The sequence below is a fragment of the Streptomyces sp. WZ-12 genome, assembly GCF_028898845.1.
Lineage (GTDB): Bacteria > Actinomycetota > Actinomycetes > Streptomycetales > Streptomycetaceae > Streptomyces.
In genome coordinates this window covers 3,490,986-3,605,118 of the sequence record NZ_CP118574.1, presented here as the reverse complement: position 1 = coordinate 3,605,118, position 114,133 = coordinate 3,490,986, and the positions used below count along the sequence as shown (strand labels likewise).

The window sequence follows — 114,133 nt, the reverse complement described above, 5'->3', positions numbered from 1 at the left end:
ACGCGTCGCAGGTCCGCACGAACCGCGCGGCCTTCTCGCTCGCCTTGATGTCCAGGCAACCGGCGAACTGCATCGGCTGATTGGCCACCACGCCGACCGAGTGGCCCTCCACCCGCCCGAACCCGGTCAGGATGTTCGGCGCGAACAGCGCCTGGGTCTCCAGGAATTCACCGTCGTCCAGCACGTGCTCGATCGCCGCGTGCATGTCGTACGGCTGGTTCGCCGAGTCCGGGATCAGCGCGTCCAGTTCGCGGTCCGCGTCCGAGACCTCAAGATCCACCTCCTCTGCGAACACCGGTGGATCCGAGAGGTTGTTGGACGGCAGGTACGACAGCAGGCCCTTGACGAAGTCGATGGCGTCCTTCTCGTCGCCCGCCATGTGGTGTGCCACGCCCGAGGTGGTGTTGTGCGTCCGGGCCCCGCCCAACTCCTCGAAGCCGACGTCCTCGCCGGTGACCGTCTTGATGACGTCCGGCCCGGTGATGAACATGTGCGAGGTCTGGTCGACCATCACCGTGAAATCCGTTATGGCCGGCGAATACACCGCGCCGCCCGCGCACGGACCCACGATCAGGGAAATCTGCGGCACCACGCCCGACGCGTGTACATTGCGGCGGAAAATCTCCGCGAACAGCCCGAGGGCGGCCACCCCCTCCTGAATTCGGGCGCCCCCGCCGTCATTGATCCCGATGACCGGGCAGCCGTTCTTGAGCGCGAAGTCCATCACCTTGACGATCTTCTCGCCGTAGACCTCGCCCAGTGAGCCGCCGAAGATGGTGAAATCCTGCGAATACACGCACACCGGCCGCCCGTCGACGGTCCCGTACCCCGTGACGACACCATCTCCGTACGGCCGGTTCTGCTCGATCCCGAAATTCGTCGACCGGTGCCGCGCGAACTCGTCCAACTCGACGAACGAGCCCTCGTCCAAGAGGAGATCGATGCGCTCACGCGCCGTCAACTTCCCCTTGGCGTGCTGCTTTTCCACCGCGCGGGCGGAGCCGGCATGCGTGGCTTCCTCGACCCGCCGCTGCAGATCCGCCAATTTGCCCGCGGTGGTGTGGATGTTCGCTTGCGGTTCGGACATCGGGATGCGGCTCCTGCTCGTCCTGGACTGGCACTCGTACGAAAGGGAGGTACGGGTGTGGCTACCGCCTCGTAGCGTATCGGCGGGACTGCTCTGCGGCACTGCGTCGTTGACCACACCTAGGCTGGAGCCATGACGCCTCAACCACCGGAAAACCGGGACAAAGACGCCGGTCGCTGGAGCGATCTCGGCCGCCCGCCGCTGAATGCCAACGCGCTCCGCCGGGCCCTCGTCCGGCCCGGTGCGCTGTGGTCCTCCCTGGACGTCGTCCCCACCACCGGGTCGACCAACACCGACCTCGCGGACCGGGCCGCCGCCGGCGACCTGCGCGAGGGCGCCGTGCTCGTCGCCGAGGAACAGTCCGCCGCCCGCGGCCGCCTGGACCGCCGCTGGTCCGCGCCGCCCCGCTCCGGCCTCTTCGTCTCCGTCTACCTCACCCCCGCCGTCCCGGCCGTCCGTTGGAGCTGGCTCCCGCTCCTCGCCGGCGTGGCCACCGCCACCGCCCTCTCCCGCACCGCCGGCGTCGACACCGCCCTGAAGTGGCCCAACGACGTCCTGGTCACCGTGGACGACGCCGAACGCAAGACCGGCGGCATCCTCGCCGAACGCGCCGCCGACGGCGTCGTCCTCGGCATCGGCCTCAACGTCACCCTCACCGCCGACGAACTCCCCGTCCCCACCGCCGCCTCGCTCGCCCTCGCCGGCGCCCAGAACACCGACCGCGACCCGCTGCTCCGCGCCGTCCTCCGCTCCCTGGAGCACTGGTACGGCGAGTGGCAGGCGGCGGACGGCGACCCGGCGGCGTGCCGCCTCCAGGAGGCGTACGCGGCGGGCTGCGCGACGCTGGGCCGCCACGTGCGGGCGATCCTCCCCGGCGACCGCTCCGTCGAGGGCGAGGCCGTCGCCCTCGACGCCGACGGCCGCCTCGTCCTGGCCACCGCCGACGGCGTCCAACAACCCGTCGACGCCGGCGACATCGTGCACCTGCGCCCGGCGGCGGGCGACGGCTACGCGTAGCCCTTCCCTCCCCCTCGTCGGGGTTGCGCCGGCCCGGCGATTCCGCCGGGCGCTGGCGGTGGGGGGTGGTTGCGCGCCGCGAGGGCGGGCGAGCGGCCCCAGCCACCGCGAAGCCGGGCGGACGGCTCCGTGGGGCGGCCACCCACAACCCCCTCCGCCGGTACGGCGAATGACGGGCCACCGGCGGGGTTCGGCGGGGAGCGAACGCGTCGTCACCGCGACGTGGGCCGCCAGCCAGCGCAGCGACCACGTGAGGCAGAGCACACCTGCCGTATCGTTGAGGCGGTCCGTCAGGGAGCGGATCACGGGCGAGCGGGCAGATCGGAAGGGCAGTGCGCAGGGATCGGACAGGGAGTGGCCGGTGACCGCGGACGACTCGGGGGCCACCCCGCGCGGGGCGGATGCCGAGGGCGACGCGGTGGGTGAGGCCCCCGCGGGCGAGCCCGCGGGTGATCCCGCAAGCAGCGACGGCACGGCCAATGACGCAGAAGGCAACGGCGAAGGCGAGGAAGAGGGCAACGGCGAGAACAACATCGCCGTGAAGCTGGAACAGCTCATCATCGGTGCCGAGCGCCGCTACACGCCGTTCCAGGCGGCCCGCAGCGCCGGCGTCTCGATGGACCTCGCGGCGCGCTTCTGGCGGGCCATGGGATTCGCGGACATCGGCCAGGTCAAGGCCCTCACCGAGGCCGACGTGCTGGCCCTGCGCCGGCTCGCCGGCCTGGTCGAGGCGGGGCTGCTCAGCGAGGCGATGGCCGTGCAGGTCGCCCGTTCCACGGGGCAGACCACCGCCCGGCTGGCCGACTGGCAGATCGACTCCTTCCTGGAGGGGCTGACGGAGCCGCAGGATTCCGGCCTGACCCGTACGGAGATCACGTACCCGCTGGTCGAGCTGCTCCTCCCGGAGTTGGAGGAGTTCCTGGTCTACGTGTGGCGGCGGCAGCTCGCCGCGGCGACCGGGCGGGTCGTCCAGGCCCAGGACGACGCGGAGATGGTGGACCGTCGGCTGGCGGTCGGGTTCGCCGACCTGGTCGGGTTCACCCGGCTGACCCGGCGGCTGGAGGAGGAGGAACTGGGCGAGCTGGTCGAGGCGTTCGAGACCACCGCCGCGGACCTGGTCGCCGCGCACGGCGGGCGGCTCATCAAGACGCTCGGGGACGAGGTGCTGTTCGCGGCGGACGACGCCGGGGTGGCCGCCGAGATCGGGCTGCGGCTCATCGAGACCATGGGCCACGACGAGACCATGCCCGAGCTGCGGGTGGGCATCGCGTTCGGCACGGTCACGACCCGTATGGGCGATGTCTTCGGGACGACCGTCAACTTGGCGAGCCGGCTGACCTCGATAGCGCCGAGGGACGCCGTGCTGGTGGACGAGGCGTTCGCGGAGGAGTTGGGGCGCACCGGCGATGCGCCGGTCTCCGAGGCGGACGCCGCGGCCGCGGAGAAGGCCGCCCAGGAGGGCACCGGCAGCCCGCCGCCCCCGTACCGCTTCGCGTTGCAGCCGATGTGGCAGCGGCCGGTGCGCGGGCTGGGCGTCGTCGAGCCGTGGATGTTGACCCGGCGCGGGTGAGGTGTGCTCGGCCGGGTCAGCCCCTGCCGTAAACCGCCGTGAGCTGACATGATCCTCGGGCGATCAGGTCAACGAGCGTTAACCGGCGATCGGGAGGGCGGTATGAGCGGTATGCAGCGGTTCGGCGCGGAGGAGTGGGTCGGCGTCGAGCGCCACGGTTTCGTGGCGGAGCTGGTCCTGGACCGGCCGAAGGCGATGAACGCAGTGTCGACGGCGATGGCCGACGCGCTGGCGGAGGCGTGCGCCGCGCTGGCCGCCGACCGTTCCGTGCGGGTGGTGGTGCTCACCTCCACCCATGAGCGGGCGTTCTGCGTGGGCGCCGACCTCAAGGAGCGGAACTCCTTCACGGACGCGGACCTGATGCGGCAGCGCCCGCGGACCCGGGCCGCGTACACCGGGGTGCTGGAGCTGCCGGTGCCGACCATCGCCGCGGTCCACGGCTTCGCGCTCGGCGGCGGCTACGAGCTGGCGCTGGCCTGCGATCTGATCGTCGCGGACGGGAGCGCGGTGGTGGGGCTGCCGGAGGTCTCGGTGGGCGTCATCCCCGGTGGCGGCGGGACGCAGTTGCTGCCGCGCCGGGTGGGCGCGGCGCGGGCGGCCGAACTGGTCTTCACCGCGCGCCGGGTGCCGGCCGCGGAGGCGGCCGAGCTGGGGCTGGTGGACCGGCTGGTGGCGGACGGGCAGGACCGGGCGGAGGCGCTGGCGCTGGCCGCCGCGATCGCCCGCAATTCGCCGGTCGGGCTGCGCGCGGCCAAGCGCGCCATGCGACTGGGGCAGGGGCTGGACCTGCGGGCCGGGTTGGACCTTGAGGACGGTGCCTGGCGGAGCGTGGCGTTCTCCGGGGACCGGGCCGAGGGCGTCGCCGCGTTCAACGAGAAGCGGGACCCGGACTGGCCGGGGGAGTGAGCCCCGGAGCCGCTCCTTCCGGTGGTCGTTGACCGGCGGAAGGGGCGAAGGGGGTCAATCATTCCTACGCTGTAGTACAGAGCGTGCTCACGGTGACGGAATGTGAGGATCCGGTGACGGGCGAGGGTGACGCGAGGCTTCGGGCCGTGGTGGAGCTGGCCCAGGCGATGGCGGCCGCGCCCACGCTGCGCGAGGCGGCCCGGGCCGCGGCGCAGGGGGTGCGGCAGGCGCTGGGGGGCTCCTTCGCGGCGATCTCGAAGTGGGAGCGCGAGCGGGGGCAGCTCCGGGTGCTGGCGAACGTCGGCGAACTCGCCCCGGAGGAGCGGGAGTTCCCCGACGACGAGGCGTATCCGGTGCACGAGTTCCCGGAGATCGTCGGGTTCCTGCACGAGCAGTGGGCCGGCGGCGGGGAGCCCAATGCCTGGGTGGAGGTCGCCGGCGACGAGGCGGGCGAGGGGATTCCGGACGCGCGGCGCCGGGGCGGGGGGCACCCGGGCCCGTACAACCACCAGCGGGTGGCGGCGCTGCGGCGGCGCGGCCGGGGGTGCTGTGTGGTGGCCCCGATCGTGCTGCACGGCCGGGCGTGGGGCGAGCTGTATGTGGCGCGGCCGGCCGGCGAGCCGGTGTTCGGGCGGGCGGACGCCGATTTCGCGACCGTGCTGGCCGCCGTCGCGGCCGCCGGGATCGCGCAGACCGAGCGGCTCGCGGAGGCCCGTCGGCTGGCGTTCACCGACGCGTTGACCGGGCTGGCCAACCGTCGGGCGGTGGACATGCGGCTGGACGAGGCGCTGGAGCGGCACCGGACCGGCGGCCTGGTGGTCAGCCTGGTGGTGTGCGATCTGAACGGGCTGAAGCGGGTCAACGACTCCCGCGGGCACGCGGTCGGCGACCGGCTCCTGGAGCGCTTCGGTTCGGTGCTGTCGCTGTGCGGCGCGATGCTGCCGGGGACGCTGGCGGCGCGGCTGGGCGGGGACGAGTTCTGTCTGCTGGCGGTCGGGCCGGAGTCCGACGAAGTGGTCAAGGTGGCGGGCGAGTTGTGCGCGCGGGCCGAGGAGTTGGACCTCGGCGAGGGGGTCGCGGTGGGGGTGGCCTCGACCGGCGACCCGATCGGCCCGGTGCGCAGCGCCCGCCGGCTCTTCCGGCTCGCGGACGCCGCCCAGTACCGGGCCAAGGCGGCGCGGTCCGGCGAGCCGGTGGTGGCCGGGCGGCACGGCGGCGCGCAGGACCCGGTGGTGCGGCTGGCGGACTCGCCGGAGCCGCGGTCCGGGCCGGAGCGGCGGAGGTTCCGGAGGTGAGGCGGGCCGGCCGTCGGGGCGGGCCGGCCCGGGTGGAGATCGGTAAGGGATGATCCCGGAATCCGGTGGTGACATCCGAAGATTCAGTCTCTAGGGTGCCTGAATATGGATATGCACACTGTGGTGTTGGGGACGTCCGGCACCACCGCACAGGACGTCATCGCGGTGGCCCGCGGCGCGGCCCGGATCGAGCTGTCCGAAGAGGCCCGTGCCGCCGTCGCCGCCTCCCGCGCCTTCATCGACGAGCTGGCGGCCAAGCCGGACCCGGTCTACGGCGTCTCCACCGGCTTCGGCGCCCTCGCCGTCCGCCACATCAGCCCCGACCTGCGCGCCCAACTCCAGCGCAACATCGTGCGCTCGCACGCGGCCGGCATGGGCCCCCGGGTCGAGCGCGAGGTGGTCCGCGCCCTGATGTTCCTGCGGCTGAAGACGCTCGCCTCCGGGCACACCGGCGTCCGCCCGGTGGTCGTCGAGACCATGGCCGCCCTGTTGAACGCCGGCATCACCCCGGTCGTCCACGAATACGGCTCGCTCGGCTGCTCCGGCGACCTGGCGCCGCTCTCGCACTGCGCGCTGACGCTGCTGGGCGAGGGCGAGGCGGAGGGCCCCGACGGCGTCGTCCGGCCGTCCGGCGAGCTGCTGGCCGCGCACGGCATCGCGCCCGTCGAGCTCCGCGAGAAGGAGGGGCTGGCCCTCCTCAACGGCACCGACGGCATGCTCGGCATGCTGGTGATGGCCTGCGCCGACCTGGCCCGGCTGTTCACCTCCGCGGACCTCACCGCCGCGCTCTCCATGGAGGCGCTGCTCGGCACCGACAAGGTCCTCGCGCCCGAGCTGCACGCGATACGCCCGCACCCCGGGCAGGCCGCCTCGGCCGCCAACATGCTGGCGTTCCTTGCCGGTTCGGGTTTCACCGGCCACCACCAGGACGACGCCCCGCGCGTCCAGGACGCCTACTCGATCCGCTGCGCGCCCCAGGTCGCCGGCGCCGGCCGGGACACCCTGGCGCACGCCCGCCTGGTCGCCGAGCGGGAGCTGGCCGCCGCCGTCGACAACCCCGTCGTGCTGCCCGACGGCCGGGTGGAGTCCAACGGCAACTTCCACGGCGCGCCGGTCGCCTACGCGTTGGACTTCCTGGCCATCGCCGCGGCCGACCTCGGCTCCATCGCCGAGCGGCGCACCGACCGCCTCCTGGACAAGAACCGCTCGCACGGGCTGCCCGCCTTCCTCGCCGGCGACCCGGGCGTCGACTCGGGCCTGATGATCGCCCAGTACACCCAGGCCGCGCTGGTCAGCGAGTTGAAGCGGCTGGCCGCCCCGGCGTCGGTGGACTCCATCCCGTCCTCCGCGATGCAGGAGGACCACGTCTCGATGGGGTGGTCGGCGGCGCGCAAGCTGCGCACCGCGGTGGACAACCTCACCCGCGTCCTCGCCGTCGAGCTCTACGCGGCGACCCGCGCCGTCGAGCTGCGGGAGGGGCTGACGCCCGCGCCGGCGACCCGGGCGGTGCTGGCCGCGCTGCGCGACGCGGGCGTGCAGGGGCCGGGCGAGGACCGCTTCCTGGCGCCGGACCTGGAGGCGGCGTTCGCGTTCGTCCGGGACGGGAAGCTGGTGGCGGCGGCGGAGTCGGTCACCGGGGAACTCGCCTGACGTTGCCTCACGTCGCTTGATGACGCGCCGGATGGCCTGGGACTTTCGTCAACTCCGGTTCGTGGGCGTCGAGATGCCGCGGTCGGGAGCGGCTGCCGCCGGCTGGTGGTCGGCCTGCGGCGGCCGGTGACGGTCGTTGGCCGTCGGTCGGTGGCACGCGGTCAAGCGTTGTGAGGGCGGTCTGACCGAGTGCTGACCGTTGTCTGTCGCGGGCGGTCGGGGCGGGAGTCGTGCCGGGGCGCCGAGTGGTCGGTTGGCCGGGCGGCGCGGCTGCTGGCTCAGGCCGCGCCGTCGCGGGTGCGGCGCACGGAGTAGCCGACCAGCGCGGCGCCGAGCGCCAGGAAGGCCGCGCCGCCCACCGCGTAGGGCGTGGTGTCCGGGCTGCCGGTGTCGGCGAGGTAGTGGTGCGGGCCGCCGCCGGACCGGGTGGTGGTGGAGCCGCTGTTCGCGCTCCGCGCACCGGAGTTCTTTTCCGCGGACGCCTTGCCGGAATGCCCCTTAGGGCCGGCCGCGTCCGATACATTCACCCGCCCGGCGCCCGCCGCTGCGGATTCCGCAGGGGGGCCGGAATGTGGCGCCCCGTCAACTTCCACGAGCGCGTTGGCGGATGGCACGAACCACAGGGCGAGCAGCACCGATCCCGCGGCGGTGGCGGTCAGCAGTGGTCGTCGTGCGGTCACGAAAGCTATCCCCCTTGTGGGTTCGGCGAATTGGCCGTTGACCGCAGATGTTAGTGACCGCCGCGGGTCGCGCGGTAGTCGGGACCCGGTCGTGCTTACCCTCCGGACATGAGCAATGGTGAGACATCACGCTTTGTACGGCTTCACGTCGAACTCGTCATGGAGGTCACCGACGCCGCCCGGCTGACCGGCGCCGCGGTCGACCGCCTCAACGGCGACCCCGCGCTCCCCGACGACGAACGCAGGCAGTCGTTGGAGACGGTCAGAGACGATCCGGCGGAGGCGCTGGCCCACCTCGTCGACCCCTTCGACCTGGTCACCGGGGTGCCCGGCACCCAACTCGCGCAAGCGTCCTGGAGCAGCGAGGAGATGACCGACTACGACCCGGACGCCGAGTGGGACGCGGCGGAGTGGGACCTCGCGGACGACGCGGAGGGGGAGGGCTGACCGTCCCGCCCCACCGCCTCGTCGAGGCCCGCGCACACCGCGTAACACCAGCCACTCAGGCCCCCGCACGACCCGGCGTCGTGCGGGGGCCGATGTCGTGTGCGGCCGGGTCCGGTGGCGTCGTGCGGGGCCGATGACGTCGGCGGCGCGCGGTCGTTATCCGTATCGGGCCGTCGTGACGCGGAGTGCAGTGGCGTAGTGAAGCGGGGGTAAGGAAAACAGCACTCCGCAGTCATATGCGCGTTCTGGGTCATTATTCGGGCGAAGGTCATTTTGGCGCCATTGCGTGTCGTTCCCCACATTTGCGCCAGGAATGGGGCGGGCGAAACGGAAATGGCGTTCCAATGGGAGACGGCCGGAATGCCTGCGCCCAGTTTTGCCTGCGTTCAGTTGGCGGCTCGCTCGGGGATTTTTCGCAAAGTCAGTAGCAATGGAGAAGCGTGTGATGACGGACCGCAAGCGCCGCAATGGCCTCATAGCCAGCGCCGCGCTGCTCGGGGGCGTTCTCACCGTCGCCGCGTGTGGCGCCAGCAGTGCCACCGGCCACGGCGGCGGTGGCAGCGGTAGCCAGGAGACCCAGCACGAGAACACCCAGCAGGTGGACGAGGCCGCCGCGCAGGACGCCTCGCAGGCGAAGATCACCATCACGCCCAAGGACGGCTCGACCGACGCTGGTCTCAACGCGGTCAAGGTGACCGCCGGTGGCGGCAAGCTCACCGACGTCACCATGACCACGGTGGTCACGCACCAGACCGACAAGACCCAGCAGAAGACCGTCCCGGGCACCCTCTCCACCGACGGCACCTCCTGGAAGCCCAAGCAGGCGCTGTCCCGCGCGACCACCTACAAGATCACCGCGCACGCGGTGGACGGCCAGGGCCGTACCGCGGTGGAGAACTCCACCTTCACCACGGTCTCGCCGGGCAACAGCTTCCTCGGGAACTTCACTCCCGAGGACGGTTCGACGGTCGGCGTCGGGATGCCGGTGTCGATCAACTTCGACAAGCCGGTCAAGAACCGTAAGGCCGTCCAGTCGGCGATCGAGGTCGCGTCCAGCAGCAACCAGCAGGTCGTCGGCCACTGGTTCGGCGACAAGCGGCTGGACTTCCGCCCCCAGAACTACTGGAAGCCGAACTCCGAGATCACCATGAAGCTGGCCCTGGACGGCGTGGAGGCGTCCCCGGGCGTGAAGGGCATCCAGAACAAGACCGTCCACTTCACCATCGGTCACTCGCAGGTCAGCATCGTTGACGCCGCGACTCACCAGATGACCGTGGTCCGCGACGGCAAGACCATCAAGACCATCCCGATCTCCTCGGGCAGCGCCGAACACCCCACCTACAACGGCCAGATGGTGATCTCCGAGAAGTTCAAGCAGACCCGGATGGACGGCTCCACCGTCGGCTTCACCAACAACGACGGCAAGGGCGAGTACGACATCCCCGACGTCCCGCACGCCATGCGGCTGTCGAACTCCGGCACCTTCATCCACGGCAACTACTGGGGCAAGGGCATCTTCGGCAACGCCAACACCAGCCACGGCTGCATCGGCCTGCAGGACGCCAAGGGCGGCAACGACCCGTCCACCAACGGCGCGTGGTTCTTCGCCCACTCGCAGATCGGCGACGTCGTCAAGGTGGTCAACTCCCCGGACAAGACCATCAAGCCGGACAACGGCCTCAACGGGTGGAACATGTCCTGGTCCCAGTGGGTGGCCGGCAGCGCGGTCTGAGACCGACGCAGTGACACCCCCTGCACCACGCATGACTCTCGATGACCGGCGCCCGTCCGTCGCCGGCCCGGCCGTCCGTACAGTGGCCGGGTGAACGAGCACGTGGACAACGGGGGCGGCAAGCGGCGCCGCAACGGCCGGGGCGGGGACCGTGACCGGGCGGCCGGCCCGGGCGGCGCGGACACCGGACCCACCCCGGACGCCGCCCACCAGGCCGCCGAGCTGCTGGGCACCGTCCTCGGCAGCGTCCGCTACGCGGCGGACGCGACCGCGGCCGAGGACGCCATCGAGGTCGGCGCCTCGATGCTGACCGCCGCGGCCCCCGGCTGGGAGGCGATCAGCGCCGCCGTCGTCGAGGCCGCCGCGGACGCCGCCCACCGCTGCTGGAGCGGTGGTTGGCAACCCGCCGACCTGGAACGCATCGTCCGCCGGGAGGCCACCCACCCCGCACCGGCCGCCCTCGTCCTCGACGCCATCGCCGCCGACGCGGCCCGCCGCCCCCGCCCGCCCGGACCTTCCCAAGACCCGCGCTGGCAGGCCCAGTTGGACCGCCTCGACGCCCGCGTCTGGTGGGGCCGCGACCCCGCCTACCTGGACGCGCTGGCCGCCCGCCGCCGCACCTCCCGCTTCGAGACCGCCTACGACGTCCTCGGCACGCTCCGCCTGCTCGCGCGACTCCCCAGGATCACCCCGCTGCCGCCCCCGCCCGCGACGGCCGGCCCGACCGGCCCCGGCGAACGGCCCGCGCCCCGCCTGCTCGCCCGGATCCGCGCCCTGTTGGCCAAGGCGGAGGCGACCACCTTCACCGAGGAAGCCGAGGCGCTCTCCGCCAAGGCCCAGGAACTGATGGCCCGTCACGGCATCGACGAGGCCCTCCTCGCGTCCGCTCACGGCCCCCAGGGCGCCCCGCCCGCCGGCGGTCCCACGGCGCTCCGCATCGGCATCGAGGGCCCTTACGAACAGGGCAAGGCGCTGCTCCTCGACGCCGTCGCGGCCGCCAACCGCTGCCAGGCCGTCTGGGCCGCCGAGTGGGGCTTCTCCACCGTCGTCGGCTTCCCGCCCGACCTGGAGGCGACCGAGCTCCTGCACGCCTCGCTGCTCCTCCAGGCCACCGCCGCGATGCGGCGCGCGGCCGACGACCTCCCCCAAGCCCTTAAGGGGCAGGGCAGCGCCCCCCTCGCCCGGGGCCGCTCCCGCCGCACCCGCGACTTCCGCCAGACCTTCCTCGTGGCGTACGCGGACCGCATCCGCACCCGCCTGGCCGCGGCCACCGCCGCCGCCACGGCCGAGGCCGCCGCGGAACCCGCCGCCGAGGGCCGGCTCCTGCCCGTCCTCGCCGCCCGCGAACTCGCCGTCGAGGAGACCGCCGGCGCCCTCTTCCCCGACACCGCCCCGGTCCGCCTCCGCGGCATCCGCGACGCCGCCGGCTGGCACCAGGGCACTGCCGCCGCCGACCGCGCCCACCTCCACCGCCCGGAACGCCCCCCGCGCGCCTGACCACGACGGCCGCCCACCAAGGAGCGCACTGTGCACCCCCAGCACCCAGGCGACGAGCCCACCTGGGCCGCCCTCTCCCCGCGCGAGAAAGCGCTCGCCGCCGTCGGCATGACCGGCTTGGGCCTCGGCGTACTCGCCCTCGTGGCCGCGGCGGTGCTGCTGGGCGTCCTGACCATCGGCTACCTGTCCCGCGACCTGATCGAAGCCGACGGCGCGGGCCCCCTCATCTGGGCAGCACTGCTGTTCCTGCCCTGCGGCCTGCTCGCCGGAGCGTTCGCCTACCCCGTGCGCCTGGCCCTCCGCCTCGTGCTCGCCTCACCCAAGGCCAAGCGCCGTGCGGAAACGGCCCTTTCGGCAGGCACGACCTTCCTGGCCGCCCTGTTCGTGGAAACCCTCACCCCCGGCCTCCACGTCCAACACCCCTGGCTACCGGCCCTGTTGGCCACCTTGCTGATCGCCCTCGCCCACCTCGCGACCAACCACCTGGAAGCCCGCACCCGCCGCAGCCACAACCACCCCTGAACGGCCCCCGGTTGCCGCACGCCCAAGTCCGTTCCTGGAGCGCGACCATCCCCCGGAGGCCGCCGCCCCACCGGGCAGGGCGCGGGCCGTCAGCCCCCGGCGCCCTTGTCCGCCAACAGTTCCGCAATGCGTGCGTCGACCTGCCGGCGGTCATAGCCCCGCCGCACGACCTCGAACGGAGGCGGGGCGACCGGGGCGTCGGCCTCGGTCAGGGCCGTGAGGTAGAGATCGACCTGCTGGCGGTCGTAACCCCGCCACGCCACCTGGAAGCCGCGGAACTCAGACGGTTTCGACACTGCGCGTACCACTCCCCACCCGAGAGAAAGCCGACCGCGGCCACCGCCCGTCACCGGCGCGTACCCCCTGAAGAGCACACCGCGACCGCACTCCACAGCCTAGCCCCGGCCACTGACAGCCAGCCTTCGAGCCCTCGACGCCGCCCCCAACCCGGGCTCGGGACACCGCAGTTCAGCATCCGTCCCGAGCCGTCAGAACGAGCGGCCGCGACCGGCAACGGTCCGCGCCGCGCGCCGTCAGTCGTCCGCCTCGGCCACCCCGATCGGGCAGGAGACCCCCGTCCCGCCGATCCCGCAGTAACCGGCGGGGTTCTTGTCGAGGTACTGCTGGTGGTACGCCTCCGCCGGGTAGAAGGGGCGGGGGGTGGCGGGGAGGATTTCGGTGGTGGGGTCGGCGTGGCCGGAGGAGCGCAGGACGGTGCGGTAGGCGTCGCGGGAGGCTTCGGCGGCCTGCTGTTGGGCGGGGGAGTGGGTGTAGATGGCGGAGCGGTACTGGGTGCCGATGTCGTTGCCCTGGCGGAAGCCCTGGGTGGGGTCGTGGGACTCCCAGAACAGCTTCAGCAGGGCGGTGTACGGGACGACCTTGGGGTCGAAGACGACGCGGACGGCCTCGGTGTGGCCGGTGTGGCCGCTGCAGACCTCTTCGTAGGTCGGGTTCGGGGTGTGGCCGCCCTGGTAGCCGACGAGCGTGGTCCACACGCCGTCGGTCTGCCAGAACTTCCGCTCGGCGCCCCAGAAGCAGCCCAGCCCGAAGTCGGCGATCTCCAGGCCGTCCGGGTACGGGCCGAGCAGCGGGTTGCCGAGGACGGTGTGCCGGTCGGGGACGGCGAAGTCCCGCTCGGGGCGGCCCTTCAGCGCTTCCTCGGGGGTGGGGAGGTGGGTCTTGAAGCGGGAGAACAGCATCAGGATCGTGCTCCAGGGGAGGAGGGGCGGGGCGCGGGTGGTGATGTGCGGTCCCTCCGGGGAACGTTCCGGGGGCGGGTGGCATTCCGGCGGGGTGACATTCCGACGCGGGCGGGTGTTGCGGTGACGGGATGAGCGCGGTCCGGTGACGGTGGTGTTCCTGGCGGTTCCCGGCGGAGGGGGCTCGGCGCGCCTGCGGCGTCCCCGTCGCCCCGCGGAGATCCGTCAGAACCGCCCTAGTCCTGGGCGCGGAAGTTGGCCGAGGTGCCGCCGAGTTGTTCCCAGCCGGCGATGGCCAGGGCGCGGTAGGCGGCGTACTCGGCGGCCGGGCTGCGGCCGTAGGACCACGGGACGGCGCCCACGTGGCCGTCGACGAGGCGGAGCTGTTCCATCGCCTCGGCGTAGCGTTCCGCGCGGACCAGGAACCAGACGAGCAGGTGGCGGACGTGCGGGGCCATGGGGTGGTCGGCGGGGGCCTGTTGGAGGGCGAAGTGGGCGCCCTCTATGGCGCGTTCGACGACGGCGCTCTGGAAGAGGCTGCGGACCATGTTGGCCTCGGGCAGGTGCGCGTAGACCGCGAACAGCGGGAGGGCCGGCAGCAGGCTCTTCGCCGGGGCCCCGGCGGCCGCGCGCGCGGCGAACTCCTCGGCCTCCTTGCGGGAGCCGTGCCACTTCTCCGACCAGTACGGGAGCGCCGCCAGGTGCGCGCCCATGTGGTGCGGCGCCCGCCGGTGGACCTCGGCCCACAGCTCCTCGTAGTCGGCGGCGCGCGCGCCCAGGCCGCGGGCGACGGCCAGCTCCGTGATGACGGAGATCGGGCTGCCGGGCGCCAGCAGCGCCGCCTCCCGGCAGACCGTACGGGCCTCCTCCAGGATCATCCTGAAGTCCTGCGAACCGGGGTCGCGCAGCGCCTGGACCACCAGGAACTGGGCGTGCGTCTGCGCGCCGCCGGGGTCCTTGGGGGCCTCCGCGCGCCAGGTGCGCAGCCAGATGCCGCCGGTCCGCGCGCCGCCGCCGGCGGGGCCCTGGGAGCTCTCCGCCAGCTCGAACGCGGCGGCGCCGGCCAGCGTCTGCACCCGCTGCCAGCGCAGCTCCCAGTCGTTGCCGGTGGACCGGAGCAGTTCGGCGGCCGGGCGCCAGTCGTGCGTCCGGCGCACCTCGTCGAGCGCCCGGGACAGCTCCTCGTCGGGGCCGGGCAGCCGGACGTCGAGCCGTTCCAGAGGGACGAAGCCGTAGCCGGCCATCGGGTCGGTGGCCACGGCCAGGCCCTGCTGGGTGTGCGCCGCGGCCCGTCGGCGCCGCATCCAGGGCAGGAAGACCAGACCGCCGAGCGCGATCGCGGCGAAGAGAAGCAGCAGAGCGTCCATGTGGTGTGTCCCGGTCGGAGGGGCGGGTGGGTGGAGGGGAGGCCGTCGACGGCGGGTGGTCCGTCGGCCGGGCACCGATCGCCGGGGCGATCTCCGTCCTCTCCTACGTATCCACTATCCAGCGAACCAGAAAGTTCCGGAAAGTTCGGCCGTGGGGCCGGCTACCCTCAGAAGATATGAGCGATCAGCGCGAGACGCGCCACCAGCACTTCGAAACCCGTGCCATCCACGCAGGTCAGGAGCCCGACCTGGCCACCGGCGCGGTGGTCCCGCCCATCTACCAGGTCTCCACGTACAAGCAGGACGGGGTGGGCGGACTGCGCGGCGGCTACGAGTACAGCCGCAGCGCCAACCCGACCCGCACCGCCCTGGAGGAGAACCTCGCCGCCCTCGACGGCGGCCGCCGCGGCCTCGCGTTCGCCTCCGGCCTCGCCGCCGAGGACTGCCTGCTGCGCACCCTGCTCGTCCCCGGCGACCACGTCGTGATCCCCAACGACGCCTACGGCGGCACCTTCCGACTGTTCGCCAAGGTCGTCGAGCGGTGGGGCGTCACGTGGTCGGTGGCCGACACCTCCGACCCGCAGTCCGTACGGGACGCGCTGCAACCCCGTACGAAGGCGATCTGGGTCGAGACGCCCAGCAACCCGCTGCTCGGCATCAGCGACATCGCGGCGCTCGCCGGGATCGCCCGGGACGCCGGTGCCCGCCTGGTGGTCGACAACACCTTCGCCAGCCCCTATCTCCAGCAGCCGCTCGCCCTCGGCGCGGACGTGGTGGTCTACTCCACGACCAAGTACATGGGCGGCCACTCCGACGTGGTCGGCGGCGCGCTGGTGGTGAACGACGACGCCCTCGGCGAGGAACTGGCCTACCACCAGAACGCGATGGGTGCGATCGCCGGGCCGTTCGACGCCTGGCTGGTGATGCGCGGCATCAAGACGCTGGCCGTCCGGATGGACCGGCACAGCGCCAACGCGGCGCGCGTGGCCGAGCTGTTGACCTCGCACGAGAAGGTCACCCGGGTCTACTACCCGGGCCTGTCCGAGCACCCCGGCCACGAGGTCGCCGCCAAGCAGATGCGGTCCTTCGGCGGCATGGTGTCGTTCCAGGTGGCCGGCGGCGAGGCGGCGGCGGTGGAGGTCTGCAACCGCGCCAAGCTGTTCACCCTCGGGGAGTCGCTGGGCGGCGTGGAGTCGCTGATCGAGCACCCGGGGCGGATGACGCACGCCTCGGTGGCCGGCTCTGCGCTGGAGGTCCCCGCGGACCTGGTGCGCCTCTCGGTGGGCATCGAGTCCGTCGAGGACCTGCTGGCCGACCTCACGCAGGCGCTGGGCTGAGCCGGTTCCCGCTCGGCGGAGGGCCGCGGTCCGGCCTCGGCGGCCGGCTGCGACCCGTCCGCGGTGGCCAGTTGAGGCGCGTCCCCGGTGGCCCGCCCCCGGTCCGTTGTGGGTCAGTACCCCACTACGGGAGGGGTGGTGCGGGCCGGTGGCGGGCGCCAGGGTTGCTCAACTCCCGCCCAGATGAGGAGAGTCAGCAGCGCCACCAGGGCGAGCAGCGTCCCGGTGCGGTGCAGCAGGCGGCGCCGGAGCAGCAGCCGGCGGCCCCGGGCGGCGGCCCGCCCGCCGAGGTCCGGCGGGACCGTCGGATACGGTCCGGCCCGCAGCATCCGCCGGACCTCGCTCTCCTTCCGGTCGGGCGCCCGGGACTCCGGCCGCCCGGTCTCCTGGGGCGGGGTGCTCCAGCGGGCTCCGGCGGCTTCGGCCGGCGGCCCGTTACGGCTGTCGGGCGGCGTGCCGGCCTCCGGGGCGGGCCGCTCCTGGTCCTCCCGAGGGTTCACGGCACCGCGGGGTTCGCGTCCGGGCGGCGGCTGCGCAGTGCGGAGACGGCGTGCCGGCACAGGGTGCGCACCCGCTCGGCGGGGAGCCCGAGTTGGGCGGCGATCTGCTCCTCGGCGACGTCCTCGTGGAGGCGCAGCACCAGCACCAGCCGTTCGCGCGGGGTCAGGCGACTCAGCGGACCGCCCCGCGGCCGGCGATGTCGTCGGGCGGTTTGCGCGAACCCCGCGGCCAGCTCCCGGCGGGCCCGCTCGTAGGGGTCCTCGCCGCGCAGCCGCTCCCAGGCCGCGTACGTCCGGGCCAGCGCCGTGATCAGCAACTCCTCGGCGGCGGGGGCCGGTTGGCCCGCCGGTTCGCCGGTCAGCAGCGCGGCGGCGTGCAGCAACCGCCCCGCCGCGCCCGCGGTGAACGCCGCGAACTCCCGGGCCCGGCGTCGCTCCCGTTCCTGTTGCCGCTCTCCCACCGTGCCTCCCGGATGCCGGGCGGCCGACGCCCCGTCCCCTGGGGCGGCGCCCCGGCGCCGAACGGGCCAGCCCCTGGCCCCTATTGGCGCGGTAGCACGGGGACGGGTCAAGAGGGGCGGCACGACCGCGCGATGCCCGCGCGGCGGACGCATGACGACGTCCCGGCGCCCCGAACGGCCCGCCGACGCCCCACGAGCGGCCCGAAAACGGCCGGCGCGTGCCCCCCGATCCGCTCGCGCGAGGACGACGACCCGGTAGGCGTCACCGCACGCAGAGGGCGCCTCCATACGTAGCGGGGCGCCTCAACACGTGGGAGGGCGCCTCAAGAAGAGGCCGGCGGCCCGCTCGGCGACAGTGCCGTGATGTCGGCGAGGGAGGCGTTGAAGCGCGTCAGGAGCGTGGTGAACGCCGTGCGCTCCTCCTCGCTCCACTCCTCCGTCACCATCGCCATCAGCGCCCGTCGCGAGGCCCGTACCTCGTCGAGCCGGGCGTGGCCCCGCTCGGAGAGTTCGAGGACCACGGCGCGGCCGTCCTCGGGGTGGGTGGTGCGGCTGACCAGGCCGGCGTCGACCAGCGGCGCGACCTGCCGGGTGACGGTGGAGGAGTCGATGCCCATCCCGCACGCCAGGGCCTTGACGCCCATCGGGCCTTCCTGGTCCAGGCGGTTGAGGAGCAGATAGGCGGCGCGGTCCATGGAGTTGCGCGCCTGCCCGACGCCGCCGAGCCGGCTCTGTTCGGCGCGGCGGGCGAAGACGGCCACTTGGTGCTGCAGCGCGTCGAGAAGAGCAGTGTCGGTGTGGGTCGTCATGTCCGGAGAGGTGGGCATGGCCGGGGCTCGCTTAATCGGGGCGGGTAATGGGGAAGACAGCGTACGCGGCGCCGGCGTCGGCCGTACCGGCCCTGTCGTGAGCGGGGCCGGCGGCGTACCGGTGTCCGCCATCCGGCCGGAAAAGACCCGTCGGTGGCCGAACTGCGACACTGACCGCATGGCCGACCACACGTCGCACGCGTCGCACCGGCCCACGGGTTCCGCGCCCACCGCACCGGCGGGTCCCGGGGGGATCACGGTCGACGATGTGCGCGAGGCGCAGAAGCTGCTGTCCGGGGTGGCGCGGACCACCGCGCTGGAGAGCAGCCGCTATCTGTCGGAGCTGGTGGGCGCCCCCGTCCACCTCAAGTGCGAAAACCTCCAGCGCACCGGCTCGTTCAAGATCCGCGGCGCGTATGTGCGGATCGCCCGGCTGTCGGCGGAGGAGCGGGCGGCCGGCGTGGTGGCGGCGAGTGCCGGCAACCACGCGCAGGGGGTGGCGCTGGCGGCGTCCCTGCTGGGGGTGGCCTCGACGGTCTTCATGCCGGTCGGCGCCCCGCTGCCGAAGGTCGCCGCGACCCGCGAGTACGGCGCCGAGGTGCGGCTGCACGGCCAGGTCGTGGACGAGACGCTGGCCGCCGCCCAGGAGCACGCGCGGCGGACCGGGGCGGTCTTCATCCACCCCTTCGACCACCGCGACATCATCGCGGGCCAGGGCACGGTCGGCCTGGAGATCCTCGAACAGTGCCCGGAGGTGCGGACCGTCGTCGTGGGCGTGGGCGGCGGTGGGTTGGCGGCGGGCATCGCCGTCGCGGTCAAGGCGCTGCGGCCGGACGTGCGGGTGGTCGGGGTGCAGGCGGCGGCCGCGGCCTGCTATCCGCCGTCGCTGGCGGTGGGGCGGCCGGTGGCGATCGAGCCGCTGGCCACGATGGCCGACGGGATCAAGGTGGGGCGCCCCGGGGACGTGCCGTTCGAGATCGTGCACCGGCTGGTGGACGGCGTCCGCACGGTCACCGAGGACGAGTTGTCCGGCGCCCTGCTGCTGTGCCTGGAGCGGGCGAAGCTGGTGGTGGAGCCGGCGGGGGCGAGCCCGGTGGCGGCGCTGCTGTCCTCGCCCGGCTCGTTCGAGGGGCCGGTGGTCGCGGTGCTCTCCGGCGGCAACGTCGATCCGCTGCTGATGCAGCGGATCCTGCGGCACGGCATGGCCGCCGCCGGCCGCTACCTCTCCCTCCGGCTCCGCCTGACCGACCGTCCGGGCGCGCTGGCCACCCTCCTCGGCGTCCTCACGCTGGTGGACGCCAACGTCCTCGACGTGGGGCACGTCCGCACCGATCCCCGGCTCGGGCTCACCGAGGTCGAGGTCGAGCTGCACCTGGAGACCAAGGGGCCCGAGCACTGCGCCGAGGTGGGCGCGGCGCTGCGCGCGGCGGGGTACGACATGGTCGCGGTCTGAGCCGGCGGTGCGCGGGCGCGCGCGTCGGGGGAGCGGGGCGGTGGCCGAACGCCTGCCGCCCCGTTCTGTCCTGTCGGGTCTCGGCGTCGTAAAATTTATATCGCGATGTATCGCGTTTGGAGTAGCATCGGTGGCCCGCGGGGGCGCTGCGTCACGCCAAGCCGCCGCGGAAGCGCGCCGCACCACCCGCCCTGACATGACGCGAACCGCCAAAAAACAGGGCGAACGGAACTGTTCTCCGTACTATTCGGCTCATCCGCCGCATCGACCTGAAATCGACCCAAGCCATGGGGGTACCCACATGCCAGGCGCCATTTATGCCGAAGGGCTGGTGAAGACCTTCGGCGAGGTGAGGGCGCTGGACGGCGTCGACCTCGACGTCCCCGAAGGAACCGTCCTCGGAATGCTCGGCCCCAACGGTGCCGGCAAGACCACCGCCGTGCGCGTCCTGACGACCCTGCTCCGCCCCGACCGGGGCACCGCGCGGGTCGCCGGCATCGACGTCCTCGCGCACCCCGACGCGGTCCGCCGCGCCATCGGCCTCTCCGGCCAATTCGCCGCCGTCGACGAGTACTTGACCGGCCGGGAGAACCTGGTCATGGTCGGCCGGCTCTACCAAATGGCCGGCCGCCAGGCCAAGCGCCGGGCCGACGAGCTGCTGGAGCGCTTCAACCTCGGCGACGCCGCGGACCGCACCGCCAAGACCTACTCCGGCGGGATGCGCCGCCGGCTCGACCTCGCCGCCGCGCTGGTCGTCAGCCCGCCCGTGATGTTCATGGACGAGCCGACCACCGGCCTGGACCCGCGCAACCGCCAGGCGCTGTGGGACGTCATCCAGGAACTGGTCGCCGGCGGCACCACCCTGCTGCTCACCACCCAGTACCTGGAGGAGGCCGACCGGCTCGCGCACGACATCTGCGTGGTCGACCACGGCCGGGTCATCGCCCGCGGCACCTCCGACCAACTCAAGGCCCGCACCGGCGGCGAGCGCATCGAGGTCGTGGTGCACGCCCCCGAGCACCTCCCGGTGGCCGAAGGCGTCCTGCGCACGGTCGCCAAGGGCGAGGGCACGGTCGAGCAGCACACCCGCAGGCTCACGTTCCCGGTGACCGGCGGCGCCAAGTTGCTCGCCGAGGTCATCCGCGAACTGGACTCCCGCGGCGTGGAGATCGACGACATCGGGCTGCGCCGCCCGACCCTCGACGACGTCTTCATCGCCCTGACCGGACACGCCGCCGAGGCGGCGGAGCACGACAACGGACGCGCGGACCGGGACCGGCCCGACGCGCAGACCACGAAGGAGGGTGTGCGATGAGTGCGGTCGGTCACGCGGCCGGCGAGGCCCCCGCCCGGAACCCGCGGCCGCGCGGCGGCCTCGCCCGTTCCGTGCGCGATTCGCTGGTGGTCGCCCAGCGCAACCTGATCCGGATGCTGCGCATCCCCGAGGTCGTGATCTTCGGGCTGATCCAACCGATCATGTTCGTGGTGCTGTTCACCTACGTCTTCGGCGGGTCCATCGCCCTCCCCGGCAGCCAGGCCGGCAACGCCCAGGCGTACCGGGAGTTCCTGATGGCCGGCATCTTCGCGCAGACCGTCACCTTCGCCACCGCCGGAGCCGGCGCCGGCATCGCGGACGACATGCACAAGGGGCTGATCGACCGGTTCCGTTCGCTGCCGATGTCCCGCGGCGCGGTGCTCACCGGCCGGACCCTGGCCGACCTGGTGCAGACCGCGCTGACGCTGGTGGTGCTGGCCGTGGTCGCCCTGCTGATCGGCTGGCGCAGCCACGAGAACCCGGCGAGCGTGCTGGCCGGCTTCGCCCTGCTGCTCCTGCTCGGCTACGCCTTCTCCTGGATCGGCGCGCTCATCGGCCTCTCGGTCCGCACCCCCGAGGCCGCCACCTCCGGCGGGCTGATCTGGCTCTTCCCGCTGACGTTCATCTCCAACGCCTTCGTCCCGGTCAACGGCATGCCGGCGTTCCTCCAACACATCGCGGAGTGGAACCCGTTCAGCGCCACGGTCGCCGGCGCCCGGGAGCTGTTCGGCAACACCCTCGCGGGCGTGCCCCGGTCGGTGACCGGCGCCTGGCCGATGGAGCATCCGGTGCTCGCCTCGGTGCTCTGGTCCGTGCTGATCATCGCGGTCTTCCGGACGCTCGCGGTCCGCAAGTACCGCTCGGCGACGGTCTGAGCCCGGCCCGCCCGCACCAACGGGAAGCGGCCCGGAGCCGATTGCTCCGGGCCGCTTCTGCGTGATGTCTTCGGGACGCCCGGCGGCTCAGCCGTTGTACGGCTTGGCGTCGAGGATCTTCACCGACGCGGTCTTGCCGTTCGGCAGCTCGTACTCCGCGTCGGCGCCGACCTTCTTGCCGTTCACACCCGACCCCAGCGGCGACTGCGGGGAGTAGGTCTCGATGTCCGCGCTCGCGTACTCCCGCGAGGCCAGGAGGAAGGACAGCGTGTCGTCCGGGTCCCCGTCGAACGCGATGGTGACGACCATGCCAGGGGCGACCGTGCCGTTGGCCTCGGGGGCTTCGCCGACCTTCGCGGACTCCAGGAGCTGCTTGAGCTGGCGGACGCGCAGCTCCTGCTTGCCCTGCTCCTCCTTGGCCGCGTGGTACCCGGCGTTCTCCTTCAGGTCACCTTCCTCGCGGGCCGCCTGGATCTTCTCGGTGATCTCGGCGCGTGCGGGACCAGACAGGTACTCCAGCTCGGCCTTGAGCTGGTCATACGCCTCCTGGGTCAGCCAGGTGACGTTCTCGCTGGTCTGGGTCACAGGTGCTCCTCGTCGGTACTGGGGATAAATCAAACGCCCTACCTGGAAGGTTTGCGCCTTCACCGGTGGGCGAAACCACGAGCCTAACAATTCCGGCACAAAAGGGGGAAGGGGAATTTCACAGTGATGGCACAGGAATGCATCGCCGCTGATCAGAGGCGATCGGGCGGCGCACAGGGCTCGTCCGAACGTGTCACCGGGAGGTCGCCGAGACCGTCGCGCGACCCCGATCCGGGCGTCCCGGGGTCAGCTCTTGCCGGCCGCCGTGCTCGTGCAGCCGACCAGCACGGCGTTGGTCGCGCGCTTGGTCGTCCGCACCGAAACCTCGGTGTCGACCTGACCCGAGCGCTGGTCGATGGCGACGTCCTTGCGGCCGACCTCGGAACCGTCGGTGGCCTGCGAACGCAGTGTGCACACCCCGGTGTCGTCCTTGTCCTTGACCACTTCGAGATGGACCTTGACCTCGTGGTCGGAGACCGCTTCCCAGGTGATGATCCGGCCGCTGAGGTCCTGCCCGGAGATGTAGGAGGCGCCCAGCCAGCCGACCACGCCGAGCAGCACCGCGCCCAGCACCGCACCGACGATCTTGAGCGTGCGGTCGGCGCGCTGGTCGGCGGAGCGCCCGTAGCGTCCGTCCGGCAGCCCTTCGCGCACCGCGGTCATGATCCATCCTCCTGGTTGGGGACCTGGGAACCAGCAGACCCTCAGGGGTCCCGCCCCAGGGAATACAGCGCCCCCTCGCTTCGGTCACTATAGGAGGCATCTTCTCCGGCGCTTCACTGAGGATCGAGTCTTGACTGAGCAGCTGCGATTGATGGCGGTCCACGCCCACCCCGACGACGAGTCGAGCAAGGGGGCGGCCACCATGGCCAAGTACGTGTCCGAGGGGGTGGACGTGCTGGTCGCCACCTGCACAGGGGGCGAGCGAGGCTCCATCCTCAACCCCAAACTCCAGGGGGACCCGTACATCGAGGAGCACATCCACGAGGTGCGCAAGAAGGAAATGGACGAGGCCCGGGAGATCCTGGGCGTCAAGCAGGAATGGCTGGGTTTCGTCGACTCCGGGCTCCCCGAGGGCGACCCGCTGCCGCCGCTGCCCGAGGGCTGCTTCGCCCTCCAGGACGTCGACGTCGCCGCCGGGCGCCTGGTGGAGCTGATCCGGAAGTTCAAGCCGCAGGTCATCACGACCTACGACGAGAACGGCGGCTACCCGCACCCGGACCACATCATGACCCACAAGATCACGATGGTGGCCTTCGATGCGGCCGGTGACCCGGAGAAGTACCCGGAGGCCGGTGAGCCCTGGCAGCCGCAGAAGCTCTACTACAACCAGGGCTTCAACAAGCCGCGTACCCTCGCGCTGCACGAGGCGCTGCTGGCGCGCGGCCTGGAATCGCCCTACGGCGAGTGGCTGGAGCGCTGGAAGCAGTTCGAGCAGCGCGAGCGGACCCTGACCACCTACGTCCCGTGCGCCGACTTCTTCGAGATCCGCGACAAGGCGCTGATCGCCCACGCCACCCAGATCGACCCCGACGGCGGGTGGTTCCGGGTGCCGATGGACATCCAGCGCGAGGTCTGGCCGACGGAGGAATACGAGCTCGCGAAGTCGCTCGTGGACACTTCCCTCCCCGAGGACGACCTCTTCGCGGGCGTCCGCAACAATTGAGGCCATGATGAGCGCGACCAGCACCCTCGCCCTGACGCACTTCGTCACCCTTGCCGACAGCTTCGACAAGGACAAGGTGACGCCCGGCGTCCTCGGCTTCATCGTCTTCGCGGTCATCGGCGGTGCCGTGTGGCTGCTGATGAAGTCCATGAACAAGCACATGCGGAAGGTGGACTTCGAGGAGCCCGCCGAGGACGGTCAGGGCGGCACCACCGCCCAGGCCACCGCGGCCCCGGAGCCCAAGACGAGCTGACGGCCCGTGCGCCGGGCGCCGGCGCGAGGACCGGGTGACGGTCAGACGAACCGGCCGCCTGGCAGCGGTCGGCCGACCGGCCCGGCGGCTCGCCGATCCAAGCGGTCGGCGAGCCGTGCCGCGGGCCGGACGCCCGCCGGCCCGCTACCCCGCGGCCGCCGGCTCCGTCGGCACGCCCATGACCTCCCGGGCGTGCCGGTCCGGCACCATGCCGAGCCGCCACGCCTGCCAGCCCGTCTCCGGCTCCACCCCGCGCTCCAACAGCAGCGCGAAGGTCCCCGCGCAGTCCTCCAACTTGGCGTCCCGCCCGTCGTGCCGCTCCCGGACCAACTGCGCCAACTCCTCCTGCGCCACCGCCGTGCCGACCACCGAGCCGCCCGGCGACGCGAACGGCAGCAGCGTGCACCGCAGGAACCGCGCCCAGTCCTCGCCCCGCCGGTCGCCGTAGCCGGCGAAGAGCTCCGCGGCCTCGGCGGCCAGCTCCAGTGCCTGGGCCGCGCGGCCGTTGCCGGCGTCGACGACCACCAGCTCCAGTACCGACCACGCCTCGCCGTGCGCCACCTTGATCCGCTGGAAGTCCTTCCGGGCGTCCTGGAGGAGCTGGCGGGCGAAGCCGCTGTTGCGCAGCGAACCGGTCTGCTCGGCCCGTAGGTCCCGGGTCACCCGGCCCGCGTGGTGCCGGGCGCAGGCCAGGCCGTAGCCGTCGTGCATCCGGCTGAACAGATTCCGCGAGCGCTCCAACTGCCGCAGCGCCTCGTCGCGCTCGCCGCGCTCCTCCAGCGCCTGGCCCAGGTAGTACATCGTCCACGCCTCGCCGCGGGCGTCCTCGTGCTGGCGGTGCAGCGGCAGCGCCTGGCGAAGCTGGTCCACGGCGGGCCCGGGGTCGCCGGCCACCAGGCGGGCCCGGGCCAACTGCGTCATCGCCCAGGCCGTGCCGCGGTCGTCGTGGGTGCGGCCGTACAGCTCCAGCGCGGACGACAGCGCCGCCTCCGCCTGTGGGACGTCGCCCCGGCGCAGATGGACCTGGCCGAGCTGGAAGTGCGCCCACGCCTGGCCGTGCAGGCTCTCGCTCTCCTCATGGAGCTCCACCGATTCGCGCAGCATCACGAGCGCCTCGGCGAGCCGGGCCCGATCCCGCTCGACGGCCGCCAGGGCGTGCAGCGTCCACGCCCGGTCGCCGCGCATCTCCGGGCCGGACTGGAGCTCCAGCGCCTCCCGCAGCTTGGCCGCGGCCTCGGTGAGATTGCCCTGCTGCTGGAGCGTGATGCCCAGGTCGCGCAGCGCGCGGGCCGCGCCGACCGGGTGCTGCGCCTCGAAGTAGAGGTCGACGACCGACGACAGGGTCGTCCGGGCCCGGTCCAACTCGCCGAGCTGGCGGGCCGCGACGCCGGTGCGCCACTGCACCGAGCGCACCAGCATGCCCTGGCCGGCCGCCCGGGTCAGCTCGCTCAGCTCGCCGAGGCGGTAGAGGTCGCCGCGCAGCAGGCAGTAGTCGCACAGCGCGCCCAACAGGTGCGCGACGGTGTCCTGGTCGACCTCCTGGTCGGCGTGGCGCAGTGCGGCCGTGATGAAGCTGGTCTCGTCGTCCAGCCAGGCCAGGGCGGCGTCCAGGGACGCGAAGCCGTGCGGGCCGAAGCGGTCGGCGCGGGTGGAGGTGTTGCCGTCGACCAGCCGGATCACCGCGTCGGCCAGCTCCGCGTAGCCGCGGATCAGCCGCTCCTGGGCCGCGGCGCGCTCGGCCGGCTCCTCCTCGTCCGCCAGCCGGGCGTGCGCGAAGCGGTGCACCAGGGGGTGCAGGCGATAGCGCTCGCCGCGGACGTGCTCGATCAGACCGGCGCCGGCCAGCGCCGTCAACTGCCGCTTCGCCTCCGCCTCCGGGAGGCCCAGCAGCGCCGCCGCCGCGGCCACCCCCAGGCTCGCCCGGCCCACCAGGGCCAGCCGCCGCAACAACTGCCGGGCCTGCGGCGGTTGGTCGGCGTAGCGCAGCGCCAGGGCCCGCGCTACCGGGGCCGACTCCTCGACCGCCGCCAACTCCCGGGCCAGCTCGGCGGGGGAGCGGCCGCCCAACGTGGAGCCGGCCACCCGCAGCGCCAGCGGCAGCCCGCCGCACAGCTCGGAGATCCGGTCGATGGACTGCGCGTCGTACGGGCCCGCGTCGTCGGCCGGCTCCTCGGCGGAGGCGGCCGCCGCGCGCAGCAACTCCTCGGTGCCCACGGAGTCCAGCGCGGTCAACGGGAGCTGGTGCACATGCGCCTCCAGATCCGCGGGGAGGTCGAGCGGCGTACGGGCGGTGACCAGCACCAGGCTGTCCGAGCCGTCCGGCACCAGGGCGCGGACCTGCTCGGCGTCGGAGGCGTCGTCCAGCAGCACCGTCACCGGCAGGTCCGCCAGGTGCTGGTGGTAGATCTCGGTGAGCCGCCGGACGTGCTGCTCCTGGGAGGGGCGCTCGCGGAACAGCAGTTGCTCGCGCGGCGCGCCCAAGCGGTTGAGCAGGTGCAGCAGCGCGTCCCGGGTGGGCAGCGGCACCTCGCCGGGGGTGTCCCCGCGCAGGTCCACCAGGCACGCGCCGCGGAACTGGTCGCGCAGCTGATGCGCCGCCCGCACCGCCAGCGCCGTCCGCCCCGAGCCGGGCTCGCCGTGCAGCACCACCACGATCGGCCGGGTCTCCGTGCTCGCCCGGCCGGCCTGCACCCACTGGGCGAGCTGCGCCAGCTCCGTCCGGCGGCCGGCGAACCGCCCCGCCGGCTGCGGGAGTTGGGCGAACGACCGCTCCAGGACCGACCGCCGGCGGGCCGCCGCGCTGCGGTCCGCACCGCGCAACTGCGGCCCGCGGGAGCCCTTCCCCGCCGGCCGGGCGGCGGACGCGGAGCCGCCGCGGGTCGCCGCGGTCAGCATCCGCTGCTGGTCCAGGAACGGCCGGATGCCCCGCACCTCCAGCGCCGTCAACCACTGCAGCCGCAACTGCTCGGGGCCGCCGGGCTGGCCCCGCATGCCGGCCTGCCGGTGCGCCGCCGGGAGGTGGCCGGCGGTCAACTTCACGACCGTGGCCACCGCGCCGCCCACCAGGGCCGCGGCGCCCGCGCCGAGCGCCGGCCCACTGCCCGTGCCGTACGCGAGGTCGGCGCCGAACGCGGCCGCCGCGGCCACCACCGCCGTCACCGCCGCGGTGCTCAACTCCTTGCGCGTCAGCCGCTCCGACAGCGGCCGCCGGCCGGCCGCCGCCTCGTCCAACGCGCGGACGTAGGCGCCGTACTCCTCCGCGGCGGGGGCGGCCAGTTCGCCCAGCGCCGCCCGTGCCCTGCTCAGCAGCGTCGGCCCGTCGAGCCGGCCGCCCGAGCGGCGCACCTCCTCCGTGACGGTCCGCTCCAGCAGCGCGTCGGCCTCCTTGCGGTGCCCTTCGCGCAGTTCGACCAGTTCGCCTGGCATGCCCGTCCCCCTCCAGCAGTCGCCAGGAGCCCTGGCGGTCAATCCAGCAGTCCCTCGGCGGATCCCCCGTGCGGCCGGCGCGTCCCCGCGCCGCCGCGGTCCCGCCCCGGCGTGATCACCGCCGTACGCACAGTCTTCCGTCTCCAGGCGGATTCCGGCAGGGCTGTGGACAACTCCCGCCTCTCCCGGCACCCAAGGCTCCCTTGGGAGAGGATGGCCCCATGCCGAACCGCCTGGCTCATGAGACTTCCCCATATTTGCTCCAGCACGCAAACAATCCGGTGGACTGGTGGCCGTGGTCCTCGGACGCGTTCGAGGAGGCCCGCCGGCGCGGCGTACCGGTGCTGCTCAGCGTCGGCTACAGCTCCTGCCACTGGTGCCACGTCATGGCGCACGAGAGCTTCGAGGACCCGGCGCTCGCCGCGCTGCTCAACGAGCACTTCGTGGCCGTCAAGGTCGACCGCGAGGAGCGCCCGGACGTCGACGCCGTCTACATGGAGGCGGTGCAGGCCGCCACCGGCCAGGGCGGCTGGCCGATGACCGTCTTCCTCACCCCCGACGCCGAACCCTTCTACTTCGGCACGTACTTCCCGCCCCAGCCGCGGCACGGCATGCCCTCCTTCGGGCAGGTCCTCGAAGGGGTCCGGGGCGCCTGGGCCGACCGGCGCGACGAGGTCGGCGAGGTCGCCGGCCGGATCGTCGCCGACCTCGCGGGCCGGTCGCTGGCCGAGTCGCTGCCCGAGGGGGAGCAGCGGCCCCCGCGCCCCGAGGAGCTGGCCGCCGCCCTGATGGGGCTGACCCGCGAATTCGACGCGGTGCACGGTGGGTTCGGCGGCGCGCCCAAGTTCCCGCCGGCCATGGTCCTGGAGTTCCTGCTCCGCCACCACGCCCGGACCGGCTCCGCCGGGGCCCTGGAGATGGTCGAGGCGACCTGCGCGGCGATGGCCCGCGGCGGGATCTACGACCAGCTCGGCGGCGGCTTCGCCCGCTACTCCGTGGACCGGGAATGGGTCGTTCCGCACTTCGAGAAGATGCTCTACGACAACGCCTTGCTGTGCCGCGTCTACGCCCACCTCTGGCGCGCCACCGGCTCCGACCTGGCCCGCCGGATCGCCCTGGAGACCGCCGACTTCATGGTCCGCGAACTCCGCACCGACCAGGGCGGCTTCGCCTCCGCGCTGGACGCCGACAGCGACGACGGGACCGGGCGGCACGCCGAGGGCGCGTACTACGTGTGGACGCCGGGGCAACTGCGCGCCACCTTGGGGGAGGAGGACGCCGAGTTCGCCGCCACGTACTTCGGCGTCACCGAGGAGGGCACCTTCGAGGAGGGCGCCTCCGTCCTCCAACTCCCCGACACCGGTGAGCTGGTGGACGCCCAACGGGTGGCGTCGGTGCGCGAGCGGCTCCTGGCGGCGCGCGCCCAGCGGCCCCGCCCCGGGCGGGACGACAAGATCGTCGCCTCCTGGAACGGGCTGGCCATCGCCGCGCTGGCGGAGACCGGCGCCTACTTCGACCGCCCCGACCTCGTCCAGGCCGCCACCGACGCCGCCGACCTGCTCGTCCGCGTCCACATGGACTGGCAGGCCCGGCTGCGCCGCACCTCCCGGGACGGCACGGCCGGCGGCAACGCCGGTGTCCTGGAGGACTACGCCGACGTCGCGGAGGGCTTCCTCGCGCTGGCCGCGGTCACCGGGGAGGGCGTCTGGGTGGAGTTCGCCGGCTTCTTCCTGGACACCGTGCTGGTCCAGTTCACCGCCGCCGACGGCACCCTCTACGACACCGCCGCCGACGCCGAGCGGCTGATCCGCCGCCCCCAGGACCCGACGGACAACGCCACGCCCTCCGGGTGGAGCGCCGCGGCCGGGGCGCTGCTCTCCTATGCCGCGCTGACCGGCAGCGCGCTCCACCGGGACGCCGCGGAGCGCGCGTTGGGCATCGTCACCGCCCTGGGCGGCCGGGCGCCGCGCTTCATCGGCTGGGGGCTGGCCGTCGCCGAGGCCGCCCTGGACGGGCCGCGCGAGGTCGCGGTGGTCGGCCCGGCGGACGACCCGGCGACCCGCGCGCTGCACCGCGCGGCGCTGCTGGGCACCGCCCCGGGCGCGGTGGTGGCACTGGGCACCCCCGGGGCGGACGAGGCCGCCGAGGTGCCGCTGCTGATGGCCCGCCCCCTGGTCGACGGCGCACCGGCCGCCTACGTGTGCCGGCACTTCACCTGCGAGCGGCCGACGACGGACCCGGAGGAGCTCGCGGAGCGGCTGCGCGACTGAGGCGGCACGGCGGGGCCGTGGCCCGATTGCCGGCCCGGCCCCGCCGCAAGTCCTAGGACCAGCGACCGAATTGAACTTGACGCGTGCGTCAAGTTCTAGCCTTCGGGCATGACGAACCGCACGCATCGTGAAGTCCGCCTGGCCGCCCGCCCCACGGGACCGGTCACCGACGACCTCTTCGAGCTCGTGGAGGTCCCGGTTCCGGAACCGGCGCAGGGCCAGGTGCTCGTACGCAACACCCTGATGGCGGTCGCCGCCGTGATGCGCACCCTGATGGACGAGGTCACCGGCGTCCCGCTGCCGTCCTTCCAGGTCGGCGAGGCGCTCAACGGGCCCGCAGTCGGCGAGGTGGTCGCCGCCCCGGGGACCGACCTCAAGCCCGGCGACCTGGTGGAGCACCACTTCGGCTGGCGCGAGTACGCGCTGCTGGACGCCGGCGACGTCCAGCGCCACGACGCCGCCGAGCTGCCCGACCCGGCCGGCTACCTCTCCCAGGGGCCCACCGCCCTGATGGGCATCGACGTCGGCGCCGAAGTGCGCCCCGGCGACACGGTGTTCGTGACCGGCGCGGCGGGCGGTGTCGGCTCGCTGGCCGGCCAGCTCGCCAAGGTGCGCGGCGCCACCCGGGTCATCGGCAGCACCGGCTCGCGGGAGAAGGCCGACCGGCTGGTCAAGGAGTTCGGCTATGACGCGGTGGTCATCCGCGGCGCCGGGCCCATCGAGGAGCAACTGCGCGCGGCCGCCCCGGAGGGCGTCGACGCGGTCTTCGACAACGTGGGCGGCGAGCAGCTCCAGGCCGCGATCGCGGCGGCCAACCGGGGCGCCCGGATCGCCCTGGTGGGCGCGCTCTCCAGCCAACTCGCCGACGGGGGTGCCGTCGCCGTCCCGATCGACACGCTGTCGCTGCTCGCCCGGGGCATCACGATGCGCGGCGTGGCCCTCTACGACCACCGGGACCTGATCCCGCGGTGGAACGAGCTGTTCGGCAAGGGGTTGCGCGAGGGCACCCTCACCTTCCCGCACGCCCGCCTCCAGGGCATCGCCCAGGCCCCGCGAGCCCTCCAGGAGCTGATCGCGGGGAAGCATCTGGGCGCCGTACTGGTGGAGTTGTAGGGAGAAGTCGGCGGTACGGACCCGACCTCCGGGGGAGGGGAGCGGGCCCGTAGGGGCGCCTTGGCCCTGCCAACCCGAGGGCGTGCGGTGCGGCCGGTGCGCCAACTGGGCCACCCTTCCAGGGGGTTTGCGCCCCGGAGGTAGCCTGCAAGGGTGACGATCCTGCTCGGGTGCCGCCCCCTCGCCCAGGAGGCCGCGGCGCTGCGGTCCGGTGCGGACGACCCCGTCGACGCGGTGCGCCGCACCTGCGACCGGATCGACGCCGTGGACGGGCGGGTCCGGGCGTTCGTGCCCGAGCCGGGGTGGCGCGCCCGACTGCTGGCCGCGGCCCGGGGGTTGGCCGAGACCGCCCCGCACGGCACGGGCGGGAGGCCCGTCCTGTACGGCGTACCGGTCGGGATCAAGGACATCGTGCACGTCAACGGGCTGCCCACCCAGGCCGGTTCGGCGCTGCCGCCCGAGGAGCTCGCCGGGCCGCAGGCGACCGTCGTGGACCGGCTGCTGGCCGCGGGCGCGCTGATCGCGGGCAAGACCGTCACCGCGGAGTTCGCGGTCACCGCCCCGGGACCGACCCGCAACCCGCACAACACGGCGCACACGCCCGGGGGTTCGAGCAGCGGCTCGGCCGCCGCGGTCGCCGCCGGGATGGTCCCGCTGGCCATCGGGACGCAGACCGTCGGCTCGATGATCCGGCCCGCCGCCTACTGCGGGGTGGTCGGTTTCAAGCCGACCTACGGACGGATCCCGCTCGCCGGAGTGATCCCGAACGCGGTCAGTTTCGACACCCTCGGGTGCTACGCGACGGACGTGGCGGGCATCGCGCTGGCCGCCCCGGTGCTCTGCGACGGGTGGCGGGCCGCGGCCGGGCCGGGGCGCCCGCCGGTGCTGGGCGTACCGGTCGGGCCCTATCTGGACCGGGCCGGCGACGAGGCGCTGCGGGCCTTCCGCGCCCAACGGGAGGCGCTGACGGCGGCCGGCCACGAGGTGCGCGAGGTGCCCGTGATGGCCGACTTCGCGGGGGTCGTCGAGCAGCTCTTCACCATGAACCGCTACGAGGTCGCGCGCGCCCACGACCGGTGGTTCGCCCGTCACGGCGCCCTCTACCGAGAGCAGACCGCCGCCGCTCTCCGCGAGGGTCAGCCGATCGGGGACGCCGCCTACCAGGATGCCCGGGAGCGCCGTGCCGTCTTCCGGGAGCGGCTCGCGGCGGACGGGGCGGACGCCGGGATCGACCTGTGGATCGCGCCGGCGGCCACCGGGCCCGCGCCCGCCGATCTGGCGACCACGGGCAGCTCGATCATGTGTCTTCCGTGGAGCAACGCCGGGCTGCCGTCGCTGAGCCTGCCCGCCGGCCGGGCCGCCGACGGGCTGCCACTGGGGCTCCAACTGGTGGGCCGGTCCGGCGCGGACGAGGAGCTGCTGTCCTGGGCGGCCGGCATCGAGCGCGCGCTGAACGGGATGGCCGGTGAGCGTCGCGGCCCAACGGCCGGGAAGTAGGGGGAAGTACGAGATCGGAGGGGAACGGCGGGTGCGGATCGGGGACGCGGCGGCGGCAGCCGGGCTGACGCCGCGGGCGCTGCGCTACTACGAGCAGCAGGGACTGGTGGCGGCCCGCAGGACGCCGTCGGGCCACCGGGAGTACGACGCGGAGGACGTCCGCCGGCTGCGGGCGGTCCGCGAACTGCGCGAGGCGGGACTGACGGTGGGCGACGTCCGGACCTTCGCGCACCTGCTGCACACCCTGCCACCGGAGGGCGTACCGGACCTGATCGGGACCGAACCGGGGACTGAACCGGGGGCCGGGCGGTGTGCGGCGGCGGAGGAGGTGGCCCGGCGCCGGCTGGCCGAACTGGACGGCCATATCGCGCGGTTGACCCGGTTGCGGGCGCGGTTGGCCGCGCGGTTTGGGGAGCCCGACGGGCGGCCCGGCGGGCGGCCCGGCGGTTAGGGGTGCGCGCTTTAGAGGGTGAGCCCGCGGGCCAGGACGTCCATCGACCGGTCGATCAGTTCCTCCGGGTTCGTCGCCCGGGTGTCCTCGGCCCAGTGCAGCAGCGCCTCTTGGAGGGCGGCCAGGGCCGCCGCGCCGACGACCCGGATGCCCAGGTCGTCCGCCGGCCGGTCGGTGCGTTCGGCGAGGGCGGCGCTGATGAGGTCGAGGTGCCCGGCGATGAGCTCCGCGGTGCGGCCCCGGACGGCGGGCACCTCGCGGATCAGCCGGATGCGCTGGACGAGTTCGCCGCGGTCGGCCGCGTCGATGCCGCGCATGATCCCGACCGTGACGTGCCGCAGCGTCTCGATGAGCGGTTCGCCGGCCGGGCGGGCGCGGATCCCGTTCTCCAGTAGGGCGCCGTACTCGTCGGTGAGGACGATGTCCTCCTTGGCGGGGAAGTAGCGGAAGACGGTACTGGGGGAGACCTCCGCGGCCTCGGCGATCCGGTCGACGGGGGTTGCGTCGTAGCCCCGTTCGGCGAAGAGCCGGAAGGCGGCCCGGCGGATCGCCTGGCGGGTCCGGAGCTTCTTCCGCTCGCGCAGTCCGGGCTTCGGCTTCCGGGGCGGTGCGGCGGCGGGGGTGCGTGCGGAGACCATGCGCCTCATTGTCCCCACTCGTCGCGGGACCGATGCCCGGCGGATTGATAGCCCCCTGACTGTCAGTGGGGTGTGTCACGCTGTGACGCGGGAATGATTACTGTCGGTGACGTTCGGAGGGAGGCGTGACGATGCGACCTGCGATCCATGGGTGCGCCGCGTTCGCCGCCGCGCTGTGCGTGGGCGGCTATCTGCTGGGCGGTGAGTCGTTGGTGACGGCCCTGGTGCTGGCCGGGGTGGCGGTCCTGGCGTGGCGGGTGGCCGCGGCCTCGCGGCCGCGGCCGGGGTGGCGCGGGGGGATGACCGGAAGACCGGTGGGCGGACCCGGGACGCCCCGCGCCCGGGTCCGGCCCGCCTCAGGGGTGCGAATACGCGACGAGCGAGATGCCGACGTAGTGCACCACGAAGGCCGCGAGGGTGAAGGAGTGGAAGACCTCATGGAAGCCGAACCACCGCGGTGACGGATTGGGGCGCTTGATGCCGTAGATCACGCCGCCCGCGCTGTAGAGCAGCCCGCCGACGATGACGAGGACGAGGACGGCGATGCCGCCGGTGCGCAGGAAGTCGGGGAGGAAGAAGACGGCCGCCCAGCCCATCGCGATGTAGCAGGGGGTGTAGAGCCACCGCGGGGCGCCGACCCAGAAGACCCGGAAGGCGATGCCCGCCAGCGCGGCCGCCCAGACCGCCCAGAGCAGTATCTGTCCGCGGGTGCCGGGCACCAGCAGCAGCGTCAGCGGCGTATAGGTGCCGGCGATGATCAGGAAGATGTTGGCGTGGTCGAGCCGGCGCAGCACGCCGTCCATCCGCGGGCTCCAATTGCCGCGGTGGTACAGCGCGCTGACGCCGAAGAGCAGGCAGGCGCTGAGGGTGTAGATCGCGCAGGCGAGGCGGCCGCGGGGGCTGTCGGCGAGCGCGGTGAGCAGGACGCCGGAGAGCAGGACGGCGGGGAACATCCCGGCGTGCAGCCAGCCGCGCAGCTTCGGTTTGAGCGGCGCGGCCGCGGCGGCGACCGCCGTGCCGGGCTCGGTCCTGGGCGGCCCGGCAGGGGGTTGGCTCTCGGCGGCGTCAGGCGCGGAAGTCATGGCGCAATGCTACCTACGCAACCGTAGGTTACAGATCGTCCGGAAGTGGTGACGGTCACCACGGCGCCCCCTGGACAGAACCGAATCCGGGTCGGATGATCAAATGAGTGCGGTCGGCACCGGATGAGCGGTCACGAAGCATCCGGGTCGCAGCCCCCAAGGGGCAAAACAGCAAAAGAAGCGGTTTTCTGGCTTTATGCATGGGAAGCCGATCAAACCCCTCATCTAGGAGCGATCGTGGCGCGCGACAACGCGGCTCCCACCCCGACCCGGCACCAGGGCCTGCGCGAGTGGGTCGAAGAGATAGCGGCGATCACCCAGCCCGACCGGGTCGTGTGGTGCGACGGCTCGGAGGCGGAGTACGAGCGGCTGTGCGAAGAGCTCGTCGCAAAGGGCACGTTCAAGAAGCTCGACCCGATCAAGCGGCCCAACTCCTACTACGCCGCGTCCGATCCGTCGGACGTGGCGCGCGTCGAGGACCGCACCTTCATCTGCTCGGAGAAGGCGGAGGACGCCGGCCCGACCAACCACTGGAAGGCGCCCGCCGAGATGCGGGAGATCTTCACCGGTGAAAAGGGGGTCTTCCGCGGCGCGATGAAGGGCCGGACGATGTACGTCGTCCCGTTCTGCATGGGGCCGTTGGGCTCCCCGCTCTCCGCGATCGGCGTGGAGATCACCGACTCCGCGTACGTCGCGGTGTCGATGCGCACCATGACGCGGATGGGCCAGCCCGTCCTCGACGAGCTCGGCGAGGACGGCTTCTTCGTCAAGGCCGTGCACACCCTCGGCGCCCCGCTGGCGGAGGGCGAGCAGGACGTGCCGTGGCCGTGCAACTCCACCAAGTACATCTCGCACTTCCCCGAGGCCCGCGAGATCTGGTCGTACGGCTCCGGCTACGGCGGCAACGCCCTGCTCGGCAAGAAGTGTTACGCGCTGCGGATCGCCTCCGTCATGGCCCGTGACGAGGGGTGGCTGGCCGAGCACATGCTCGTCCTCAAGCTGACCCCGCCGCAGGGCGAGGCCAAGTACGTCGCCGCGGCGTTCCCGAGCGCCTGCGGCAAGACCAACCTGGCCATGCTGGAGCCGACGATCCCGGGGTGGACGGTCGAGACGATCGGCGACGACATCGCCTGGATGCGGTTCGGCGAGGACGGCCGGCTCTACGCGATCAACCCCGAGGCCGGCTTCTTCGGCGTCGCGCCCGGCACCGGCGAGCACACCAACGCCAATGCCATGAAGACCCTTTGGGGCAACTCCGTCTTCACCAATGTCGCCCTCACCGACGACGGCGACGTGTGGTGGGAGGGCATGACGGAGGAGACCCCGGCGCACCTGACGGACTGGAAGGGCAACGACTGGACGCCCGAGTCGGGGGTTCCGGCCGCGCACCCCAACGCCCGGTTCACCGTGCCGGCCGCCCAGTGCCCGACCATCGCGCCGGAGTGGGAGGACCCCAAGGGCGTGCCGATCTCGGCGATCCTCTTCGGCGGCCGCCGGGCCAGCGCGGTGCCGCTGGTGACCGAGTCGCTGAGCTGGCAGCACGGCGTCTTCCTCGGCGCCAACGTGGCGTCCGAGAAGACCGCCGCGGCCGAGGGCAAGGTCGGCGAGCTGCGCCGGGACCCGTTCGCCATGCTGCCGTTCTGCGGCTACAACATGGGCGACTACATGGCGCATTGGCTCAAGGTCGGTGCCGACAAGGACCAGGCGAAGCTGCCGCGGATCTACTACGTCAACTGGTTCCGCAAGGACGACGCGGGCCGCTTCGTGTGGCCGGGCTTCGGCGAGAACAGCCGGGTGCTCAAGTGGATCGTCGAGCGGCTGGCGGGCACGGCCGAGGGTGTCGAGACGCCGATCGGCGTGCTGCCCACCAAGGAGGCGCTGGACACCGAGGGCCTCGAACTCTCCGAGAAGGACCTGGAGTTCCTGCTCACCGTCGACAAGGGCGTCTGGCGCGAGGAGGCGGCGCTGGTCCCCGAGCACCTCAACACCTTCGGTGATCATGCACCGAAGGAACTGTGGGACGAGTACCGGGCGTTGGTGCGGAGGCTCGGCTGAGCGCCGCGCCGGGCCGCCCCGCACGTTGTCGGCCGCCCCGCCGCGGGGGGTTGCTGTTGTGCGCCTGCGGCGCGGGTTGAGTTGGCTGCCGCGCGGGGCTGTTGGGTGCGGTGACGAGTCTGCGGGGCCGGTGTGCAGGACGTAAAGCGAAGCGTCCTGGGCGCCGGCCCCTCCGGCCCGTTCCCTCCCGTTGCGGGTGGGAGAACTGCGGTGCGGGGCTGGCGCTTTCAGGCGCTGGCGAGGTCCGCGCCGTCGGCGTTGTGGGCGGCCAGTTGTTCCTCGGCCAGCTCGATGGCGTCGGCGTCGTCGCGCGAGGTGGCGACGGCCAGGGCGTTGCCGGCGAGGGTGTGGGCGCGCTGCCGGAGGGCCGGTATCCGGGCCGGGTCGCCGCCGGACGGCTCGGCCCGCAGCGGGAGTTGGCCGCTCAGCCGGGTGACCTCGGCGGCGATGCGCTCGGCCGCCGAGGCCAGCGCGGCGCGCTCGGCGGGGCACCCGGTCAGCGCGTGCAGTTCGTCGGTGACGGTGAGCAGGGCGGTGAGCTGCCCGGCGAGCCGGATGTCCAGCTCCTCCTCGCGGGAGCGGTGCGGGATCCCCTGGGCGACGGCCATGCTGTGGACCGACTTGGTGCGGATCGGTTCGTACATGGGACGGCCTCCTGAAAAAGTCCAGGAGGCCATCCTAGCTTAGACTCTGTCTAAAGTTGTGGTCCGTATAGAAGTCGCTGTGGGTCAGTACTGTCCGTAGCCGTCGAGGAAGGAGCCGATGCGGGTGACGGCGTCGGTCAGGTCGTCCTTGTTCGGCAGCGTGACCAGGCGGAAGTGGTCGGGCTCGGGCCAGTTGAAGCCGGTGCCGTGGACGATCATGATCTTCTCGGCGCGGAGCAGGTCCAGCACCATCTCCCGGTCGTCCTTGATCTTGTGGACCTTCGGGTCGAGCCGCGGGAAGGCGTAGAGCGCGCCCTTGGGCTTGACGCAGCTGACGCCCGGTATACGGGTCAGCAGCTCGTAGGCGGTGTCGCGCTGTTCCAGGAGCCGGCCGCCGGGGAGCACCAGGTCGTTGATCGACTGTCGGCCGCCGAGCGCCGTGGCGACCGCGTGCTGCGCCGGCATGTTGGCGCACAGCCGCATGTTCGCCAGGATCGTCAGCCCCTCGATGTAGGAGGCGGCGTGCGCCTTCGGGCCGCAGACCGCCAGCCAGCCGCTGCGGTAGCCGGCGACGCGGTACGCCTTGGAGAGGCCGTTGAAGGTCAGCGTCAGCAGGTCGGGGGCGAGCGCGGCGAACGGGGTGTGGGTGACGCCGTCGTAGAGGATCTTGTCGTAGATCTCGTCGGCGCAGACGATGAGGTTGTGCCGGCGGGCGATCTCGGCGATGCCGCGCAGCAGTTCGTCGTCGTAGACCGCGCCGGTGGGGTTGTTGGGGTTGATGACGACGATGGCCTTGGTGCGGTCGGTGACCTTGCGCTCGATGTCGGCGAGGTCCGGCATCCAGTCGGCCTGCTCGTCGCAGCGGTAGTGGACGGCGGTGCCGCCGGAGAGCGAGACCGAGGCCGTCCAGAGTGGGTAGTCCGGGGCCGGGACCAGTACCTCGTCGCCGTCGTCCAGCAGCGCCTGCATCGACATCTGGATCAGCTCGGAGACGCCGTTGCCCAGATAGACGTCGTCGACGGCGAGCTCGATGCCCTTGGTCTGGTAGTGCTGGACCACCGCGCGGCGGGCCGAGAGCAGGCCCTTGGCGTCGCCGTAGCCGTGTGCGGTGCCCACCGAGCGGAGGACGTCCTCCAGGATCTCGGGCGGGCAGTCGAAGCCGAACGCCGCCGGATTGCCGGTGTTCAGCTTGAGGATGCGGTGACCGGCCGCCTCCAGCCGCATGGCCTCCTCAAGGACCGGGCCGCGGATTTCGTAGCAGACGTTGGCGAGCTTCGTTGACTGGATCACCTGCATGACCGCCACTCTACGGGGGCGTACCGACACCCGCCGGGTGGTTTTCGCCACGTGGTGAGCAGAGGGTGAGTTGACGCTCACGGATTGCGAGGGGGTGGGGTGGTGCTGAATCCGTGGCGGGTCGGACGGCGGGCCGCGCGCCCTAGGGGGCTTCTGACGGATCTCCGCGGCGTCGCGGCGTCTGGCACGCCCGCTCGCGGCGTTGCCGACATGTCCCCATAGCTCCGCTATGGGGACATCCCGGCGCCTTGCGATCGCACGCGCCAGACGCCGCTCCTTCCTCCACGGAGATCCGTCAGAAGCCCCCTAGCCGCGCGGGCCCGGGGTGCGGCGGACGGTGCGGCCCGCCAGGGTGTCGGTGCGGTGGCCGTCCTCGATGACGAAGCGGCCGTCGATCAGGACGTGCGGGATGCCGACCGGCGGGGTGCGCGGGGCGTCGAAGGTGGAGCCGGCGGCGACCGTCTCGGGGTCGAAGAGGACCAGGTCGGCGCGGTACCCCTCGCGGACCAGGCCGCGGTCGGGCAGCCGCAGCCGGGCGGCGGGGCGGGAGGTCAGGTGCGCCACGCACTCCTCCAGGGACAGCACGCCCAGCTCGCGGACGTACCGGCCGAGGTACTGGGGGAAGGTCCCGTACGCCCGCGGGTGCGGCTTGGCGCCCTGGAGGATGCCGTCGCTGCCGCCGGTGTGGACCCGGTGTCGCATGATCTGCCGGACGTTGTCCTCGTGGCCGACGTGCTGGAGGATCGTCGGGCCCAGCCGGTCGGCGATCAGCAGGCGGCGAACGGCGTCCCAGGGGGCCTGGCCGCGGTCGGCGGCGCCGCGGGCGACGGTGCGGCCGACCCAGTCGGCCTGGGCGGGGTCGGTGACGCCGGAGATCTCGATGGCGTCCCAGTCGATGGGGACGCCGTGGCAGCCGTCCGAGCCCGCGACCTCCAGGGCGTGCCGGATCGACTCGGCGGTGGCGTCGTCCGCGAGCCGCGCCAGGATCGCCTCCGGGCCGCCCTCGCTGGCCCAACTGGGCAGCATCGCCACGAGCGTGGTGCAGCCGGGGGTGTACGGATAGGTGTCCAGGGTGATGTCGGCGCCGGCGTCCAGGGCGTCGTCCAGGAGGGCCAACAGCTCGGGTGCGCGGCCCTTGTTGACGCCGAAGTTCATGGTGGCGTGCGCCAGGTGCAGGGCGCAGCCGGCCTCCTGGGTGAGGGTGACCATCTCCGCGTACGCCTGGAGGGCGCCGGCGCCGTAGGAGCGGTGGTGCGGGCAGTAGTAGCCGTCGTAGTGCGCCACCACTCGGCACAGCTCGGTCAGTTCGGCGTCCGAGGCGTACATGCCCGGGGTGTAGGTGAGTCCGGAGGACAGGCCCACCGCGCCCTGCTCCAGGCCCTCGGCCACCAGGCGCCGCATCCGGGCCAGTTCGGCGTCGGTGGCCGGCCGGTCGTCCCAGCCCAGGGCGAGCATCCGGACCGTGCCCTGGGGGATGAGGTAGGCGGCGTTGACGGCGATGCCCTCGCCGCCGAAACCGTGGTCGAGGCGGTCGAGGTACTCGCCGACGGTGCGCCAGGTGAAGGCGAGGGAGTCGTCGCCGGGGCCCCCGCCGTTCCAGCCGGCGATCTGGGCGCGGACCGCGGCCAGTGTGCGGTCGTCCGCGGGGGCGTAGGACAGGCCGTCCTGGCCGAGGACTTCGAGGGTGACGCCCTGGGCGGCCTTCGCGGTGTGCGCCGGGTCGCGCAGCAGCGCCAGGTCGCTGTGGGCGTGCATGTCGATGAAGCCGGGGGCCAGGGCGAGGCCGGCGGCGTCCATGGTGCGGGTGGCGGACGGGCGGGGGCCGCCGGCCCCGGCGCGGTGGACGGCGGCGATCCGGCCGTCGGCCAGGGCGACGTCGGCGCGGTAGGAGGGGCCACCGGACCCGTCGATGACGCGTACGTCGCGGAACACGGTGTCCATGGCGGGCCGCCTTTCGTCAGACCGTCCCGGCCGTCCGCGCGGGCGAGTTGGGGACGGTGACGGCGCGCGCGGTCGGGGTCGGGGACGGGGTTGGGGATGACCCGGGGATCTCTCGGGGTGGTCGATCGGGGGTCGGGTCAGGGGGTGATCAGGGGGTTCTCGGGGTGCGCCGGGGCGAGTTGCGCACCCGGCGCGGGTAGCACGAGGACATGCAGAACGATCAGAAGAACGTGCGGATGAAGTCGACGACCGTCCCGTCCTGTTCGACCAGCGGGATCAACTGCCACTTGTCGAAGGAGGTGCACGGGTGCGACAGGCCCAGGGCGACCCAGTCGCCGACCTCCAGATCGCCGGCGTGCTCGGTGCGGACCCAGGCGTGCTGGTCGGACAGGCCGGTGACGGTGAGGCCGGTGGCCGGGCGCTGGGTGCCGTCCCGGCCGGAGCGCACGGCCTGCGCCTTCGGCAGATCGAGGTCGTACGCGGCGTCCCGCTTGCCGGCGTTGAGGAACGCCTGCTCCGGGGTGGGTCGGGAGACCACCTGCGCCCAGAGCCGGAAGGCGGGCTGTAGGGCGCCCTCGTCCGGCACCCGGTTGAAGGGGGTGAGGTGGTGGTAGTGCCCGTCGTCGTGCGAGACGTAGGCGCCCGAGCGCAGCAGCTTGAGGACGGGCGCGGAGAGTTCGGGGAGGTCGGCGAAGACCTCGGCCACGGCGTCGAACCATGCGCTGCCGCCGGCGCTGAGCACGATCTCGTCGAGGTCGGTGAAGCGGCCGGAGGCGTCGAGCTCGGCGGCGAGCGCGACCAGCCGCCGCAGCCAGGCGGTGACCCGCGCGTGATCGGCCTCGGGCACCTCGCCCTCGTAGCCGGCGACGCCGACGAGGCGGAGGGTGTCCACGCCCGCGATGGCATCGGCGAGTTCGCGGCACTCGGCCTCGGTGCGCGCGCCGGTCCGGGCGCCCTCGCCGGCGCCGAGTTCGATGACGACGTCCACGGGGCGGGTGGCCTCGGCGGCGCGCAGCGCGGCGTCCATCAGCTCGATGCCGCGCAGCGAGTCGACATAGCAGACGAAGCGGAAGTCCGGGTCGGCGGCGAGTTCGCCGGCCAGCCAGCGCAGCGCGGCGGCGTCGACGAGCTCGTTGGCCAGGAAGATCCGCTGGATGCCGAAGTCCCGGTAGACGCGGGCCTGGTGGGGGACGGCGGCGGTGATCCCCCAGGCGCCGTGGGCCAGTTGGCGGGCGAAGAGCTGCGGGGCCATCGAAGTCTTGCCGTGCGGGGCGAAGGCCAGGCCGTGCCGGGCGGTGTAGGTCTTAAGGAGGGCCAGGTTGTGGTCGAGGGCCTCGGCGGAGAGGGCCAGGACGGGGGTGGTGAAGCCGTCGGTGAAGAGGTTGCGGCGCTCGGCGGCCAGTTCGCCGACGGTGCGGCCGGCGGCATCCGGGGGGAGCGCCTTGAAGCGGTGATCGACGGTGTCGTCCGCGAGGTTGGTGAGTTCCCGCGCGAGCCGGTCGCCGGCCATGGAGCCTCCTCGAAGAGTGCGTTGCATGCTCTGCAACGCTCATTGCGCATATCGCTTAGAGCTGTCTAACATCCGGGCCATCGCCCGGTCAATGGTCCGAAAACACCGGCAGACGCCGGGGGAAACGCGCCGTGGCGCACGGCGGATCCGGCGCCGCGACCCGGCGGGGACCGCCCACCCGAGCGGTACGACGGCCCGCCTCCCGGCGGCAGCAGCGAAGGAGCGCAAGCGATCGTGACCACGCCCTGGAACGTCAGCGACACCCCCGTCCCGGCGGCCGACGCCGCCCCGGATGTCGATGTCGTCTGCCTCGGCGAGTCCATGGTCACCTTCCTACCCACCGTTCCCGGCCGGCTTGCCGACGTCCCCGCCTTCCAACGGGCCATCGGCGGCGCCGAGTCCAACGTCGCCTGCGCCCTCGCCCGCGCCGGCCACCCCACCCGCTGGGTCTCCCGGGTCGGCGCCGACGGCTTCGGCGACCACCTCGTCCGGGAGATCGCCGGGCACGGCGTCGACACCCGCGCCGTCCGGCGTGACCCCGACCGCCCCACCGGCATCTATTTCCGCACCGCAGGCGACCGCGCCACCGACGCCCACGAAGTCGCCTACTACCGCGCCGGTTCGGCCGCCTCCGCGATGGCCGCGACCACCATGGACCTGGCCGCGATCCGCGCCGGCCGGGTGCTCCACCTCTCCGGGATCACCGCCGCGCTCTCCGCGGACTGCCTCGGCCTGCTGCGCGCCCTCATGGCCCACCCGTCGCCCGACCCCCGCCCCTCATCGCCGTCGCTCCGCGCCGACAGCCCGCACTCGTCGCCCGACCCCCGCCCCTCGTCGTCGGCGCCCCGCGCCGCGCTTCGTCGCCCGGCAGCCGAGCGCCCCGTCCTGGTCGGTCCCGGTCGGCCGTTGCTCTCCTTCGACGTCAACTACCGCCCCCACCTGTGGTCCGGCGCCCAAGGGCCGCGGGTCCTCCTCGATCTGGCGCGCGCCGCCGACGTGGTGTTCGTCGGCGTCGACGAGGCCCAGGCCGCCTGGGGGCTGCCCGACCCGAGGGCCGTCCGCGCCGCGCTGCCCGAGCCGGAGACCCTGGTCGTCAAGCTGGGAGCGGCTGGTGCGCTGGTCTTCCGGCACGCCCCCGACGCCCCGGGGACGGACGAGGAGCCCACCGGCACCCTCGTCCCGGCCCCCACCGTCGACGTGGTCGCCGCGGTCGGCGCCGGCGACGCCTTCGCCGCCGGCTTCCTCTCCGCCACCCTCCGCGGACTGCCCCTGCGCACCCGGGTCCGGCACGGCCACCTCTGGGCCGCCGCGGCCCTCACCGTCCCCGGCGACCTCGCCGCACCCCCCGCCCGGCCGCTGGCCGACCGCCTTGCCGCACTCGACGACGCCTCCTGGGGGACACTGCACCTCGGCCCCGGCTGGACGCAGCCCACGGAGGCCGCGGACCAGGAGGTATCCACGTCATGAACGAGCGCAGCCAGAGCACCCCCGACGGGCGCGTCCCCGGCGGCGGCCGGGCCGAGCCGAAGGGAGCGCGCGCATGAGCCAGACCGTCGACCGCGCGCTGAGCATCCTGCCGCTGCTCGCCGAGGGCCCCGCCGACCTCGGCCAGGTCGCCGACCGGCTCGGGGTGCACAAGTCCACCGCCCTCCGACTGCTGCGCACCCTCCACGAGCACGGCCTGGTCTACCGCCAGCCCGACCAGCGCTACCGCCTCGGCGCCCGCCTGTTCGCCCTCGCCCAGGAGGCCGCGGAGCACCTCGACGTCCGCGGCATCGCCCACCCCCACCTCGTCGCCCTCAACGAGAGTTGTGGCCACACCGTCCACCTCGCCGTCTACGAGGAGAACGAGGTCCTCTACATCGACAAGGTGGAGAGCCGCTACCCGGTCCGGATGTACTCCCGGATCGGCAAGCCGGTGGCGCTCACCGTCGCCGCCGTCGCCAAGCTGCTCCTCGCCGACCTCCCCGAGCCCGAGCGCCGCGCCCTCGCGGCCCGGCTCGACTACCCCCGCTACACGTCCCGTTCGACACCCGACGCCGTGGCCTTCCTGGCCGAGCTGGCCAGGGTGCGCGAACAGGGCTGGGCCACCGACCTCGGTGGCCACGAGGAGTCCATCAACTGCGTCGGCGCCCCGATCCGCGGCGCGGACGGGCGGGTCGCGGCCGCGATGTCGGTCTCCGCCCCGAGCGTCGTGGTCAGCGCCGAGGAACTCCTCACCCTGCTCCCGCTGGTGCGCCGCACCGCCGACGCCATCAGCCGGGAGTTCTCCGGCACCACCAGCCCCGGCCACGAGCCGGCCCCGTGAAGCACGTCTGAAGGACACACATGAGCGAGAAGACCGCCCTCACCCCGGCCACCCACACCACCCCGCCCGCGAAGTTCTCGCACGGCGTCAAGAAGGGCAACATCCTCCAGGTCGCCGGCCAGGTCGGCTTCCTGCCCGCCGTCGAGGGCCAGGCCCCGACGCCGGCCGGCCCGACGCTGCGCGAGCAGACCCTCCAGACCTTCGCCAACGTCAAGGCCATCCTCGAAGAGGGCGGCGCCAGTTGGGACGACGTGATGATGATGCGCGTCTACCTCACCGACGTCGACCACTTCGCCGAGATGAACGAGATCTACAACGCCTACTTCGAGGAGCAGGGCCTCACCCAGCCGCCGGCCGCCCGCACCACCGTCTACGTCGGCCTGCCCAAGGGCCTGCTCATCGAGATCGACGCGCTCGCCGTCCTGAGCTGAGGCAGTAACACCCCTTGCACCGCCTGCCGTTAGCGCACCGCCGCGCTTCCCGCCCGCCGCACGGCACGGCGCCCCGTACGACCGGGGCGCCGTGCCGCGGTCCCCCCTTGCCTGGACACCCCTGACAACGGAGTCACCCATGGTCCTCGCTGCTACCCCCGCCGCCCCACCGACGCCACCCCACACCGGCGGGCTGCTGGCCCTGATACCGGGCACGCCGGGCCTGTTGACCGTCGCCGCCCTCGGCATCGTCCTGCTGCTCGTCCTGATCATGAAGGTCAGGCTCCAGCCCTTCGTGGCCCTGCTCGGGGTCTCCATCGCGGTCGGCCTGGCCGCCGGCCTCTCCGTCACCGAACTCTTCGGCACGGTCCAGAAGTCCGCCGCGGTCTCGATGATCGAGAGCGGCATGGGCGGCATCCTCGGCCACGTCGCCATCATCATCGGCCTGGGCACGATGCTCGGCGCGATCCTCGAAGTCTCCGGCGGCGCCGAGGTGTTGAGCTCCCGGCTGCTCGCCCTCTTCGGCGAGCGGCGCGCCCCGCTGGCGATGGGCCTGACCGGCCTGATCTTCGGCATCCCGATCTTCTTCGACGTCGGCATCTTCGTGCTGGCCCCGATCGTCTACGCCGCCGCCAAGAAGAGCGGCAAGTCGATCGTGCTCTACGCCATGCCGCTGCTGGCCGGCCTGTCCATGACGCACGCCTTCCTGCCGCCGCACCCCGGACCGGTCGCCGCGGCCGGCCTGTTCAAGGTCGATCTGGGCTGGACCATCGTCATGGGCGTGCTGTGCGGGGTGCCCGCGGTGCTCGCGGCCTGGGGGTACGCCGCCTGGATCGGCAAGCGGCTCTTCGTGCCCGTCCCGCACGACATGGTCGAGGCCGCCGAGGAGGCCCGGGCCGCGGTCGCCGCCGAGCGGGCCGCCGCCGGGACCGCGCCCCCGGAGAAGCCGGTCCCGCTGGCCACCGTCCTCGCCATCATCGGCACCCCGCTGCTGCTGATCCTGCTGGCGACCTTCTCCTCCATCGTGCTGGCGCCCTCCACGGGCCGCTCGGTCGTCGAGTTCTTCGGCCACCCCTTCGTCGCCCTGACGCTTGCGCTGCTGCTGGCGTACTACCTGTTGGGCATCCGCCGCGGCTGGTCCCGCGCGTCCCTGGAGCGGGTCTCCACTGCCTCCCTCAAGCCGGTCGGCAACATCCTGCTGGTCGTCGGCGCCGGCGGGATCTTCGGCGCGGTCCTCAAGGGCAGCGGGGTCGCCGACGCGCTGTCCGACACCTTCCACCACGTCGGCCTGCCGGTGATCGTGCTGGCCTATCTGCTCTCGCTGGTCCTGCGGGTGGCGCAGGGCTCGGCGACGGTGGCGATCGTGACGACCGCCGGCATCGTGCTGCCGCTGGTCCAGTCCCAGGAGCTCTCCCAACCCGCCCTGGCCCTGGTCATCATGGCGATCTCGGCCGGCTCGATCTTCGCCTCGCACGTCAACGACGGCGGCTTCTGGATGGTCAGCAAGTACTTCGGGATATCCGAGCGGGACACCCTGAAGTCCTGGACGGTGCTGGAATCGGTGCTGTCGGTCGCCGGCTTCGCGGTCGCGGCGCTGGTCAGCCTGGTGGTCTAGGGCGCCTCTGACGGATCTGTGCGGCGTCGCGCCGCGCCGCCCCGTTGCGCGGAGGGGTGATTCTCCGTCGGCCCGGTGGCCCGGTGGCCCGTGCCGGGGTAGGCATCCTCGACGCCGTTCCCGCGCCCCGGGAGGGGCAACTTCCGCTCGATTCGCGGAAATTCATTGCCGTGCGGCCGGCGCCGGCGAACAATGCGCGTGACAAAACCGGATCGGCGGAAGGGAACTGCCGCCGTGGAACTCCGGACACATCGCTGAGAGGACCCCCCACATGTCTCGACCTCTCGTCGGCACCCTGGCCACCGCCGTGTTGGGCGCGGCCGCCCTGGTGACCGCAACCCCGGCGGGCGCCGCCCCGGTCGGCGCCGCCGCGCACCTGAGGCCCGCGCCGCCGCACACCAAGGCCGTCGACTTCGCCGGTACGGTGGCGCTGGACGACTGCTCCGGCTCGATCGTCAAGATGCCCACCTCGCAGCCGGACGACCCGGCGCTGGTGATGACCAACGGCCACTGCCTGGAGAGCGGGATGCCCTCCCCGGGCCAGGTCATCGTCGACCAGCCCTCCAGCCGCGACTTCACCGTCCTGGACAAGTCGGCGGGCGAGCTCGGCTCGTTGCAGGCCACCAAGGTCGTCTACGCGACGATGACCGACACCGACGTGACGCTGTATCAGACCGGCTCGACCTACGCGCAGATCGAGCAGCAGTACGGCATCAAGCCGCTGGAGCTGTCCACGGAGCACCCCGCCAAGGGCGCCGGGATAACGGTCGTCTCCGGGTACTGGAAGAAGACCTACACGTGCAGCATCGACGGCTTCGTCCCCACCCTGAAGGAGGGCGGCTGGAGCTGGAAGGACTCGGTCCGCTACACCCCCGAGTGCAAGACGATCGGCGGCACCTCGGGCTCGCCGGTGGTCGACAACGCCACCGGCAAGGTCACCGCCATCAACAACACCGGCAACGAGAACGGCGAGCGCTGCACGGAGAACAACCCGTGCGAGGTCGACGCGAACGGCAACGTCACCGTCCACAAGGGCACCAACTACGCCGAGGAGACCTACACCATCCCCAAGTGCTTCGGCGCCGGAAACGCGTTGGACCTGAACGGCGCGGGGTGCACCCTGCCCAAGCCGTCGGGCGTCCGCCGCTGAGCACGTCGACCGGCGGTCGGTGAGCGCCGATCGGCGAGCGGCCAGGTCCCGCGCACCGCGTGCACGGGACCTGGCCTTGGGGGGTGGCGTCTTGGAGGAGTGCCCTACGGGGCGCCCGTTGCCGCGCGCCGCCTACGGGCCGCCGGTTACGACATCCCGTGCACGTGCCCGCCGACCTGGCTGGCGAACGCCCCGCCGTTGGCCGCGTCCCAGTTCGTCGACCAGGCCATCGCGCCCCGCAGCCCCGGATAGGTCTTGGGCGGCTTGAACGAGCCGCAGTTCTTGCCCGCCGTCAGGCAGTCCAGCGCCGCGTTGACCACCGACGGGGAGACGTACCCGCTGCCGGCCGCGCTGGGTGAGGCCGGCACGCCCAGGCCCACCTGCGACGGGTCGAGGCCGCCCTGCAACTGGGTGCAGGCGAGCGCGGTGAGGAAGTCCACCGACCCCTGGGAGTAGACCTTGCCGTCGCAGCCGTTCATCGAACCGCTGTTGTAGAACTGCGTGTTGACGACGGTGAGGAAGTCCTTGATGGCCAGCGCCGTCTTGAAGTACTCGTTCTGCGGCGACAGCATGTCGATGGTCTGCGGGGCCATGGTCACCACGACGTCCGGGTGCTTGGCGTGTACCGCCTTCAACGCCTGCGTCATATAGGTGGAGTTGAGGCCGTTCTCCAGGTCGATGTCGACGCCGTTGAAGCCGTACTCGTCCATCAGGCCGTTGATCGAGTCGGCGAAGTTCTGCGCGGAGGCGCCGTCGTTGACCGAGACCGCGCCCTTCTCGCCGCCGACGGAGAGCACCACCGACTTCCCGGCCGCCTGCTTGGCCTTGATGTCCGCCGTGAAGTCGTTGGCCGAGGAGTAGCCGACGGCCGGGTCGAGGTGGAAGGTGACGGCGCCCGGCTTGTCGGCGGTGTCGGCGAAGGCCACCGCGATGATGTCGTAGGCGTCGTCGACGTCCTTCAACTTCTGTACCTTCGCGCCGTTGTTGAAGTTCTGCCAGTAACCGGTGACGGCGTGCTGGGGGACGGCCGTGGTGCGGGCCGCCGGGCCGGTCGCCGCGGCGGGTTCCGCGGGGCCGGCGGCGACCAGGCCGGCCGGGGCCAGTACGGCGGCGGCCAGCCCCGCCAGCAGGCGGCACGTGCCGGTCTTCGTCCCTCGTGCGATGCGTGCGCGAACCACTACTGCCTCCGTGTGGGGGGTCGTTGGGGGAGTGGTGCCGGTGCGCGCTCAGGGGCCCCTGGGCTTGCCGTACAAGGTGGTCCAGACCAATAAACGGTGTCAAGGGCCGTGTCGGAAGCGGGTGTTCCGATGTTTGCCGCTTGAGCGGCATGCGGGGTTTCCCTGTGGACCAACGGGCAAGACGAGTAGCCCAGAACGTGTTCTCCGGGACGTATCTCTGTGGATAAAGTGCAGAGCGTATGGCGCCGATGGCGCAGAGCTGTGCCGATCCGCGGTCCCGGGAACGCCGGAGGCCGGAAGGAGTGGGGGAGCGACGTGCCGACCGCGATTGCAGTCACCAGCCCGGACCTTGCGCTGCCCTCGACCGATCGGCACACCCCCGCCGCGGTCGTCCTGCGGGACCCGGTCCTGGCGCCGCTGGACGAGGCCCTGACGGAGGCCAGCGCGGTCCTGGAGCACCACGGCCACCTCGTCGTCCTGTACTCCGCCGCCTGCCCGCCGGAGCACGTCCGCCGGCTGCACACCCTGCGCGCCGTCCTGGAGAGCGACCGGATCGCGATCCTGCCCAGCGCCCTGCCGCCGCTCGGCGTCGCGGTACTCGCCCGCCAGCTCCGCCAGTTGTCGGTCTGCGACTTCAGCCCCGGCGTGCTGGCCTGCGCCGCGCGGCTGTTGGCGCACTACGTGCACGCCGGCGCCCTGCTCGGCAGCGTCGCGGGGTTGGACCGGGTCGAGGTGGACCTGCGCTCCCACGTGAAGTCCTGGCTGCCCGGCACCCACTTCGCGGTGCTGGCCACCCCGCAGCCGCAGTTACTCCACCTCGATCGGCACGGCACCCACGCCGGGCTCCGCCCGCCCGGCTTCACCACCCAACTCGCCGTCGCCCGCGGCCAGCTCACCGCCGACTGGGTCACCTCCGCGCTCGCCCCCGCCTGGCAGGTGCAGGGCGTCTACGAGGCGCGCCTGCCGACCGAGTCCGCCCGTTGGTGGGGCACCCAGAAGCTGATCGAGTTCGCCGCCGCGATCCCCGATCCGGCGCTGCTGTGCCGCCTGGTGGCGTCCGTGCGGCGGGCGGAGTGCGCCTGGTGCGGGCAGGAAGTCATCGGCGAGCACTGCGCGTTCTGCGCGGCGCCGCTGGCCCGGGAGCGGTCCGGGGGCTCCGCAGGACGGGAACCGGCGGCCATAGCCGGGGCGCCGCCGGCGCCCGCCCCCGTCCCGGGTGCGCCCCACGGGGGTGCGCCCGCGGCCCTCCCGGCCCCCGCGCCCGACCCGTCCGGCTCGCCGCTGCGCCAGCGCGGGCTGTCGCCGGTCGCGCCCGCCGGCGTCCCCGGGGTCGTCGGCATCACCGGCGTCCCGGACCGGACCGACGCCCCCCGCGGCACCGGCGCACCCCCCATCACCGGAGCGCCATACACCCCAGATGCCCCCGGTATCCCTGGTGCCCCTGGTGTCACGGGTGCACCGGGGCTCACCGGCTTCCGCGGCGGCGCCCCCGCCGGCCGTGGCGGAACCGGCCAACTCGACGTCCGCGGACCGGCGTTCACGCCCGGCGGCGTCCCGCGCTCGGCCGGCCTCCCGCCCGTCGGCCCGCGCGGCCTGCCCGGCCACCCGGACGTGCCCGGCCACCCCGACCTGCGCCCCCGGCCCGGCGGCGCGCGGACGGCGGCCCCCGTGCGCTGACCCGGCCGAGACCCAAGCCCCCTCGACGCCCCGGAGCGGGCGGGCCCCGCAGCCCCGCCCGCTCCCGTCCCCCACCCCGCCCCGAGTGCCCCGCCCCCGTCCCGATCGAGGTCCCCCACCCATGAACTCACGCCAGCGCCGCGGAGTGATCCTGCTGCTCCTGTCCGTCCTCTGTGCGGTCGGCGCCTTCATCGGCGTGCTGTCGGTGATCAGGAACGTCGAGTCCAAGGTCGGGCCGGAGAAGACCGCCTACCGGCTCAAAACGGATGTGGCGGCCTATAAAACGCTGGATCCGGGGCAGTTCGAAGAGGTGAAGATCCCGCAGCGGTGGCTGCCGCCCACCGCCGTGACCCAACTCGACGCGGTCAGCGGCAAGATCGCGGTCACCCCGCTGAAGAAGGGCTCGCTGCTCCAGGACGACATGATCGTCGACCGGCCGGCGCTCCAGTCCGGCCAGCAGGAGATCGCCATCATGATCGACGCCGCCACCGGCGTGGCCGGCAAGATCAACCCCGGTGCCCGGGTGAACATCTACGCCACCTTCGACGGCCGCCGCCCCGAGGACAAGCCGGTCTCCAAGGTCATCGTGGCCGGCGCCCAGGTCATCGACGTCGGCAGGCTGACGCCCCTGGAGGCCAAGGACCCCGGCGGCGCCTCCGCCACCAGCCGCCAGCCCGGCCAGGCCGTCCCGATCACCTTCGCGCTCGACACCCAGGACGCCCAACGGGTCGCCTACGCCGAGTCCTTCGCCTCCCACGTGCGGCTCGCCCTGCTCGCCCCCGGCACCCAGACCACCATCCCGCCCGGCGAGCGCACCTACACCCTCGACGGCGACAAGTGACCCGGAGGCCCAGGTGACCATCCGCATCCTCCCGGCAGTCGGCGACCCGGACGCCGCCCGGGCCCTGACCGCCCTCCTCGGCCAACTCCCGGGCGCCGAACCGGCGCCCGCCGTCCCCGACTCCACCGCCCTGTTGTCCACCCTCGCCGGCGCCGCCGCACCGGGCGCCGCCCCGCCGCCGGCCCCCAACGGGCCCGCGCCCGCGCCCGCCGGACCGGCCGCCGCCGTCCAGGCGCTCCCCGAAGTCGTCCTGGTCCACGAGCGGATCGGCCCGCTGCCCGCCCTGGAGCTGATCCGCGAGGTGGCGCTCCGCTTCCCCGCCGTCGGCGTCGTCCTGATCACCGCCGACGCCGGCCCCGCCCTGTTCTCCGCCGCGATGGACGCCGGAGCCCGCGGCATCGTCGGACTGCCCCTGGGCCAGGAGGAGTTGGCCGCCCGGGTACAGGCCGCCGCCCAATGGGCCACCGGCGTGCGCGTCCACCTAGGGGGGAACCCGGACGCGTTGCCCGCGCCCACCGGCACGCTCGTCACCGTCACCGGCGCCAAGGGCGGCGTCGGCACCACCGTCACCGCCGTCCAACTGGCCCTCGCCGCCCGGGCCGCCGGCCGCCGGGTCGCCCTGGTCGACCTCGACCTCCAGTCCGGCGACATCGGCTCCTACCTGGACGTCCAGTTCCGCCGCTCCGTCGTCGACCTCGCCGGCATCCAGGACCTCTCCGCCCGGGTCCTCAACGACGTGGTGCACGCCCACCACACCGGCCTGGGGCTGCTGTTGGCGCCCGAGGAGGGCGAACGGGGCGAGGAGGTCGACGACCGGGCCGCCCGCCAGATCCTCACCGCGCTGCGCTCCCGCTACGACGCGGTGATCGCCGACTGCGGCTCCCAGATGCAGTCCGCCAACGCCGCCGCCGTCGAACTCGCCGACACCGCCCTGCTGGTGACCACCCCCGACGTGGTCTGCGTGCGCGCCGCCAAACGGCAGGTCCGGCTCTGGGACCGGCTGCGGATCCGCAAGGCCGAGGACACCACCACCGTCGTCAACCGCCTCACCCGCCACACCGAGATCCAGCCGGCGCTGGTCGCCAAGGCCACCGGCACCCGCGTCGCCCGCACCCCGGTCCCCGCCGCCTTCAAGGAACTCCAACCCTGCGTCGACGCCGGCCGGATGCAGGACCTCGACGCCCGCTCCACCGTCAAGGCCGCCCTGTGGGCGCTCGCCGGCGAACTGGGCCTGGCCGGCGCGCCGGCCGAGCCCCCGCCCCGCGGCGGCCACCGCGCCCGCCCCATGCTCACCGGGCGCAAGCGCAAGGCCCTCACCACCGGGGCGGCTCCCGGACCCGGGACGGTTCAGGGTCCGACCCCGACCCCGCCCCCGGGCCCCGGCGCCCCCACCGCCGGCCGGTTCGGCGCCCCCGCGGCCCCCGGCCCGTACGACCCGGCCGCCCCCTACGAGGAGGGCTGAGCGATGCGGCGTCCCGCACGGCCCGGCCGGACGCCGGGCGACCGCGGCCGCGACGGCGAGCGCGACCGCGGCCAGGTCACGGTCGAGTTCCTCGGGCTGCTCCCGCTGATCCTCGGCGTCCTCGTCCTGCTCTGGCAGTGCGCCCTGGTCGGCTACACCTACGTGCTGGCCGCGCACGCCGCCGACCGGGGCGCCCGGGCCGCCACCGCCACCGAGGCCGGCGGCCCCGGCGCCTGCACCACCGCCGTCACCCGCCAACTCCCGCGCGCCTGGCACGACGGCGCCAGCACCGCCTGCACCACCGAGGCGGGCCTGTGGAAGGCCACCGTGCACCTCAAGGTCCCGGTGCTCTTCCCCGGCGCCGGCACCTTCCCGTGGACGGTCACCGGCACCGCCGGAGCCGCCGAGGAGGCACCCGCCCCATGACCCGTCGAACCCGCACCCGGGCGCGCGACCGCGGCTCCGCCTCCCTGGAGTTCCTCGGCGTCCTCCCGATCCTCCTGCTCGTCGCCCTCGCCGCCGTCCAACTGGGCCTGGCCGCCTACGCCGTCCAACAGGCCGGCACCGCCGCCCGGGCCGCCGCCCGCACCGCCGCCATGGACCCCGTCGACCAGCGGACCGACCCGACGTCCGCGGGCCGGGCGGCGATCAGCAGTTGGGTCGCCGACCGCGCCGCCATCACCGTCGGCGGCTCCGGCGACACCGTCACCGCCACCGCCACCGTCCAGATCCCCTCGATCCTCCCCGGCGCCGACTTCGGCTCCGCACGCCGGAGCGCCACCATGCCCCGCCCCGAAACGTCCGCCCTCGGAGCGTCGGCGCAACCACCCCGCACCGCAGCAGGAGCGCCTCCGCGATGAGCCTCAAAGCCCGCATCGTCGCACCCGAACCGGCCGGCGAGGACCGCCAGGACGGCCACCTCGTCGCCGTCTACCGCGCCAAGCTGCTGGAGGAAATCGACCTCGCGGAGATGTCCGCGCTGACCGCCGCCGAGCGCCGCTCCCGGTTGGAGCGCGTCCTGGGCCACCTCATCAGCCGCGAGGGCCCGGTCCTGTCCACCGCCGAACGCGCCCAGCTCATCCGCCGGGTCGTCGACGAGGCCCTCGGCCTCGGCGTCCTCGAACCGCTCCTGGAGGACGCCTCGGTCACCGAGATCATGGTCAACGGCCCCGACCGGGTCTACGTCGAACGGCACGGCCGGGTCGAACCGGTCCCCGTCCGCTTCGCCTCCCACGAGCAGCTCATGCAGACCATCGAGCGGATCGTCTCCACCGTCAACCGCCGCGTGGACGAGTCCAATCCGATGGTCGACGCCCGCCTCCCCACCGGCGAGCGGGTCAACGTCATCATCCCGCCGCTGGCCCTCGACGGCGCCACCCTCACCATCCGCCGCTTCCCCCGCGCCTACACCCTCGCCGAACTCATCGGCATCGGCACCCTCGACGAGCAGTTGCTGATGCTGCTGGCGGGGCTGGTGCGGGCGAGGTTCAACGTGGTGGTCTCCGGTGCCACCGGCGCCGGCAAGACCACCCTCCTCAACGCCCTCTCCGGGCTCATCCCCGACGGCGAACGCATCATCACCGTCGAGGACGCCGCCGAGCTCCAGCTCCAGCAGAGCCACGTCATCCGCCTCGAATCCCGCCCGCCCAACGTCGAGGGCAAGGGCCGGATCACCATCCGCGACCTGGTCCGCAACTCCCTGCGGATGCGCCCCGACCGGATCATCGTCGGCGAGGTCCGCGGCGGCGAGACCCTCGACATGCTCCAGGCGATGTCCACCGGCCACGACGGCTCGCTGGCCACCGTCCACGCCAACAGCGCCGAGGACGCCCTGATGCGCCTCCAGACGCTCGCCTCCATGTCCGACGTCGCCATCCCCTTCGAGGCGCTCCGCGACCAGATCAACAGCGCCGTCGACTGCCTGGTCCAACTCACCCGGCACGCCGACGGCACCCGCCGGATCAGCGAGGTCGCCCTGCTGGACTCCCGCGGCCACCAGGACTACCGCCTGGTCACCGTCGGCCGTTTCGAGGCCGAACCGATGGGCGCCGACCGCGTCGTGCACGGTGCCTTCCGCTACTTCCCGCTGCCCCGCCGGGTCGCCGAACGCCTCTTCATGGCCGGCGAACCGGTCCCGCCCGCCTACGGCGTGGCCACCACCGACGACCAACTCGCCACCCGGAAGGCCACGTCATGACCGGCGGGAACCTCCTCGCCCTGCTCGCCCTCGCCGCCACCCTCGCGTGCGGCGCGCTCGCCGTCGCCGGCGTCCGCGCCTACGCCTCCGGACGCGCCCAACGCCAGGCCATCGTCGACCGGCTCGACGACACCGGCGCGCTCCCCACCCCCGCCCGGCACCGCCGTTTCCGCTCCGTCGACCGCACCCTGCGCACCACCCGCCTCGGCCGCCGCCTGGAACTCCGGCTGGCCGCCACCGGGTTGGACGTCACCCCCGGCGAGTTCTTCGTCGCCATGGTCGGCGCGGTGATCGGCCTGTGGGTGGCCGCCCAGGCCGTCCTCGCCCCGTTCTTCGGGCCGATCGCCGCCGTCATCGCCGTCTGGGCCGCGTTCGCCTTCCTCGCCTGGCAGCGGCAGAAGCGGATCGAGAAGTTCATCAACCAACTCCCCGAACTCTCCCGCATCCTCGCCAACGCCACCCAGGCCGGCCTCGCCCTGCGCACCGCCCTGGCCATGGCCGCCGAGGAGCTGGAGGCCCCGGCCGGCGAGGAACTGGCCAAGGTCGCCGGCAAACTGGCCGTCGGCCACTCCGTCGACGAGGCCCTCGGCGAGCTCGCCGAACGGCTCCCCTCCCGCGAACTCGTCGTACTGGTCACCACGTTGGTCCTCGCCAACCGCGCCGGCGGCACCGTCGTCGGCTCGCTGCGCAACCTCACCAAGACCCTGGAGGAGCGCAAGGAGACCCGCCGCGAGGTCCGCACCCAGCTCTCCCAGGTACAGGTCACCGCCTACGTCGTCCCGCTGCTCGGCCTCGGCACCCTGCTGCTGATGAACCGCATCGCACCCGGCGCCATCGACCGGATGACCTCCTCCCTCCTCGGCCAACTCGCCGTCGTGGCGGCCTTCGTCCTCTACGGGCTCGGCTTCTTCCTCATCCGCCGGCTCTCCAAGATCGACGTCTAGCGCGACGCCCGGGTGGGCCCCGAGCCCGCCGGAGACCGCCCCGACGTCCAGGTACAGGTGATCGGTAACCCATGGCAATCGCAATCGTGCTGGCCCTCGCCCTCGCCCTGTCGGTCGTCGGCATCGCGTGCGGCATCGCCCTCTACCGCCGTGAGGCCCGGCTCCCGCCCGACCTCACGCTGTCCCTGGAGGTCGGCGCCACCCGGACCACCGCCGTCGGCTCCGCCGTCGACCGCACCGGCATGCGCTACGCCCCGCTCGTGCTGCGGCTGATGGGCGACAAGCGGGTGGCGAAGGTCCGCCGCCGGATCGACCTGGCGGGCAACCCGGCCGGCCTCACCGTCGACCGCTACGCCGCCCGCCGCGCCGTCTACGGCGCCCTGGGGTTCTTCGGCGCGCTGGTGATGTTCCTCAAGGGACAGCCGCTCCTCGGCGTCCTGATGGTCCTCTTCGGCCTCTTCTGGACGGAAGTGGGCATCTGGGCTGCCATCCGGCAACGCAAGGACACCATCGAGCGCACCCTTCCGGACTTTCTCGACGTGCTGGCCGTCGTGGTGAGTGCCGGGCTCGGCTTCCGTCAGGCCCTGGACCGGGTCGCCGAGAAGTACGAGGGCCCCTGGGCCGACGAACTCCGCATCACCCTGCGCCAGATGGACATGGGCGTCAGCCGCCGCGCCGCCTTCGAAGAACTGCGCAAACGCAACGACTCCGAACAGGTCGCTCAGTTCGTCACCGCCCTCCAACAGGGCGAGGAACTCGGCGCGCCGATCGTCGAGACGCTCATCCAGATCGCCAACGACATGCGCCGCACCGACGCCCAGAACGCCCGCCGTCGGGCCGCCCGCGCCGTCCCCAAGGCCACCATGGTCGTCACCACGTTCATGGTCCCGGCCACGATGATCCTGCTCATCGCCGGTTTCTTCCTCGGCTCCGGCACCGACTTCGGCTCCCTGATGGGCAGCTGACCCCGGGGTGCCGGCGCGCCCCCGGACCTGACCGCCGCCGTCGCCCGGCCGGATGCGACCGGTCCCGGCCCCGGCAATCCCGTCAACACCTTCGCAGGCGCAACGAGTTGTGCCACAGTGGGTGCGCCGACCGGCCCGCCGCACCGCACCGCGGCCGCCGGTCGGACCGCATGGGCAGGCCGCCCCCGCAAGGGGCGGCGATCCGGGGGGAGTCGGAAGGGGCGGGCGGTGGTCGAGATGGCGCGCGATGGCCGAAACGTGGTGCCCGATCCCTCGTTGGTGGTTTCGGATGAGGTTCGGAATCCCTGTTCCGGGAAGGCCGTTCCGGCGTACTTTTCTCGTGTCCCGCGCGCGGACGGGCGCACCACGGGGACCAACCGGCCGGACCAGAGCGGAACGGCGGCCCACGGAGGGGAAGACCATGGCGAAGCGGATCGTGCGGAACGACGATCGGGGACAGACCTCGATCGAGTACCTCGGCATCATCGCGGTGGTCGTGGCGATCGTCCTGGTCCTGTCGACCACGGACTTCGGCAGCCAGATCGCCAACGCGATCGCCAACAAGATCTCCGACGTCGTCGGGATCTGACCCCCCACACCCCGCCCGTGCCGGCCGCCACCGTCACGCGCCGCCACCGGCGCGATGCCGGGCAGACCCTGCCGATCTACCTCGTCGCGATCGGCGGCCTGCTCTTCCTCGCGCTCGCCTTCTTCGCCGTCGGCCAGGCGGCCGCCACCCGCAACGGCGCCCAGACCGCCGCCGACGCGGCCGCCCTGGCCGCCGGCCAGAAGTACCGCGACGAGCTGCGCAGGGGCGTCCTCGCCGGGCTGCGCGACGGCACCGACGCCACCGACCCGGCCGCCTGGGCGGCGCTCCTGGACGGCCGCGGCGCGCCCTCCGACACCGCCTGCCAGAGCGCCACCTGGTTCGCCGGGCGCAACGACGCCGCGGTGACGTCCTGCACCCCGGACTCCTGGCCGACCTCCTTCGCGGTCACCGTCACCTCCCGCCACGCCGTGGGCGATTCGGTCATCCCCGGCACCGGACGCACCCACGCCGCGGCCCGGGCGACGGCGATCGTCACCCCCCGCTGCACCCTCGCCCCCCCCCGCCCGACGGCACCCCCTCGCCCCACCCCACTCCCACCCCCGCCCCCACCACGGGGTCCGGCGACGGCAAGGACCACGCGCCCGCACCGCACACCCTCACCTGCGACGGCAAGGGCTTCCCGCTCGACCTCGACCACCTCCCGGAACTCCCCCCGGCCGCCGCCCTGTTCTCCGTACGCCTGGCCCGGTGACCTTCACCTCCTCCCGAGCCCCCCCCGCACCTCCACCGGGCCCCGCCGCCCCCTGACCGACCTCCCGACCCCTCTCACCGAAGGAACGCATCCAATGAGCATTCGGCGCACCACGAAGGCCGCCAGGGGAGCGGCCGTCACGGCGAGCGCGGTCGGCCTGGCCCTCCTGGCGGCCGGCTGTGGTGGCGGCGACAGCGGGGCGCCCGCACCAGAGCACGACAAACCCGCCGCCCACAGCGCCACCCCCGACGGCAACGACCCCGGCACCCCCGCCGCCGACGCCGACAAGGTCATCGGCGAGATGAAGGGCCCCGACGGCGTCGACGTCACCCTGCGTTCCGCCACCCGCGACTCCGGCGGCTTCGTCACCGTCGAGGGCACCGTCACCAACCACGGCACCCGCGCCTTCAACGCCATCGACTGGCGCTCCAACGAGACCGAGCTGAAGTCCCGTTCGTCCCTCTCCGGCGCCACCCTCGTCGACAAGGCCGGCAAGAAGCGCTACCTGGTGCTCCGCGACACCAACGGCGAATGCCTCTGTACGACGGGCCTGAGCGGACTGCTGCCGGGCCAGAGTCGGCCCGTCTTCGCGCAGTTCCCGGCCCCGCCCGCCAAGGTGACCGAGGTCGACTTCCAGTTGCCCACCATGCCGCCGGCCACCGTCAAGATCACCGATTGAGCCGCCCGCGATGACCGCCTCCCGAACGGCCGTTACGGCCACCGCCGTGCTGTTGCTGACCGTCGCCCTCACCGCCCCCGCCGCCCACGCCGACCCGCCGGGCATCACCGAGGGCACCACCGCGCCGGTCCGCATCGACCCCACCAACCCCCGGCTGCGGATGGTCCAGGGCGCCAAGCTGGCCCCGCCCAAGGTCCTCAACATCAAGTCCATCGTCGAGACCGACGACGGCTCCGAGCGCCGCCAGGACACCAACGACAACGTCACCTTCGCGCTCCAGGCCGAGGTCCTCTTCGGCAAGGACAGCGCCGCGCTCTCCACCGACGCGCTGGGCCGGATCAGCGCCATCGCCGACGAGGTCCGCAGGCAGCGCGCCACCGCCCTCAAGGTGTTCGGCTTCACCGACAACCTCGGCTCCACCGCGCACGGCCTGGTCCTCTCCAAACAGCGCGCCAACGCCGTCCAACGCGAACTCGCCGTCGACCTCGGCTCGTCGGTCGGCTTCCAGACCCGCGGCTACGGCGAGCAGTACCCGATCGCCGACAACAGCACCGAGGCCGGCCGCCGCAAGAACCGCCGCGTCGAGGTCAGCTTCCCCCGCAACGGCGGCTGACCGGGACCCCCACCACCCCGCCCGCGGAACCACTGCCGGACCGACAGTATTGGACTGACCGATCCAATAGGTGTTAGCGTTCCCCCATGGCCCGACCCAGGAAGTTCGACGAGGGGCGGGCGGTCGACGCCGCGATGGAGGCGTTCTGGGCCGCCGGCTACGAAGCCACCTCCACCCAGGACCTGTGCGAGGCCACCGGCCTGGGGCGCAGCAGCATCTACAACACCTTCAAGAGCAAGCACGACCTCTTCGAGCGCGCCCTGTCCCGCTACATGGAGCGCAAGAACGCCGAGCTCGCCGAGCTCCTCGACGACGGCGCCCGCACCGCCCGTCAGCGGCTCCGCGCCCTCCTCCAGCGCATCATCGACGAGGAGTTCACCCACCACCCCGACGGCCGTGGCTGCCTCGTCGTCAACGCCGCCGTGGAGATCTCCGCCCACGACCCCTCGGTGGCCACCGCCCTCGAACGGGACTACGGCGTCCGCCTGGAGGCGATCCGCGCGGTGATCGAATCCGGCCAGCGCGACGGCGACATCGCCCCCGACAAGGACGCCCGCACCCTCGCCCACCTCCTGATCGCCGCCGTCGGCGGCCTCCGCGTCTCGGCCCGCGCCGGCGTCGACCGCCCCGCCCTGGAACGCGTCGCCGACGCCACCCTCACGGCGTTCTAGGTGCCGGGCCGACGCCCCAACTCCGCGCTGCCGGGCCATGGTTGGCGGCGCGGTCGCCTCGCGCCTCCGTTTTGAACTGATCTATCCAAAATCTGCCACGACACGGCCCCGCGGGCCACGCCACGGGCGCCCGTCGGTAGCCCCGGGCGGCCGCAGGTGTCGCCAGGCACCCCTCAAGGAAACCCAGGAACCCATGCCCCTCGCCGTCCACCTGCTCGGCCTGGCGATCTTCGCCCAGGGCACCTCCGAGTTCATGCTCTCCGGCCTGCTCCCCAACATCGCCACCGACCTCGGTGTCTCCCTCCCCGACGCCGGCCTCCTGGTCTCCGCGTTCGCCCTCGGCATGGTCCTCGGCGCCCCCGCGCTTGCCGTCGCCACCCTCCGCGTCCCGCGCCGCACCGCCCTCATCGCCTTCCAACTGGCCTTCGTCGCCGGCCATGTGGTCGGTGCCCTCGCCCCCGGCTACGGCGTCCTGTTCGCCACCCGCATCGTCAGCGCCGTCGCCTACGCCGGCTTCTGGGCCGTGGCCGCCGCCACCGCCGTCGCCCTCGCCCCGCCCGAGGCGAAGGGGCGGGCGCTCTCCGTCGTCGGCACCGGACTCACCCTCGCCACCGTCGTCGGCGTGCCCGCCGGCACGGTCCTCAGCCAACACGCCGGCTGGCGCGCCGCGTTCTGGGCGGTCGCCGGCCTCACCGTGCTCAGCGCGCTCTCCCTCCTCGCCGCCCTCCCCGCCGCCCGCACCGCCCGCGCCGCCACCCAAATGCTCTCCATCCGCGGCGAGTTGACCGGCCTGGCCCGCCCCCGGCTCTGGCTCTCCTTCCTCATCACCGCACTGACCTTCGGCGCCGGCGTGGTCACCTTCAGCTACCTCGCCCCGCTCCTCACCGAGGTCACCGGACTGCCCGCCGCCTGGGTCCCGGTCGTCCTCTCCCTCTACGGCGTCGGCGGCCTCGTCGGCGTCACCGTCGGCGGCCGCTACGCCGACACCGCACCCCTGCGCACCCTCGCCCTCGGCACCGCCGTCCTCACCCTCGCCTCCGCCGCCCTGGCCCTCACCGCCGCCCAACTCCCCGCCGCCCTCGCCCTGGTCGCCGTCCTCGGCTTCACCGCCTACGTCACCAACCCGGTCCTCCAGTCCCGGGTCTTCCGCCTCGCCCCCGACGCCCCCACCCTCGTCCCCGCCGTCAACACCTCGGCCTTCAACGTCGGCATCACCCTCACCCCCATGCTCGGCGGCCTCACCATCAACGCCGGCCTCGGCCTCCGCTCCGTGGCCTGGGTGGGCGCCGCCACCGGCCTCCTTGCCCTTCTGGCCACCGCCTACGCCGCAACCCTCCAACGCCCCACCCGCGACACCCCGCCCACCTCCGCACCCCACGCCCCGACCCCCACCAGCACCCCGGTCGACGCGTGAGAGCCGTCCGCCCACCCGCCAACCCTCCACTCACCCACCCGCGTTGGTATCCCCCGCCCCGTCCCGCCCCTGCTCCCGCACCCGGACCCGCACCCCCCGCCTAACCCCCCACCGCGCCAACGCCCCGGCCTCCGCCTCCACCACGTGCCGGGCCCGCCACCGCGGACGCCCCAACCGCCCCGGCCGCAGGGTGCACACGTCCACCACCACCAACTCCCGGTCCAGATACGCCACATCGATCGCGAACCGCATCCCGAACGTGTGCACCCCGCTCGCCGGCGTCAGCAACAACGCCCCCACGATCCCGTCCCGGCCCAACAGCCCCCGCGTCCGCGCCCGGTACGACGCCGCGACCTCCACCGGAACCTCGACGTCCGCGACCGCCAGAACGCCTCGCCCGTCCACCCAACTCCCCATGCCCGCCGTTGTATCAACCGCCGCACCCTAGGGTCGACCCGTGTCCGTCACCCTGATCGCCCTCGCCGCCGCCTACGGAGCCGCCACCGGACTCCTCCTCCCGCGCCCCGCCCACCGGTTCTCCGTGGCAGCCGACGAGGACTGGCGCGCCCACTGCCCCGCGGGCCACACCCTCACCGGCCCGGCCCGCGGCTGGCTGGGCCCCGCCCGCTGCCCCAACTGCCGGGCACCGTACGGCCCTTCCGCGCTCCCCACCGCCACGGCCACCGCCCTCGCCTGCGCCGCCCTGGCCACCGCCACCGGCCCCCGCCCCGAACTCGCCGCCTGGCTCCTGCTCACCCCGGTGGCTGTCCTCCTGGTCCTCGTCGACCACCGGGTCCGGCGCCTCCCCGACGTCCTCACCCTGCCCCTGGCCGCGACCGCCGCCACCGCCCTCGGCGCCGTCGGCGCCCTCGCCCACACCCCCGACACCTGGCTACGCGCCCTCCTGGCCGGCCTGGCCCTGGCCGCCTGCTACCTGCTGCCCTGCCTCCTCAACCCCTCCGCCCTCGGCCTCGGCGACGTCAAGCTGGCGCTCGGCCTGGGGATAGCCCTCGGGTGGTACGGCTGGCCCACCCTGATCACCGGCGGCGCCGCCGGCACCCTGCTCGGCGCCCTCTACGCGGCCTTCCTCCTCCTGGTCCGCCGCGTCGACCGCCGCACGACCATGCCCCTGGGCCCCTTCATGATCACCGGAGCCTTCGGCGCCCTCCTCCTGGCCGCCCCCACGGCTCCCTGAAGCCCTTCACCCCGCCCCGAGCCACGCCGACCACCCCAGGGTGCACGAACCACCCCTCCCGCGGGGTTATGGTGGAAGCCCCCCCTCGGGCCGGTCCGTATCCCCCCCACGGACCGGCCCGCTTTTCTTTTTCCCCCGCCCACGCTGTGGTGCCGCCGGTCCCTGCCGGTTGGTGGGGTTACGCGCCGTGGTGACGGCGGGGGTGATCGGTGGCCGCCCCGCGTAGCCGCCTGTCCGGCCTCGTGGGGGCCGGGGCCGTCCGGTGGGTGGGGGGCGGAGGGACTGCCCCGGAACCCGGCGGGCGGAAGCCGAGGCCGCCCCGGCCCGCGCCGGACGAAAGCGAAACCGGAGCCGAGGCTGCCCCGGCCCTCGCTCAGCCCGGGAGGGTGGCGAGGCGGGTCAGCGGCGGGCCCAGATGTTCACGCCCTCGGTGGTTCGGGCGAGGGCGTCGAGCTCGGTCAGTTCGGCGTCGGTGATCGGGGGTGCGTCGAGCGCGGCGATGTTGGCCTCCAACTGGGCGACGCTGCTGGCGCCGATCAGGGCGGAGGTCATGCGGGGGTCGCGCAGGACCCAGTTCAGGGCGAGTTGGGCGAGCGACTGGCCGCGGCGGGCCGCGATGTCGTTGAGGCCGCGGAGGCGCCGGAGGACCTCGTCGGTGAGGAGGCCCGGGTCGAGGGACTTGCCCTGGGCGGCACGGGAGTCCTGGGGGATGCCGTTGAGGTACTTGTCCGTGAGCATGCCCTGGGCGAGCGGGGCGAAGGCGATGCAGCCCATGCCCTCGTCGGCGAGCACGTCCAGCAGGCCGTCGTCCTCGATCCAACGGTTGATCATGGAGTAGGACGGCTGGTGGATGAGGGGGCGGATGCCCATGTCGCGCAGGATGCCCACCGCCTCGCGGGTCTGCTCCGCGTTGTAGGAGGAGACGCCGACGTAGAGCGCCTTGCCCTGTTGGACGGCGGACGCCAGGGCGCCCATCGTCTCCTCCAGCGGGGTGTCGGGATCGAAACGGTGCGAGTAGAAGATATCGACGTAATCGACACCCATCCGCTGCAAGGAGGCGTCCAGCGACGAGAGCAGATATTTCCGGGAGCCCCATTCGCCGTAAGGGCCGGGGTGCATCAGATATCCGGCTTTCGTCGAGAGAATCAGCTCGTCGCGGTAGCCGCGGAAGTCCTGGGCGAAGATCTTTCCGAAGTTCAGCTCGGCGGATCCGGGCGGCGGGCCGTAGTTGTTGGCCAGATCGAAGTGGGTGACGCCCAGGTCGAAGGCGCGACGCAGAATGGCCCGCTGCGAGCTGAGGGTGCGATCGTCCCCGAAGTTGTGCCAGAGTCCGAGGGAGATGGCGGGGAGTTTGAGGCCGCTGCGGCCGGTGCGCCGGTACTCCATGGACGCATAGCGGGAATCCGCGGCGCGGTAGTCAGTGCCAGTGGTCATGAAGCTCTCCCTATCACGTACTTGTGACACACCGATTGGGCTGCTGAGACAGCCGAGAAGTAAAGTTGCCCCCTTACGCGACGGGGCGATGGCCATCGGCACGGAGGGGCTGGACCACACATGCTGCGATCTTCCGGGATGCGCATCCCATATCCGCCGGCGCTGCGCGATCTCGTCTACCGGCTGTACGCACGCCGGGTGGAGGGTCGCCTGGACCACACCCAGGTGCCCAAGCACATCGGCGTCATCCTCGACGGCAACCGGCGCTGGGCCCGGGCCGACGGGCTGTCGACCGAGCAGGGGCACCTGGCGGGCGCGGCCAAGATCGACGAACTGCTGGGCTGGTGCGCGGAGACCGGTGTGGAGGTCGTCACGCTCTGGCTGTTGTCGACCGACAACCTCGACCGCCCGGAGTCCGAGCTGACCCCGCTGCTGGGGATCATCGAGAACACCGTGCGCAACCTCGCCGCGGACGGCCGCTGGCGGGTGCACCACGTCGGCAACCGCGACCTGCTGCCCGACGCGACCCAGCGGGTGCTCAAGGAGTCCGAGCAGAACACCCTCGACAACAAGGGCGTCCTCGTCAACGTCGCGATCGGCTACGGCGGTCGGCAGGAGATCGCGGACGCGGTGCGGTCGCTGCTGCTGGAGCACGCCGAGCGCGGCACCAGCTTCGAGGAGCTGGCCGAGATCGTCGACATCGACCTGATCTCGGAGCACCTCTACACCCGCGGCCAGCCCGACCCGGACCTGGTGATCCGCACCAGCGGTGAGCAGCGGCTGTCGGGCTTCATGCTCTGGCAGAGCGCTCACTCGGAGTACTACTTCTGCGAGGTCTTCTGGCCGGCGTTCCGGAAGGTCGACTTCCTGCGGGCGCTGCGCGACTACGCGGCCCGCCACCGGCGCTTCGGCTTCTAGCGCCTTACTTCGGGCCATGGGGGCGGACTCCGACTTCCGGTCTCCCGCCCCGTTCCGGCCTGGTTTCAGCCCTTGACCTACGGGGCGCCCCGGGCCCGGCCCAACCCCAACCCCGGCCCCATCCTCGGGACGGCGCCCGGGAGTTGAAAGCCGCAGGGGGAGTGCGGGCGGGTCGCTCGTCGAGGGAGCGTCGCCCGCCGGCGGTTCCGTTCCCCGCCCCGAGACGGATGCCGGAAGGGTGACTTCCGGCCAAACCGACGGTTGCGATCCGGCCAACTTTCGGGGTGGGTTCCGGCCATGGGCGGGTGGGGCGCGATGGCCTGGTCGGCGCCGGGGCGGTGGCCCGGCGCGCCCTCCCCGTGCTGACGGCGCCTTCCCTGACGCCCCCTCCGTTGGTCGTCCGCCCGGGGTGCCTCCGGGCGCCGCGCCGGGGCCCGTTGCGTGGGGCGTCCGCCTTTTCGCCGGTCAGCGGGTACCTGTAACCAAAGGTTCATCGAGTGTGTGTCATATGCCGTGGCATGGGGGCGGGGGTTGGAGGGAATATCCCTGGCAGGTCGGTGCCCGGAACGAACAAGCCATGGGCGCCGGTTCTCAGCGGACGGCATGGGGTCGTCCGCCCGGGAGGCCCTTTGCGCATCACGGACGATCGTGCGTACCGCACGGACGACGCGGAGGGCCGGCGTTCGGCCCGCGCAGCGCGGCCTGAACCCGGTCCTGTCCCCGGCGACGTCGTCGCACCCCGACCTCATCCGAGGGGGTTCGTCCACCCGTGGTGAACAGCAAGAAGCGCCGTGAGAGCGACCGGCGCACCTATGTCCTCGACACCAGCGTCCTGTTGGCGGATCCGGCTGCCATGTCCCGCTTCGACGAGCACGAGGTGGTGCTCCCGGTCGTCGTGGTCACGGAGCTGGAGGCCAAGCGGCACCATCCCGAACTCGGGTACTTCGCGCGGCAGGCGCTGCGCCGGCTGGACGCGTACCGGGTGGAGTACGGGCGGTTGGACGCCCCCCTCCCCATCGGGGAGCTCGGCGGGACGCTCCGGGTCGAGCTCAACCACTCCGACCCGGGACTGCTGCCCGCCGCCTTCCTGAACGGGCACAGCCGGCTCGGCGACAACGACTCGCGGATCCTCGCGGTCGCCCGCAACCTCCAGGCCGAGGGGTACGACGTCACGGTCGTCTCCAAGGACCTGCCGATGCGCATCAAGGCGTCCTCGGTGGGACTGGTGGCCGAGGAGTACCGCGCCGAGCTGGCGATCACCGACTCCGGCTGGACCGGCATGGCCGAACTCGCCCTGCCGGCCGAGCAGGTGGACGACCTGTTCGCCGCCGAGACCGCGCACATCGCGGGAGCGGAGGAACTGCCCGTCCACACCGGGCTGGTGCTCCAGTCCGAGCGTGGCAAGGCGCTGGGCCGGGTCACCCCGGAGGGCGGCGTCCGGCTGGTGCGCGGCGACCGGGAGGCGTTCGGCATCCACGGCCGCAGCGCCGAGCAGCGGATCGCGCTGGACCTGCTGCTCGACCCGGAGGTCGGCATCGTCTCGCTGGGCGGCCGGGCCGGTACGGGCAAGTCGGCGCTGGCGCTGTGCGCGGGCCTGGAGGCGGTGTTGGAGCGCCGCCAGCACAGCAAGGTGATGGTGTTCCGGCCGCTGTACGCGGTCGGCGGGCAGGAGCTGGGCTATCTGCCGGGCACCGAGGCGGAGAAGATGAGCCCCTGGGCGCAGGCCGTCTTCGACACGCTGTCCGCGGTGACGACCAAGGACGTCATCGAGGAGGTGGTGTCCCGCGGGATGTTGGAGGTGCTGCCGCTCACCCACATCCGCGGCCGGTCGCTGCACGACGCGTTCGTGATCGTGGACGAGGCCCAGTCGCTGGAGCGGAACGTGCTGTTGACCGTGCTGTCCCGGATCGGGGCCAACTCCCGGGTCGTGTTGACCCATGACGTCGCGCAGCGCGACAACCTCCGGGTCGGGCGGTACGACGGAGTGGTCGCCGTGGTCGAGAAGTTGAAGGGGCATCCGCTCTTCGCCCACGTCACGCTCAACCGCTCCGAGCGGTCGCCGATCGCCGCGCTGGTGACCGAAATGCTGGAGGAAGGCAGGATCTGACCGGTCGTAGAACGGCGCGCCGCCCGGCGAAGCGAGGGAGCTTAGCCGGGCGGCGCTCGTGTGCGCTCGGATATCCGGAAATCCCCAGCAGCAAACGAAGTGTGAGCTTTCACACCCGGTAGGGAATTGCTTCCCGGCGTGCCGTTCGGGCAGAGTCTGGGTCCTGTCAGGCCCCGCATACGGCCCAGACGCGCCCTCCGGGGCGCATGGATACCCGAATTTCATAGCGAGTTGCCGTATGCCGCCCGAGCATCACGCGGACCCCCGAGGGGGACCCACCGGGCCAGTGCCTCCCGTGACCAGCCGGCGCCACCCGCTCAACAGGGGCCGGAACAAGGGGAGGCCAGCGCCAGGGGCACGATTGCGTCCGCGAGGTCACCTATGCGGGCGATGCTGGAAGGAAAGCGTGTGAGCCGGATCTCGGTCCGGGGATTCGCAGTGGCGTCCGCCACCGCGGTCACCACCGTCGGCGCCGTGGTCGGCGTCGCATCGGGCAGCCAGGCAGCGGTCAACAACACCGAGGCCACGGCAGCCGACGCGACGATCGCCGACATCCCCGCGGGCCAGCAGGCCCAGGTGCAGACGGCGTCGCTGACGCAGCAGGCAGACTCGGCGTCCACCCAGGCGGACGCGGCGGCACTCAAGTCCGCGCAGGAGTCGGCCCGTAAGGCAGCCGCGGAGACCGCGCAGAACAAGAAGGACGCCGCGGACAAGGCGAAGGCGGAGAAGGAGGCCAAGGAGCGCGAGAAGGCGCAGGCCGTCTCCCGTTCGGTCGTCCGCGATGCCACGGACTTCGTCGCCAAGGCTTCCTACACCATCGCCGAGACCCAGGCGATGGCCCGCCAGATGATCGCGTCCGACCAGTTCCAGTGCTTCAGCAACATCGTGACGCGGGAGTCCGGTTGGAACTACCACGCCACCAACGCCGGCTCCGGCGCCTACGGACTGGTGCAGGCCCTGCCGGGCTCGAAGATGTCCTCCGCGGGCTCCGACTGGCAGACCAACCCGGCCACCCAGATCAAGTGGGGCCTGAACTACATGAACAGCCGGTACGGCAGCCCCTGCGGTGCCTGGTCGTTCTGGCAGGCCAACAGCTGGTACTAGGCCGTCCCCGGGCCGTACCCCAGCGCCGAGAAACCCCCGAACGCGACGCGTCGGGGGTTTCGCGCGTCCGGGCCCAGGTAACGTCGTGACGTCAGATTGCGGTAAGGGCGGGGAAGAGGAAGCGACATGTCCAGATTGCCTCAGTGGGTCGGCGGCCTGGGCGCCGGCCTGACGCGGCTCTCGCAGCGGCTGGAGGAACAGCGCCGCCGCGCGGAGGCCGCGGCGGAGGCCGCCGAGCGGGCAGAGCTCGGGTACGCCGGGCACGTGGACCGGGACGTGCTGCGCACCCCGGCGGCCGGCGTCCCGGCGGAGCAGCCCGCGGGCGGTGACGCTCCGGGCGGGCGCACCACGACGGCCACGCGGCCGCCGGACGCGGTGCCGGCCGCGCCCGCCGCGCCCCCCATGCCTCCCGCGGCACCGCCGGTGCCTCCCGCGGCCCCCATGACCGTTGTGGACGACGTCGACGGCGGGCGTGCGGGCGGGAGCGACGGTGTGCCGCGGCTGGAGGCGGAGGAGCCGGCGCCGGCCCCCGCCGCCGTCCGGTCGCCGGGCGCGGTCCCCGCACCGCCCGCCTACGCGCCGGCCGTTGCCGCCCGCCCGGACCCGGTGGCCGCGGTGCCCTGGGGCGTGCGGGTCGCGGCCGAGGCCGGCTGGCGGCTGCTGGTGCTGGCCGGAACGGTGTGGGTGCTGGCGAAGGCGATCACCGCCGTCTCACTGGTGGTGCTGTCCTTCATCGCCGCGCTGCTGATCACGGCGCTGCTCCAGCCCACCGTGGCGTGGCTGCGCCGGCGCAACGTGCCCCGCGGGTTGGCCAGCGCGTTGACGTTCATCGCCGGCTTCGTGGTGATGGGCCTGGTCGGCTGGTTCGTGGTGTGGCAGGTCCAGGGCAACATCGACTCGGTGTCCAGCCGCATCCAGGAGGGCATCACCGAGCTCAGGGGCTGGCTGCTGAAGAGCCCGTTCCATGTGACCGAGGGCCAGATCAACCACATCGCCAAGAACCTCCAGGACGCGGTCGGTGCCAACACCGAGGCCATAACGTCCGCCGGGCTGGAGGGCGTCACGGTCGTCCTGGAGATGTTCACCGGCATCGTGCTGGCGATGTTCACCACGCTGTTCCTGCTCTACGACGGCCGACGCATCTGGGAGTGGTTCCTCAAGCTGGTCCCGGCCGAGGCCCGTCCGGGGGTGGCCGGCGCCGGGCCGCGCGCCTGGCGGACGTTGACCGCGTACATCCGCGGCACGGTTCTGGTCGCCCTGATCGACGCCTTCTTCATCGGCATCGGGCTCTACTTCCTCGACGTGCCGCTGGCCGTCCCGCTCGCCGTCTTCGTCTTCCTCTTCGCGTTCATCCCGCTGATCGGCGCGGTGGTCTCGGGCGCGCTGGCGTGCGTGGTCGCGCTGGTCGCGGGGCACGACGGGGTCTTCACGGCGCTGTTGGTGCTGGCGGTGGTGCTGGCGGTGAACCAGATCGAGAGCCATGTGCTCCAGCCGTTCATCCTCGGCCGGGCGGTCCGGGTGCATCCGCTGGCGGTGATCCTCTCGGTCGCCGCGGGCAGCCTGATCGCCGGCATCGGCGGCGCGGTGGTGGCCGTCCCGCTGGTGGCCGTCACCAACACCGTCGTCGGCTATCTGCGGGCGTACTCGCAGGAGCAGGCGCTGCGGATGACGGTGCCGCCGCGCGGTGCGACCGCGATGGCGGTGGCCCCGACCCCGCCGCCGCGGCACCCCGAACACCCCTCGGACGACTAGGAGTTGACCCGAGGGGCCACGGCCCACGGCCCCACGCACAAGACCCCCGCGGACACGAGGTCCGCGGGGGTCTTTGCGTCAGACGACCGGGCGTCGGATGGCGCCCGCCTCGGCTGGCCTACGCGACGAGGTTCACTCGGCGAGGGCCGCCTCGGAGTCCAGGGTGGCGCCGACGGCCTGCAGGACGGCCGCGATCTTGACGGCCTCCTGGACCGTCTCGCGCGAGACGCCGGCCTTGCGCAGCACCTGCTCGTGCGAGTCCAGGCACATGCCGCAGCCGTTGATGGCGGAGACGGCGAGCGACCACAGCTCGAAGTCGACCTTGTCCACGCCGGGGTTGCCGATGACGTTCATCCGCAGACCGGCGCGCAGGTTGCCGTACTCCGGGTCGGAGAGCAGGTGGCGCGTCCGGTAGAAGACGTTGTTCATCGCCATGATGGCGGCGGCCGACTTGGCGGCGGTGTACGCCTCGGCGGAGAGGTTGGCCTTCGCCTCCGGCTCCAGCTCGCGCAGCACCTTCGGCGAACGCGAGGCGATCGCGCAGGCGAGCACCGTGCCCCAGAGCTGCTGCTGCGGCAGGTCGGAGTTGCCGATCACCGAACCGAGGTTCAGCTTCAGGTCCTTGGCGTAGTCCGGAACCGCGGACTTCAGGTCATCGAGGGACATGGGTGTCACTCACCAGCCAGCAGGGCGACCGGGTCCAGGGTGTCCTCGCCCTTGCTCCAGTTGCAGGGGCACAGCTCGTCGGTCTGCAGGGCGTCCAGGACCCGCAGGACCTCCTTGGGGTTACGGCCGACGGAGCCGGCGGTCACCATGGTGAACTGGATCTCGTTGTTCTGGTCGACGATGAAGACGGCGCGCTGCGCGAAGCCGTCCTCGCCCTCGATGCCCAGGGCGCGCATCAGCTCGTGCTTGGAGTCGGCCAGCATCGGGAAGGGCAGGTCGGTCAGGTCCGGGTGGTCCTTGCGCCAGGCGTGGTGCACGAACTCGGAGTCGCCGGAGAAGCCGAGGACCTGGGCGTCACGGTCGGCGAACTCGTCGTTCAGCTTGCCGAAGGCCGCGATCTCGGTCGGGCACACGAAGGTGAAGTCCTTGGGCCAGGCGAAGACGATCTTCCACTTGCCCTCGTAGGTCTTGTGGTTGATCTGCTCGAACTCCGCGCCCTTCTCCAGCGAGACGCAGGCGGTCAGGTCGAACTCGGGGAACTTGTCACCGACAGTGAGCACGCGCTCTCCTTGTTGCAAGAAAGTCCCCTATGGGGTCTTTCTGGTCTTTCCTTGAGGCTTGGACGGGATCCACAGTGCCACAGGAGGCATTGATCAGGGAAATAGTTAGACTTGTGGATGTTGATCGGAGGTGGTTATCAGTGGCTTCTCCTACGAGCCCCGGCGGACGGACCCGCCAGCCCAGCCTGGCCCAGCTGAGGGCCTTCGTCGCGGTCGCCGAGCACCTCCACTTCCGGGAGGCGGCGGCCGAGATCGGCATGAGCCAGCCCGCGCTCTCCGGCGCCGTCGCCGCGCTGGAGGAGACCCTGGGCGTGCAGCTCCTGGAGCGTACGACCCGCAAGGTGCTGCTCTCGCCGGCGGGGGAGCGGGTGGCGGCGCGCGCCCGTACGGTGCTGGACGCGGTCGGCGCGCTGCTGGAGGAGGCGGAGGCGGCCCGCGCGCCCTTCACCGGCGTGCTCCGGCTCGGCGTCATCCCCACCGTCGCCCCGTATCTGCTCCCCACCGTCCTGCGGCTGGTCCACGACACCTATCCCGACCTCGACCTCCAGGTCCACGAGGAGCAGACCGCCTCGCTGTTGGACGGGCTGGCGCACGGCCGGCTCGACCTGCTGCTGCTCGCGGTGCCGCTCGGCGCGCCCCAGGTCACCGAAATCCCCTTGTTCGACGAGGACTTCGTGCTGGTCGCACCCCAGGACCACTGGCTCGGCGGCCGCGGCGACATCCCGCGCGCGGCGCTGAAGGAGCTCGATCTGCTCCTGCTGGACGAGGGGCACTGCCTGCGCGATCAGGCGCTGGACGTCTGCCGGGAGGCGGGGCGGGACGAGAACGCGCCGGTGACGACGAGCGCGGCCGGGCTCTCCACGCTGGTGCAGTTGGTGGCCGGCGGGCTGGGCGTAACGCTCCTGCCGCGTACGGCACTTCGGGTCGAGACCGCCCGCAACGACCTGCTGACGACGGGCTACTTCGCGGATCCGGCGCCCGCCCGGCGGATCGCCCTGGCGATGCGCAGCGGCTCGGCCCGACAGCCCGAATTCGAGGAGTTCGCGCGGGCGTTGCGGGGGGCGTTGCGGGGGTTGCCGGTGCGGATCGCGGAGGGGTGAGGGTTAGGGCGCTTCTGACGGATCTCCGCGGCGTCGCGGAGATCCGTCAGAAGCGCCCTAGCGGCGTGGAGTGATGCGCCGGGCATCTTCCAGGACCTCTGTGACATCCAGGGTGACTTCGGCGCCGATCGACTCTGGGAGGGCGACCTTCTCGCCGGGGACATGGATGCGGTGCATGGCGTAGTCGTCCTCGATGGGCTCGGTGAGGACGTGGAGGCGTTCGTGCTTCCGGTCGACGATCACGTACACGGGCACCTTCGCTGCGCCGTAGGCGGCTACCTTGGTGCGCAGGTCGTTGACGTAGTTGCCGGACGTGATCTCCAGAACCATCCGGAAAGCAGCCGGGTCGACACACTCGTACTCGGCGACGCGCTCCCCGGCATCAGCGTCCACTACGGCCAGGTCGGGGATGGCGAAGTTTGCCGGGCCGTCCGGTAGCCACAGGCCGAGACCTTCGAGCACTCGCGTCTCGCCGCGGTTCAATCCCACAGCGGCAAAGGTGTCCCGGAGGCTGGACAGTCCCCTCGCATGGCCGAAGTCTGAGGGTGGGGTCACGATGAGGTCGCCTCCGAGAATCTCGACGCGGTAGCCCGGAAGCTGCTCCATGAGCTGGTCTGCCTGCTCAAGGAGCAGCAGCGACTTGTGGGCAGGCGCATGGGGACGCTCGACGGCTGCTGCGGACATTGCGTGCCTCCCAGTGGGCTGGTGTCGAGACCATCATCGTAGGCAGAGGCGGCCTTTCTCGTCCCGTACGAGCACGTTCATCCGATGGGCGACGCCTCACTCCGTGCGCAGGCCCTCGGGGCGCATCATGCGCCACAGGGGCGGCAGGCTCAGCGCGGTGACGAAGAGGATGACGGCGCCGCCGATGCCGACCATGCCGGCGACCACCGGCCAGTCGACGACCACCCCGGCGCCGATGATGTTGAGCAGCAGCGAGCCCAGGGCCAGGCCGCAGGCGAGCGCCAGGCCCAGGCCGAGGGCGACCGGGAGGGCGGTCTGCCACAGGACGGACCAGCCGAGGGTGGCGCGGCGGGTGCCGTACGCGTCGAGGGTGGAGAGCAGCCGGCGGCGCTCGTAGAGCTGCTCGACGGTGGAGATGATCAGGCCCGCGCCGATCAGGAGCAGGGTGATCACGGCGCCGATGAAGAGCGCGTTGCGGATGCCGTCGTACTGCGCGTCGTGCGGGTTGTCGAAGGAGGAGCCCTCGTACATCGCCGGGTTGATCCGGGCCGCGGTGTTGCGGAGGTGTTCGAGCACGTCGGGGGTGCCGCGGTCGAAGCGGACGAGGATCTGCACGTTGGGCTCGACGAACCGGGCCGAGGCGAGGACCGAGGGGGTCAGCAGCAGGTCGTAGTAGACGGGGTGGCCGTCGTCGACCGGGAGGAGCCTGGCGGCGCGGGCGTCCGTCGGGATCGTCCAGGGGCTGGGGGTGTGGGCCTGGTCGTCGTGGCTCCGCCGCTGGTTGAGGTCGAGGGGGGTGCCGGGGACGGGGCTGCTCTCCGTCCGGGACGCGAGGGCGGCGGCGTCGGTGAGGAAGACGTCGCCGTCCCGGCAGGACGGCAGCGCGGCCAGCTTGCGCAGCTCGGCGCAGTTGCCGACGGCGACGTTGACGGGCAGGTCGCGGCTGGTGTCGTGGCCCGGGGTGGGCATCCGGCCGGCGTCGATGTCGATGACGCCGCGGACGGCGGTGACCCCGGGGGTGGCGCGCAGCGCCGCGAGCGCCCGTTCGGTCTCCGGCCAGTTCTGGGTGCTGCCCCAGAAGGTGATCTGCGGCAGCCGCCCGGACTTGGCGTAGGCGGCGGCGAACCCGCCCTGCATGCCGGTCATCAGCATGTGGATGGCGATGGCCCCGGCCAGCGCGACGGTGATGCCGCTGACCGCGCGGGTCGCCGGGCCGCTGCTGAGCTGGAGGCGGCGGACGGCCAACTGCCAGGGCACCGGGCCGCCGCGCAGCAGGCCGACGACCCGGTCGACCAGCCACGGCAGCAGCGCCGTGACGCCGAACAGCAGCAGCGTCGCGCCGATGGCCAACTGGGCGGTGTCCAACGGGTCGTCGACCGGGCCCGGTTGGACGGCCATCGGGACCAGCAACCCCGTGCCGACGAGCGGCAGCGCGACCCGCCACCACAGCCGGCGGCGGACCGGCGGGCGGTGGCGGACGATGCCCAGCGGTTCGACGGTGATGCCGCGCTGGGCGACGAGGGTGACCAGCACCGCGCAGGTCGGGACGGCGACGGCGATCAGCAGGGCGGCGAGCGGCGCGGGGGTGACGTCCGAGGGGTAGACGTTGATGTCCCACAGGGTGATGGCCGGGGCGAGTTGGCGGCCGGCGAGGAAGAGCGCGGTGCCGCCCACCAGCCCCAGCAGCGAGCCGAGCAGCGCCTCGCCGGAGGCGATCCGCCGGGTGGTGCGGACGTCGGCGCCGACCAGGCGGAGGGCGGCCAGCCGGCGTTCCCGGCGCTCGTTGCCGAAGCGGACGGAGGTGCCGAGGAAGACCATCACCGGGGTCAGCAGCGCCACGCAGGTCATGATCACCAGGACCAGGCCGGGCGCCGTCAGCGGCTGTGACTCCCAGTTCTTGCCGAAGTGGTCGATGCGGTAGCCGTCCGGTTCGCGGAGGGTGCCGCTGCCTGCGACGAAGGTCAGTTCCCGCGGGCCCTTGAGGCCCTCGTCGCCGATCACGCCGGCGATGCGGTAGGTGCTCAGGCGCTCGCGGAGCAGCGCGTTGCCGGGGGCGCCCAGCATCTCCTTCAGGGCCGGGGAGACCAGCATCCGGCCCGGTCCGGGGAGGTGGTCCATGCCGGGCGGCACCGGTGGGTGCGCGCCGTCCGGGCGGACCAACCGGCCGCGGATGGCGGTGCCGTGGAAGGTGGTGTCCGCCGAGCTGTAGAGGACGGTGCGGTCGCTGCGCGGCGGCGGGTGCGCCTGGCCGAGGTTCTCGCGGGCCTTCTCCCGGCCGTGCCAGGCGTTCATCAGGGTCGGTGCGGAGGCGCTGCACAGCAGTACCGCCACGCCGAGCGCGACCCCGGCGGCGGTCAGGGCGGTGCGGATCCAGCCCTCCCGGCCGCCGCCGACCGCGAAGCGCATGCCCATCGCGAGGTCGCGGGCCCAGGTGAGCGGCCCGGAGCGGGGGGCGGCGGGCACGCCGGCGCTCCGCGCCCCGCCGGTGCCGGTGCCGGTCCGCGGGTGGAGCAGGGTCATACGGGGCCCGCCAGGTCCTTCACCCGGCCGTCGCGGACGACGATCTCCCGGTCGGAGTAGGCGGCGACCCGGGCCTCGTGGGTGACCAGCACCACGGCCGCGTTGGTGTCCCGGGCGGCGTCGGTGAGCAGGCCCATGACGCGCTCGCCGTTGAGGGAGTCCAGGGCGCCGGTGGGCTCGTCGGCGAAGAGCACGCGGGGGGTGGTGGCGAGCGCGCGGGCGACCGCCACCCGCTGGCCCTGGCCGCCGGAGATCTCGCCGGGCCGCTGCCGGCCCACGCCCTCGACCTCCAGGCGTTCCAGCCAGTGGCGGGCCTGGCGTTCGGCCTCCTTGCGCTTGGTGCCGTTGAGGCGGAGCGGCAGGGCGACGTTCTCCAGGCAGGTCAACTCCGGTACGAGTTGGCCGAATTGGAAGACGAAGCCGAAGTCGGTGCGGCGCAGGGCGCTGCGCTGGGCGTCGCCGAGGTCGGTGAGGGTGTGCGGGCCGTAGCGGACGGTGCCGGAGTCCGGGCGGACGATGCCGGCGAGGCAGTGCAGCAGGGTCGACTTGCCGGAGCCTGAGGGGCCCATGACGGCGACGACCTCGCCGGGATGGACGGAGAAGTCCACGCCGTCGAGCGCGGGCGTCGGCCCGTACGCCTTGCTGAGGCCCTCCGCGGCGAGCAGGGATCCCTCGGGCGTCATCTGACCGCCTCGGCCAGCTTGTCCAGGCGGGCGGCGGTCAACTCCAGCCAGCGCAGGTCCGCCTCCAGGTGGAACAGCGCGTGGTCGCAGATCAGTTGGTCGGCGAGGTCGCCGGAGCGCTTGCGCTCGGTCAGGCCGCGCATCAGCCGCAGGTGCTCGGTGCGCTGGGTGTCGAGCAGCTCGGCCGCGTCCCGCTCGGTCAGCAGGGCGAGCACGACCTTGGTGTAGAGGGTCGACTGGAGGTACGGCTCGGGCTTCTCCGGTCGGGCCAGCCACTGGGCGACGTCGGTGATCCCGGCGTCGGTGATGGCGTACCGCTTGCGCTCCGGGCCGGCCCCGGCCTCCACGCCGTCGACCTCGACCAGACCGTTCTTGAGCAGCCGGGACATGGTCGAGTAGACCTGCCCGTAGTGCAGCGGGCGGTCCTGCCCGAAGTGCTCGTCGAAGGCCCGCTTGAGGTCGTAGCCATGGCGGGGGCCGGACTCCAGAAGGCCCAGCAGCGTATGACCGATTGACATGCGGACCACCTTACTCCGGGGTGTATCGCCGGTGTATACGCACGAGGTATACCTCGCGGGAAGGGGCGGGGAGAGGCCCCGTGCACGGCGGTGCGGGGGCGGCCGGCCGGATCGTCGCCGGCGGCCGCCCCGCACCGGGTGCGCTCACTCCGTGCGCAGCCCGTCGGGCCGCATCATCCGCCACAGCGGCGGCAGGCTGAGCGCCGTCACCAGCAGGACCAGCGCCGCCCCGGTGGCGACCGGCGCCCAGAGCACCGACCCGTCGAACGTGGTCTTCCCGGCCATCCGCAGCAGCGACAGGCCCAGCCCGCAGCCGCCGGCCAGCGCCAGGGCCAGCCCCAGGAGCACCGGGAGGGCGGTCTGCCACAGCACTGACCAGGCCAGCGTGGCCCGCCGGGTCCCGAAGGCGACCAGGACGGACAGCAGCCTGCGGCGCTCGCGCAGTTGCTCCAGCATCGTCACCAGCATGCTGGCGGCGATCAGCGCCAGGGTCGCGGTGGAGGCGACCAGCAGCCAGGTGCGCACGCTGGTGAAGTGGGAGTCGCGCTCGACGTTCTGCAGCGTGTGGATGCCCATCACGGGGTTGATCCGGGCCGCGGTGTTCCGGACGTGCTCGACGGCGTCCGGGACGGTCGGGTCGACCTTGAGCTGGACGACGCCCTGCGGGTCCTCCAGCGACGTGCCGTCCAGGGCGCCGGGGGTGACGAAGAGGCCGAAGGAGGACCGGCCCATCGGGTCCGGGCGGGAGTCGACCGTGCGGGCCGTCTTCGGGACGGTCCACAGCCGGGGCGCGACGGGCGGCCCCTGCTCGTTGTGCACGATGAGGTCCACCGTGGCGCCGGGTCGGGCGGTCTGGGTGATGTAGTCGGTGTCGACCTGGCCGGTGTGGTCCCGGACGACGAAGACGTCGCCGTCCTTGCAGGAGCCCAGGCGGGCCATCTCGGCCAGGCTGGCGCAGTCGCCGTAGACGAGCTGGGTGATCGGGACGAACGGCTCGCCCTTGCGCTGCGGGCCGGGCCGGGACGCGTTGGAGTCGATGGTGGCGACGACGCCGCGGACGCCCTCGGTCTCCTGGAACATCTTCTGCGCCGTGCGGATCGTGCCGATGTCGTGCGCGGGCAGCGACGCCTGCAACTGCGCCCGCGTCGGGTCCTGTCCGGTGACCTTCATGAAGTCGCCCTGCACCGCGGAGAAGAGCAGTTGGAGCGCGATCGCGCCGGCGACCGCGACGGTGATCCCGCTGACCGAGCGGGCGGCCGCGCCCGGGCTGAGCTGGAGCCGCCGCACCGCGAGCTGCCAGGGCACCGTCCCGCGACGCAGCCGGCCCACCACCGCGTCCACGGCCCAGGGCAGCACCAGCGTCACCCCGAGCAGGAACACCGCGGCGCCGCCGCCGACGAGGTACGGATTGACGCCGCCGCCGGGGGAGTTGAGCTTGCCGTTGGCGATCAGCAGCGCCACGCCGGCCAGCAGGAACGGCAGCCGCCACCACAGCCGGCGCCGGCGGTCCGCGCCGCTGCGGACGACGCCCAGCGGCTCGATGGTCACCCGGCGCAGCGACAGCAGCGTGACGAGGACGGCGGCCAGCGGCACCGCGAGCGCGATCAACGCGGTCAGCCACGGGGCCGGGGTCAGGTCGGAGGGGAAGGCGGAGATGTCCCAGACGGTGATCCCGGAGGCCAGTTGCCGGGCGCCCAGGAACATCCCGGCCCCCACCAACAGGCCGCACAGTGCCCCGAAGAGCGCCTCGCCGGCCGCGGTCCGCCGGGTCATCCGGGCGTCCGCGCCGATCAGCCGCAGGGCGGCCAACCGGCGGTCGCGCTGCTCCCCGCCGAACCGGACCGCGGTGCCGATGAAGATCGCCACCGGCATCAGCAGCACCACGAACGCCACGATGATCAGCGCCAGCAGCTTGGGGTCCAGCGGATCGCTGGTGGGCGCGATGCCGAAGCCGGGGATCCGGTGGCCGCCGTTGGCCTCGGTCAGGGTGTCGCTGCCGGCGTAGAAGGTGAGGTCGGCGGGGCCGACCAGGCCGCTCTGCGCGATCAGGCCGACGTCCTTGTACGGCAGCCGCTCGCGCAGCAGCGCGCCCTCCGGTGAGCGCAGCAGCTCGCGCAGCGCGGGGGAGACCACCATCTCGTTCGGCCCGGGCAGGGCGGCCACCCCCGGCGGGGCGGGCGCCTTCGGGCCGTCCGGGCGCAGGAGTTCGCCCCTGACGGCCTGGGTCCGGTACGTCGTGTGCACGTCGCCGACGAGCAGCGTGGACGCGCTCGGCGGCGTGGCCCGGCCGAGCTGCGCCGGGGCCTGGGCCTCCCGGCGCTCGCTCCGCTCCGCGGCGATGGTGGGGATGGACGCCGCGGTGAGCAGCAGCGTCACGCCCAGCCCCACGCCGACCGCGGTCAACAGGGTGCGGATCCACCCCTCGCGCCCGCCGCCGACCGCGAAGCGCATGCCCATGACGAGGTCCCGGGCCCAGGCGCGCGGCCCGCGCGCGGCGTTCGTCGTGTCGGTGCTCATGCCGTGCCCGCCATCTCCCGCGCGATGCCGTCCCGCACCACGACCTCGCGGTCGGCGTACGCGGCGACCCGGGCCTCGTGGGTGACCAGCACCACGGCCGCGTTGCTCTCCCGCGCGGCATCGGTCAACAGGCCCATGACGCGCTCGCCGTTGAGGGAGTCCAGGGCGCCGGTGGGCTCGTCGGCGAAGACCACCCGCGGCCGGCCGGCGAGCGCGCGGGCCACCGCGACCCGTTGGCCCTGCCCGCCGGAGACCTCGCCGGGCCGCTTGCCCGCGACGCCGTCCACCTCCAGTCGCTCCAGCCAGTGGCGGGCCTGGCGTTCGGCCTCCTTGCGCTTGGTGCCGTTGAGGCGGAGCGGCAGGGCGACGTTCTCCAGGCAGGTCAACTCCGGTACGAGTTGGCCGAATTGGAAGACGAAGCCGAAGTCGGTGCGGCGCAGGGCACTGCGCCGGCCATCGCTGAGGTCGGTCAGGGCGTGCGAGCCGTAGCGCACGGACCCGGAGTCGGGGCGGATGATCCCGGCGAGGCAGTGCAGCAGGGTCGACTTCCCGGACCCGGAGGGGCCCATGACGGCGACGACCTCGCCGGAGTGGATGGAGAAGTCCGCGCCGTCGAGCGCGGGCGTCGGCCCGTACGCCTTGTGCAGCGCACGGGCTTCGAGCAGGGAACCGGCCGGGGTCATACGTGGGCCTCCGGGAGTGCGAACAGGGCATGACGAGGACCGACGCGCTCAAGGCAGCGCCGACCCACGGGCATGCTTCGCACTCTACATGAGGTGTATACGCAGTGTTTATAGATGGGATCCGGCCGTCGGTGAGCGCTGGTGTGGGGCTTGCGCGGGCGTCACGCGGACCAGTAGGGGTCCTGTGCGTCCGGGGTGTAGTCGGGGCCGCCGTCGGGAGCCTTGGGGAACGTGTCGCCGCCCTCACCTTCGATGCCACCGCGGGGGCCGTCGGATCGGGCGGCGACGCCGGCGGAGATTTCGACGTTGCCGAACCCGCTCACCGAGAAGTTAACGACGCAGCCGTCCGATGCCTTACCGGAGAGTGAAGGCTCTCTAGGGTTTGTGGACTTGATCTCGAAGCCGGCTTTCCGCCACTGCTTGTCGAAGGCCGCGATCAGTTTGTTCAGCTTTGCTTTCGAGATTTTGGTGCGCACGAAGCGGTGTCGACCAACGCTTACTTCTCCGCTGGCTGTATTCGTGAATGAGTTCTTGATCTCCGACAGGTGGGCCGGGCCGTCTCGCCACTTGAGCTGTGGGTGTACCGCCTTGAAGGTGTCGTCCAGGACGGAGTCGATGCGCTCGATGGCCTGATCCGCGCTGATGGTTGGCTCGGGGTCGCCTCCCCGCAAGGCGGAGCATCCGATAAGGATTCCCGGTGCAAGCGCGATGCTGATGGCCACGAGGGGAAGAGTTCGTCGACGCGTCATGCGTCATCGCCTCTCTTCAGAGGTGACTTTTTCCGGAGTTCCAGCCACGATTCTTCCCATGTTGTTCAGCGACTCGCCGCTGGTCTCCTCGCCGTCATCGAAGTAATTTGAGTGCGAACTCCAGGGCACGCCGTCGTCCACGGAAAACCGTCGCCCGCCGAACTCCGTGCTGGCCGGATCCTGCCCGAAGTGCACTTCATGCGGATCGCCCAGATGCGCAATGATGCCTCCAAAGGGGCCGCCGAACATCTGTCCGGCGACTTCGCTGTCGGACGGTGTATGGGTAACCGGATCGCTGTCCGCTGCGCCTACCCACACATGGTCAGCGCCTACCCCAAGCTGGTCGGCCCGCTGGGCCCCGGTGCCTGGACTGCCCACCAAGACGATGTCGTCCGCGGGAATTCCGCCCTCGCGTTGAGCCGCCTGCCCCACGGTAAATGACCCATAACTGTGCCCAATGGCCGTCACGTGCGGCTTTTCGCCCTGGTGCGTGGCGTGAATACCGTCGAGGAACTTCCCGAAGTCCGCGCCGCCCTGCTTTCCCCGCTCTTCATCCGCGACTCCAAGGTCGGTCTCGGCGAGCCTGTCGGTGCCGCCCTGCGGGGCGTCGTATCCCAGCCATACGATGGAAGCCGTTCGGTGTTGCCCGCCATCGGCTTTCCGTGCCGAGTCCCACACATTCTTGGCGCGATCCCCGTCCGGACCCCCGACATCTCTGAGCTGGGTATTGAACCCAGGCACGTAGGCGGCGACGTTGTCCGCCGTGTCGGGGTCACCGTACGACAGAATGGCTCGTCCCTGTCCTTCTGGCCCGATGCCGAGCAGCAGGGGTTCGGGTTCCTTACCGGAATCCCCTTCGAGACGATTCCTGATCGCCTCGAAACCCTCGCGCTGCCGCGCCACCGTTGGCGTCACGCGCGAACCCGGTGGGTACATGGCGATCAGCCGGTCGAGATTGACCCGATTCGCCTTGTCACGAGTCCTGGCCGGAATTCCGTCGAGGTTTCCGATGACGCTCGGATTGAGCGCCAGCTGCTCCTCCTGCTCTTCCTTGCTCAGGCCGTTCCACCAGTTCCGGACGATCTTCGGGTCGGTTCCCTTCTTGGGAGTTGATTCGAGCCCGACGGCCACTCCAGAAATCTTGGAAATGTCCGAGGCGTCGCGCATCGACTCCAGATGGTCCACGGAAAGCCCACGACCGACCCGCAGTCTCGCCAGGGCGATGCAGTAGCGGGCGTCTATCTCCGAGGCGTTGCGCAGAACGCCGATGATGTTCTCTTCAAGGCCGCGCCGCTCCTGTTCCTTCGCCGGCGTTCCCGCGTCGGGGTCTCCGGTGGGAACATCGCCCTCGCTGGCGTACATGACCTCGCCGGTCGGCGCGATTTTGTAGCCCTTCTGGATGGCTTCGTCCAATGACTGGTGGAGCTTCTTCTGCTGCGTTCGAAGTTCGGTGATGACCCCGTCCAGGGCCGTCTCGATGAGAGCGCATTCCTGGCTGCCGAACTGAAAGTTCTCGCTCAGCCTCCCCATGCGCTTCTGCGCCGCATCGGCTGCGCTCCCGGACCACTCGTGCTGCAAGGGGCGGCGCATATGGCCGTCAACGCGGTCGCCGTAGCCCCCGAGGCGTCGGGCGACCTGTGCCCATTCTTCCTTCGCGCTCTCCAGCGCGGAGAAGCCGAGGTTCTGGATATCTCGGATCGTCAGCGGCATCCGGCATCACCCAAAGGGGCTGTTGAAGCGGGCAGCGCTCTGCGCCGCAGGGCGGACGGCAACGGAACTTCCGGCGCCAGGCCGGGTGAACGACTTTGCGGTTGCCTCGTCGTTCTTCTCGTAGTTGTCGGCCGAGCCCCTGAGCGAGCGTGCGACCTCGCCGCACTCCTTCCGGACGTCGCTGAGGCGATCATGCCAACTCTGCTGCGTTTTCATCAGCTCCGCGACGAACTGAAACCCTTCCGTCTGCCCCCGCACTCCCTGATGGTGCGCATCGAGATTGCCAAGGCCGGTTCCCAGTCCGGCTTGCATCTCTTCGCCGTGAGTGGCGGCCGTGCGCAGTGCCTTTGGATCGACTTTGCTGGTCGACAAGACTCCCCCGATTCCCCGTTTCTCGTGTGTTCCTGGGCCCGTGAGGGGGCGTCACCAAGTGCCCCCAGGATGGGCAATCGGCCATCCTAGGCGATGACTTAGGGGGGCACTTCGTCGGCGAAACATCCAGCCAATCTTGTACCGGATTACCTCGCAGCGTTTATGGAGGTCAACCGGGCGGCGATCGGACGAGCGATACCGGGCCGGCCAGGCTTGGCCGCGCCACTGCGCGACGCCCTGCCGCAGCAGCTCTCTTGCAGTGACGTCACGGCGAGCCACGGTGCTGGCCACCGCTGGATGCGCGCGCCCGCCCGTGGATCTCCCTTGGTGCGGCTCTTCCCGCCTTGATGGATGCGTCGGCCGGCCTGGGGCGCCCTGATCCGGTGATTGCTCAGCCGCCCCCCTCCCGCCCCTCCTCCGCCCCCCGGTGTTTGGGTGGGCGGCCGCGGCGTGGGGGGCCGCCCGCGCCGCGGGGGAGGCGGCCGGCGTCGCCCAGGGCCTTGCGGAGCAGGAACTCGATCTGGGCGTTGGCGCTGCGGAGTTCGTCGTCGGCCCAGCGGGTGAGGGCGTCGTGGATCAGCGGGTCCAGCCGCAGCAGCACCTGCTTGCGCTGCTGCGGCCGGCGGGCGGGGGGCCGTTCGCGTTCGGCGTCGGGACCCTCTGTGGCGTCCGTGCTCACTGGTACAGCGAGCCCGTGTTCAGCACCGGCTGGGCGGCGCGGTCGCCGCACAGCACCACCATCAGGTTGCTGACCATGGCGGCCTTGCGCTCCTCGTCCAGCTCGACGATGCCCTGTTCGTTGATGCGCTCCAGGGCCGACTCGACCATGCCCACGGCGCCCTCGACGATCTGCTGGCGGGCCGCGACGACCGCGCCGGCCTGCTGCCGCTGGAGCATCGCGGAGGCGATCTCCGGGGCGTAGGCGAGGTGGCTGAAGCGGGTCTCGATGATCTGCACGCCGGCGGCCTGGACCCGGGCGGTCAGCTCCACGGCCAGCTTCTCGGTGATCTCCTCGGCGTTGCCGCGCAGCGAGAGGCCGCCCTCGTCGTGGGCGTCGTAGGGGTACTCGATGGCGATGTGCCGGACCGCGGCCTCGGTCTGGGTGGCGACGAACTCCAGGAAGTCGTCGACCTCGAAGAGCGCCTGGGCGGTGTCCTCGACCTTCCAGACGACGATCGCGGCCAGCTCGATCGGGTTGCCGTACGCGTCGTTGACCTTGAGGACCGAGGTCTCGTGGTTGCGGACCCGGGTGGAGATCCTGCGGGCCGAGGTGAGCGGGTTGACCCACCGCAGGCCGTCGGTGCGGATGGTGCCGACGTACCGGCCGAAGAGCTGGATCACCCGGGCCTCGCCCGGCGCCACCATCTTCACGCCGGTCATGCAGAAGAAGGAGCCAACGAGCAGCAGGATCCCGACGATCACCAGCGGGACGCCGGCCGCGTTGTTGCCGTTGTTGCCCAGGATCCCGCCGACGATGATCACGACGAGGCCGAGGGCGACGCCCAGGACGGTCAGCAGCAGGGCCAGTCCGCCCGGGATGCTGTGCGCGGCCCGCTCGCGGACCTGCGGCTCGGGCATCTCCGGGGCGTCCCCGGCGCCGTGCGGAGCGGGTGTCGTAGCGGTCATGTGGTCCCCGTTTCTCTTTCGACGGCGCGCGTCGCGGTGCGTGATGTGCGCCGCAGCGAGTGCTTTCGCTGGTCTAGCAAAGTGATATCACTTTAACCCGCTGGCCTGCTGCGGTCCAGCGGGCCGCGGCTACTGTCCGGACGGTTGCACGCGACTCCCGTGCTGTTTGTCACGTAGGGAAAAGCCTTGATCGATGAGTATTTGTTGTCAGATGCGGTGTTAGCTTCAACCGCTGAGTTATGCCGGGGGCGGAACGACTGGAGTTGCACGAGCGATGGGCCGAGCTGACGCGAGGCGGGCGGCGCAGAGCAGTGCCCGCCGGGCCGGAAAGAACGAGAAGAAGTCCGGCATACGCCGCCTCTTCACCTGGAAGAAGATCCTCGGCGCGTTCCTGGGCGTGTGCCTGCTGGGCATCCTGGGATTCATCGGGCTGTACCTCTACGTGGGCGTGCCCGCCGGCAACAAGAGCGCCCAGCTCCAGAGCAACGTCTTCAAGTACGCGGACGGCTCGGTCATGGCGCGGGCCGGCCAGGTCAACCGCGAGACCGTCCCGCTCAGCAAGATACCCAAGCCCGTCCAGCACACCTTCGTGGCCGCCGAGAACAAGACCTTCTACCAGGACTCCGGCGTCGACCTGAAGGGCACCCTGCGCGGGGTCATCAACACCCTGAGCGGCAAGGGCAAGCAGGGCGGTTCGACGATCACCCAGCAGTACGTCAAGAACTACTACCTGAGCCAAGAGCAGACGATCTCCCGCAAGCTCCAGGAGATCGTCATCTCCCTCAAGGTGGACCAGAAGTTCTCCAAGGAGGACATCCTCGCCGGCTACATCAACACCAGCTACTACGGCCGCGGCGCCTACGGCATCCAGGCCGCCGCCCAGGCGTACTACGGCGTGGACTCCGACAAGCTCACCGTCTCGCAGGGCGCCTACCTGGCCTCGCTGCTCCAGGCTCCCAACCAGTACGACTGGGCCATCGCCTCCGCCGCCGGCAAGCAGCGCGTCCAGGAGCGTTGGGCGTACGCGCTCGACAACATGGTCGAGATGAAGTGGCTCAGCCCGGAGGAGCGCGCCCAGCAGAAGTTCGACGTGCCCAAGCCGCCCAAGCCGCTGCCCGGTCTCACCGGCCAGGCCAGCTACATCGTCGAGGCGGCCAAGAAGGAGCTCTTCGCCCAGGGCGTCGACCCGGGCGAGTTCGAGGCCGGGGGCTGGACCGTCACCCTCGGCATCGAGAAGAACCGGCAGAAGGACCTGGAGGCGTCGGTGAAGCGGAAGCTCCTCGACGACCTGAAGCCCAACCAGCGCTCGGTGGACGGCGACGCCCAGCTCGGCGCGGCCTCGGTGGACCCCAAGACCGGCCACGTCGTGGCGATGTACGGCGGTGCGGGCTACCCGAAGCACTACACCAACAACGCGACCCGCTCCGACTACCAGGCGGCCTCCACCTTCAAGCCGCTGGTCCTGGCCGCGGCGCTGCAGAACGGCGCGCAGACCCAGAACGGCGTCCCGATCACCCCGAACACGATCTACGACGGCGCCAACCGCCGCCCGGTCGTCGGCGGAACCAAGCCGTTCGCCCCGCCGAACGAGGACGAGCGCACCTACGGCAAGATCAGCGTCCAGACGGCGACCAACAACTCCGTCAACGCCGTCTTCGCGCAGATGGGCGCCGACGTCGGCCTGGACCAGGTCAAGCAGACCGCGGTCCAACTCGGCCTGAACGTCCCCAAGTCCGAGGTGCAGCCCGCCATGGCCCTGGGCACCATGGGCGCCAGCCCGCTCCAGATGGCGGGCGCCTACGCCACCCTCGACAACCACGGCACCAAGGTCACCCCGACCATGGTCGTCAAGGCGGTGCACACCCAGAACGGCGTCGACAAGGAGGTCCCGCTCAAGGACCCGATCGGCGGCGAGGTCCTCTCGCGCAAGACCGCCGACACCGTCACCTCCGTCCTGACCGGTGTGGTCGACGACGGCACCGCGTCGAGCGCGGTGAAGAACGCCTCCTACAAGGCGGCGGGCAAGACCGGCACCTCCGACGACAACAAGTCGGCCTGGTTCGTGGGCTACACGCCCAAGCTGGTCACCGCGGTCGGCATGTTCGGTGAGTCGCCCAGCGGCGGCAAGCAGGTCACCCTGAAGGGCACCGGAGGCGGCGGCCGGGTCAACGGCGGCGGCTACCCGGCGCGGGTGTGGGCGGACTACACCCAGTCCGCGCTCGGCGACAGCAGTGGCGGCGACTTCGACCTGGAGACCGACATGGGCGCCGCGGTGCCGCCGCCCGCGCCCCCGACGCTCACCCCCTCCGCGCCGGCCACCCCGACCGCGCCGTCGACGCCGACCCACCCGCCGACGACCACCCCCACCCAGGGCGGCTCCCCGTCGGACACCGCCGGCACCGGCCGCCCGACCGGCCGGCCCACGCCGACCGACGGCGGCTCCGGCCCGCCGAACGGCGGCACCGGCGGCAAAGCCGGTGGCAACACCGGCGGGAACACCAGCACCGGCGGCAACACCGGCACGGGTGGCAACACCGGCACGGGCGGCAACACCAGCACCGGCGGCAACGACAGCCTGCCGAACCTCGGCAACTGACCCGCCCGGTCCCCGTCAGCATCGCGGCCCGCACCCCAAAGGGTGCGGGCCGCGGCGCCGTTCGCGCGCGGATCAGCCGCCGTTGACCTTCTTGGCGACCCGGTCGCCGAGGTTCTTGTCGACGTTCCGCCAGTACTGGAGCGCCCGGTCCAGCACCGGCCGGCTCACCCCGCCCAGCAGATGCCCGGCGATGTTGTTGACCAGCCGCTCGCGGGCCGCGTCGTCCAACACCTCGCGGACCATCGTGCCCGGCTGCCCGAAGTCGTCGTCGTCCCGGCGCAGCGTGTACGCCTCGCGCACCATCGCACCGCTGGACTCCCAGCCCGCCGGCTCCCCGTAGCGCTGGGTGTCGGCCGCCGGGCCCCCGTAGGAGTTCGGCGCGTACGGCCGGGCCGCCCGCGATGGGTCGAACCGCATCGGGCCGTCCTTGGCGTACGAATGGGCCGGCACGTGCGGGCGGTTGGGCGGCAACTGCGCGTAGTTCGGGCCGATCCGGTACCGGTGGGTGTCCGGGTACGAGAACAGCCGGCCGAGCAGCATCTTGTCCGGGGACGGGCCGATGCCCGGCACCATGTTGGACGGCTCGAACGCGGCCTGCTCGATGTGGATGAAGTAGTCCTCCGGGTTCCGGTTGAGCGTCATCCGGCCGACCTCGATCAGCGGGTAGTCGCCGTGCGGCCACACCTTGGTCAGGTCGAACGGGTTGAAGCGGTAGTCCGGGGCGTCGTCGAACGGCATGACCTGGACGTACAGCGTCCACGACGGGGCGTTGCCGCCCTCGATGGCGTCGTGCAGGTCCCGGCGGTGGTAGTCGCCGTCCTCGCCGGCCAGCCGGTCGGCGTCGGCCTGGGTGAGGAAGTCGATGCCCTGGTCGGTCTTGAAGTGGTACTTGATCCAGAACTTCTCGCCGCCCGCGTTGACCCACATGTAGGTGTGCGAGCCGTACCCGTTCATGTGCCGGTAGGTCTTGGGGATGCCGCGGTCGCCCATCAGCCAGGTGACCTGGTGGGCCGACTCCGGCGAGAGCGTCCAGAAGTCCCACTGCATGTCGTTGTCGCGCAGCCCGTTGTCCGGGCGGCGCTTCTGTGAGCGGATGAAGTCCTGGAACTTGATCGTGTCCCGCACGAAGAACACCGGGGTGTTGTTGCCCACCAGGTCGTAATTGCCCTGCTCGGTATAGAACTTGAGGGCGAAGCCGCGGGGGTCGCGCCAGGTGTCGGGGGAGCCCTGCTCGCCGGCGACGGTCGAGAAGCGGGCCAGCATCTCGGTTTCCTTGCCGGGCTGGAAGAGGTCCGCCTTGGTGAACTGGCTGACGTCGTTGGTGACCTTGAAGAAGCCGTAGGCGCCGCTGCCCTTGGCATGCACCACCCGCTCGGGGACCCGCTCGCGGTTGAACTGGGCCATCTTCTCGATCAGATAGTGGTCCTGGAGCAGGATCGGACCGTCCGGGCTCACGGTCAGGGAGTGCTCGTCGCTCTCCACCGGGATGCCGACGTTGTTCGTGGTGGGCGGGACGTTCTGCGCGCTGCTACTCATTGGAGGAATGCCTCCCGTTCGATGACTGGCGGTGGGGTGGGTGGGCCCGGGGCCGTCAGTCCCTTCCGAGGGCGGCTGGTCCCGTTCGATCCCTTTTGTCCCCCACCCAAGCAGTCAACGCCGTCGGCGGCACCTCGGCAAGGGGTCCCCGGCGTCCGGTCGAGTCCCGGACCTGCCTACGGGGACCCCGCCCGGTCCGGACGCGGGTCCCCGTACGTGCGACGGCGCGGGGCGCGGCCTCAGTGGCGCGTCGCCGGCGGCATCGACAGCTCGAACCAGACCACCTTCCCCATGCTCAGCCGGGTCGCGCCCCAGCGCCGCGCCATCCGGTTGACCAGGTACAGCCCCCGGCCGCCCTCGTCGGATGGCCGGGCCTGCCGCAGCCGCGGCAACTGCGGCACGTCGTCGCCGACCTCGCAGCGCAGCACGTCGGTCCGCAGCAGCCGCAGCGTCACCGGCCGCTCCGCGTACCGCACCGCGTTGGTCACCACCTCGCTGACCAGCAGCTCCAACTGGTCCGACAGCTCGTCCAGGCCCCAACGGGCCAGCGCCCGGCGGGCCAACCGGCGCGCCTGCCCGGCCGTCTGCGCCTTCGGATCGAGGTACCAGTACGCGACGTCGCTGGGCGCGATCCCGTCGAAGCGGGCGGCCAGCAGCGCGATGTCGTCATCGCGGTCGCCCGGCCCGAGCATGTCCAACACCTCGTCGCACAGCGGCTCCAGCGGCGGGGGATTGGGCCCGGTCAGCCGGGCCGTCTCGGCCAGCCGCTCGCGGAGCTGCTCGATGCCGGTCCACACGTCCCGGATACGGGACTCCACCAGGCCGTCGGTGTAGAGCACCAGCGTCGCGCCCGCCGGGGCGTCCAGCTCCACCGCCTCGAAGTCCACCCCGCCGACGCCGATCGGCGCTCCCGGCGGCACCCGCAGCACCTCCGCGCGCCCGCCGCGGTGCAGCATCACCGGCGGCGGATGCCCGGCGTTGGCGACGATGATCCGGTGCGCCACCGGGTCGTAGACCGCGTACAGGCAGGTCGCCATCCGGTCCGAACCCAGCCGCTGGGCCTGCTCGTCGAGGTGGTGCAGCACCTCCTGCGGCGGCAGGTCCAGGCCGGCCAGGGTCTGCGCGGTGGTCCGGAGCTGCCCCATGATCGCGGCCGAGGTCATCGAGTGGCCCATCACATCGCCGACCACCAGCGCCACCCGGCTGCCCGGCAGCGGGATCGCGTCGTACCAGTCGCCGCCCACCCGGGCGGTCTCGGCGGCCGGCAGATAACGGCTGGCCAGCCGCACGCCGGTGGGCTGCGGCAACGAGTCCGGCAGCATGGTGCGCTGCAGCGCATCGGCGATGTACGCCTCGCGGCCGTAGAGCACCGCCTTGTCCACGCCCAGCGCGGTGTGCGTCGCCAACTGGGCCGCCACCAGCAGGTCGTCCGGATCGAACGACGGCCGGTCCGGCCGGCGCAGGAAGACCGCCGCGCCGATCACCCGCCGGCGTCCGCGCAGCGGCGCCAGGATCACCCGGTGGCCGCCCGGCAGGCGGGTGTCCGGGCCCAGCAGCTCCGGCAGCGCGGTCCGCGCCGCCTGCGCCTCGCCGAACAACGGGCGGACCCCGCGCAGCACTTCCGCCAGCGGCCCGCCCGGGCGCACCTCGGACAGCTCCGCGGCGCTGCCGCCCATCGCCGGCCCCAGATCCGGCTGCGCCGGCAGCACCGGCAGCCGCAGCCCGCCGGTGTCCGGCTCCTCCGGGATCCGGTCGGTACGGCGCAGCCGCAGCACCACCGGGCCGGTCGGCCGCTCGTCGCCCACCGGCAGCGGATCGCGCAGGTACACCAGGATCGCGTCGGCGAACGTCGGCACCGTCGCCCTGCACAGCCCCAACACGATCTCGTCCAGGTCTATCCCGCGGGCGATCCGCCGGGTCGCCGCCCCGATGAACCGCAGCCGGTCGCCGCTGGCCTGCCGGGCCGCGGCCGACTCCCGGCCCTCGCCGGGGTGCGCCGAGCGGGCCGGCGGCACCACGGGCGGCTGCGGCGGCCCCGCCTGGGGCGGGAGTTCCGCGCCGCCGGGCCCGCCGCGCCGCCCTCCCGTGGCCGCCCCACGCCCTCGCCGCCGGGCCGCGGTTGCGCGTGCCCCGGCTCCTCGTCCGGCTCGGGCGCTCCGGCGCGATCCAACGCGCCGTGCGTCGCCGGCCGGCCCGCCCGGACCGCCGCGCGCTCCCCGTCCGGCACACCGCCCGGTCGATCCTCAGCGGACATGGCCACCTCCCCGTACGTGTCGTACGAGCCCCCGTACGACCCGGCGCATGCGCCGTAGGAACTGTCGCGGGATTCGCGGGCCGCGCCGTACGCCCGCCCGCCGTCGCCGGCCGGGCCGTGGTCCGCGGTCGGTTCGGCGTCCCCCTGCCCGGCCGGCGGACCCGCGGAGGCCGTGGCGGCGCGCCGGCCGGCCGCGCCCGCCTCGAAGCCGGTGTCGTCGCCGCCGCGCACCGCGAACCCCGAGCCCGGCCCCGGCTCGTGGCCGGCACCGACGGGCTGCTGGAGGGTGCTGCGCGGGTCGGGTACGCCGCCGAGCGGCGCCGTCCCGGCCGTCCCCGCGGGAGGGGACGCCGAGGACGCGGCGGTCGGGGCCGACTGCCGCGTTTCATGGGAGGTGGGGTGCTCCGTCACGCGTGGGGTTCCATCCGTCCGGGGCTGGCGCCGGCGCGCCGCGTCCGGTGCGCGCCGCCCGAGCGGCCGCGCCCGACGCGGTGCGTCTCAAGCGCGTCGCAGGTGCAGAAAGAGCTGGATTTCGGGTGGTACGTCCGTGCTCGCCGGGGCATACGCATATGAGTCCTCCCCGACGATGTCGAATCCCGCGTCGCGCACGACCCGGCGCAGGTCTTCCCGCAGATATCCGGATACCCGGATCGTGCTGCCGAGGAACGGAAGGGGGAAGTCGTCGATATCGGCCTCGACCATTGCCAGGGCCAACAGCCCGCCGGGGCGCAGGAGGTCGTGCAACATGCCGAGCGCACAGGGGATTTCCGCCCGGGGCATCATCAACAACGAGAAATAGGCGGCGATTCCGTCGAAGGAGCCGCCGCCGCCCAGCCGGCCGCCGCGCAGATCGGCGATGTCCAGCCGGTGGAATTCGGCGCCCGGGACGTTCTCCCGGGCCAGTTCGACCATCCCGGGGGAGAGGTCGATTCCCACGACCCGGTGTCCCGCGTCGGTGAGTTGACGGGCCGTCGGCAGGCCCGTCCCGCAGCCGGCGTCGAGGATCCGCGAAGCCGCCGGCAGTTCTCCGCTCAACCACGTGCCGGAGGCGATCTGGCCTTCCTTGTGCGGGAAGGCCGTCTCGTACTGATTGCCGATCGTGTCGAACGCCTCGGCCTGTCCGGCCCGGTCGAGTCCTAACCGGTTCAGACCCTCGTACGTGTCGTAGCTCGTCGCGCTCACGACCTCGCCCCTCCTGCGACCGCGGTCAAGTTCGTTTTCTCGTTCTGGAGTTGCGCCTGTGCAGTCTTGCGGAGGACGATCCTACGTTTGAAGGCCCAGTGCGCAGCAAGGGGGCTGACCACCGCTTCTCGTCCAGCGGGAACGCCGTGGGAAGCCAGTGGGAAACAGCTTCGCCCATAGGCGCACCTTTCCACCGTTCGCCCCCTTCACTCGCTTCATTCTCTTCTTTTCACGTTTGCTACCTCACGACAGCAAACGATCTGGTGGTCGATCCCAGTTCTCCGGAAGCACGGGAACCTCCCAGGCCGGATCGGGCCGCCAATCCTCCCAGTGGTCGGCGAACGGCCCGCCCCACGCCTCGATCTGTGCGACCGCGGCGCGCCCGGCGGAACTGACGCCGGCCGCCTGCGCGTCCGTCATCAACCCGTCCCGCCGCGCCTGCGCGAACTCGTCCTCGTCCCGCCACTCCCAGCGCCGGTCCGGATAGACACAGATGTCGAGGAAATGGTCGAGCGAGTCGATTCCGCCCGACCAACGGCGGCGCGGCTCCTCCAGATTGACGTACCAATTCTTGAAGTGCCAGCCGCTCTCCCAGAACAGCCAGACCGACCAAGGGTCCCCGGGCCTGGCCAACTTCAGCACACCGGTGCCGAACCACTGGTGGCGCTGGGTACGGCGCGGTGTGGTGTAACGGGTGGCGAGCGGCTCGCGGTGCACCGGCGTGCCGTCGGCGAGCACCGGCTTGATGCACGAGGTGCCCGGCGCCATCCACACCGCGAGCAACTCCTCGGTGTCCTGCACGACGGTCACCGGACGACAGATGTGGAACCGGCGGGGGTCGGCGTTGTCGCGGTAGCGCCACAGGACGTGCTCGCCGGGCGCCCAACGGCCCCCGCCCGCACCCCGTTGACCCGCTTCGCCCGTTGGCCCGGGCGCACCGCCCGTCCCGCCCTCCGCCGTCTCCACCATGTCCGCTGTCATGCGCAGATCTTAGGGGCGTCGCGTTACGCGCGCGGTGACATGCGCCGCACCGGTGGTTACGGATGGGTCATGCGCAACACATCGAGCGCCTCGTCGAGCTGTTGAACCGTCAGCAGCCCACGCTCGACGTAACCGCCCTCGATGACCACCTCGCGGATCGTCCGCCGCTCCGCCAGCGACTGCTTGGCGACCTTCGCCGCCTCCTCGTAACCGAGGTACTTGTTCAACGGAGTGACCACCGACGGGGACGACTCGGCGTATTCGCGGGCCCGCGCCACATTCGCGGTGATGCCGTCCACCGTCCGGTCGGCCAGCAGCCGCGACACATTGGTGAGCAGCCGCACCGACTCCAGCACATTCCGCGCGATCACCGGCAGCATCACATTGAGTTCGAAATTGCCGGACGCCCCGGCCGCCGCCACCGTCGCGTCATTTCCGGTGACCTGCGCGGCGACCATCAACACCGCCTCCGGAATCACCGGATTGACCTTCCCCGGCATGATCGACGAACCGGGCTGGAGATCCGGCAGGTTGATCTCGGCGAGCCCCGTCCGCGGCCCCGACGCCATCCACCGCAGGTCGTTGGCGATTTTCGTCAGCCCCACCGCGATGGTCCGCAACTGGCCGCTGGTCTCGACGATTCCGTCCCGCGCGCCCTGCGCCTCGAAGTGGTCGCGCGCCTCGGTCAACGGCAGCCCGGTCGCCCGCGCCACCTCGGCGATCACCGCCGCCGAGAATCCCGGCGGGGTGTTGATCCCCGTCCCCACCGCCGTTCCCCCGAGCGGCAGTTCGGCCAATCGCGGCAACGACGCGCGCAACCGCTCCACGCCGTACCGCACCTGCGCCGCATAACCGCCGAACTCCTGCCCCAGCGTCACCGGCGTGGCATCCATCAAATGCGTCCGCCCGGACTTCACCACCTCGGCGAATTCCGCCGCCTTGCGCTCCAGCGCCGCCGCCAGGTGCTCCAACGCCGGAATCAGGTCATGAAGCACGGCCGAGGTCGCCGCGATGTGAATCGACGACGGGAACACGTCGTTCGACGACTGGCTCGCATTGACGTGGTCATTGGGGTGCACCGCGCGCCCCAGCCGCTCGCTGGCGAGGGTCGCGATCACCTCGTTGGCGTTCATGTTCGACGACGTCCCCGATCCCGTCTGGAACACGTCCACCGGGAAGTCCTCGTCCCACCGCCCCTCGGCCACCTCCGCGGCCGCCTCCGCGATGGCCCCCGCGAGGTCCTTGGCCAGCACCCCCAGCTCGGCGTTGACCTTGGCGGCCGCCCCCTTGATCCGCGCCAACGCCTCGATGTGCGCCCGCTCCAGCCGCTGCCCGGAGATCGGGAAGTTCTCCACCGCCCGCTGCGTCTGGGCCCGCCACTTGGCGTGTGCGGGAACCCGCACCTTGCCCATCGAGTCGTGCTCGATCCTGAATGCGCTGTTTTCGCTCATGCCTATGACAGTGCCCGCAAGGCCGGTTCTGTTCCCGGCCGCCCGCGGATGTCACCTGCCTGCACCGACACCCACCGTGCCGCCCGGGGCATGCGGACGAGGTGCCTCCACTTCCGCCTTTCGCCCTCGGTGACGGTCCGCCCCGCCCCTCGTCGCCCCCGTCGGCCTCGCGGCCCCCACCTCCCCTCATCGCCCGGCGAGTTGGCTGCCACGGCCCCCTCCGTCCCCCTCGCCGCCGACCGCCCCGCACCGCGCCACGAACGCGCGCTCCCGCCCGCCGGCCCGGGCGGCTCGGGCGATCCCGACGGCTCAGGTGCCCATGTCAACTACCCCCTCATCGCGGCGGCTTCACCGCCCTCCCGCCCCCGCCCCTGCCCGACGGGCGCCGCCCCGCCGTCGCCACGCACCGCCCGCGACCCCGAACGCGGACAAGGCCCAACCCCCTTGGCCATGGCCTCACTTCCTCGCCCCCGGCTTCTCCCCGGCTTCGCATTCTTACGTCTGTAGGACTCAGCTCTCACTCCTTCCCAAGGTTACGGCTCAGGGTGACGATGGGAACACGGAACGTATCAATCGCGGAAAGTTAAGGCGATCCCACGACGGAACCAGGGGAGCCGCCCTCGCACCTAACAGGACAGCGCCAACACCCCCCACCGAACAGGAGCGTCACCATGGCCACGAGTGTCGGCCACACATCATCGGGCTCGCGATCCCGGCAGTCACTGATGACCCTGCGCGTCTACACCACGACCCGCGACGGCGTCGTCGTCCAGGAGCGCGCCCAGGTCCACGTCGTCGCCGGCGACCGCTTCGACCTCTACGGCCTCACCCAGGCGTGGCCCCCCTGTGCCTGCCCCCGGCATCGGGGACGTTAGGTGGCCGGGTGGCTGGGCGGACGCCGTTGCCGGGTCGGGCGGGCACTTCCCGCCCCCGGGCCCTTGTCGGGTGCCCCGTCAATTGTCGACCTGTCGTCGCGCACGGCCTGACGTTCTGCACGCGTCACCAAGCGTGCGCCAGGAGCACGGACGGGCTGCTGGAACGCGACGCCGCATGGGGGTGGGGCCCGTAGGGAGCGGCCGGATCGGTCCTAGGGCGTGCGCGCGTGACCGGCGCCCCGACGCGCTGGTGGTGGAGGTGCGGGGGGCGGCGCTGGCGAGGGCGGAAACGAGGCCAACTCCGCTGGGAATGAGCGGTTTTGCGTGCGCGCCCCCCAACCGTTCGAGCGGCAACGAAGAGGGCGGTTCCGGAACGGGCCGTGCTCCGCCGGGAATTGCCGAAAGGTTCACGGCCGTCACCCCCGCGCGGTGGGTGACGGCCGTGAACGGTACCGTCCGTTCGGAGTTCCGGACGCCCGGAACTCCGCGCATCCGGAACGTCGAGCGTCTGGAACTCCGGGTATTCGGAACGGAGTTGACGGGGGGGTTACGACCCCTGGCGGACCGGGATCGAGGTGAAGGTCGGGGTCGTCGGGGCCGGATCGGTGAAGAAGTCGTTGCCCTTGTCGTCGACGACGATGAAGGCCGGGAAGTCCTCGACCTCGATCTTCCAGACGGCCTCCATGCCGAGCTCCTCGTATTCGAGGACCTCGACCTTCTTGATGCAGTCCTGGGCGAGGCGGGCCGCGGGGCCGCCGATGGAGCCCAGGTAGAAGCCGCCGTGCGCGGCGCAGGCGTCGGTGACCTGCTGGGAGCGGTTGCCCTTGGCGAGCATGACCTTGGAGCCGCCGGCGGCCTGGAACTGCTCGACGTAGGCGTCCATCCGGCCGGCCGTGGTCGGGCCGAACGAGCCGGAGGCGTAGCCCTCGGGGGTCTTGGCCGGGCCGGCGTAGTAGACCGGGTGGTCCTTGAGGTACTGCGGCATCTCCTCGCCCGCGTCCAGCCGTTCCTTGATCTTGGCGTGGGCGATGTCGCGGGCCACGACCAGGGTACCGGTGAGCGAGAGGCGGGTCTTGACCGGGTGCTGGGTCAGCTCGGCGAGGACCTCGTCCATCGGGCGGTTGAGGTCGACGGCGACCGCGTCGAGGTCGGGGCCGGCGCCCTCGGTCAGCTCCTCGTCGGTGGTGTCGGGGAGGAAGCGGGCCGGGTCGGTCTCCAACTGCTCCAGGAAGACGCCCTCGGCGGTGATCTTGGCGACGGCCTGGCGGTCGGCGGAGCAGGACACCGCGATGGCGACCGGGCAGGACGCGCCGTGCCGGGGCAGGCGGACCACGCGGACGTCGTGGCAGAAGTACTTGCCGCCGAACTGGGCGCCGATCCCGATCTTCTGGGTGAGCTCGAAGACCTTGTCCTCCAGCTCCTTGTCGCGGAAGCCGTGGCCGGTCGGCGAGCCCTCGGTGGGCAGCTCGTCCAGGTAGTGCGCGGACGCGTACTTGGCGGTCTTCAGGGCGTACTCCGCCGAGGTGCCGCCGACGACGATGGCCAGGTGGTACGGCGGGCAGGCGGCCGTGCCCAGCGAACGGATCTTCTGCTCCAGGAACTTCATCATGGACGCCTCGTTGAGGACGGCCTTGGTCTCCTGGAAGAGGAAGGACTTGTTGGCGCTGCCGCCGCCCTTGGCCATGAAGAGGAACTTGTACGCGCCGCCGTCGGTGGCGTACAGCTCGATCTGCGCCGGGAGGTTGGAGCCGGTGTTCTTCTCGTCCCACATGGTCAGCGGCGCCATCTGCGAGTAGCGCAGGTTGAGCTGGGTGTAGGCGTCGTAGATGCCGAGGGAGAGGGCCTCCTCGTCGCCGCCCTGGGTCAGCACGCCCTGGCCGCGCTTGCCCATGACGATCGCGGTGCCGGTGTCCTGGCACATCGGCAGCACGCCGGCCGCGGCGATGTTGGCGTTCTTCAGCAGGTCCAGGGCGACGAAGCGGTCGTTGGCGCTGGCCTCCGGGTCGTCCAGGATCTTGCGGAGCTGGGCGAGGTGGGCCGGGCGCAGGTAGTGCGCAATGTCGTGCATCGCCTCGGCGGCGAGCTTGCGCAGCGCCTCCGGCTCGACCTTGAGGAACGTCCGGCCGTCCGCTTCGAAGGTGCTGACGCCCTCCGAAGTCACCAGACGGTAGGGGGTGTTGTCCTCGCCGGTGGGGAGCAGGTCGGTATAGGCGAATTCCGGCATGGGGGATATGTCCTTACTCGGAGGGGTGGTGGCTGGCTTCTACGGCAGCGCCCGACCAGCGTAGAACCCCGGCCCGACGCCGCCGCTGTGAGGTAAGGCTCAGTCCGCGGGAGACGCGCCCGCGGATCCCCTAGTCGCGATCTATCGCGTTTCGGTAGGCTTGGCGCGTGGACGCTTCAGGAAACGGGGGACGACCGGGCCCCGAGACCCCGCCCGGGCCGCTTGCGGAGCAGGACCAGCAGGTGGTGAAACTGACCAAGGGCGAGGCGAAACCGCAGGCCAGGCCGGTCGCGGAGGCGGATATGCGGGCCTCGGACGCGGACCGCGACCGGATCGCGGAGATCCTGCGGGAGGCGCTCGCCGAGGGCCGGCTGGACGCCGAGGAGCACGCCGAGCGGATCGACGTGGTCTACCGCGCCAAGACCATGGGCGAGTTGGAGCCCGTCGTCCGGGACCTCCCCGGCGTCGGCGGCCGACCGCAGCCGGAGGACGGGCCCCACGAGTACGGCCCGACCCCCGCGGGCGCGGACCAGAACCTCGTCGCGATCTTCAGCGCGGCCGAGCGCAAGGGCCGTTGGCGCGTCCCGTCGCGGATCAACGCGGTGGCGGTCTTCGGCAGCGTGGAGATCGACCTGACCGAGGCGGTCTTCCCGCAGCAGCGCGTGCAGATCAACGCCACCTCCCTCTTCGGCAGCGTCGAGATCAGGGTGCCGGAGAACGTCACCCTGCGCAGCAACGGCTCCGGCGTCCTCGGCAGCTTCGAGGTCGAGACGCACGAGGCGGAGGACGGCAACGCCCCCGAGATCGACGTCAACGGCTTCGCCCTGCTGGGCAGCGTGGAGGCCAAGCCCAAGCGCGGTGCCTGGATCCGCGACCTGGGCAGCCGCCTCAGGGGCGACCGGCACGAGCGGATGGACCAGATGCGCGACGAGCGCCACGAGCGGATGGACCAGCGCCGCGCCGAACGGCACGAGCGCATGGACCGGCGCCGGGCCGAACGGCACGAGCGGATGGACCAGTTGCGGGCGGAGCGCCACGAGCGGTGGTCCGAGCGCCGGGAGCGCCGCCGCCTCGGCTAGCCGCCGACTCGGTTGGTGGCAAAGGGTGTTGGGGCCTCGCCCGGCTTCTCCTCGATCGACACGGTGTGCATAAGCCCGCGTACAGCGGGTAGGGCTGGTGCATCGTCTCTCGTACGGCTGCGGGGTGCGAAAAGCCGTGCGCAGCGAGACGGTCAAGGGTGATTTCTCTCGCCGATGCCGTCGTCAGGAGTAGACCGTGCTGCTACCGCATCAGCCCCTGCAGGATGCCGCTGTCGTTCCGTCCCAGCGAGGGCACGCTCGCGACGACGCCGGTCCCTGGCATTCCGAGGCGGTGTGCCGCCGGGACGAGGCCGGGTTGTTCTTCGCCCCCTCCAAGGAGCCCACCGCCGCCCGGTTGGCCAGGGAAGAGGCCGCGAAGCGGGTCTGCGCCCGCTGTCCGGTGATGGTCGAATGTCGGGAGCATGCCCTGCTCCAGCCCGAGCCGTACGGCGTCTGGGGCGGGCTGACCGCCGCCGAGCGCCGGGTGGTGCTGACCCGGCGGCGGCGCCGGGAGGGCGAGCTCCAGCGCGCCGCCGCCCCGATGACCGCGGCCGGCTGACTACCGCACGCCCCGTACCGCGGCCGTACGCATCCCGCCCCCGCCGGAAAGTCCTTCCGACGGGGGCGAGTTGTGTGCGGGACGGCTGCGGCCGCCCGGATCAGCTCGGGCGCTCGAAGTCGATCGAGCTGTAGGCGCGCAGCTTGGACAGCCGGTGCTGGGAGTCGATCTGGCGGATGGTGCCGGACTTGGAGCGCATGACCAGGGACTGGGTGTAGGCGGTCTCCGCGCGGTAGCGGACGCCGCGCAGCAGCTCGCCGTCGGTGATGCCGGTGGCGACGAAGAAGACGTTGTCGCCGCTGACCAGGTCCTCGATCTGGAGCACCCGGTCCAGGTCGTGGCCGGCGTCCAGGGCGCGCTGGCGCTCCTCGTCGTCCTTGGGCCACAACTTGCCCTGGAACGTGCCGCCCAGACACTTCAGCGCACAGGCCGCGATGATGCCCTCGGGCGTCCCGCCGATGCCCAGCAGCAGGTCGATGCCGGTGCCCTCGCGGGCCGCCATGATGGCGCCGGCGACATCGCCGTCGGAGATGAACTTGATCCGCGCGCCGGCCTCCCGGACCTCCTTGACCAGGCCCTCGTGGCGCGGCCGGTCCAGGATGACCACGGTGACGTCCTCGACCGCGGACTTCTTCGCCTTGGCGATCCGCTTGATGTTCACCGCCACCGGGGCGGTGATGTCGACGAAGTCCGCCGCCTCCGGGCCGGTGGCCAGCTTGTCCATGTAGAACACCGCGGACGGGTCGAACATCGAGCCGCGCTCGGCGACCGCCATCACGGAGACCGCGTTGGCCATGCCCTTGGCGGTCAGCGTGGTGCCGTCCACCGGGTCCACGGCCACGTCGCACTCGGGGCCGGTGCCGTCGCCGACCCGCTCGCCGTTGTAGAGCATCGGGGCGTTGTCCTTCTCGCCCTCCCCGATGACCACGACGCCGTTCATGGAGACGGTGTGGATCAGGGCGCGCATGGCCTTGACCGCCGCGCCGTCCGCACCGTTCTTGTCCCCGCGGCCGACCCAGCGGCCCGAGGCCATGGCGCCGGCCTCGGTCACCCGGACCAGCTCCAGGGCGAGGTTACGGTCCGGAGCCTCCGGACTGACCTCTAGTTGGGACGGCAGATGATGCTCGGTCATCGAGCGCACCTTTCTGTACGGCGACGGCCGGATTGATGAGGGTGCTCATGACTTTATCGGTACGTCGCGAAAATGAGCAGGGGGGCCTTCGCATGAGCAAGCCACTGTTCGGGTGACGTCCCCGCCGGGCGGTCGCCGACCGCAGAACCGTTTGCCCAGGTGGGTGGTGTCCGAGGGGGCCGGGTCCGGTCGCCGACGGGCATAGGGGACCATAGGGATGTGGCTGGTATGCGAGGCAGGCAAAGAGTGACGGACATGGTTCTGTCGCTGGCGGTGATCGGGATCCTGGTCGGGGCGATCTACTTCTTCATCCCGCACGACGACAGTGCGACCGCGGAGAAGAACGCGGTCAAGACCGTCGACACCCGGGTCGAGATCCTCACCGCCCGCCGCGCCGCCCCGTACCCGGTCGCCGCGCCCGAGGGCCTGCCGTCGTCCTGGCGGGCCACCTCGGTCTCGTACCAGGCGACCAGCGACGGCAAGGGCGGCGCCTGGCACCTGGGGATGCTCGACCCGGAGCAGCAGTACGCGGCCATCGAGCAGAGCGACGCACCCGCGCCGCAGTTCATCAAGGACGTCACGCTCGGCGCGGAGAAGGTCGCCGGCCAGCAGGCCGTCGGCGACAAGAAGTGGGACCGCTACGAGGGCGACACCTACAAGGCGTTGGTCAACGAGCAGCCCGGGGTGACCACGGTCGTCACCGGCACCGCGCCGTACGGGCGGCTGGCCGAGCTGGCCGCGGCCCTGGTCGCCAAGAAGGGCTGAGCCGCCCCGCCCGAGGAACAGCACGACGAGGCCGCCGCACCCGGGAGGGGTGCGGCGGCCTCGTCGTGTGCGGCGGCTACCGCGTCGGCCGGTGGTCGGCTCAGACGGTGGTCGCGGCCTCGTCGAAGGCCAGCCGCGGCGAGCGCGGGAAGAAGGCGTCCGAGCCCGGCTTGCCGACGTTGATGACCAGGAAGGACTTCTGCTTGCCGTCGCCGAAGAACTCCTTGTCCACGGCGCCGAAGTCGAAGCCGGTCATCGGGCCGGCGGCCAGGCCGGCGGCGCGGATGCCGAGGATGAAGTAGCCGGCCTGGAGGGTGGCGTTCTGGGTGCCGGCGACCTCACGGACCGCGGCCTCCGAGAAGAAGCTGTCCTTGACGCCCGGGGCGTGCGGGAAGAGGCGCGGCAGCTTCTCGTGGAAGTCCAGGTCGACGGAGAGGATCACGGTCAGCGGCGCGGCCAGGGTCTTGGGGCCGTTGGCGCCCATGGCGTGCGCGACCAGGCGCTTGCGGGCGTCCTCGGAGCGGACCAGGGTGATCCGCAGCGGGGACTGGTTGAAGGCGGTCGGGGCGTACTTCACCAGGTCGTAGATGGCCTGGACCTGCTCGTCCGTGACCGGCTCGTCCGTGAACGTGTTGGCGGTCTGGGCCTCGCGGAAGAGGAGGTCCTGGGCGGCGGCGTCAAGGGCGAGAGTCATCAGCGGCACCTCGGGGCATCGGATGTGTATGGGGGAGTTGCGCAGACCAGTGCTGTCTACGGGTACCACTGTAACCCAGTTAGATTAAGTTTCAACTAACGGGTGGAAACTGTGAGGGGGTTCACAGGGCGGCAGTGACCTTCCGGGATTCGGAAGGTCCCCCTTCGGGGAGCGCGGAGTTTCCGCCCCGGCCCCGTTCGCTACTCCTGCTCCGCGCCGCCGTCGCCCTCCGACGCCTCCGCCAGCGCCGCGTCCAGCCGGGCCCGCGCGCCGTCCAGCCAGCGGCGGCAGACCTTGGCCAGCTCCTCGCCGCGCTCCCAGAGGGCGAGCGACTCCTCCAGCGTCGTACCGCCCGCCTCCAGGCGGCGGACGACGTCGATCAGCTCGTCCCGCGCCTGCTCGTAACCGAGGGTGGAGTCCACCGAAGCCACCCCGTCCGCCGCCGCGTCCACCGCGTCATCCGTCTTCGCCATGTCTCCCACCCTATGAGTCCGCCTCGTCCGCGCCGGTCCGTCCGCCGTCGGCCTCCGGGGCCGCGGACACCCGCACCCGGAACGCGCCCTCGGCCACCCTGGCCCGCAACTCCTCGTCCACCGCCACCTCCGACGGCGCCCGCACCGCCGAGCCGTCCGGTCTCTGCAGCACCGCATAGCCGCGCTGGAGCGTCGCCTTGGGGGAGAGCGCCACCACCCGGGCCAGGGTGTGCGCCAGCTCCGAATCGGCGCGGTCCAGCAGATGCCCCAGCGTCCGCCGGCCGCGCTCCAACAGGGCGGTGACCTGCTCCTCGCGCTCCAGCACCATCCGCTGCGGGTGTTGTATCGACGGGCGGTGCAGCGCCGCCGCCAGGCCCCGCTCCTCGCGGTCCAGGAAGCCGCCGAGCGCCCGCCGGGCCCGCGCCCGCAACTGCTCGACCCGGGCCAGCTCCTCGCCCACGTCGGGCACCACCTTCTTCGCCGCGTCCGTCGGCGTCGAGGCGCGCAGGTCGGCCACCAGGTCCAGCAGCGGGCTGTCCGGTTCGTGGCCGATCGCGGAGACCACCGGCGTGCGCACCTCGGACACCGCCCGGACCAACTGCTCGTCGGAGAACGGCAGCAGGTCCTCCACGCTGCCGCCGCCGCGCGCCACGATGATCACGTCCACCTCGGGCAGCGCGTCCAACTCCTGTACCGCCGCGATCACCTGAGGCACCGCGTGCACCCCCTGCACCGGGACGTTGCGCACTTCGAAGCGGACCGCCGGCCAGCGGTGCCGGGCGTTCTCCAGCACATCGCGCTCGGCGGCGCTGGCCCGACCGCAGACCAGCCCGATCAACTGCGGCAGGAACGGCAGCGGCCGCTTGCGCTCCGCCGCGAACAGCCCCTCCGCCGTCAGCGCCCGCTTCAACTGCTCCAGTCTGGCGAGGAGTTCGCCCACCCCGACCGGTCGGATCTCGGCGGCCCGCAGCGAGAGCTGACCGCGCGGGGCGTACCACTCCGGCTTGGCGTGCACCACCACCCGGGCGCCCTCGCTCACCACCTCGGAGACCTTGTCGAAGACCTGGCGGTAGCACGTCACGCCGACCGAGATGTCGTACGAAGGATCGCGCAGCGTCAGGAACACCACGCCCGCGCCCGGCCGCCGCGAGAGCTGGGTGATCTGCCCCTCGACCCAGACCGCGCCGAGCCGGTCGATCCACCCACCGATGAGCCGGGACACCTCGCCGACCGGGATCGGCGCTTCCGGAGACGTAGAGACAGCCATGCCAGTGAGCGTAGCGGCGGCCACTGACAGTGCCCGGCCGCGCCGGCCCGGTGCCCGCGCTCAGTCCCGCGCCGCGGCCCCCCGACCCCGTCGCAGGCGCTGCACCACCAGCACCACCAGACCCACCAACAGCCAGGCGCCGCCCACGATCTGCGCGGTCGGCGCGGCCTCCACGATCACCGCGACCACCACCGCGAGCCCCGCCAACGGCACCACCACGTGCCGCAGCACGCTCGGCTCCGCCGCCCGCCGACGGACCCGGAACCAGCCGATCACCGAGGCGTGCAGCAGCGCGAACGCGGCCAGCGCGCCGACGTTCACGATCGACGAGAGCCGGTCCAGCCCGTCGTCCCGGCTGGCCGCCCAGACCGCCGCCACCAGCGTCACCACGGCCGCCCCCAGCAGCGCCCGGCGCGGCACCCCGCTGCCCGCGTCCACCTTCGACATCGCCCCCGGCAACCGCCGGTCCCGCGCCATCGCGAACAGCAGCCGGCCGGCCGCCGCCTGCCCCGCCAGCGCCGCGAACGCCGCCCCGATCGCCTTGCTCACCGCCACCAGGTCGTGCAGCCAGCCGCCCACCGCGGAGTCCACCGTCACGTAGAAGGCGGCGCCCTGCTCGCCTGGTTTGGCGGCCAGTTCGGCGGCGCTCATCGGGGCCAGCAGCGCCGCCAGATACGTCTGCACGGCGAACAGCACCCCGGCCACCACCAGGCACGTCACCACGGCCCTGGCCACCCACCGCGAACCCCCGGAAGCCTCCTCGGCAAAGGACGCGATCGCATCGAAGCCCAGGTACGACAGCACCGCGATCGACACCGCCGCCAGCACCGCGCTCGTCGAGAAGCCGCCCTCGCCGGTCAGTGGCACCGCCCAGCCGCGCTGCGGCCCGTGCGCGGCCAGCGCCCACACCGCCGCCACCACGAAGACCACCAGCGCCGCGATCTCCAGCGCCAGCACCGCGAACCCGACCACCGCCGCGACCCGCACGCCCCAGAGGTTCAGCAGCGTGGTGACCACCACCGCGAGCGCCGTCCACACCCACTGGTGCACCTGCGGCACCAGCGCGTGCAGCGCGATCCCGGAGAAGAGGTAGGCCACCGCCGGGATCAGCAGGTAGTCCAGCATCGCCATCCACCCGGCGACGAACCCGGCGCCCTCGCCCAGCCCGACCCGCGCGTAGGTGTAGACCGACCCGGCCCGCGGCGCGACCCGCACCATCTGGGCATACGAGTACGCCGTGAACGCCATCGCCACCGTGGCGACCACGTAGACCGCCGTGATCGCGCCGTGCGACGTGGCCTGGAGGGTGCCGAAGATCCCCACCGGCGCCATCGGGGCGATGAACAGCAGCCCGTAGACGACCAGGTCCCGGAACGACAGCGTCCGGCGCAGCGTTCCGGTGCCGCTGCGCGCCTCGTCATCCACGGTCGCGCCGCTCGTGCCCGGCATACCGCCTCCTCCTGTGCTCCCCACCAGTCTGGGCCACCGCCGTGACCGACCCGTGTCGGGGCACGGCCTTACGATGGGACCTATGTCTGCTACTCCCGGTCCGCAGCCCAGCCGCAAGGTCCTCCTCGCCGCCCCCCGCGGCTATTGCGCGGGGGTGGACCGCGCCGTGATCGCCGTCGAGAAAGCCCTTGAGCAGTACGGCGCCCCGGTCTACGTGCGCCACGAGATCGTTCACAACAAGTACGTGGTGAAGACCCTGGAGAAGAAGGGTGCGATCTTCGTCGAGGAGACGGAGGAGGTGCCCGAGGGGAACATCGTGATCTTCTCCGCGCACGGCGTCGCCCCCGTCGTCCACGAGGAGGCCCAGCGCGGCAAGTTGGCCACCATCGACGCGACCTGCCCGCTGGTCACGAAGGTCCACAAGGAGGCCGTGCGGTTCGCCAAGGAGGACTACGACATCCTCCTGATCGGCCACGAGGGCCACGAGGAGGTCATCGGCACCTCCGGCGAGGCCCCCGAGCACATCACGCTCGTCGACGGCCCCAAGGACGTCGACGGCGTCGAGGTCCGCGACCCGGACAAGGTCGTCTGGCTCTCCCAGACCACCCTCTCCGTCGACGAGACCATGGAGACCGTCGACGCCCTCAAGGGCCGCTTCCCCAACCTCCTCTCGCCGCCCAGCGACGACATCTGCTACGCCACCCAGAACCGCCAGCAGGCCGTCAAACAGATGGGCGCCCAGGCCGACTTGGTGATCGTCGTCGGCTCGCGCAACTCCTCCAACTCCAAGCGCCTGGTCGAGGTCGCCCTTGGCGCCGGCGCCAAGGCGTCGTATCTCGTCGACTACGCCGAGGAGATCGATGCGAGCTGGCTGGAGGGCGTCGGCACGGTCGGCGTCACCTCCGGCGCCTCCGTCCCGGAGATCCTCGTCGACGGCGTCCTCCAGTGGCTCGCCCAGCGCGGCTACGAGGACGTCGAGACCATCACCGCCGCCGAGGAGTCCATCGCCTTCTCGCTGCCCAAGGAGCTCCGCCGCGACCTGCGCGCCGAGGCCGAGGCGGCCGTCCAGGAGTGATCAACGCCGCCCGCCGTCTTCGCCGTAGCGGGGGCGGCGGGCCAGGTCCGCGCCTAGCCTTTTGCCATGAAGGTCTTCGGTGTGGACATCGGCGGATCCGGGATCAAGGGCGCCCCGGTCGATCTGGAGCGCGGCGAGCTGACCGAGGAGCGCCACAAGGTACTGACCCCGCACCCGGCCACGCCGGAGGCGGTCGCAGACTGCGTCAGGGAGGTCGTGGACCACTTCGGGTGGACCGGCCCGGTGGGCGCGACGTTCCCCGGTGTGGTCACCGGCGGAACCACCCGGACCGCCGCCAACGTCGACCAGCGCTGGATCGGCACCGACGCCGCCGCGCTGCTCACCGGCCGGCTCGCCGGCGGCTGCCCGGTCACCCTGCTCAACGACGCGGACGCGGCGGGCCTGGCCGAGATGCGGTTCGGCGCCGGCCGCGGCCGGTCCGGCACGGTCATCCTCCTCACCCTCGGCACCGGCATCGGCAGCGCCGTCTTCACCGACGGCCGGCTCGTCCTCAACACGGAGCTGGGCCACCTGGAGCTGCACGGCCACGAGGCCGAGAAGCGCGCCTCCACCAAGGCCAAGGAGGACGAGGGGCTCACCTGGGAGCACTGGGCGCACCGGGTCCAGAAGTACCTCGCGCACGTGGAGATGCTCTTCTCGCCCGCGCTGTTCGTGATCGGCGGCGGGGTCAGCCGCAAGGCGGCGAAGTTCCTGCCGCTCATCGAGGGGATCCGGGCCGAGATCGTGCCGGCGCGGCTGCAGAACAACGCCGGGATCGTCGGGGCCGCGATGGCCGCGCACCCCCGCGCCGCCACCGGGGCGGCCGACGCCGCGGCCCCTACAGGCGCGCCACCTGCCGAGGGCGGCTCCCCGACCGGGAGTGGCCCGGGCCCTGCGGCTCGGCCCCGTCCGTCCCAGGGGCCGTCCCCCGCGGACCGGTCCCCGACTGCCGCTGTCGACTCACCGGTTGGCTGGCCCGACGCCGCGCGCTGAGCAACGCCCGGCGCACCAGCACCACCAGCGCGCACAGCAGCGTGCCGCCGTAGAGCCAGCCGGCGTTCAGCGCGAGCACGGTGAAGACCCCGACCAGCAGCCCGGTCAGGCCCGCCGGGCCGTGCTGCACCGGCACCGCGCCGACGGTGAAGGCGATCGGCAGCGCGACCGGCGCGGCGATCAGATCGCGCGGCCGCACCCACGCCCCGGCCGCCAGGCCGACCAGCAGGAAGCACACCCCGTACGCGGCCTGCGCCCCGCCCAGCAGCCAGCGGTCAAGGAACCCGAGGGCCAGCAGCGTGAAGGCGGCGAGCAGGCCGCAGCCGAGACCGGTGAGCTTGGCGGCCGGCAGCCGGCGGACCAGCCCGTCCACCGGGGCGGGCGCCGGGCGGCGGGGGCCCGCCCGGTAGACGGCCGCGACCTCCTCGCCGTCCAGCGGCGGCCCCGCGGCCGACCGCGGCATCCGGTCCTCCGCCCGCCGGGCCGACGGCCGGGCCGGCGGCTGGAACTCCGCCGGCGCCGGCGCGTAACCGCGGGTGGTGACCTCGGTGCCCGCGGGGACCGAGGCGTAGCCGGACGCCCGCATCGCGGACAGGAAGGCGTCGTCGGGATCGGGGGCCACGGCCTCCGCGGGACGCGGGAGCCGGGCATCCTGCCCCGCCTCCGGGCCGCCGCTCAGCGGCCGGCCGGGCGGGGACATGCGCGCTTGGGGGTGCTCCACATGTGGGTCCACCCGCCAACGGTAGGCAGCGAGGTGGGATTAATCGGTCACAGGACACGCACTTTGACCTACCTTGGGGGGTGCGTTAGGCGGCCCGGGGCACGCCGAGGGAGCACGCCGGGCGACGCGCGCCCTCGCGGGGCCCGCTCCCGGCCCGCCCGGCACCACGGGGCCCGCCCAGTAGACTGGTGGATCGGCCGCCCCAGGCCCGGCCCGGTCCCACCGGCCGGCCCCCGGGAAACGGCCCGCCCCTCGCCCAACTCCAGCTCCGGGAAGTCGCCACCGTGTCGCTCACGATCGGAATCGTCGGTCTGCCCAACGTCGGCAAGTCGACCCTGTTCAACGCCCTGACCAAGAACGACGTGCTGGCGGCCAACTACCCGTTCGCCACCATCGAGCCGAACGTCGGCGTGGTCGGCGTCCCCGACCCGCGCCTGGCCAAGCTGGCCGAGATCTTCGGCTCCCAGCGGATCCTCCCCGCCACCGTCGACTTCGTCGACATCGCGGGCATCGTCCGCGGCGCCTCCGAAGGCGAGGGCCTGGGCAACAAGTTCCTCGCCAACATCCGCGAGTCCGACGCGATCTGCCAGGTCATCCGCGCCTTCAAGGACGAGAACGTCGTCCACGTCGACGGCAAGGTCTCGCCCAAGGACGACATCGAGACGATCAACACCGAGCTGATCCTCGCCGACCTCCAGACCATCGAGAAGGTCCTGCCCCGCCTCCAGAAGGAGTCGCGGATCAAGAAGGACGTGGCCCCGAAGGTCAAGGCCGTCGAGGAGGCCCAGGCCATCCTGGAGGACGGCCGCACCCTCTTCTCCGCCGGCCTCGTCCAGGGCACCGAGAACACCGAGCTGCTGCACGACCTCCACCTCCTCACCACCAAGCCGTTCCTCTACGTCTTCAACGTCGACGAGGACGAGCTCACCGACGAGGACTTCAAGAACGAGCAGCGCGCCCTGGTCGCCCCCGCCGAGGCGATCTTCCTCAACGCCAAGCTGGAGGCCGACCTCGCCGAGCTCGACGAGGAGGAGGCCCTGGAACTCCTGCAGTCCGTCGGCCAGGAGGAGCCGGGCCTGGCCACCCTCGCCCACGTCGGCTTCAGCACGCTCGGCCTGCAGACCTACCTGACCGCCGGCCCCAAGGAAACCCGCGCCTGGACGATCAAGAAGGGCGCCAGCGCCCCCGAGGCCGCCGGCGTCATCCACACCGACTTCCAGAAGGGCTTCATCAAGGCCGAGGTCATCTCCTTCGACGACCTGGTCGAGACGGGTTCGGTGGCCGACGCCCGCTCCGCCGGCAAGGCCCGCATGGAGGGCAAGGACTACGTCATGCAGGACGGGGACGTGGTGGAGTTCCGGTTCAACGTGTGAGGCGCGCCTTAGCGTTGATGTAGCGATCTGGCAAATACGCAGGTCAGGCGGGGTCGGTCCCATCCGGGATCGGCCCCGTTGTCGTGCCCGGTGCTGGATCCGTGCTGGATCTTCTGACGCCTCGTCATCTGTCGTCGTCCCTGGTTATCCGGACCGCCGCTGGATCGGAGCTGGATGTGGCTGACGGTCGGTCGGTTGGATCAGGCCGTGCTCGGCTGCGGATCCGTCGCGGACAGGGTGTGCTGCGCGAGATGTGGTCGGAACTCTGTGCCGCAACGTAGCTGCTGCCGCTACCCCATTCGGTATCGAACAAAGAAAATTCTGCTCCACCGCACATCCGGCGAACAGGGCGGTGGCTCGTTGGCGACTCTCATCTGCATGAGCTGCGGCAACACAGCCGCATGAACAGGTCTGCCTGGGACGGCGGCCGCGTTCTCCCCGCGTCGTCGTATGCCGAACATCCGTGATGGCGATGACAATTCCGGCCGCCGGTTTCCCTATTACTTCACGTCAGCACCAGACGGATCCGACCCACTCCCGGGCGCCACCTGCCGATGTCCGCCGCTCAGCCCTATCCCTTGCCAGCCAAGCCACCTCGTACCTCCATCCCTCGAGATCTGCACCAGCCGACCGAGCCATGCACGGACGCCCACCCCTACCTCTACCTTCGCGATCCCGACTACCAGCGGCACCCATGGGGCGAGGCGAGCGATGACCGCCCCGCTCCCGCGCGACTTCACCCCGCAAGATCGCGGGCTTGACGCCATGGCCGAGATGGAGCGTCCATCGTCCATGCCCGGTGCGGTAGCCGAGCCGCCACCGCGCCATGCACCGCTGGCCCAAGACCCGAGCACAAGGGAGATCACCATGGATCCGGACGGGGCGGTGGGCGCATGACGCGAGGTGGGAGCAACCGGCTGCTGACCGTGGAAGAGGTCGCGGCGTGGCTGAGGGTCAGTGAGGTCACTGTCAGGAACAAGTACCGCGTCTGGGGGATCAGACCCCAGAAGATCGGACGCCTGCTGCGGTTCCGTGAGCGCGACATCGCCAACTACCTGGAGGAGCACTACGGGTGAGACCGGGTACCCGAAGCGAGCGAGCAAGGAGTCAGGCTCGATGGCCACCGTCTACCAGAGGTGCAAGAGCGACAAACGCAACGTCAACTACCCGTGCACAAAGCCCCGGTGCGGACACGCGTGGACGGTCCGCTACCGCGAACCGGGCGGCGCTGAACGGCAGCCGAGCTTCGAGAAGAAGTCCCAAGCCGACGCTTTCGCCGACAGGCTGCAGCACGATAAGTACGAGGGCCTCTACCTCGACCCCAAGCGCGGTGAGATCACCCTGCGCGCCTACGCCGCGGAGTGGCTGGAGCGCCAGGTCATCAGCGACTCCACCTACCGCAACTACGAGAGCTTCCTGCGGATCCACCTCCTCCCTCGCCTGGGGGACAAGACGATCGCGGGGGTGGCGCGCAAGGACGTTGAGGCTTTCGTCGCGACGCTGGGGAAGAAGCTCGCCGCAAGTACGGTGTGCGACCGCATGAAGATGGTCACCACTGAGGGCATCAAACTGCCCCGTAGCGCGACGCACGCGGTCGACGAGGACGAGATCCCCACCCTGTACGAGGTCGATCTCTTCGCCAAGCAGATCTCACCCCAGTACCGCCTGACCGTGTACCTACAGGCCGGGGCGGGCCTGCGCATCAGCGAGACTCTGGCATTCACCACCGACTGCGTCCGCTCCGACTTCCTGCGCGTGCGCCGGCAAGTCAGCGCGAAGGCGCACCGCGACGACTGCAAGACCCGCTTCAAACCGCTCAAGCACCGGGCCGAGGGGGAGTGCCGGGACGTTCCCCTACTTGCCTTCCTCGCCGAGGAAATCGACATGCACCTGCGGGAGTGGGGAACGGTGACGACGGCGGGGATGGAGGTCCTGTTCGCGCCGCGCGACCGGGGCAAGGGCACCATGCCCACGGCGAACACTTACGCCTACCACTTCAGGAAGGCACTCAAGAACGCGGGCATCGTCGCGCCGGACGGGAGCCCGAAGTACACCCCGCACACCCTGCGCCACTTCTTAGCCTCCACCGCGCTGGCGCACGGGGTCCTTCTCCATGAGGTCTCCCGGTGGCTCGGGCACACGTCGATCAAGACGACGGTCGACGTCTACGGGCATCTGGTGCCCGCCGCGTGGGAGCGCGGCCGGCAGGCTCTGGAGCGGGCGCTGGGCCCGGCGTCCGCCGACGCGCCCGCGGTGGTGCCGGCGGCGGCTGCCCACCGGACCGCCCCGGCTGCTGGATCGCCGCTGGATCCGGTCGCCGGAATCGGAGTTCCCGCAGGCGACAGCTCAGCCCCCGATGTTCCGGTTTGTCACCTTCGAAGGCAGGAAGAAGAGCCTTTTTCGCTCTGGTGGTTCAGCTCTTCTTGAGAGCGAACGGGTGCGCCAGGTGAACAGTCTGGGCTGGTCCTCACTCAGCTATCCCTGCGGCACCAGCTGCATCAGTTTCCCCTGTGTGCCCTCGATCTTCGCGCTCGCCGCCGGCAGTACGCAACGCGTTACGGCGTGAACCATGGGCTGAGGGTCTTCTCGAAGTCCTCATCAGAGATGGCAAGGCCACCCCACCCGAACCCTTGCCAAGCTTGAGCCTTCTGGAGGATGTTCAATGGAATCCCGAAGGCTTTATGGAAGGCCGCGACAAAGGAGATTACGCCGAACCCGTTCTGTAGAAGATCTCGAGCGAGCTGAGCGGTCTCGATGGCTCCGGCGCCGCGCTCCCGGGCTGACCGCAACTCGGCGGCTACAGAGTCCATGTTCCTCATCCCGTTCATTCAATACCTCAATGCATCTGATTCGAGCTCATCTTGCTTCAAGTCATCATGCCTTCATGATGGCCAATATCCAAATTTGCCTCATTGTGGCAGCAGGCCGACCCTGGAAGCTGGGGCGGCCTGCTGCGGATCACTCAGCTGGGTAGAGGTTTACTGGTCAACGGAAAACGACCCCAACGTTTGTGTACTCTCCGGGCATGCCGCGCAACTCGACGACTTCAACTTCCTTCGAGAAGCCCGACCGTGTGGACATTTTTCCGGTGAAAGTGGATCGCGCAGCCTCCTCCAGTGATTTTCCGGAACGGATGGCCTCGTTGAAGGAGTTGAGGTTATCGCTCAGCTTGCCGCCGTTCTGCCAGTACGCCTTCACTCCCTTGGCTTTGTCGCCGAAGTGGGCGAGGGCGGACTTGAACATCTCGCCGCCACGGGGAGTGTCTGGACCGGATGTGATGACAAATTCAACGAGCCCCTCGTCGTTAAGAGTTGCCATGATCCCGTTACCGCTCGGTGAGACGTGTGAGTATGGTCCACAATTGGAATTGTGGACCAGTACCGATGTCGACCCCGCTCGCACGTAGTAGGTGTGAATGCCTTCGACGCTGAGGTTGTAGACCTTGCGGTTCTCGGTCCATGCTCGAGTGCTGAGGACCTGTCGCAGTTCACCGTTGGGGGTGCGAAGGCGGTCGCCAGCCTTAAGGTTCTTGGCATCCAGCCAACGTCGCTGGTTGTCCACCCAGAACGGGTGTCCATCGGTGGCCTGGACCGTTCCGATGGTGTTCCCGGCTTTGCCGTCTGCGCCGATGGTGATCTCAACCAGGTGCTTCTGCCCCTCGCCGACGATCACATTGGTGACGGCCCGCATCGCGGTCTGTCCGGTGCTGGGGTCGGTAGCCAGAACCTGCTGCCCGATCCGAATATTCTTGATTGTCTTGCTCGAGCCACCGGCCATCAGTACCGGTGTTTCCGAGGTGAAACTGTTCCGTACGCAGGATTCGGGGGTCCTGCGGAACTTGTCAATGGCCGCTTGGCCCTTGCTGATCAGCTTTTTTGCTGTAGAAGATTCACGAATGAATTTCCCGAAGCCAGTAACGACACGATAGATGGTTTTGGAGATCTCTGGGAGCTCCTTGACGACCTTGAGGGCCTTACCCCAAGGGAGGGCCCCGATGAGAGTCCAGACGCAGCTCTCGACGTTGCCTTCGGTGAAGCACTTCTTGATGTCGTCAAGGCCGAGGAGCTCTTCGAGGATCTTGCCGCCGTTTTCCTTGAGGAAGTCACTGATTGACTTATCAGCCTTGCGAGCTTCCTCGTACTCCTCAGGCGTCATGCCGGCAGTTCTGACTGCCTCCTCTTGGAGGGCGCTCAGCTTGGAACCGCCGCCCTTACCATCCTGCGCGGCCGCTTCCGCCCGCCGCTTGCGTTCCTGTTCCCGCTCGTACTCCTCGGCCTTGTTTGCCGCCTCGTCCGCTTCCTTGGCGTACTTGTTGGCGTTCTTGGCGGCTTCTTCCGCGGACTTGGCGTGGTTTTCGGCGGAGGTGGCGAGTTTGTCGGCGGCGGCGGCGTCCTTTTCCGCCTGGGCTGCCGCGCCTTGGGCGACGCTGGCTTCGTGTTCGGCCTGGTTGGCGGCGCTGTTGGCCGCGGCGGCGTGTTGGTCTGCCTCGGCGGCTGCCTTGCGGGCCCGTGCGGCTTCGGCTTCCGCTTCGTCGGCTGCCTTGCGTGCGGCTGCCGCGTCCTTGGCGGCCTGGTTGGCGGCTTGGCGGGCGAGGTCGGCGTCGCCCTTGGCTTGGGCTTCGGCCTTGTTGGCGGATGCTGCGGCGGCCCTGGCCTTGGCGCCGTCGGCGGCTGCTTCGGCTGCGGACTTCATGGCCGCGGCCGCGGACCGTGCGGCGTTGGCCGAGGAACGGGCGGCGTCGGCGGCGGCCTTGAAGGCAGGGGCGACCTGGGCGCCTGCCCGCTTGGCGGCGGCCTCGGCGTCCTCGGCGGCCTTGACCGCTTCGGCGGCCTTGGCCTCTGCGGCCTTGACCTGATCCTCGCCGGTCTCCTGGGCGGCCTTGGCGACTTCGGTGGCGAAGTCGGCGTCGACGTCCTTGCCGGTGAAGGGGGCCGTCAGCTCGATGGCGGTGTTGGCCGGGTCGG

Annotated in this window: 100 protein-coding genes and 2 pseudogenes (2 of these 102 only partly in view); 55 read left to right on the top strand and 47 right to left on the bottom strand. The window is 72.0% G+C overall.

The features are described from left to right. Positions 1-1,087 carry the 5' portion of an acyl-CoA carboxylase subunit beta gene (locus tag PV796_RS15115; protein WP_274913661.1) on the bottom strand. The gene continues 503 nt to the left of window position 1, outside the view, so only the first 1,087 of its 1,590 coding nucleotides appear in the window; it begins with the start codon at positions 1,085-1,087; its stop codon lies beyond the left edge, outside the window. 132 nt (positions 1,088-1,219) lie between these two features. On the opposite strand from PV796_RS15115, the gene PV796_RS15110 reads away from it, so the two are divergent. The 5 genes from PV796_RS15110 to hutH all read left to right on the top strand — a co-directional run bounded on the left by PV796_RS15110 (position 1,220) and on the right by hutH (position 7,525). Next, on the top strand, positions 1,220-2,104 hold the full coding sequence (locus PV796_RS15110; RefSeq protein ID WP_274913660.1) for a biotin--[acetyl-CoA-carboxylase] ligase: 885 nt from the start codon (positions 1,220-1,222) through the stop codon (positions 2,102-2,104). Between the two features lie 361 nt (positions 2,105-2,465). Beyond that, complete coding sequence (locus tag PV796_RS15105; RefSeq protein WP_274913658.1) at positions 2,466-3,674, top strand: adenylate/guanylate cyclase domain-containing protein; 1,209 nt, start codon at positions 2,466-2,468, stop codon at positions 3,672-3,674. Positions 3,675-3,785: 111 nt separating this feature from the next. Further along, on the top strand, positions 3,786-4,580 hold the full coding sequence (locus PV796_RS15100) for an enoyl-CoA hydratase/isomerase family protein (protein WP_274919033.1): 795 nt from the start codon (positions 3,786-3,788) through the stop codon (positions 4,578-4,580). A 167-nt stretch (positions 4,581-4,747) separates the two neighbouring features. Then, the gene (locus tag PV796_RS15095) at positions 4,748-5,875 is read left to right on the top strand and encodes a GGDEF domain-containing protein (RefSeq protein ID WP_274919032.1); all 1,128 of its coding nucleotides are present in this window, start codon (positions 4,748-4,750) and stop codon (positions 5,873-5,875) included. 105 nt (positions 5,876-5,980) lie between these two features. Next, on the top strand, positions 5,981-7,525 hold the full coding sequence (hutH, locus tag PV796_RS15090; RefSeq protein WP_274913657.1) for a histidine ammonia-lyase: 1,545 nt from the start codon (positions 5,981-5,983) through the stop codon (positions 7,523-7,525). A gap of 278 nt (positions 7,526-7,803) precedes the next feature. Here the strand turns inward: hutH and PV796_RS15085 are convergent, their stop codons facing one another. Then, positions 7,804-8,205 carry a hypothetical protein gene (locus PV796_RS15085; protein ID WP_274913656.1) on the bottom strand — a complete coding sequence of 134 codons (402 nt, stop codon included), beginning with the start codon at positions 8,203-8,205 and terminating at the stop codon, positions 7,804-7,806. Positions 8,206-8,313: 108 nt separating this feature from the next. Between PV796_RS15085 and PV796_RS15080 the strand changes: the two genes are divergently transcribed. The 4 genes from PV796_RS15080 (at position 8,314) to PV796_RS15065 (ending at position 12,403) form a co-directional block, all read left to right on the top strand. Beyond that, the gene (locus PV796_RS15080; RefSeq protein ID WP_274913655.1) at positions 8,314-8,652 is read left to right on the top strand and encodes a hypothetical protein; all 339 of its coding nucleotides are present in this window, start codon (positions 8,314-8,316) and stop codon (positions 8,650-8,652) included. A gap of 445 nt (positions 8,653-9,097) precedes the next feature. Continuing rightward, on the top strand, positions 9,098-10,384 hold the full coding sequence (locus PV796_RS15075) for a L,D-transpeptidase (RefSeq protein WP_274913653.1): 1,287 nt from the start codon (positions 9,098-9,100) through the stop codon (positions 10,382-10,384). 90 nt (positions 10,385-10,474) lie between these two features. Next, positions 10,475-11,881, top strand: coding sequence for a DUF2786 domain-containing protein (locus tag PV796_RS15070; protein ID WP_274913652.1), 1,407 nt, complete (start codon positions 10,475-10,477; stop codon positions 11,879-11,881). 30 nt (positions 11,882-11,911) lie between these two features. Next, positions 11,912-12,403 carry a hypothetical protein gene (locus tag PV796_RS15065; RefSeq protein ID WP_274913651.1) on the top strand — a complete coding sequence of 164 codons (492 nt, stop codon included), beginning with the start codon at positions 11,912-11,914 and terminating at the stop codon, positions 12,401-12,403. Positions 12,404-12,492: 89 nt separating this feature from the next. Here PV796_RS15065 and PV796_RS15060 read toward each other — a convergent pair whose 3' ends face one another. The 3 genes from PV796_RS15060 to PV796_RS15050 all read right to left on the bottom strand — a co-directional run bounded on the left by PV796_RS15060 (position 12,493) and on the right by PV796_RS15050 (position 14,969). Next, complete coding sequence (locus tag PV796_RS15060; RefSeq protein WP_274913650.1) at positions 12,493-12,699, bottom strand: hypothetical protein; 207 nt, start codon at positions 12,697-12,699, stop codon at positions 12,493-12,495. Between the two features lie 237 nt (positions 12,700-12,936). Then, positions 12,937-13,602 (bottom strand): peptide-methionine (S)-S-oxide reductase MsrA, encoded by a 666-nt coding sequence (gene msrA / locus PV796_RS15055; RefSeq protein ID WP_274913649.1) that lies wholly within the window; start codon positions 13,600-13,602, stop codon positions 12,937-12,939. A 236-nt stretch (positions 13,603-13,838) separates the two neighbouring features. Beyond that, on the bottom strand, positions 13,839-14,969 hold the full coding sequence (locus tag PV796_RS15050; protein ID WP_274913648.1) for a hypothetical protein: 1,131 nt from the start codon (positions 14,967-14,969) through the stop codon (positions 13,839-13,841). 176 nt (positions 14,970-15,145) lie between these two features. On the opposite strand from PV796_RS15050, the gene PV796_RS15045 reads away from it, so the two are divergent. Then, positions 15,146-16,306: a cystathionine gamma-synthase gene (locus tag PV796_RS15045; protein WP_274913646.1), complete on the top strand. Its 1,161-nt coding sequence runs from the start codon at positions 15,146-15,148 to the stop codon at positions 16,304-16,306. A 113-nt stretch (positions 16,307-16,419) separates the two neighbouring features. Here PV796_RS15045 and PV796_RS42370 read toward each other — a convergent pair whose 3' ends face one another. The 3 genes from PV796_RS42370 to PV796_RS15030 all read right to left on the bottom strand — a co-directional run bounded on the left by PV796_RS42370 (position 16,420) and on the right by PV796_RS15030 (position 18,094). After that, a complete protein-coding gene (locus tag PV796_RS42370; RefSeq protein ID WP_446750597.1) occupies positions 16,420-16,806 on the bottom strand; it encodes a hypothetical protein in 387 nt (128 codons plus the stop codon). After that, a complete protein-coding gene (locus PV796_RS15035) occupies positions 16,803-17,267 on the bottom strand; it encodes a sigma factor-like helix-turn-helix DNA-binding protein (RefSeq protein WP_274913644.1) in 465 nt (154 codons plus the stop codon). Before PV796_RS15035 ends, PV796_RS42370 begins: the two co-directional genes overlap by 4 nt. 323 nt (positions 17,268-17,590) lie before the next feature. Beyond that, a complete protein-coding gene (locus tag PV796_RS15030; RefSeq protein WP_274913643.1) occupies positions 17,591-18,094 on the bottom strand; it encodes a MarR family winged helix-turn-helix transcriptional regulator in 504 nt (167 codons plus the stop codon). 160 nt (positions 18,095-18,254) lie between these two features. Between PV796_RS15030 and ilvA the strand changes: the two genes are divergently transcribed. The 3 genes from ilvA to PV796_RS15015 all read left to right on the top strand — a co-directional run bounded on the left by ilvA (position 18,255) and on the right by PV796_RS15015 (position 21,719). Further along, on the top strand, positions 18,255-19,529 hold the full coding sequence (gene ilvA / locus PV796_RS15025) for a threonine ammonia-lyase (protein WP_274913642.1): 1,275 nt from the start codon (positions 18,255-18,257) through the stop codon (positions 19,527-19,529). A gap of 301 nt (positions 19,530-19,830) precedes the next feature. After that, positions 19,831-20,844, top strand: coding sequence for an ATP-binding cassette domain-containing protein (locus PV796_RS15020; RefSeq protein WP_274913641.1), 1,014 nt, complete (start codon positions 19,831-19,833; stop codon positions 20,842-20,844). Beyond that, complete coding sequence (locus PV796_RS15015; RefSeq protein ID WP_274913640.1) at positions 20,841-21,719, top strand: ABC transporter permease; 879 nt, start codon at positions 20,841-20,843, stop codon at positions 21,717-21,719. The genes PV796_RS15020 and PV796_RS15015 overlap by 4 nt, the downstream gene beginning before the upstream one ends. Before the next feature lie 87 nt (positions 21,720-21,806). Here the strand turns inward: PV796_RS15015 and greA are convergent, their stop codons facing one another. Together greA and PV796_RS15005 are read right to left on the bottom strand one after the other, a co-directional pair. Continuing rightward, a complete protein-coding gene (gene greA / locus PV796_RS15010; RefSeq protein WP_274913639.1) occupies positions 21,807-22,304 on the bottom strand; it encodes a transcription elongation factor GreA in 498 nt (165 codons plus the stop codon). Between the two features lie 246 nt (positions 22,305-22,550). Then, a complete protein-coding gene (locus PV796_RS15005) occupies positions 22,551-22,967 on the bottom strand; it encodes a DUF4307 domain-containing protein (protein ID WP_274913638.1) in 417 nt (138 codons plus the stop codon). 130 nt (positions 22,968-23,097) lie between these two features. Here PV796_RS15005 and mca point away from each other — a divergent pair, with 130 nt between their 5' ends. Together mca and PV796_RS14995 are read left to right on the top strand one after the other, a co-directional pair. Further along, a complete protein-coding gene (gene mca / locus PV796_RS15000) occupies positions 23,098-23,970 on the top strand; it encodes a mycothiol conjugate amidase Mca (protein WP_274913637.1) in 873 nt (290 codons plus the stop codon). A gap of 4 nt (positions 23,971-23,974) precedes the next feature. Next, positions 23,975-24,223, top strand: coding sequence for a hypothetical protein (locus tag PV796_RS14995; RefSeq protein WP_274913635.1), 249 nt, complete (start codon positions 23,975-23,977; stop codon positions 24,221-24,223). A gap of 144 nt (positions 24,224-24,367) precedes the next feature. Here the strand turns inward: PV796_RS14995 and PV796_RS14990 are convergent, their stop codons facing one another. After that, positions 24,368-27,649: a tetratricopeptide repeat protein gene (locus tag PV796_RS14990; protein ID WP_274913634.1), complete on the bottom strand. Its 3,282-nt coding sequence runs from the start codon at positions 27,647-27,649 to the stop codon at positions 24,368-24,370. A gap of 221 nt (positions 27,650-27,870) precedes the next feature. Between PV796_RS14990 and PV796_RS14985 the strand changes: the two genes are divergently transcribed. From PV796_RS14985 to PV796_RS14970, 4 genes are all read left to right on the top strand, one after another. Beyond that, positions 27,871-29,919 carry a thioredoxin domain-containing protein gene (locus PV796_RS14985; RefSeq protein ID WP_274913633.1) on the top strand — a complete coding sequence of 683 codons (2,049 nt, stop codon included), beginning with the start codon at positions 27,871-27,873 and terminating at the stop codon, positions 29,917-29,919. A gap of 108 nt (positions 29,920-30,027) precedes the next feature. After that, entirely contained in the window at positions 30,028-31,032 is a 1,005-nt protein-coding gene (locus tag PV796_RS14980) for an MDR family NADP-dependent oxidoreductase (protein ID WP_274913631.1), read from the top strand. Between the two features lie 153 nt (positions 31,033-31,185). Beyond that, the gene (locus tag PV796_RS14975; RefSeq protein ID WP_274913629.1) at positions 31,186-32,529 is read left to right on the top strand and encodes an amidase; all 1,344 of its coding nucleotides are present in this window, start codon (positions 31,186-31,188) and stop codon (positions 32,527-32,529) included. Between the two features lie 31 nt (positions 32,530-32,560). Continuing rightward, a complete protein-coding gene (locus PV796_RS14970; protein ID WP_274913628.1) occupies positions 32,561-32,980 on the top strand; it encodes a MerR family transcriptional regulator in 420 nt (139 codons plus the stop codon). A gap of 11 nt (positions 32,981-32,991) precedes the next feature. On the opposite strand, the gene PV796_RS14965 is transcribed toward PV796_RS14970, so the two are convergent. Both PV796_RS14965 and trhA read right to left on the bottom strand, forming a co-directional pair. Next, the gene (locus tag PV796_RS14965; protein WP_274913627.1) at positions 32,992-33,618 is read right to left on the bottom strand and encodes a TetR/AcrR family transcriptional regulator; all 627 of its coding nucleotides are present in this window, start codon (positions 33,616-33,618) and stop codon (positions 32,992-32,994) included. A 356-nt stretch (positions 33,619-33,974) separates the two neighbouring features. Beyond that, positions 33,975-34,700: a PAQR family membrane homeostasis protein TrhA gene (trhA, locus tag PV796_RS14960; protein WP_274913625.1), complete on the bottom strand. Its 726-nt coding sequence runs from the start codon at positions 34,698-34,700 to the stop codon at positions 33,975-33,977. A gap of 237 nt (positions 34,701-34,937) precedes the next feature. Here trhA and PV796_RS14955 point away from each other — a divergent pair, with 237 nt between their 5' ends. After that, positions 34,938-36,755: a phosphoenolpyruvate carboxykinase (GTP) gene (locus tag PV796_RS14955; RefSeq protein ID WP_274913623.1), complete on the top strand. Its 1,818-nt coding sequence runs from the start codon at positions 34,938-34,940 to the stop codon at positions 36,753-36,755. Between the two features lie 227 nt (positions 36,756-36,982). Here the strand turns inward: PV796_RS14955 and PV796_RS14950 are convergent, their stop codons facing one another. The 4 genes from PV796_RS14950 to PV796_RS14935 form a co-directional block, all read right to left on the bottom strand. Then, positions 36,983-37,399: an SCO4983 family protein gene (locus PV796_RS14950; RefSeq protein WP_274913621.1), complete on the bottom strand. Its 417-nt coding sequence runs from the start codon at positions 37,397-37,399 to the stop codon at positions 36,983-36,985. A gap of 84 nt (positions 37,400-37,483) precedes the next feature. Further along, on the bottom strand, positions 37,484-38,695 hold the full coding sequence (locus PV796_RS14945; protein WP_274913620.1) for a pyridoxal phosphate-dependent aminotransferase: 1,212 nt from the start codon (positions 38,693-38,695) through the stop codon (positions 37,484-37,486). 306 nt (positions 38,696-39,001) lie between these two features. Continuing rightward, a complete protein-coding gene (locus PV796_RS14940) occupies positions 39,002-40,636 on the bottom strand; it encodes an N-acyl-D-amino-acid deacylase family protein (RefSeq protein WP_274913619.1) in 1,635 nt (544 codons plus the stop codon). A gap of 220 nt (positions 40,637-40,856) precedes the next feature. Then, complete coding sequence (locus tag PV796_RS14935; RefSeq protein ID WP_274913618.1) at positions 40,857-42,146, bottom strand: amino acid deaminase; 1,290 nt, start codon at positions 42,144-42,146, stop codon at positions 40,857-40,859. 234 nt (positions 42,147-42,380) lie between these two features. Between PV796_RS14935 and PV796_RS14930 the strand changes: the two genes are divergently transcribed. The 5 genes from PV796_RS14930 (at position 42,381) to PV796_RS14910 (ending at position 47,650) form a co-directional block, all read left to right on the top strand. Further along, complete coding sequence (locus PV796_RS14930) at positions 42,381-43,613, top strand: sugar kinase (protein ID WP_274913616.1); 1,233 nt, start codon at positions 42,381-42,383, stop codon at positions 43,611-43,613. Positions 43,614-43,686: 73 nt separating this feature from the next. Next, positions 43,687-44,454, top strand: coding sequence for an IclR family transcriptional regulator (locus tag PV796_RS14925; protein ID WP_274913614.1), 768 nt, complete (start codon positions 43,687-43,689; stop codon positions 44,452-44,454). 20 nt (positions 44,455-44,474) lie between these two features. Then, positions 44,475-44,885, top strand: a complete 411-nt coding sequence (locus PV796_RS14920; protein ID WP_274913613.1) for a RidA family protein — start codon at positions 44,475-44,477, stop codon at positions 44,883-44,885. A 139-nt stretch (positions 44,886-45,024) separates the two neighbouring features. Continuing rightward, a complete protein-coding gene (locus PV796_RS14915; protein WP_274913611.1) occupies positions 45,025-46,500 on the top strand; it encodes a GntP family permease in 1,476 nt (491 codons plus the stop codon). A 271-nt stretch (positions 46,501-46,771) separates the two neighbouring features. After that, a complete protein-coding gene (locus tag PV796_RS14910) occupies positions 46,772-47,650 on the top strand; it encodes a S1 family peptidase (protein WP_274913609.1) in 879 nt (292 codons plus the stop codon). Positions 47,651-47,796: 146 nt separating this feature from the next. Here the strand turns inward: PV796_RS14910 and PV796_RS14905 are convergent, their stop codons facing one another. Next, a complete protein-coding gene (locus tag PV796_RS14905) occupies positions 47,797-48,828 on the bottom strand; it encodes a chitinase (RefSeq protein WP_376564541.1) in 1,032 nt (343 codons plus the stop codon). A 315-nt stretch (positions 48,829-49,143) separates the two neighbouring features. Here PV796_RS14905 and PV796_RS14900 point away from each other — a divergent pair, with 315 nt between their 5' ends. The 14 genes and pseudogenes from PV796_RS14900 to PV796_RS14835 all read left to right on the top strand — a co-directional run bounded on the left by PV796_RS14900 (position 49,144) and on the right by PV796_RS14835 (position 61,592). Continuing rightward, a complete protein-coding gene (locus tag PV796_RS14900) occupies positions 49,144-50,505 on the top strand; it encodes a hypothetical protein (RefSeq protein WP_274913608.1) in 1,362 nt (453 codons plus the stop codon). A 121-nt stretch (positions 50,506-50,626) separates the two neighbouring features. Continuing rightward, the gene (cpaB, locus tag PV796_RS14895) at positions 50,627-51,346 is read left to right on the top strand and encodes a Flp pilus assembly protein CpaB (RefSeq protein ID WP_274913607.1); all 720 of its coding nucleotides are present in this window, start codon (positions 50,627-50,629) and stop codon (positions 51,344-51,346) included. Between the two features lie 13 nt (positions 51,347-51,359). Next, positions 51,360-52,808 (top strand): AAA family ATPase, encoded by a 1,449-nt coding sequence (locus PV796_RS14890; protein WP_274913606.1) that lies wholly within the window; start codon positions 51,360-51,362, stop codon positions 52,806-52,808. Positions 52,809-52,811: 3 nt separating this feature from the next. Further along, complete coding sequence (locus PV796_RS14885; RefSeq protein ID WP_274913604.1) at positions 52,812-53,234, top strand: TadE family protein; 423 nt, start codon at positions 52,812-52,814, stop codon at positions 53,232-53,234. Beyond that, positions 53,231-53,668 carry a TadE family protein gene (locus PV796_RS14880; RefSeq protein WP_274913603.1) on the top strand — a complete coding sequence of 146 codons (438 nt, stop codon included), beginning with the start codon at positions 53,231-53,233 and terminating at the stop codon, positions 53,666-53,668. The genes PV796_RS14885 and PV796_RS14880 overlap by 4 nt, the downstream gene beginning before the upstream one ends. Then, positions 53,665-55,005 (top strand): CpaF family protein, encoded by a 1,341-nt coding sequence (locus PV796_RS14875; RefSeq protein ID WP_274913602.1) that lies wholly within the window; start codon positions 53,665-53,667, stop codon positions 55,003-55,005. Before PV796_RS14880 ends, PV796_RS14875 begins: the two co-directional genes overlap by 4 nt. Further along, complete coding sequence (locus PV796_RS14870) at positions 55,002-55,949, top strand: type II secretion system F family protein (RefSeq protein WP_274913600.1); 948 nt, start codon at positions 55,002-55,004, stop codon at positions 55,947-55,949. Before PV796_RS14875 ends, PV796_RS14870 begins: the two co-directional genes overlap by 4 nt. A 71-nt stretch (positions 55,950-56,020) precedes the next feature. Next, complete coding sequence (locus tag PV796_RS14865) at positions 56,021-56,914, top strand: DUF5936 domain-containing protein (RefSeq protein ID WP_274913599.1); 894 nt, start codon at positions 56,021-56,023, stop codon at positions 56,912-56,914. 421 nt (positions 56,915-57,335) lie between these two features. Further along, the gene (locus PV796_RS14860) at positions 57,336-57,503 is read left to right on the top strand and encodes a hypothetical protein (RefSeq protein ID WP_274913598.1); all 168 of its coding nucleotides are present in this window, start codon (positions 57,336-57,338) and stop codon (positions 57,501-57,503) included. 17 nt (positions 57,504-57,520) lie between these two features. After that, positions 57,521-57,643: pseudogene (locus PV796_RS14855) on the top strand (pilus assembly protein TadG-related protein); the annotation flags it as partial. A 666-nt stretch (positions 57,644-58,309) separates the two neighbouring features. After that, positions 58,310-58,894, top strand: a complete 585-nt coding sequence (locus PV796_RS14850; protein WP_274919029.1) for a hypothetical protein — start codon at positions 58,310-58,312, stop codon at positions 58,892-58,894. A gap of 10 nt (positions 58,895-58,904) precedes the next feature. Continuing rightward, positions 58,905-59,507, top strand: a complete 603-nt coding sequence (locus PV796_RS14845) for an OmpA family protein (protein ID WP_274913596.1) — start codon at positions 58,905-58,907, stop codon at positions 59,505-59,507. Positions 59,508-59,593: 86 nt separating this feature from the next. Further along, the gene (locus PV796_RS14840) at positions 59,594-60,178 is read left to right on the top strand and encodes a TetR/AcrR family transcriptional regulator (RefSeq protein ID WP_274913594.1); all 585 of its coding nucleotides are present in this window, start codon (positions 59,594-59,596) and stop codon (positions 60,176-60,178) included. A gap of 193 nt (positions 60,179-60,371) precedes the next feature. Further along, positions 60,372-61,592 carry a Cmx/CmrA family chloramphenicol efflux MFS transporter gene (locus PV796_RS14835; protein ID WP_274913592.1) on the top strand — a complete coding sequence of 407 codons (1,221 nt, stop codon included), beginning with the start codon at positions 60,372-60,374 and terminating at the stop codon, positions 61,590-61,592. A gap of 30 nt (positions 61,593-61,622) precedes the next feature. Here the strand turns inward: PV796_RS14835 and PV796_RS14830 are convergent, their stop codons facing one another. Then, positions 61,623-62,009: a DUF192 domain-containing protein gene (locus PV796_RS14830; RefSeq protein ID WP_274913591.1), complete on the bottom strand. Its 387-nt coding sequence runs from the start codon at positions 62,007-62,009 to the stop codon at positions 61,623-61,625. A gap of 40 nt (positions 62,010-62,049) precedes the next feature. Here PV796_RS14830 and PV796_RS14825 point away from each other — a divergent pair, with 40 nt between their 5' ends. Further along, complete coding sequence (locus PV796_RS14825) at positions 62,050-62,787, top strand: prepilin peptidase (RefSeq protein WP_274913590.1); 738 nt, start codon at positions 62,050-62,052, stop codon at positions 62,785-62,787. A gap of 399 nt (positions 62,788-63,186) precedes the next feature. Here the strand turns inward: PV796_RS14825 and mgrA are convergent, their stop codons facing one another. Beyond that, positions 63,187-64,221: an L-glyceraldehyde 3-phosphate reductase gene (gene mgrA / locus PV796_RS14820; protein WP_274913589.1), complete on the bottom strand. Its 1,035-nt coding sequence runs from the start codon at positions 64,219-64,221 to the stop codon at positions 63,187-63,189. Positions 64,222-64,359: 138 nt separating this feature from the next. On the opposite strand from mgrA, the gene PV796_RS14815 reads away from it, so the two are divergent. From PV796_RS14815 to PV796_RS14800, 4 genes are all read left to right on the top strand, one after another. After that, complete coding sequence (locus PV796_RS14815) at positions 64,360-65,139, top strand: isoprenyl transferase (RefSeq protein ID WP_274919028.1); 780 nt, start codon at positions 64,360-64,362, stop codon at positions 65,137-65,139. A 769-nt stretch (positions 65,140-65,908) separates the two neighbouring features. Beyond that, the gene (locus tag PV796_RS14810) at positions 65,909-67,246 is read left to right on the top strand and encodes a PhoH family protein (RefSeq protein WP_274913587.1); all 1,338 of its coding nucleotides are present in this window, start codon (positions 65,909-65,911) and stop codon (positions 67,244-67,246) included. A 408-nt stretch (positions 67,247-67,654) separates the two neighbouring features. After that, complete coding sequence (locus PV796_RS14805; protein WP_274913586.1) at positions 67,655-68,350, top strand: aggregation-promoting factor C-terminal-like domain-containing protein; 696 nt, start codon at positions 67,655-67,657, stop codon at positions 68,348-68,350. Between the two features lie 126 nt (positions 68,351-68,476). Further along, positions 68,477-70,102 (top strand): AI-2E family transporter, encoded by a 1,626-nt coding sequence (locus tag PV796_RS14800; protein WP_274913585.1) that lies wholly within the window; start codon positions 68,477-68,479, stop codon positions 70,100-70,102. Positions 70,103-70,234: 132 nt separating this feature from the next. Here PV796_RS14800 and PV796_RS14795 read toward each other — a convergent pair whose 3' ends face one another. Both PV796_RS14795 and PV796_RS14790 read right to left on the bottom strand, forming a co-directional pair. After that, positions 70,235-70,768: an alkyl hydroperoxide reductase gene (locus PV796_RS14795; RefSeq protein WP_274913584.1), complete on the bottom strand. Its 534-nt coding sequence runs from the start codon at positions 70,766-70,768 to the stop codon at positions 70,235-70,237. Between the two features lie 5 nt (positions 70,769-70,773). After that, a complete protein-coding gene (locus tag PV796_RS14790; RefSeq protein ID WP_274913583.1) occupies positions 70,774-71,328 on the bottom strand; it encodes a peroxiredoxin in 555 nt (184 codons plus the stop codon). A gap of 140 nt (positions 71,329-71,468) precedes the next feature. Here PV796_RS14790 and PV796_RS14785 point away from each other — a divergent pair, with 140 nt between their 5' ends. Further along, positions 71,469-72,428, top strand: a complete 960-nt coding sequence (locus PV796_RS14785) for a LysR substrate-binding domain-containing protein (RefSeq protein ID WP_274913582.1) — start codon at positions 71,469-71,471, stop codon at positions 72,426-72,428. 57 nt (positions 72,429-72,485) lie between these two features. On the opposite strand, the gene PV796_RS14780 is transcribed toward PV796_RS14785, so the two are convergent. From PV796_RS14780 to PV796_RS14730, 11 genes are all read right to left on the bottom strand, one after another. Then, positions 72,486-73,112: a Uma2 family endonuclease gene (locus PV796_RS14780; protein WP_274913581.1), complete on the bottom strand. Its 627-nt coding sequence runs from the start codon at positions 73,110-73,112 to the stop codon at positions 72,486-72,488. A gap of 96 nt (positions 73,113-73,208) precedes the next feature. Beyond that, complete coding sequence (locus PV796_RS14775) at positions 73,209-75,632, bottom strand: FtsX-like permease family protein (protein ID WP_274913580.1); 2,424 nt, start codon at positions 75,630-75,632, stop codon at positions 73,209-73,211. Then, positions 75,629-76,315 (bottom strand): ABC transporter ATP-binding protein, encoded by a 687-nt coding sequence (locus PV796_RS14770; RefSeq protein WP_274913579.1) that lies wholly within the window; start codon positions 76,313-76,315, stop codon positions 75,629-75,631. Before PV796_RS14770 ends, PV796_RS14775 begins: the two co-directional genes overlap by 4 nt. Beyond that, positions 76,312-76,833: a PadR family transcriptional regulator gene (locus PV796_RS14765; protein ID WP_274913578.1), complete on the bottom strand. Its 522-nt coding sequence runs from the start codon at positions 76,831-76,833 to the stop codon at positions 76,312-76,314. The genes PV796_RS14770 and PV796_RS14765 overlap by 4 nt, the downstream gene beginning before the upstream one ends. 144 nt (positions 76,834-76,977) lie before the next feature. Next, the gene (locus tag PV796_RS14760; RefSeq protein ID WP_274913577.1) at positions 76,978-79,350 is read right to left on the bottom strand and encodes an FtsX-like permease family protein; all 2,373 of its coding nucleotides are present in this window, start codon (positions 79,348-79,350) and stop codon (positions 76,978-76,980) included. Next, positions 79,347-80,033 (bottom strand): ABC transporter ATP-binding protein, encoded by a 687-nt coding sequence (locus PV796_RS14755; protein ID WP_274913576.1) that lies wholly within the window; start codon positions 80,031-80,033, stop codon positions 79,347-79,349. The genes PV796_RS14760 and PV796_RS14755 overlap by 4 nt, the downstream gene beginning before the upstream one ends. A gap of 161 nt (positions 80,034-80,194) precedes the next feature. After that, entirely contained in the window at positions 80,195-80,755 is a 561-nt protein-coding gene (locus tag PV796_RS14750; RefSeq protein WP_274913575.1) for a hypothetical protein, read from the bottom strand. Between the two features lie 30 nt (positions 80,756-80,785). Next, complete coding sequence (locus PV796_RS14745) at positions 80,786-82,492, bottom strand: alpha/beta hydrolase (protein ID WP_274913574.1); 1,707 nt, start codon at positions 82,490-82,492, stop codon at positions 80,786-80,788. Between the two features lie 6 nt (positions 82,493-82,498). Then, positions 82,499-82,864 (bottom strand): type VII secretion target, encoded by a 366-nt coding sequence (locus tag PV796_RS14740; RefSeq protein WP_274913573.1) that lies wholly within the window; start codon positions 82,862-82,864, stop codon positions 82,499-82,501. Positions 82,865-83,255: 391 nt separating this feature from the next. Next, positions 83,256-83,543 carry a hypothetical protein gene (locus PV796_RS14735; RefSeq protein ID WP_274913572.1) on the bottom strand — a complete coding sequence of 96 codons (288 nt, stop codon included), beginning with the start codon at positions 83,541-83,543 and terminating at the stop codon, positions 83,256-83,258. Next, a complete protein-coding gene (locus tag PV796_RS14730) occupies positions 83,540-84,490 on the bottom strand; it encodes an SPFH domain-containing protein (RefSeq protein WP_274913571.1) in 951 nt (316 codons plus the stop codon). The genes PV796_RS14735 and PV796_RS14730 overlap by 4 nt, the downstream gene beginning before the upstream one ends. Positions 84,491-84,764: 274 nt before the next feature. Between PV796_RS14730 and PV796_RS14725 the strand changes: the two genes are divergently transcribed. Next, positions 84,765-87,086 (top strand): transglycosylase domain-containing protein, encoded by a 2,322-nt coding sequence (locus PV796_RS14725; RefSeq protein ID WP_274913570.1) that lies wholly within the window; start codon positions 84,765-84,767, stop codon positions 87,084-87,086. Between the two features lie 72 nt (positions 87,087-87,158). Here the strand turns inward: PV796_RS14725 and PV796_RS14720 are convergent, their stop codons facing one another. The 5 genes from PV796_RS14720 to PV796_RS14700 all read right to left on the bottom strand — a co-directional run bounded on the left by PV796_RS14720 (position 87,159) and on the right by PV796_RS14700 (position 94,490). After that, on the bottom strand, positions 87,159-88,622 hold the full coding sequence (locus tag PV796_RS14720; RefSeq protein ID WP_274913569.1) for a catalase: 1,464 nt from the start codon (positions 88,620-88,622) through the stop codon (positions 87,159-87,161). 239 nt (positions 88,623-88,861) lie between these two features. Continuing rightward, on the bottom strand, positions 88,862-90,637 hold the full coding sequence (locus tag PV796_RS14715; RefSeq protein WP_274913568.1) for a SpoIIE family protein phosphatase: 1,776 nt from the start codon (positions 90,635-90,637) through the stop codon (positions 88,862-88,864). A gap of 737 nt (positions 90,638-91,374) precedes the next feature. Further along, positions 91,375-92,058, bottom strand: a complete 684-nt coding sequence (locus PV796_RS14710; RefSeq protein WP_274913567.1) for a class I SAM-dependent DNA methyltransferase — start codon at positions 92,056-92,058, stop codon at positions 91,375-91,377. A 243-nt stretch (positions 92,059-92,301) separates the two neighbouring features. Then, positions 92,302-93,027, bottom strand: coding sequence for a cytidylyl-2-hydroxypropylphosphonate hydrolase (gene fomD, locus PV796_RS14705; RefSeq protein WP_446750685.1), 726 nt, complete (start codon positions 93,025-93,027; stop codon positions 92,302-92,304). Between the two features lie 68 nt (positions 93,028-93,095). Further along, positions 93,096-94,490 (bottom strand): class II fumarate hydratase, encoded by a 1,395-nt coding sequence (locus PV796_RS14700; RefSeq protein ID WP_274913565.1) that lies wholly within the window; start codon positions 94,488-94,490, stop codon positions 93,096-93,098. Positions 94,491-95,161: 671 nt separating this feature from the next. Here PV796_RS14700 and PV796_RS14695 point away from each other — a divergent pair. Beyond that, a complete protein-coding gene (locus PV796_RS14695) occupies positions 95,162-95,365 on the top strand; it encodes a hypothetical protein (protein ID WP_274913564.1) in 204 nt (67 codons plus the stop codon). Positions 95,366-95,912: 547 nt separating this feature from the next. On the opposite strand, the gene PV796_RS14690 is transcribed toward PV796_RS14695, so the two are convergent. Next, positions 95,913-97,589: a fumarate hydratase gene (locus tag PV796_RS14690; protein WP_274913563.1), complete on the bottom strand. Its 1,677-nt coding sequence runs from the start codon at positions 97,587-97,589 to the stop codon at positions 95,913-95,915. Between the two features lie 167 nt (positions 97,590-97,756). On the opposite strand from PV796_RS14690, the gene PV796_RS14685 reads away from it, so the two are divergent. Both PV796_RS14685 and PV796_RS14680 read left to right on the top strand, forming a co-directional pair. Then, positions 97,757-98,668 carry a DUF1707 SHOCT-like domain-containing protein gene (locus PV796_RS14685; protein ID WP_274913562.1) on the top strand — a complete coding sequence of 304 codons (912 nt, stop codon included), beginning with the start codon at positions 97,757-97,759 and terminating at the stop codon, positions 98,666-98,668. Positions 98,669-98,864: 196 nt separating this feature from the next. Beyond that, positions 98,865-99,227, top strand: coding sequence for a WhiB family transcriptional regulator (locus PV796_RS14680; RefSeq protein ID WP_274913561.1), 363 nt, complete (start codon positions 98,865-98,867; stop codon positions 99,225-99,227). A gap of 100 nt (positions 99,228-99,327) precedes the next feature. Here the strand turns inward: PV796_RS14680 and glpX are convergent, their stop codons facing one another. Beyond that, complete coding sequence (glpX, locus tag PV796_RS14675) at positions 99,328-100,359, bottom strand: class II fructose-bisphosphatase (RefSeq protein ID WP_274913559.1); 1,032 nt, start codon at positions 100,357-100,359, stop codon at positions 99,328-99,330. Between the two features lie 228 nt (positions 100,360-100,587). Here glpX and PV796_RS14670 point away from each other — a divergent pair, with 228 nt between their 5' ends. Further along, positions 100,588-101,124, top strand: a complete 537-nt coding sequence (locus PV796_RS14670; protein ID WP_274913558.1) for a DUF4245 domain-containing protein — start codon at positions 100,588-100,590, stop codon at positions 101,122-101,124. Between the two features lie 100 nt (positions 101,125-101,224). On the opposite strand, the gene PV796_RS14665 is transcribed toward PV796_RS14670, so the two are convergent. From PV796_RS14665 to PV796_RS14650, 4 genes are all read right to left on the bottom strand, one after another. Next, positions 101,225-101,818 (bottom strand): malonic semialdehyde reductase, encoded by a 594-nt coding sequence (locus PV796_RS14665; protein ID WP_274913557.1) that lies wholly within the window; start codon positions 101,816-101,818, stop codon positions 101,225-101,227. 200 nt (positions 101,819-102,018) lie between these two features. Further along, the gene (locus PV796_RS14660) at positions 102,019-102,291 is read right to left on the bottom strand and encodes an exodeoxyribonuclease VII small subunit (RefSeq protein ID WP_274913556.1); all 273 of its coding nucleotides are present in this window, start codon (positions 102,289-102,291) and stop codon (positions 102,019-102,021) included. A 10-nt stretch (positions 102,292-102,301) separates the two neighbouring features. Next, the gene (gene xseA, locus PV796_RS14655; protein WP_274913555.1) at positions 102,302-103,558 is read right to left on the bottom strand and encodes an exodeoxyribonuclease VII large subunit; all 1,257 of its coding nucleotides are present in this window, start codon (positions 103,556-103,558) and stop codon (positions 102,302-102,304) included. 60 nt (positions 103,559-103,618) lie between these two features. After that, positions 103,619-105,007, bottom strand: coding sequence for an APC family permease (locus PV796_RS14650; protein ID WP_274913554.1), 1,389 nt, complete (start codon positions 105,005-105,007; stop codon positions 103,619-103,621). A 73-nt stretch (positions 105,008-105,080) separates the two neighbouring features. Here PV796_RS14650 and PV796_RS14645 point away from each other — a divergent pair, with 73 nt between their 5' ends. Together PV796_RS14645 and ppgK are read left to right on the top strand one after the other, a co-directional pair. Further along, on the top strand, positions 105,081-106,082 hold the full coding sequence (locus PV796_RS14645) for a 4-hydroxy-3-methylbut-2-enyl diphosphate reductase (protein ID WP_274913552.1): 1,002 nt from the start codon (positions 105,081-105,083) through the stop codon (positions 106,080-106,082). Positions 106,083-106,148: 66 nt separating this feature from the next. Further along, on the top strand, positions 106,149-107,075 hold the full coding sequence (gene ppgK, locus PV796_RS14640) for a polyphosphate--glucose phosphotransferase (RefSeq protein ID WP_274913551.1): 927 nt from the start codon (positions 106,149-106,151) through the stop codon (positions 107,073-107,075). 58 nt (positions 107,076-107,133) lie between these two features. Here the strand turns inward: ppgK and PV796_RS42060 are convergent. Continuing rightward, positions 107,134-107,538, bottom strand: a pseudogene (locus PV796_RS42060) (DUF6542 domain-containing protein); the annotation flags it as partial. A 542-nt stretch (positions 107,539-108,080) separates the two neighbouring features. On the opposite strand from PV796_RS42060, the gene ychF reads away from it, so the two are divergent. The 3 genes from ychF to PV796_RS14625 all read left to right on the top strand — a co-directional run bounded on the left by ychF (position 108,081) and on the right by PV796_RS14625 (position 111,596). Further along, positions 108,081-109,169 carry a redox-regulated ATPase YchF gene (ychF, locus tag PV796_RS14635; RefSeq protein WP_274913550.1) on the top strand — a complete coding sequence of 363 codons (1,089 nt, stop codon included), beginning with the start codon at positions 108,081-108,083 and terminating at the stop codon, positions 109,167-109,169. Between the two features lie 893 nt (positions 109,170-110,062). Further along, positions 110,063-110,245 (top strand): helix-turn-helix domain-containing protein, encoded by a 183-nt coding sequence (locus PV796_RS14630; RefSeq protein ID WP_274913549.1) that lies wholly within the window; start codon positions 110,063-110,065, stop codon positions 110,243-110,245. A gap of 40 nt (positions 110,246-110,285) precedes the next feature. Further along, positions 110,286-111,596: a tyrosine-type recombinase/integrase gene (locus PV796_RS14625; RefSeq protein ID WP_274913547.1), complete on the top strand. Its 1,311-nt coding sequence runs from the start codon at positions 110,286-110,288 to the stop codon at positions 111,594-111,596. Positions 111,597-111,724: 128 nt separating this feature from the next. Here the strand turns inward: PV796_RS14625 and PV796_RS14620 are convergent, their stop codons facing one another. Both PV796_RS14620 and PV796_RS14615 read right to left on the bottom strand, forming a co-directional pair. Continuing rightward, on the bottom strand, positions 111,725-111,988 hold the full coding sequence (locus tag PV796_RS14620; protein WP_274913546.1) for a hypothetical protein: 264 nt from the start codon (positions 111,986-111,988) through the stop codon (positions 111,725-111,727). Positions 111,989-112,154: 166 nt separating this feature from the next. Then, positions 112,155-114,133, bottom strand: partial view of a polymorphic toxin-type HINT domain-containing protein gene (locus tag PV796_RS14615; protein WP_274913545.1) — the 3' end only. Its footprint extends 2,344 nt past the window's final position; 1,979 of the gene's 4,323 nt are visible here — the last part of the coding sequence; the start codon falls outside the window, past its right edge; its stop codon occupies positions 112,155-112,157.

Excerpts from the sequence above, each read along its gene's own strand:
- PV796_RS15110 (WP_274913660.1), top strand. The coding sequence starts at position 1,220 with ATGACGCCTCAACCACCGGAAAACCGGGACAAAGACGCCGGTCGCTGG.
- PV796_RS15100 (WP_274919033.1), top strand. The coding sequence starts at position 3,786 with ATGCAGCGGTTCGGCGCGGAGGAGTGGGTCGGCGTCGAGCGCCACGGT.
- PV796_RS15095 (WP_274919032.1), top strand. The coding sequence starts at position 4,748 with ATGGCGGCCGCGCCCACGCTGCGCGAGGCGGCCCGGGCCGCGGCGCAG.
- hutH (WP_274913657.1), top strand. The coding sequence starts at position 5,981 with ATGGATATGCACACTGTGGTGTTGGGGACGTCCGGCACCACCGCACAG.
- PV796_RS15080 (WP_274913655.1), top strand. The coding sequence starts at position 8,314 with ATGAGCAATGGTGAGACATCACGCTTTGTACGGCTTCACGTCGAACTC.
- PV796_RS15075 (WP_274913653.1), top strand. The coding sequence starts at position 9,098 with ATGACGGACCGCAAGCGCCGCAATGGCCTCATAGCCAGCGCCGCGCTG.
- msrA (WP_274913649.1), bottom strand. The coding sequence starts at position 13,602 with ATGCTGTTCTCCCGCTTCAAGACCCACCTCCCCACCCCCGAGGAAGCG.
- PV796_RS15050 (WP_274913648.1), bottom strand. The coding sequence starts at position 14,969 with ATGGACGCTCTGCTGCTTCTCTTCGCCGCGATCGCGCTCGGCGGTCTG.
- PV796_RS15045 (WP_274913646.1), top strand. The coding sequence starts at position 15,146 with ATGAGCGATCAGCGCGAGACGCGCCACCAGCACTTCGAAACCCGTGCC.
- PV796_RS15030 (WP_274913643.1), bottom strand. The coding sequence starts at position 18,094 with ATGCCCACCTCTCCGGACATGACGACCCACACCGACACTGCTCTTCTC.
- ilvA (WP_274913642.1), top strand. The coding sequence starts at position 18,255 with ATGGCCGACCACACGTCGCACGCGTCGCACCGGCCCACGGGTTCCGCG.
- PV796_RS15020 (WP_274913641.1), top strand. The coding sequence starts at position 19,831 with ATGCCAGGCGCCATTTATGCCGAAGGGCTGGTGAAGACCTTCGGCGAG.
- PV796_RS15015 (WP_274913640.1), top strand. The coding sequence starts at position 20,841 with ATGAGTGCGGTCGGTCACGCGGCCGGCGAGGCCCCCGCCCGGAACCCG.
- PV796_RS15005 (WP_274913638.1), bottom strand. The coding sequence starts at position 22,967 with ATGACCGCGGTGCGCGAAGGGCTGCCGGACGGACGCTACGGGCGCTCC.
- PV796_RS14995 (WP_274913635.1), top strand. The coding sequence starts at position 23,975 with ATGATGAGCGCGACCAGCACCCTCGCCCTGACGCACTTCGTCACCCTT.
- PV796_RS14990 (WP_274913634.1), bottom strand. The coding sequence starts at position 27,649 with ATGCCAGGCGAACTGGTCGAACTGCGCGAAGGGCACCGCAAGGAGGCC.
- PV796_RS14985 (WP_274913633.1), top strand. The coding sequence starts at position 27,871 with ATGCCGAACCGCCTGGCTCATGAGACTTCCCCATATTTGCTCCAGCAC.
- PV796_RS14980 (WP_274913631.1), top strand. The coding sequence starts at position 30,028 with ATGACGAACCGCACGCATCGTGAAGTCCGCCTGGCCGCCCGCCCCACG.
- PV796_RS14965 (WP_274913627.1), bottom strand. The coding sequence starts at position 33,618 with ATGGTCTCCGCACGCACCCCCGCCGCCGCACCGCCCCGGAAGCCGAAG.
- trhA (WP_274913625.1), bottom strand. The coding sequence starts at position 34,700 with ATGACTTCCGCGCCTGACGCCGCCGAGAGCCAACCCCCTGCCGGGCCG.
- PV796_RS14950 (WP_274913621.1), bottom strand. The coding sequence starts at position 37,399 with ATGTACGAACCGATCCGCACCAAGTCGGTCCACAGCATGGCCGTCGCC.
- PV796_RS14945 (WP_274913620.1), bottom strand. The coding sequence starts at position 38,695 with ATGCAGGTGATCCAGTCAACGAAGCTCGCCAACGTCTGCTACGAAATC.
- PV796_RS14940 (WP_274913619.1), bottom strand. The coding sequence starts at position 40,636 with ATGGACACCGTGTTCCGCGACGTACGCGTCATCGACGGGTCCGGTGGC.
- PV796_RS14935 (WP_274913618.1), bottom strand. The coding sequence starts at position 42,146 with ATGGCCGGCGACCGGCTCGCGCGGGAACTCACCAACCTCGCGGACGAC.
- PV796_RS14925 (WP_274913614.1), top strand. The coding sequence starts at position 43,687 with ATGAGCCAGACCGTCGACCGCGCGCTGAGCATCCTGCCGCTGCTCGCC.
- PV796_RS14920 (WP_274913613.1), top strand. The coding sequence starts at position 44,475 with ATGAGCGAGAAGACCGCCCTCACCCCGGCCACCCACACCACCCCGCCC.
- PV796_RS14915 (WP_274913611.1), top strand. The coding sequence starts at position 45,025 with ATGGTCCTCGCTGCTACCCCCGCCGCCCCACCGACGCCACCCCACACC.
- PV796_RS14910 (WP_274913609.1), top strand. The coding sequence starts at position 46,772 with ATGTCTCGACCTCTCGTCGGCACCCTGGCCACCGCCGTGTTGGGCGCG.
- cpaB (WP_274913607.1), top strand. The coding sequence starts at position 50,627 with ATGAACTCACGCCAGCGCCGCGGAGTGATCCTGCTGCTCCTGTCCGTC.
- PV796_RS14885 (WP_274913604.1), top strand. The coding sequence starts at position 52,812 with ATGCGGCGTCCCGCACGGCCCGGCCGGACGCCGGGCGACCGCGGCCGC.
- PV796_RS14880 (WP_274913603.1), top strand. The coding sequence starts at position 53,231 with ATGACCCGTCGAACCCGCACCCGGGCGCGCGACCGCGGCTCCGCCTCC.
- PV796_RS14875 (WP_274913602.1), top strand. The coding sequence starts at position 53,665 with ATGAGCCTCAAAGCCCGCATCGTCGCACCCGAACCGGCCGGCGAGGAC.
- PV796_RS14870 (WP_274913600.1), top strand. The coding sequence starts at position 55,002 with ATGACCGGCGGGAACCTCCTCGCCCTGCTCGCCCTCGCCGCCACCCTC.
- PV796_RS14865 (WP_274913599.1), top strand. The coding sequence starts at position 56,021 with ATGGCAATCGCAATCGTGCTGGCCCTCGCCCTCGCCCTGTCGGTCGTC.
- PV796_RS14860 (WP_274913598.1), top strand. The coding sequence starts at position 57,336 with ATGGCGAAGCGGATCGTGCGGAACGACGATCGGGGACAGACCTCGATC.
- PV796_RS14850 (WP_274919029.1), top strand. The coding sequence starts at position 58,310 with ATGAGCATTCGGCGCACCACGAAGGCCGCCAGGGGAGCGGCCGTCACG.
- PV796_RS14845 (WP_274913596.1), top strand. The coding sequence starts at position 58,905 with ATGACCGCCTCCCGAACGGCCGTTACGGCCACCGCCGTGCTGTTGCTG.
- PV796_RS14840 (WP_274913594.1), top strand. The coding sequence starts at position 59,594 with ATGGCCCGACCCAGGAAGTTCGACGAGGGGCGGGCGGTCGACGCCGCG.
- PV796_RS14835 (WP_274913592.1), top strand. The coding sequence starts at position 60,372 with ATGCCCCTCGCCGTCCACCTGCTCGGCCTGGCGATCTTCGCCCAGGGC.
- PV796_RS14830 (WP_274913591.1), bottom strand. The coding sequence starts at position 62,009 with ATGGGGAGTTGGGTGGACGGGCGAGGCGTTCTGGCGGTCGCGGACGTC.
- mgrA (WP_274913589.1), bottom strand. The coding sequence starts at position 64,221 with ATGACCACTGGCACTGACTACCGCGCCGCGGATTCCCGCTATGCGTCC.
- PV796_RS14815 (WP_274919028.1), top strand. The coding sequence starts at position 64,360 with ATGCGCATCCCATATCCGCCGGCGCTGCGCGATCTCGTCTACCGGCTG.
- PV796_RS14800 (WP_274913585.1), top strand. The coding sequence starts at position 68,477 with ATGTCCAGATTGCCTCAGTGGGTCGGCGGCCTGGGCGCCGGCCTGACG.
- PV796_RS14795 (WP_274913584.1), bottom strand. The coding sequence starts at position 70,768 with ATGTCCCTCGATGACCTGAAGTCCGCGGTTCCGGACTACGCCAAGGAC.
- PV796_RS14780 (WP_274913581.1), bottom strand. The coding sequence starts at position 73,112 with ATGTCCGCAGCAGCCGTCGAGCGTCCCCATGCGCCTGCCCACAAGTCG.
- PV796_RS14775 (WP_274913580.1), bottom strand. The coding sequence starts at position 75,632 with ATGACCCTGCTCCACCCGCGGACCGGCACCGGCACCGGCGGGGCGCGG.
- PV796_RS14770 (WP_274913579.1), bottom strand. The coding sequence starts at position 76,315 with ATGACGCCCGAGGGATCCCTGCTCGCCGCGGAGGGCCTCAGCAAGGCG.
- PV796_RS14765 (WP_274913578.1), bottom strand. The coding sequence starts at position 76,833 with ATGTCAATCGGTCATACGCTGCTGGGCCTTCTGGAGTCCGGCCCCCGC.
- PV796_RS14760 (WP_274913577.1), bottom strand. The coding sequence starts at position 79,350 with ATGAGCACCGACACGACGAACGCCGCGCGCGGGCCGCGCGCCTGGGCC.
- PV796_RS14755 (WP_274913576.1), bottom strand. The coding sequence starts at position 80,033 with ATGACCCCGGCCGGTTCCCTGCTCGAAGCCCGTGCGCTGCACAAGGCG.
- PV796_RS14745 (WP_274913574.1), bottom strand. The coding sequence starts at position 82,492 with ATGCCGCTGACGATCCGAGATATCCAGAACCTCGGCTTCTCCGCGCTG.
- PV796_RS14730 (WP_274913571.1), bottom strand. The coding sequence starts at position 84,490 with ATGACCGCTACGACACCCGCTCCGCACGGCGCCGGGGACGCCCCGGAG.
- PV796_RS14725 (WP_274913570.1), top strand. The coding sequence starts at position 84,765 with ATGGGCCGAGCTGACGCGAGGCGGGCGGCGCAGAGCAGTGCCCGCCGG.
- PV796_RS14720 (WP_274913569.1), bottom strand. The coding sequence starts at position 88,622 with ATGAGTAGCAGCGCGCAGAACGTCCCGCCCACCACGAACAACGTCGGC.
- fomD (WP_446750685.1), bottom strand. The coding sequence starts at position 93,027 with ATGGTGGAGACGGCGGAGGGCGGGACGGGCGGTGCGCCCGGGCCAACG.
- PV796_RS14700 (WP_274913565.1), bottom strand. The coding sequence starts at position 94,490 with ATGAGCGAAAACAGCGCATTCAGGATCGAGCACGACTCGATGGGCAAG.
- PV796_RS14695 (WP_274913564.1), top strand. The coding sequence starts at position 95,162 with ATGGCCACGAGTGTCGGCCACACATCATCGGGCTCGCGATCCCGGCAG.
- PV796_RS14690 (WP_274913563.1), bottom strand. The coding sequence starts at position 97,589 with ATGCCGGAATTCGCCTATACCGACCTGCTCCCCACCGGCGAGGACAAC.
- glpX (WP_274913559.1), bottom strand. The coding sequence starts at position 100,359 with ATGACCGAGCATCATCTGCCGTCCCAACTAGAGGTCAGTCCGGAGGCT.
- PV796_RS14670 (WP_274913558.1), top strand. The coding sequence starts at position 100,588 with ATGCGAGGCAGGCAAAGAGTGACGGACATGGTTCTGTCGCTGGCGGTG.
- PV796_RS14665 (WP_274913557.1), bottom strand. The coding sequence starts at position 101,818 with ATGACTCTCGCCCTTGACGCCGCCGCCCAGGACCTCCTCTTCCGCGAG.
- PV796_RS14660 (WP_274913556.1), bottom strand. The coding sequence starts at position 102,291 with ATGGCGAAGACGGATGACGCGGTGGACGCGGCGGCGGACGGGGTGGCT.
- xseA (WP_274913555.1), bottom strand. The coding sequence starts at position 103,558 with ATGGCTGTCTCTACGTCTCCGGAAGCGCCGATCCCGGTCGGCGAGGTG.
- PV796_RS14650 (WP_274913554.1), bottom strand. The coding sequence starts at position 105,007 with ATGCCGGGCACGAGCGGCGCGACCGTGGATGACGAGGCGCGCAGCGGC.
- PV796_RS14645 (WP_274913552.1), top strand. The coding sequence starts at position 105,081 with ATGGGACCTATGTCTGCTACTCCCGGTCCGCAGCCCAGCCGCAAGGTC.
- ppgK (WP_274913551.1), top strand. The coding sequence starts at position 106,149 with ATGAAGGTCTTCGGTGTGGACATCGGCGGATCCGGGATCAAGGGCGCC.
- PV796_RS14630 (WP_274913549.1), top strand. The coding sequence starts at position 110,063 with ATGACGCGAGGTGGGAGCAACCGGCTGCTGACCGTGGAAGAGGTCGCG.
- PV796_RS14625 (WP_274913547.1), top strand. The coding sequence starts at position 110,286 with ATGGCCACCGTCTACCAGAGGTGCAAGAGCGACAAACGCAACGTCAAC.
- PV796_RS14620 (WP_274913546.1), bottom strand. The coding sequence starts at position 111,988 with ATGAGGAACATGGACTCTGTAGCCGCCGAGTTGCGGTCAGCCCGGGAG.